Source organism: Microbacterium luticocti DSM 19459, from assembly GCF_000422405.1.
Lineage (GTDB): Bacteria > Actinomycetota > Actinomycetes > Actinomycetales > Microbacteriaceae > Microbacterium > Microbacterium luticocti.
This window is the reverse complement of record NZ_AULS01000001.1, coordinates 114,290-226,423: the sequence shown is the minus strand read 5'-3', so window position 1 is coordinate 226,423 and position 112,134 is coordinate 114,290. Positions and strand designations below refer to the sequence as shown.

Genomic DNA, 112,134 nt, shown 5'->3' with positions numbered 1-112,134 from the left:
CACACGACGATCCGTCGATCGGCGAACTCGGTGAGGCTCAGGTGCTCCAGGCGGTGCTCGCCCGGTTCGGCCCGTCGAGCGCCGAACTCGGGCCCGGCGACGACGCGGCCGTGATCGCCGCCCCCGGCGGGCGCATCGTCGCCTCGGTCGACACGCTCGTGCACGGGCCCGACTTCCGGCTGGCCTGGACCGACGGCCGCGACCTCGGTTGGAAGGCCGCGGCCGTGAACCTCGCCGACATCGCCGCCATGGGCGCCCGGCCCACCGCTCTGCTGGTGGCGCTGACCGTACCCGACGCGACCCGGCTCTCGATGCTGACCGGCATCGCCGACGGGCTGCGCAGCGCCTGCGAGGCGCTCGCGCCCGGCTGCGCGGTCGAGGGTGGCGACCTCACCGTCTCAGACACGCTCACCATCGCGGTGACCGCCCTGGGCGTGCTGGATGCCGGTCGCTTCGTCACCCGCGCCGGCGCCCGGCCCGGCGACGTCCTCGCCCTCGCCGGCGACCTCGGGCGTGCGGCCACCGGTCTGCGCCTGCTGTTCACCCGCTTCCGCGACCACACCGGCACGCCCGTGCCGGTCGACCGCGGCCTGCTCGACGCTGACGAGGCCGCCGCCGTCGACGCCCAACTGCGCCCGCACCCGCCGATCGCCGCCGGCGTCGCTGCAGCGCGCGCGGGCGCGGTCGCGATGATGGACGTGTCGGACGGACTCGGCCTGGACGCGTCCCGGTTGGCCGCGGCATCCGGCGTCACCCTCGACCTCGACCCGACCACGCTCGGGCCCGACGTGCCGACCGCGCTGGCCGGGGGAGAGGACCACGCCCTGCTGGCCGCGTTCGGGCCCTCCGCGGCGCTGCCGGACGGGTTCCGTCCGATCGGCCGGGTGCTGCCCGGCGGCCCGTACCCGCTCACCGTCGCCGGTACGCCGTACACCGAACGCGGCGGATGGGATCCGTATCAGGACTGGGACAGCGCCCGCGGGTGAGCGGTCACCGGCGGCGCAACCACCACACTCCGGTATCGCCGTACCGCTTCTCGCGGTCGAGCACGAGCCTTCCCGGCAGCGGCGGCAGCCCGTCGCGCGCGGCGCGTTCCAGCACGAACAGCCCGTCCTCGGCCATCAGCGTCACGCAGCCGGCCAGCACGACCCCGATCGCCTCGTCGGCGAGATCGTACGGCGGGTCGGCGAAGACCAGATCGTACGGTCCGGCACCGCCGCGCACGAACGAGGTCACGCTCGCGCGGTGCACGCGGGCGGGGGTGGATGCCGCAGCCTTCGCGACCCGTGCCGCGTTGGCCCGGGCCACCTGGGCGGCGCCCGCCGCGTGCTCGACCAGGTCGGCCGAACTCGCCCCGCGGCTGAGCGCCTCCAGACCCAGCGCGCCGGTGCCCGCGTACAGGTCGAGCACCCGCGCCCCGGCGATCGCATCGGCGGACTCGAGTGCGGCGAACAGCGACTCGCGCACCCGGTCGCTGGTCGGGCGGGTGCCCGCCGCGGGCACGTCGAGACGGATGCCGCGGGCGGCGCCGGCGATGATGCGCGTCACGGTTCCACCCTACAAACCACTGTCGCCGGCGGTGCCTAGACTCGAAGACATGTCGGCCTTCACGCTCGAGACGCGGCTGGACGGCGCGCTGGGCGGCAAGACCGCGAACGCGCTGAACCGCGCCTTCGGCATGCGCACGGTGGCCGACCTTCTCGGCCACTATCCGCGGCGGTACGCCCGCCACGGCGAGCTCACCCCCATCGACTCACTGGTGCCGGGCGAGCAGGCGACGATCGTCGCCGAGATCCTCAGCGTGAACGAACGGCCCATGCGCAATCGCCGGGGGTCGCTGCTGGAGGTCGTGCTCACCGACGGCCGCGGGCGGCTGCAGTTGACGTTCTTCAACCAACGCTGGCGCATGGGCGAGCTCGTTCCCGGGCGGCAGGGGATGTTCTCGGGCAAGGTCGGCGTCTACGGCAGGGACAAGCAGTTCACGCACCCCGAGTACGAGCTGCTCGACGATGCCGACACCGCACGCATGCACGCCGAGGCGCGGGCGCATGAGCCGATCCCGATCTACCCGGCCACCTCCACCGTCGCCACCTGGCAGCTGCGCCGCATCGTCGCGCTGGTGCTCGACGGGCTCGGTGAGGTCGACGATCCGTTGCCGGCCGCGTTGCGACAGCGGCATCGACTGCTGGATGCCCGCACCGCGCTCGAGCGCATCCATCGCCCCGATTTCGAAGACCAGATCCCCGACGCCAAGCGCACCCTGCGCATGCATGAGGCACTCGTCCTGCAGACCGCACTGCTGCAGCAGCGCCAGTTCGTACGCGCCATGTCGGCCACACCCCGACCGGCCGGTGATCTGCTGGCCGCCTTCGACGCGGCGCTGCCGTTCTCGCGCACCGACGACCAGGTCGCCGTCGGCGAGCGGATCACCGCCGATCTGGTGGCCGGATGGCCGATGAACCGGCTGGTGCAGGGCGAGGTCGGCTCGGGCAAGACCCTGGTCGCGCTGCGGGCCATGCTGCAGGTGGCCGAAAGCGGCGGGCAGTCGGCGCTGATCGCGCCCACCGAGGTGCTCGCCGGCCAGCACCTGCGCTCGATCACCCGGATGCTGGGGCCCCGGCTGGCCCCCCAGGTGATGCCGACCCTGCTGACCGGGCAGCTGAGCGCGGCCGAGCGACGCAAGGCGGCGCTGCGGGTGGCCAGCGGGCAGGCGCTGATCGTGGTCGGCACGCACGCCCTGCTCAGCGAGAGCACGACGTTCGCCGACCTGGGTCTGGTGGTGGTCGACGAGCAGCACAGGTTCGGGGTCGAACAGCGTGAGACGCTGCGGGCGAAAGGCAGCAGTCCGCACGCCCTGGTGCTCACCGCGACGCCCATCCCGCGCACCGTGGCGATGACCGTGTTCGGCGATCTGGACGTGTCCACGATCCGTGCCATGCCACCCGGCCGTGCCGGCGTCCAGACCTTCGTGGCGCCGGTCGGCGAGAAACCGTTGTGGTTCGGCCGCGTCTGGGATCGGATCGCCGAAGAGGTCGCCCAGGGTCGTCAGGCGTTCGTGGTGTGCCCTGCGATCGATGCGGAGGGCGCGGCATCCACCCGCACCGACGACGGCGACCCGCTGCCGGTCGACCAGTCCGCCCGCCCGGCGCGCTGGGGGGTGGTGCAGGCGGCGCAGCTGTTGGAACGGCATCCCGCGTTCGCCCGGGTGCGGGTGCAGATTCTGCACGGACGCATGCCCGGCGACGAGAAGGACGCCGTGATGCGCGCGTTCGCGGACGGCGACATCGATGTGCTGGTGGCGACCACTGTCATCGAGGTCGGCGTCGACGTGCCGAATGCGTCCACGATGGTGATCCTCGAGGCCGACCGTTTCGGCGTGTCGCAGCTGCACCAGTTGCGCGGCCGGGTCGGGCGGGGGAGCGTGCCCGGGCTGTGTCTGCTGGTCACCGAGGCGGGCCCCGACACGCCGGGGCGCGAGCGTGTCGAGGCGGTCGCTGCCACCGCAGACGGGTTCGAGCTGGCCGAGAAAGACCTCGAGCTGCGTGGCGAAGGAGACGTGCTCGGCGACGCGCAGTCCGGGGCGCGGTCGTCGCTGCGCATGCTGCGCGTGGTCAAGGACGCCGACCTCATCGCGCTTGCGCGGCAAGAGGCCGAGGCGATCCTCGACGACGACCCGGCCCTGCTGCGACACCCCGGGCTGGCCCGTGCCATCGAGCGACGACTGGATGCCACCGAGCGGGCGGCGCTCGCCAAGAACTGACCGTGCACGGGCCGGGCGGCGGCGGCGCGCCCGGTAGGCTGGTGGGGTGAGCAACCGGATCGCCGTCGTCCCGGGGTCGTTCGACCCGCCCACCCTCGGTCACCTCGATGTGATCCGCCGCGCCGCCGCCCTGTACGACACCGTGCACGTGGTCGTGGTGCACAACCCCGACAAGCAGGCGATGCTGCCCATCGCGCAGCGGCTGTCGCTGCTGGAGCAGTCGATCTCAGAGCAGCAGATCTCCGGCGACATCGTGGTGGCGTCATGGAGCATGGGCCTGCTCGTCGACTATGCCGCGGACGTGAACGCGGGGGTGCTCGTGAAGGGCATCCGTTCGCAGGCCGACGTGGCCTACGAGACGCCGATGGCGATCGTGAACCGCAACCTCGCCGGTATCGAGACCGTGTTCCTGCTTCCCGACCCCGCGCACACCCTCGTGTCCAGTTCCCTGGTGCGTCAGGTCGCGGGTCTGGGCGGCGATGTCACGCCGTACGTGCCCGGTCCGGTGGCGCGGTTCCTCGACACCGGCGCCCGCGGGATCTGACCCGGCTAGACTTCCGGGGTGAGAAACCCCCGTCCCGGCGCCTTCAGCGTGCTCGTGCGCGACCTCGTGCATCACCCTGGCGAGATGCGCGAGGCATCCTTCGACGTTCCCGCCGACACCCGATGGGGTGAAGGACTGGTCTCGGTGCCGGCCGGAGAAGACGTCGCCGTCGACGTGCGGCTCGAGTCCGTGCACGAGGGCATCCTCGCCTCCGGAACGGCGCGCACCCGCTATACGGGGGAGTGCGGACGGTGCCTGATCGCCATCGACGCGCCTGTCGAAGTCGAGTTCCAGGAGCTTTTCGCGTATCCTGGACGGGAAGCGAACGACTTCGAGGTTCAAGACGACCACGTGGATCTTGAAACTCTTGTTCGGGACGCCATCGTCCTGGCGCTTCCGTTTCAGCCGGTGTGCCGGCCGGACTGCCCGGGATTGGACCCGATCACGGGCGCGCGTCTGGCCGACGAGCCGGATGCCACACCCCGCCCGAGCGTCGATCCGCGCTGGTCGGCGCTTGCGGGATGGGCATCGGAACCGGTCGAGGGCGAGAACGACAGCGCCCCGCACGCAGACCCAGACAACGAAGGATGAACAGCCATGGCAGGTAACCCCCCCAAGCGGAAGGTCTCCCGCTCCAACACCCGTTCGCGTCGCGCACAGTGGAAGGCCACCGCGCCCGCCCTGGTGAAGACCGTCGAGAACGGCAAGGTCGTCTACAGCCGCCCGCACCAGGCGAAGGTCGTCACCGACTCGCAGGGCACCGAGCTGTTCCTCGAGTACAAGGGCCGCAAGGTCGCCGACGTCTGATCGGCGTTCCGTGGCGCAGCCGGGGGGCGAGCACGCTCCGTTGACCGACAAGCTCGGGGTCGAGATCGACCCCGAGCTTCTGTCGTTGGCTCTCACCCACCGGTCCTACGCGTACGAGCACGGCCACCTGCCGCACAACGAGCGTCTGGAGTTCCTGGGTGACTCCGTGCTCGGTCAGGCGGTCACCGTGCTGCTGTACACCCGGCATCCGGAACTCGACGAGGGCGCGCTCGCCAAGCGGCGCGCCAGCGTCGTGTCCACGGTCGCCCTCGCCGAGGTGGCCCGCGGCATCGACCTGGGTGCGCACCTGCGGCTCGGCCGCGGCGAGGACCAGACCGGCGGACGCGACAAGGACTCCATCCTGGCCGACACCATGGAAGCGGTGATCGGCGCCACCTACCTGTCGGCCGGCCCCGACGCGGCCACCGAGCTGGTGCACCGGTTGGTGGAGCCGCTGCTGGCCGATCCCGACCGGTACGGCGCGGCTGTCGACCCCAAGACGAGCCTGCAGGAACTGGCCGCGCGGCGGGGCTTTTCGCCACCGGTGTACAGCGTCGAGGCGACCGGCCCCGACCACGACCGTGTGTTCACTGCCACCGTCGTTGTGGGCGAGGTCAGCGGCACCGGCACCGGCACCAGCAAGAAGCACTCCGAGATGGCCGCCGCGCTGCAGCTGTGGCGGGAGCTGTCGGCGCAGGACTGAGCCGATGCCCGAACTCCCCGAGGTCGAGGTGGTGCGCCTCGGCCTGGCGCCTGCCGTCAGCGCTGCGCACGTGACCGCGGTGACGGTGCACGACGAGCGCGCACTGACCCGCCATGTCGGCGGCGCCGCCGACTTCGAGCGTCGGCTGACCGGCATGACGCTGCGTGCCGCAGTGCGTCGGGGCAAGTTCCTGTGGCTGCCGATCGTGGGCACGGGCGAGGCCGTGATCGGACACCTGGGTATGAGCGGTCAACTGTTGCTGCGCGAATCCGGAGCACCCGTTCAACGGTTCGAGCGCATCCGCCTAGACATCCAGCATCCCGATCATGGCGAGCTGGCGGTGGTGTTCGCCGACCAACGCACGTTCGGCTCGCTCGCGATCGATCCGCTGGTGCCGACGTCGGACAAAGCTGCGGGTGGGCGAGGGGATGCGGCACCGCTCGTGCCCGCGCAGGTCGCGCACATCGCGCGCGATGTGCTGGATCCCGCCTTCGACGACGCGCTCTTCCGGCATCGCCTGGCCCGCAAGGACTCGGCGATCAAGCGCGTGCTGCTGGACCAGACCGTGGTCAGCGGCATCGGCAACATCTACGCCGACGAGGCACTCTGGGCCGCCCGCATCCACCCAGAGACGCCCGCCCGGGCGCTGTCGACGCGGGCCGTGCACCGACTGCTCGCCGAGGTGCGCGCGGTGCTTCTCAAAGCGCTGGCCGAGGGTGGTACGAGCTTCGATGCCCAATACGTCAACGTCAACGGCCAGGCCGGACGAATGACATTGGATGTATACGGGCGGGAAGGTCGCCCGTGCAAGCGCTGCGGCACCCCGATCGTGCGCGAGCGATTCATGAACCGCTCCAGCCACTTTTGCCCAGTCTGCCAGCGGAAACGCTAGCCGAACGCTCGCGTTCAACCCAACCACGAGTGATAATCCGACCTCTGTCATGACGGATCGTCAGGCGGCTCAGTCGAGCTGTCGACGCCAGAACGGGTCGTCTGCCCAGTCGTCGGGGATGCCCATGCCACGCAGGTTCATCGCGGGGCGGGAGTCGACCAGTTCGTGAAGTCGCCGCGCCCAGCCGCTGCGCGGGGAGATCGTTTCCAGGACCGTCTGCAGGGAGACGAGGACGGGGTAGAGCCGCTTCCTCGATCTCTCGGGCAGCGCTTCGGTTCCTTCGAGCCAGGACACGATGGGCGAGTTCGGGATCGCCGGGTAGACGCCGAGGCCGACGTTCCACAGTCGGCCGTGGTGGGCGCAGACGTTGCGAACGCGGACGTAGGTCTGCATCCAAGACTCGAGCACGGGCGCTGTCAGGCCGATGCTCCGGGCGACGGCGGTCCGATCAGAGCGGCGCTTCAGATTCCGGTACCCGCTAGTGAGCTGTCCGACGGTGAGGGTCTCGACCATGAGCCAGGACGGCGGCAGCTCGGGTGAGCCGTAGGTGGTGAGGTAGTGCTCGAGCGCCGAGCGGTGGACCAGCGAGTCCTCCCCGGCGTCCGGGGTGCCGCGGAGCCGCTCGTCGCAGGTGTCCCTGACGATCTTCAGAAGTCCCGCATGCTTGCCGCGGTCGCGGAAGTGTGAGGCGTCCATGTACCAGTGCGGGTCGTCGTAGACCGTCGACATGTGATCGGTCAGCGCCGCGCGCACGGCGACCTCGACGCGCTCGAGGGCGTCGATGACCACCGAGCGCAGCGCCCGGTCGAAAACGTAGAGGTCGAGCACGTCGTCGAACGACGTCCCATCTCGCAGGCGATGCTCCGGTCCGGCCGTCTGAAACGGGATCGTGTAGGGGGAGAGGCGGTAGTATCCGATGTGGCGCAGGTGCCGCAGCGCCCGGTCCCGGTTGACGATGACCAGTCCGCGGTCGGCGAGGCGGTCGACGAGATCTTCCAGCTCCATTGGCGGCTTGTCGTAGCTCAGCGTTCCGCGCGGGCGGGGCGCGCGGCGCGGCTGCGGCATCGACGCTCCCTCCTCTATGCGGGCAGAGAAAATCCCCCAAGTGCGCATCGTGGAGAGGCGTGGGGGATGTAGTGCCCTCAGGCTACCACGGACGGGTCGAGGCGTCGACCGTGCGCGTCTGTCGGCCGACGAGCACCACCACCTTGCGGCCCGGTGCGTAGCCGGAGTCGTGAGGTTCAAGAAGTCGTCGCGGGTGCGCGCCGCTCGATGAGCACGGTGTCCCGCCACTGGCCGGCGAGCGGCCCGCACGGCATCAGCCCGATCCGCTCGCGGCGTCCGACGACCCTGAATCCGGCGCTCTGGTGGAGTTTCAGGCTGGCGGCGTTCTCGGGGAAGATCGAAGACTGGACCGTCCAGACGCCTGATCGGTCGGCGACGGCGAGGAGGTCTCCGAGCAGCTGCGATCCGACGCCGCGCCCGGCCGCGTGAGGGGCGACGTAGACCGAGTGCTCGACGACGCCCCGGTAGACGGGGCGGGCCGAGACGGGTCCGGCGGCGGCCCAGCCGAGCACGCGGTCATCACCGTCGACGGCGACGAGCATGAGGTCGGGACGCTTGCCGGACGCGAACGCGTGCCAGTCCGGCGGGGGCTCGGCTTCGAAGGTGGCGTGGCCGGTGGCGATGCCTGCGCGGTAGATGGCCTCGACGGCGGGCCAGTCGGCCGGCGTCATGGGCCTGGTCGCCAGCGGCTCCATCAGGCGTTGAGCGCCTTGGCTGCGGCGGCGAGGGTGTCGATGGTGGGGCGGTAGTAGGCCCAGCGGCCGCGCTGCTCGCGGGCGACGAGCCCGGCCTCGACGAGCAGCTTCATGTGGTGGGAGACGGTGGGCTGGGAGAGCCCGACGGGCTCGGTGAGGTCGCAGACGCACATCTCGCCGTCGCTGCTGCCGGCGATGAGGGACATGAGCTTGACCCGGGTGGGGTCGCCGAGGGCCTTGAACACCTTCGCGAGGTCGTGGGCGAGGCCGTCGTCGATCGTCTCGCCGAGGACGCAGCAGGGCGCGACGTCGGCCGTGGCCTCGGTGGCGGGAGGAGTGCTCATGCCTCCATTCTGCCTCACGTATTGACATCTGTCGATACGTGAGGCAGGCTCGACACATCGAAGAACGTCAATACGTGGAGGTTGCAGTGAATCCCGTCATCGTCATCGGAGCCGGCCCGCAGGGTCTGGCCGCCGCCGCCCACCTGCTCGAGCGCGGGCTGGAGCCGCTGGTCCTGGAATCGGGCGACACCCCGGCGTCGGCTGTCACGGAGTGGGGCCATGTGCGCCTGTTCTCGCCGTGGTCGGAGCTCACCGATCCCGCGGCCCGCCGCCTGCTCGAGCCCTCCGGCTGGAGCACGCCTGACAAGGACTACCCGACGGGCGCGCAGTGGGTCGAGGGCTACCTCGCTCCGCTCGCCGAGGCGCTGGGCGACCGCGTCCGGTACGGCTCGCGCGTGGTCGGGGTGGGCCGGAAGGGCCGCGACCTCTCGGTCGACGCCGGTCGGGCCGAGCAGCCGTTCGTCGTCCACGTCCGCCGCGCCGACGGGAGCCAGGAGCGGTTCGAGGCGCGTGCGGTGATCGATGCCTCGGGCACCTGGCGGGCCCCGAGCCCGGCGGGCGCGGACGGGCTGCCTGCCCTGGGCGAGGTCGACGCGGTCGAGGCCGGTCTGCTCGGCCATCGCACGCCGAGCCGGGATGAGGCTGCAGCCCTCGCCGGGAAGCACGTCGTGGTCGTCGGCAGCGGGCACTCGGCAGCGACCGCCATCGGTGACCTCGCGGCGGTGGTGCGCCGCGAGCCGGGCACCCGGGTGACGTGGGCGCTGCGCCGCGGCTCCGTCGGCAACGCGTTCGGCGGCGGGCCCGCCGACGAGCTGCCCGAGCGCGGTGCCCTGGGCCAGCGGGCGAGGAAGGCCGTCGAGGACGGCCTCGTCGACCTGGTCACCGGGTTCCGCACCGAGGAAGTGCGGATCGAGGACGGCCGGGCGGTCCTGGTCGCCGAGGACGGCCGCCGGCTCGCTCCCGCGGACCGGGTGGTCGTCGCGACCGGGTTCCGCCCGGACCTGTCGTTCCTGTCCGAGGTGCGCCTGGACCTGGACGTGCGGCTGCAGGCCCCGGCGAAGCTCGCCGCCGAGGTCGACCCGAACGTCCACTCCTGCGGCTCGGTGCGCGCCACGGGCGCGGCCGACCTCGCCCACCCGGAGCCCGGCTTCTACATCGTCGGAGCGAAGTCCTACGGCCGCGCTCCGACGTTCCTGGCGATGACCGGGTACGAGCAGGTCCGCAGCGTGGCCGCCGAGCTCGCCGGTGACCACGACGCCGCGTCGCGGGTGGAGCTGGAGCTGCCCGACACCGGGGTGTGCGGCGGGTCGGGCCTGTTCGACGCGCCCGAAGAGGCGTCGTCCGGCGGCTGCTGCGCGCCCGCGCCGCAGCTGATCCAGCTCGGCACGAGGACGGCGGGATGAGCCGCGGCCGCCTGATCGTCGTCGGCGGCGGCCAGTCCGGGCTGGCCGCCGCCCGTGCCGGGCTCGTGAACGGCTGGGAGCCGGTCCTCATGGAGGCCGGGCCGGAGCCGGTCGGGTCCTGGCCGCGCTACTACGACAGTCTGCGCCTGTTCTCCCCGCGCGGCTACAGCGCCTTCCCCGGCCACCCATTTCCCGGCGACCCGGACGGCTACCCGGGCCGCGACGAGGTCGTCGACTACCTCCGCGGCTATGCCCGCAGTCTTGATGTCGAGATCCGAACCGGGGCTCGGGTCGTCGGCGTGGCCGCGGACGGCCTCTCGTTCATGGTCGAGCTGGCCGACGGGAGCAGGTTCGAGGGGTCCGCGCTGATCGCCGCCTCGGGCTCGTTCGGCAACCCGCACGTGCCGACGATCCCCGGTCAGAGAGCCTTCGGCGGCCGGGTCCTGCACGTGGCCGACTACCGGTCCCCGGAGGAGTTCTCGGACCAGCGGGTCGTGGTCGTCGGCGCGGGCAACTCCGCCGTCCAGGTCGCCCACGAGCTCGCCGACCACGCCAGGACGTCGCTGGCGGTGCGGGACCGGGTCCGGTTCGCGCCGCAGGTCATCGCCGGAAAGGATCTGCACTGGTGGTTGAAGGTGACCCGCGCCGACCTGCTGCCGCCGTCGGTCCTCGCCCGGATCGTCACCGGCACCCCAGTGATCGGCACCGACAAGTACCGGAAGGCGCTGGAGGCGGGACGCCCCGACCAGCGGCCCATGTTCGCCGAGTTCGCCTCCGACGGTGTCGTGTGGCCGGACGGCTCGCGGGAGCAGGTCGACGCGGTGGTGTTCGCGACCGGTTACCGGCCGCATCTGCCGTACCTGCGTTCCCTCGGCGTCCTCGACGAAGCCGGCATGCCGAGACATGACCGTGGGGTCGCGACCGGCCTGCCGGGTGTGGGTTTCCTCGGTCTGGAGTTCCAGCGCTCGTTCTCCTCGAACACGCTGCGCGGGGTCCACCGCGACGCCGACTACGTGGTCACGGCTCTGGCCGGGCAGCCGCGGGGTGCCGCCGTTGCCTGAGCTGGCGACGCGCCCAGCGCTGGGGACGGTGCTGGCGGCGCTGTGCGTGACCGAGATCGCCTCCTGGGGCCTGCTCTACTACGCCTTCCCCGTCCTCGCCCCGCGGATCAGCGCCGACACTGGCTGGTCGCCGGTCGTCGTCGCCTCGGCATTCTCGGCCGCGCTGGTCGTCTCGGCGCTGGCCGGGGTGCCGGTCGGCCGGGTCATCGACCAGCACGGGCCGCGCCGCATCATGTCCGCCGGCTCGATCCTCGGCGTCCTCGCCCTCGTGGTGATCGCCGTCTCGCCGGAACTGCCGGTCTTCATCGGCGGCTGGGTGCTGGCCGGGGCCGCGATGGCCGGGGTGCTCTACCCGCCGGCTTTCGCCGCGATCACCGGCTGGTTCTCGGGTCGACGCCTGGGTGCGCTGGCGACGCTCACCCTGGTCGCTGGCCTGGCCAGCACGGTGTTCGCTCCGCTGACCGCGACCGTCGGCGCGCACGTGGGCTGGCGGGCGACCTACCTGTGGGCGTCGGTCGTCCTCGCCGTGCTCACGGTCCCGGCTCACTGGTTCCTCCTGCGTCGGCCCTGGCCCGCGAAGCAGCACCCCGAGGAACCCGCCGTCGACCGCGCCCACGCAACGGAGGTCCTGCGCAGCGCACGGTTCCGGCTGCTCGCAGCGGGACTCACCCTGGTGTCGCTGGCGATGTACTCCGGACTGCTCGCCCTGGTCCCGCTCATGCTCGAGCGCGGCCTGACCGCGCAGTCCGCGGCATGGGTGTTCGGCCTCGGCGGCATTGGCCAGGTCGCCGGCCGCCTCGTCTACACCGGTCTGGCGCGCCGCGTCCCGCTGACCGCGCGCACCGCGACGGTGTTCGTCCTGGTGTCGGCGAGCACGCTCGCCCTCGCCGTCGTACCGGGCCCGGTCGGCCTGCTGGTCGCGGCGGCGATGGCCGCCGGGATCGGGCGCGGGATCGCGACGCTGCTGCAGGCGACCGCGATCACCGACCGCTGGGGCCCGCGCGCCTACGGCCACCTCTCCGGCGTCCTGGGCCTGCCGGTGCTGCTGGCCACAGCCCTCGCCCCGTTCGCCGGCGCGGTGCTGGCCGAGGCGACCGGCGGCTACGCGCACGCGTTCCTCGTCCTCGCCGCCCTGGCAGCGGTCGGGACGGTGCTCATGATCGCCAGCTCACGCACCCAGGCTCCCCGCCGGGCGGAGGCCACGGCCGAGCAGACGGCGTGACCCGGGTTCAGGCCTTCGACGAGACGACCAGATCTGAGAGGAGGCCGCGGGCCTTCTCGGCGAGTTCGTCGCGGATCAGACGCATCCGCTCCTCGCCCTCGATCCCGCGGTCTGACGGCTCGTGGATGCTCCAGGTCTCGATGGTCCCGGCCATCCCCGGCGCGGGCTCGACGACGGCCTCGTCGCCGATGACGACGACGCGGTCCACGGTGCGCAGCAGGGCCGGGTCGATCGGCTTGGGGTGCTCGCCGGCCATGCTCGCCCCGACCTCCGCGACCGAAGCAGCGGACAGCGCATTGAGCGACGCCCCTGGGGCCGTGCCCGCGGAGTAGACCTCGACGGCGTCGCCGGCGATCTGGCGCATGAGGGCGGCGGCCATCTGCGACTTCCCGCCGTTCTTCTTGCAGACGAACAGCACCGCCGGCACCTGCCCGCGTTCCTCCTGCTCGGCGGGCGCGAGCAGTTCGTCGACCAGCTTCTCGATGCGGGCGCGGATCTCGTCTCGGATCGGGCGGACGGCGTCGATGCCCTGGCCGGCGGGGTCGTCGAGGGTCCAGTCCTCGTAGCGCTTGCCGGGGTAGAAGGGGCAGGTGTCGCCGCAGCCCATGGTGATCACGACGTCGGAGTCCTGCACCGCTTCGGTGGTGAGGATCTTGGGCTGCTCCGCGGCGATGTCGATGCCCACCTCGGCCATCGCTTCGACGGCGACCGGGTTGATCTGATCGGCGGGCATCGAGCCCGCCGATCGGACCTCGATGCGGTCGCCGGCGAGGCGGCGGAGCCAGCCGGCGGCCATCTGGGAGCGGCCGGCGTTGTGGACGCAGACGAAGAGGACGGAGGGCTTCGGATCGGTCATGTTCGGTCCTGTTCTTTCAGTCGGTGAGGGCGGCGATGAGCGTGCGGACGCGGCGCTCGATGTCGTCGCGGATCGCTTCGACTCCTTCGGGCGAGGCCAGGGCGGGGTCGCCGACGGCCCAGTCCTCGTAGCGGACGCCGGGGATGATCGGGCAGACGTCGCCGCAGCCCATGGTGACGACCACGTCGGCGGCGCGGACGGCGTCGTCGGTGAGGGGCTTCGGGAAGGCTCGGTCGGCTTCCTGCCCGCCCTCGATCTCGGCGAGCAGCGACCGGACGTGCGGGTGCACGTCCGCCGCCGGCGTCGACCCCGCCGAGCGCGCGATCACCCTGCCTCCGGCGAGCCGGTTGACGATCGCCGCGGCCAGTTGGGAGCGGCCGGCGTTGGCGACGCACACGAACAGCACCTGCGGCCGGCCTGCCTCCCGGTCTCGCGTCAGGTCGGCCAGGCGCTGGCGGGCGAAGCGCTCGGTGAGCGGGATCATGTGCTGGGTGAGCTTGGCCGAGCGGGCGAGGCCCGCGTAGGACTCGCGCACGATCGCGATCACGAGGTCGCGGTCCAGGCCGGCCGTCTCGTCGGCCAGCTCCTCGCCCAGGCGGGTGACCCGGCCGTCCATGTCCGGCAGCGTCTGAGCGCGGGCCTCCGCATTCTCGGGGGCGTCGGCGACCGCGGCGGGGGCGAACGCGTCGAGCAGCGCGGAGACGGCGCGCCGCCTCGCCGGGGCGATCCGGTACCAGACCCAGGTGCCACGGCGCTCCGACAGCAGCAGCCCGGTCTCCTTGAGCACCTTCAGGTGATGGGAGACCGTCGGCTGGGACACGTCGGCGAGCTCGGCGAGATCGCACACACAGGACTCGCCGCGGGGATCGGTCGCGATAGCGGACAGCATCCGCAGCCGCAGCGGCTCCGCCAGCGCCTTCAGCGCGCCGGCCACGGTCGTCGCGGCTTCCTGGCCGATCGCGTGCGTCGTGGACGGCGCGCAAGCCTCGGAACCGGTGACGGCTTCGGCGGTGGTCATGATGCACTCGATTCGGCGTAGGGGTCGGTGCGGAACCAGGCCTTTGCGCCCCAGAGGGACACGTAGACGAGGCCGACGAGCACCGGCACCTCGATCAGGGGCCCAACGACGCCGGCCAGCGCCTGCCCGGACGTGGCACCGAACGTGCCGATGGCGACGGCGATGGCGAGCTCGAAGTTGTTGCCCGCCGCGGTGAACGCGAGCGTGGTCGACCGGGCGTAGCCCAGGCCGAGGCCGCGGCCGAGCAGCATCCCGGCCAGCCACATGATCGCGAAGTAGGCCAGCAACGGCAGCGCGATCCGGGCGACGTCCAGCGGGTTGGAGGTGATCGCCTTCCCTTGCAGGGCGAACAGCAGCACGATCGTGAACAGCAGGCCGTAGAGCGCCCACGGCCCGATCACCGGCAGGAACTTCTCCTCGTACCAGTCCCGTCCGCGGCGCTTCTCGCCGATCCACCGCGACGCGAACCCGGCGACGAGCGGGACGCCGAGGAACACCAGCACGTTGAGCGCGATCTGCCCCACCGACACGTCCAGCCCCTGCGTGTCCAGGCCCAGCCAGCCGGGCAGGACAGTGAGGTAGAACCAGCCCAGGACGGAGAACATCACGACCTGGAAAACCGAGTTGATCGCCACCAGCACCGCGGTGGCCTCGCGATCCCCGCAGGCCAAGTCGTTCCAGATCACGACCATCGCGATGCACCGGGCCAGGCCGACGATGATCAGCCCGGTCCTGTACTCGGGCAGATCCGGCAGCAAGACCCAGGCGAGGGCGAACATGACCGCCGGGCCGACGAGCCAGTTCAGCACCAGCGAGGAGACCAGCAGCTTCCTGTCGCCGGTGACGGCGGCGACCCGGTCGTAGCGGACCTTCGCGAGCACCGGGTACATCATCACCAGCAGCCCCAGCGCGATCGGCACCGAGATCCCGCCGACCTCCATCCGGGACAGCAGCCCGGACAGCCCCGGGACAAGACGGCCCAGCAGCAGGCCGGCGACCATCGCCAGGCCAATCCAGGCGGGCAGCCACCGATCCAAGGTCGAGAGCCGTCGGGTCGCCGGGGACGCAGCGGTCACTGCTTGATTAGACATGCCTCTATATTGAAGCGCGTCGAATCAAATGGCAAATCGCTGCGCGTTCTGGTCGGCAATCTGCCTTGCGCGTGGAGCGGCAGGGCATCTGGTGACGGCATCCTCGTGGGCGTGTGGCCGGCTGCCGTGTCCGCGCCGGCTCGTCGTGTCCGCCAGCGCCGTTCCCGAGCGGCGTCTCGGCGAGACGCGGGCGGTCATCGATCCGCGCCGGCTGCTCGGCGTCGGTGTGCCGCTGGGTCCTGTGCGGCCCGCGTGGTCCGGGACGGACGGCAGTCGGCGTCCTGGGTTCGGCGGTGCGCCCCGGCTATTGCGGCCGCGGCGACGGCCAGGACGACTGCGATCCCCGCGGCGACGGTCCAGGGGCTGCGCAGGTGGCCGCCGATCCCGGCGAGCGCCCCTCCGGCGAGGACGAGCGGCAGTCCGCAGCAGAGCACCACGAAGAGAACCGCGCCGTCCGCCATCAGCAGCCCGCCGCCCGGTCGATCATCCGGTCGGCGCATTTGTCTTGCATTCTCGTGGCTGGGTCGTGATCAACAGCATGGGTGGACGTTGCGTCCGCCGGTGGCCCTTTCGGGGCCGTCCAGGAAAGCGGAGGCGAGTGCGGAGCCGAGCCAGTGGGCTTCTGCGACGGTGACGACCTGGCCGTCGGGGTGCTCGGCGAGCCATTCCTCGGCGTCCTCGGGCGAGGCGAAGTAGTGCACCTGGTTGCAGAAGGAGGAGCGGATCGAGGCGAAGCGCTCGGGGTCGATGAGGGACACCACGGCGGTGGCGGGCTCGACGCGGGTGACGCCTGCGGCGGGGTCGACAGTCACCCGGACGGTCTGGCCGCTGGTCGGCGAGGTCGACTCGCGCCGGGCGTGCGAGCAGGGCTGGGAAGGCCAGGGTGTCCAGGGCGCACCAGGTGTACAGGTCGTTCCCGTCGACGGCGAACCGGTGGACGGTGGGGCGCAGGGTGAGGCCCTGGCCGACGATCCGGTCCTGTTCGTCGTACTCGGTGTCGGGGACGAGCGCCAGGCCTGCGCGCACGTCGTCCTCGCTGCGGCCGGCCGCGTCGGCGAGGTCCTCCACCGCGAGTGGATGCCCTTCGACGAGCAGCCTCAGCAGCGGCACGAGCAGGCCGGCGTCGAGCCCGGACTCCTCGGTGCGGACGAGCCGGTCGGCCAGGCCTCCTGCCAGGTCGGTGGTGCGGTCGGTCATCGCGATCTCCTCGGATCTGTGATCGGTGGGCTGGGCCCCGTGCGCGCTCACGCGCAGCACGACAGGAGCGACGGATCGGTGGTGAAGGCCCTGGCGGCGATCCGGATGCCCTCGGCCATGGTCAGGTAGGGGGCCCAGGCGTCGGCGACCTCGGCGACGGTCTTGCCGAGCACGTGGACCCCTGCGGCGGCGAGCTCGCCGGCGTCCTTGGCGACGGCGGTGATGCCGAGGATCTTCCCGGTGTCGGCGTCCACAACGATCTTGACGAAGCCGCGGCTGTCGCGGTTGACCAGTGCGCGGGGAACATGATGCAGGGGCAGGACGCGGCAGTCGCAGCGGATCCCTGCGGCGACGACGTCCTTCTCGGTCATCCCGACCGCGCCGATCGCAGGGCCGGTGAACGTGACCCTCGGCAGCCGGGCGTAGTCCACGGCCCGGTCGGCGTCGGCGAACGCGTTCTCGGCGACGAGGGTGCCGTGCTGGGCGGCGACGTAGACGAACTCGGGGTGGCCGGTCACGTCGCCCGCGGCCCAGATCCGCGGGTGGGAGGACTGCATCCGGTCGGAGACGACCACCTCGCCGAGGTCCCCGGTCTCGACCCCGACCGCGTCGAGGCCGAGCCCGTCGGTGGCTGGTCGTCGCCCGAGGGCGAGGAGCACTTGGTCGGCGCGGAACTCCTCCCGGCCGCCGGCGACGTCGGCGGTGACGAAGGCCTGCCCGGTCGCGGCGTCCCGCGACACCCGCGTCGGCAGCGCACGGCGGACCACCCGGATGCCCTCGTCGGCGAACACCTCCTGCAGCGTCCTGGACACCTCCGGCTCCTCCTTCGACGCCAGCCGGGACCGCACCAGCACGGTGACCTCGGAGCCGAGCCGGGCAAACAGCTGCGCCTGCTCCAGGGCGACGTAGCCGCCGCCGATCACCAGCAGCGACTCAGGGACCTCCGTCAGCTCCATCGCCGTGGTCGAGGTCAGGTACCCGGTCTCGTCCAGACCGTCGATCGGCGGGGCCCACGGCCGAGCGCCGGTCGCGACCAGGTAGTGCCCGGCCTCGATCGTCTCGGTGCTCCCGTCGTCCCCGGCGACCTGGAGGACCGGTGCGTCGGGGGTGCCGGCGAACGCGGCGTCGCCGCGGCGGACGGCCCACCCGTAGGAGTCGGCGACGTCGGCGTACTTCTCGCCCCGCAGCGACTCGACCAGCGCCTGCTTCCCGGCGATCAGGGCGGGCATGTCCACCGGCCCCGCCGTCGTTTCGATCCCCGGGAACCGGTCGGCGGCGTCGGCCGCGGAGTGCCGTGCGTCGGCCGCGGCGATGAGGGCCTTCGACGGCACGCAGCCGGTGTTCACGCAGGTGCCGCCGAAGGTCCCGCGCTCGATCATCACCACCGACTTGCCGAGCGTGGTCGCGCGGATCGCGGCGGCGAACGCCCCGCCGCCCGATCCGATGATGGCGAGGTCGTACATGGTGGTCATCCCGGCTCCCTGTCGATGCTTGGACTTCTGGTCCCTGCTCAGCCATGCTGGACCTTCCAGTGCAGGGGAAGGTCAAGAGGACTTTCCGCCGATCGAAGAGGGGATGCGAGATGCGCATCGGGGAACTCGCAGAGCGGGCGGGCACGACGGCGAAGACGCTGCGCTTCTACGAGGAGCAGGGACTGCTTCCCCCGGCCGAGCGGACGCCGTCCGGATACCGCGACTACGCGCCCGAGACGGTCGCCCGGATCGACTTCGTCCACCGCGGCCAGGCCGCGGGCCTCACCCTCGCCCAGATCCGCCAGATCCTCGACATCCGGGACGGCGGCCACGCGCCCTGCGAGCACGTGCGCGACCTCCTCGATGCACGCCTGGCCGAGATCGAGCAGCAGATCGCCCAGCTCGCGGCGCTCCGAGACACCATCGCCGGGCTCAGGAACGACGCCGCGAAGCCCGACCTCGACTCGTGCAGCCCGGACCAGGTCTGCCGGTATCTGTGAGTGCTGCGCCGATCTCGCCGTCGTCGCCGGCCGGACCACCGTGCCGATCGGGCCGGCAGGCACTGGAGATGGACGATCTCGGTGAACCATCCGACTCGCCGCCAGCCGAGGCTTCATCGTCCTCGTGCGTCGCGGGCTGAGCCGTCCGCGGCGGAGAGCCGGTCAGTGGTGTCCGCGCTCTGCCGGCTCCGGGGAGCCGCCCATCATGCGGAGCATGCCGGTACTGCCGGTGCGGAGGAACACGGTCAGCAGGGCGGCGGCGAGTGCCAGGAAGGCGATGTTCAGCCAGGTGGTGTAGTTCCAGCTGATGCCGGTCTCGGCGACTGCCAGGTTCCGGTCGTGCGGGACCATGCCGAGCGGGCCGAAGATCAATTCGACGAGGTATCCGGCGACGACCATCGCGGCGTAGAAGACCAGGCAGATCCGGGACGTGGCCTTCCAGCCGTAGTACTTCTTGTAGATGAGGATGATCGGGATGATGATCAGGTCGGCGAACAGGAAGCTGACCACGCCGCCGAAGCTGATCCCGCCGTTCCACAGCACCGCCGCCAGCGGCACGTTCCCGACCGAGCAGACGAAGCTGACCACGGCCAGCAGTGGCCCGATCAGCGGGCCCAGCACGAACGAGGCGACCGGGTCTTCGGTGAAGAACACTGCCTGCAGCCAGGCCTTGGGCACCCATGCGGCGAACGCGCCGGCGATCAGCAGGCCCAGCACGATGTCGCGGAGCACGGCCGCCCAGTCCATCACGAAGTAGCGCGAGACCGCGGTCACGCCGTCCCGGGAGAGCAGCCGGGCCCAGAATCCGGCGTCGCCCTGGACGGACATGTCCATGGCGGCGTGGCCCTCCATCGACCCGGCGAGCCCCTGCTCGGCCTGCCGCCGCGCCGCCTCGACGATCCGGCCGCGCATCCAGAGCCTGAATCCGAGCGCGACCAGCACGATCATGATCGGGCCGCCGACGAACTCCGCGGCGGTGAACTGCCAGCCCATCACGAACCACAGGACCAGCCCGAGCTCGAGCACCAGGTTGGTCGAGGCGATCTCGAAGGCCATCGCCGCCGCGAAGTCCGCGCCCTTGCGAAACAGCGCCCGGGCCAGCGCGACCGCGGCGTAGGAGCAGGACGAGGACGCCGCGCCGAACAGCGCGGAGACCGCGATCGATCTCGGCGAGTCGTCGGCCATCAGCTGCGTGACGCGCTCCTTGCGCACCACCGCCTGGATGACGCCGGACAGCATGAAACCGAGCACGAGGGGCCAGAGGATCTGCCAGCCCATCGAGCCGGCCATCGCCAGCGCGTCGACGACTGCGCTCAGGACGTCCATCCGGATTCCTTCCTCCCGGCAACACGGTCAGCGACTGTTCGGCCATCCGGTCCCGTACCCGGACGCGGCCCGTCCACGCGCGGATTGCGCCGAGCTGCCTGAGAAACCGGGACGACGATGCTGGTGGCGCATCGGCGTCGCCGCGGCCAGCGGCTGGCCCCGAACACCTACCTAGCCGATACTGAGACCAGCGAGCTGCTCAGGGGTGCCGGTGACGACAAGGCGCAGGTCGGCGTGGTCGTCGTCGATCTGCCAGTCGACGAACGAGCAGCAGGCGCTCTCGGTCGCGACCAGGTCGCGCAGCCGCCGCGCTGAGTCGTCGGTCCGGGCGTAGTGCACGACCAGTCTGGCCTCTCCGCGCTCGACCTCGAGGAGGTAGTCGTCGTCGAAGGCTCGCCACCTCTCGAGCTGCTGCTTGCCCGCGGTCGGCGCGAGCGCGCAGGCGATCGGCAGCCCGCCCAGCGGTCCGACCGGCGACTCGAGCCCCGTCACCGCCGACGTCGGCGCGCGACCGATGGCTGCGCGCAGCTGATCGACGGTCGGCGACCCGGCCAGCCCGGCAGGAGTGCGGAACACCCGGCAGGCGAGCCCGACCGGTGTGTGCTCGTCGGCGAAGGGGTCGACGCCGTCGACGAGGACGGTCGGGGACCCGTGGAACTCGAGGCGGGCGGCGTCGTCGGCGGTCTCGACTCGCTGATGCGCGACGCGGACGTCCGATCGGCCGTCGAGGGCCTCGGCGAGCCGCCGGTCGATCACCTCCCAATTCGGGCACCCGTCGAAGTACTGCAGCGTGATCTCCAACATCTTCTCCTCTCAATCCTGTCTGCGGCTCGGCAGCCGTCGTCAGCTCCGCTCGCCAGCCTCTTCGGAACTGAGCCGTGCCGAAGAACTCGGGGAGTCTTCTGGCGATGAGCCGTCGTGGAGCATCAGGAACGCCCCGGTGACCGCGCCCACGACGATGACGATGTCGGCGACGTTCCCGATGAACCAGTCGCCGTAGGCCAGGAAGTCCACGACGTGGCCGCGGGCGAAGCCGGGGGCGCGGAAGAGCCGGTCCCCGGCGTGCGAGGCCGCCGCACCGCCGACGGCACCGATCACGACCGCCCACCGAAGACGCCGGACACGGAACGCGAAGACGACCGCGGCGACCGCGGCCGCGACAGCGACCAGCGCGAACACCCAGGTCGAGCCCTCGCCGAAGGAGAACGCCGCACCGGGGTTGTACGCCAGCTGGAGTCCCAGCAGCTCGCCGACGAGCGGGATGCGCTCCTGCGTCGAGAGGGTGGCCTCAGCCCATGCCTTGGTCCCTTGGTCGACCAGGACGACCAAACCGCCGAGCAGGAAGGTCCCCGCTACCAGGAGCGTCCGCCTCGGACCATGAGCGATCCGGGCAGTGGACCCGCGGACCGCGTCCTTCGCCCGCATCAGCCCGCTGCCTGAGGCTTGCGGGCACGCGCGGCGCGCAGCCCGTTAGCGATGACGACGACCTCGGCGACCTCGTGGACGAGGACGACCGCGGCCAGGCCCAGCACGCCGGTGATGGCCAGCGGCAGCAGCACGGTGATGATCGCCAGGGACAGCACGATGTTCTGGTTCATGATCGCCCGGCCGCGGCGGGCGTGGCGCAGCGCCTGCGGGATGAGGCCGAGGTCGTGGCCGGTGAAGGCGACGTCGGCAGACTCGATCGCGGCGTCGGAGCCGGTCGCGCCCATCGCGATGCCGACGGTCGCCCCGGCCAGGGCGGGGGCGTCGTTGATGCCGTCGCCGATCATCGCCGTGGGCGAGGCCTCGGAGAGCTGGGCGACGATGCGGGCCTTGTCCTCGGGCCGGAGCTCGGCGTGCACGTCGCCGATCCCGGCGAGCTGCGCTAGCGCGTGCGCGGTGCGGGCGTTGTCGCCGGTGAGCATGCTCACCTCGACGCCCTGGGCCCGCAGCGTGTGCACGACGTCGGGGACCTCGGGGCGCAGCTCGTCGCGGACGCCGATCGCCCCGGCCAGCCGGCCGTCGACGGCCACGAGCACGCAGGTCTGGGCCTCGGCCTCCAGCTCCTCGACCCGGGCCTTGAGCGGCCCCGCGTCGATCCAGCGGGGGCTGCCCACCGTCACCCGGCGGCCGTCCACCAGGCCGCCGATGCCGTGCCCGGCCTCCTCGGCGACGTCCTGCGCGGCGGGGGCTCCCTGGCCCGCGGTGGCGATGGCGGCGGCGAGAGGGTGCGTCGAGTGCTGCTCCACGGCCGCGGCCCAGGCCAGCACCTGGGCGTCGTCGAAGCCGTCGGCGGCGACGACGGCGGTGACCTCGGGCCGGTTGCGGGTCAGGGTGCCGGTCTTGTCCACGGCGAGGTGGCGGATGCCACCGAGGCGCTCGAAGGCTGCCCCGCTCTTGATGACGACGCCGAACTTCGTCGCCGCCCCGATCGCGGAGACCACGGTGACGGGCACCGCGATCGCCAGCGCGCACGGGCTGGCGGCGACGAGGACGACCAGGGCGCGGGTGATCCAGGTCTCGGGGTCGCCGAGCAGCGATCCGAGCACGCCAACCAGGACGGCGAGGACCATCACCCCGGGCACCAGCGGGCGGGCGATCCGGTCGGCGATCCGCGCACGCTCGCCCTTCTCGGCCTGGGCCTGCTCGACCAGCTCCACGATGGTGGTCAGCGAGTTGTCGGTGCCCGCCGCGGTCGCCTCGACCTCCAGCACACCGGCGGTGTTGATCGCGCCGGCGGAGACCGCGTCATCGGGGGCGACCTCGACCGGGATCGACTCGCCAGTGATCGCCGAGGTGTCCAGGCTGGAGCGGCCCGCGCGGACCAGCCCGTCGGTCGCGACCCGCTCGCCGGGGCGGACCAGCAGCACGTCGCCGACGGCGATCTCCTTCGCCGGGATCTCGACCGAGGCGCTGTCGCGCAGCACGGTCGCGGTCTCCGGCACGAGGTTCAGCAGCGCGCGCAGGCCGCCGCGGGCGCGGTCCATCGCCTTGTCCTCCAGGGCCTCGGCGATCGAGTAGAGGAACGCCAGCGCGGCGGCCTCCTCCACGTAGCCGAGGATCACCGCGCCGACGGCGCTGATCGTCATCAGCAGCGCGATCCCCAGCTTCCGCCTGACGAACAGGTTCTGCAGAGCGCCGGGCACGAACGTGTACGCGCCCAGCAGCAGACCCGCCCAGAACGCGGCCAGTGCCGCGATGTGCATCCCCGACCACTCCAGCACCAGGCCGGTGCCGAACGCGACGCCGGAGAGGATCGGCACCACCAGTCCCGGGTCGCGCCACCACGAGCGCTCGGTCTCCTCGGCCTCCTCGGATGGGCTGGTGGTCGGCTCGTCGCAGCCGCAGGCGGCGCTCACGAGGCGTCCCCCGAGCCGGTCACGGCGCAGCAGCCCGGCACCGAGCAGTGCGGGTCGATGCACGGCGCGCTCTCGTCCACCGCCAGCGTCACGTCCACCAGCGTCGTCAGCGCCGCGGCCAGGTGCGGGTCGGCGATCTCGTAGCGGGTCTGCCGGCCGTGCGGCTCGGCGACCACGATCCCGCAGTCGCGCAGGCAGGTCAGGTGGTTCGACACGTTCGAGCGCGTCAGGTCGAGCTCGCGCGACAGCACGGCCGGGTGGCTCGGGCCGCCGAGCAAGGACATCAGGATCCGGGAGCGCGTCGGGTCCGCCATCGCCCGGCCGAGCCGGTTCATGACGTCAAGGCGCGAAGCAATGGTCAGCATCCACTGAACTATACAGCAGTGGCTGACCTATCATGGCCTGGAGCGGTCGTTGACCGCCACCGAAGGCGTGAGCATTTCCTCAAGTCTGGCCAAGCCAGCATTCATCGATGTTATCGAACCGTTATTCTCTAGCGGTCCGGTCATTCCCATCCCACGAGGAGTTCTAGCCGAATGAGTCCCGACGGTCGCCAGCGGCGAAGCCTCGGTCAGCTGCGAACCCGCGTCGGCGAGTTGCGCGCGGGCACCGCAGCAAGAGCTGGCCGAGCCCTGGATCACATCGGACGGGACAGACGCAGCTGGATCCGCCACGGCATTGCCGCGGCCGCCATCGCAGGACTCGGCCTTGCCGGCGCTGGCGCGGTCGCCATGACCGGCGTTGCCCATGAGGCGAACCCTGCGGTCACCGGAATCTCCAGTACGGCTGGCGCGCCCGATGACGCGGGCTCCACCGGGCACCGGGCCGACACCTCTGGCCGGTCGCGCGCGGGCCTTCGGGAGGCAACACGCAGTGGTCAGCGCAGCGATACCCAAGGCAGCGGCAGTAGCGAGGAGCAGAGCACGGGCCAGCCTCTCGACGGCACCGTCGACATGGCGGCGCGCCGGGCAGCCCAGAAGAACAGCAAGGTTGTCGACACCGGCCAGGAGGACACGCGGGCGGAGGAGGCTGCCCGGCAACGATCAGAGGCGTTGAAATCCGACGCCGAGAAGAGCCGCAAACTATCGGGAACGCTCAGCAAGGAGCAGCGTCAACAGCAGATGCGAGCGGCCCAAGAAGCTGACGCGGGCAAGGGCAATGCATCCTCCGGTAGCACGGCGGTCGGCCGGACCGACTCGGCATCGAGCGACAACGGCTCCGACAGCGGTACTGCCGATCTCGGCAGTTCAGACACTGCAGGCGGCACGAGCAGCGGGGGCGGGGCATTGCCGATCGCCAAGGGAAGTTACAACATCGTCGCCACGTTCGGGCAGGTCGGATCCTGGTCGCGCTATCACACTGGCGTGGACTTCGCTGCCCCGATCGGGACACCGATCAGAGCGACAGCCGATGGGGTCGTCACCAACGGCGGTACCGGTCCGGCCAGCGGTTGGGCGGGCATCTACGTCAGCATCAAGTTCCCCGACGGGAAGCAGATGCTGATGGCGCACATGGCGTCGGCCGCGGTCCGCACCGGGCAGCGGGTTGCCGCCGGTCAGGTCATCGGCCGGGTGGGCATGACCGGCCGGACGTTCGGCCCGCACACACACCTGGAGCTGTACCCCGCTGGCGTCACTCCCGGCGATGTCTACCGGACGGTGAATCCACTGCCTTGGTTCACTGCGAAAGGCTTGAAGCCGTAGGGGCCCTGAAGCGGCCGGGTGTCGTTTTGAGACGGGTCGAGCTCGCTGGTGGTGCCGCGGTAACGGCTGAGTCGCTGTCGTACCCCAGGGGTATCGATGTCAACCGTTCGCTTCTTGGTTAGATGCCTGCGTAGGAGTGGAGCCCGGAGAGGAGCAGGTTCACTCCGATGAAGTTGAACCAGAAGACGGCAAGCCCGAGCAGGGCGATGACGGCGGCCCGTCCACCCTTCCAGCCGGCGGTCGATCGGGCGTGGAGGTAACAGGCGAAGATCACCCAGGTGACCAGCGCCCAGACCTCCTTGGGGTCCCATCCCCAGTAGCGGCCCCAGGCGTACTCGGCCCAAACTGCTCCGGCGGCGATGGTGAACGTCCACAGCGGGAAGGCGAAGGCGAAGAGCCGGTAGGCGATCACGTCTATGCGGCGCGAATCGGGGAGTCGGAGGAGGTAGCCCTTCTCGGTTCCCTTGTCCTCGGCCCGCTTCTTGATCAGGTACAGGATCGAGATGGCTCCGCCGATGTTGAACGCTGCTCCGCTGATCGTCGCGGCAGTGATGTGGATGATGAACCAGTAGGAGTTCAGCGACGGCACCAACCCGGCGACTGCGACGTAGAACACGGTCACTGCCAGGCCGTTGCCGACGGTGGCGACCATGGTGATGGGCAGGCCGAGCCAGCGCATCCCCATCTTGGCCAGGACCAGGTAGCCGGCGACGATGATCACCATCGCCATGGTGGTGAACTCGAACATGTTGCCCAGCGGCCAGCGGTGAGCGGCGATGCCCCGGGCGGTAATGCCTGCGATCGCGCAGGCCAGCCCGATCAGGGTGAAGGAGATGCCCATCCGACCGAACATCTCGGTCTTCTGCTGCGGAATCGGGTCTCCGTCAAAGGGTTCATCGTCGACGTCGACGTCGCCTTCGGGCTCGAGGGTCGGTGAGTCAGGCGTGGCTTGGGCGGCGGTCCGGGTGATCGTCAGGGTGGACGCTGAGGCCTCTGATGCGCGGCTGGTCGTTGCGCGTGCGTCGGGGCGGGTTCTGGTCTCGATGTCGTCCGCTGCCTCGCCCTTCCGCTTGCCGGTGGTGCTTCGGGCGGCGGTAATTTTTCGTGCGGCTGCCCATTCGATGCTGTGCATGGTGAGGGCCAGGGCGTAGATCACGGTCGCGGTGACCAGAGCGAGGTTGGAGAAGTAGTCGATCGTCATGCCGTCTCCTTCGGTGATTGGTTGTCGGTGGTCGGATCAGGCTCTGCCGGTTCGTTCCCGTGCCCGGGTGGGGTCTGGTTGCGTGAGCTCGTTTGCAGGTCGAGGCTGTTGACGAGGGCTTCGACGTCTTCGGTGAGTCCCGTTCGGGCGTCGGCCCGGTCGAGTCCGGCGATCTCGAGGAGGTTGTGGCCGTCGACCCGTCGGATCCGTGCCCAGATCCGCCGGGGCCGGATGAACAGCGAGAAGCTGAGCCCCAGCACGGCGGTTCCGATAGCGACGATCGTGATGGGTGCGCCGGGGGAGTCGCCGACCTGGATCTTGATCCAGCGCTGCACCCCGTCCAGCTGGATGGATCCTTGCCCGTTGGGCAGCTTTTGGATGTATCCGGGTCGGAGGATGAACCGCAGCGGCTGTTTGGGGTCCTTCGGGTTCATGATCTGGGTCATGCCGCGGGTGTCGAGCGAGTAGACGCTCTGGGGTTGGCCGGTCTCGGCGGTGGGCTTGCCCGACCAGGCGTTCAGGAACAGTTGGGGATTCAACGCGTCGGGGAACACCGAGCGGGGCCCGGAGCCGTCCACGTAGGCGCTGGGCAGGAAGAACCCTTCAAAGCCGAGTTTGCGAGGCCTGGCGTCGGGCGCACTGATCGCCCCAGCGGAGGTGAAGTTGCCGTCCTGCGGCAGGAAGATGACAGGACCGGAGGAGACGACGTTGCCGTCGCCGTCCTTCACCGTCACGATCGGTGCGTATCCCCAGGCGATCAGGTGGACCTTTTCGCCGCCGGCCAGGTTGAGCGGATGGTTGACCCGCAAGGTTTCCTGGCGGGGCTTGTCTCCTGGACGGTCGGTGACAGTGACTGCGGCGTTGAACTCCCGCGCGGCCCCTCGCTGGACGTTGCCGGTCTCGAACTTCACGTCGAAGCTGTCGACCTTGATGCTGAAGGGGGTCAGAGACGATTGCCGGAACAGCGGGCCGGCCTTGAAGTCGTCGTATTGCACCAGGTCATTGGTGAAGCTTTCGCCTCCCACGACCAGCGCCCGGTCGCCGCGGAAGCTGGTCAGCCAGACCACGGCCACGCCGAGCAGCAAGAAGACCAGGCTGATGTGGAAGGCGAGGTTGCCCGCCTCTCGCAGGTAGCCCCGCTCGGCCGCCAGTGACCCGTCGGGGTGCTGGGTGACCCGGTACCGCCTGCTTCGCAGGTTGTCGCGCAGCCGGCGCAGGATGGCAGCATCGGTCGGGGCCGCGCTGTCGCCGGCTTCGGCTGCGGTCAGGTCGGCGGAGGCGTAGGCGGGCAGACGATGCAGGTATCGCGGTGTGCGGGGCGGCTGTGCTCGCACGGCCCGGAGATAGACCCCGGCCCGGGGGATGATGCAGCCGATCAGGCTGATGAACAGCAGGATGTAGATCGCGGAGAACCAGGGCGAGGTGTAGACGTTGAAGAGTCCGACCTTGTCATAGATCGGTCCCAGCGTCTTGTGCTGGTCGAGGAAGGACTTGACTCGCACCGGCGATATGTTCTGCTGCGGCACCAACGATCCGGGCACCGCGGCCAGTGCCAGCAGGAACAGCAACGCCAGCGCCGTCCGCATGGTGATCAACTGCGTCCACAGGAACCGCAGCCCGCCGAGGAATCCGATCACCGGCGCATTGGAGGAAGTCCTGCGAGTGGCGGGTTCGGTGGTTGCGATGCCCGCCGCGTCGGGATCGGCTCGCGGGCCAGGTGCGGCATCGGATCTGCTGGTGGGGCGGAGATCATTCATTGGCGTCGAAGGCGAAGCTCGAGGGCGGATTGTCGGTCGCGTTCCGGGGGCCGTAGATCAGTGAGATCTGGCGTCGCTCGCCGAGTTCGATCGTGGCGGGGTCGCCGGTGAACGGTTTGCCGTCCACGTAGGCGCGCAGGCTGTCGGTCTTGTTGTTGGTCAGGCCGCCGATGCCTTGGCCGTCGAGTCGCACGTCCCACTCGGCGAACAGCTGTCCGAGGGTGTATTTGCCGTCGGTCTTGTGTGACTCGACGTGCAGGACGCCGCGTTCGTCGTGGGTGTGCAGCTCCGACATCGAGCCGGTCTTCGCGTCGACGCCGATTGCTCCCGGTAACGCGAGCGGCTGGCCGTTGACGGTGATGTCCAGATGGGAGTGGAAGTGCGCGGCGGTGCCTTCCATGTTCGATGCCTGCAGACCGGCGGCCTCGGCCAGGCGGCCCGGATCGGCCGGGAGCCCCCACGGCGGCAGATCGCTTCGCCCCTTGGTGCCGGCCACCGGCCCAGCGGCGTTGGGTGCTGATACTTGCCGGGCCACCAGCCAAATGCCGATGCCGAGGGCACCGGCGACGATGACCGCGGTGACCCCGACCAGGAAACGCCGCCGCGTTCGGGCGCGGGCCTCCTGCCGTTTCATCTCTGCCAACCGGGCGCGGGCGCGCGCGGATCCGGGTTCGCGATTGGTCGATGCACCGTGTCGATGCTTGTTCTTCGATCGCTTCTGATTCACGTTCCTGTTTCCTGTCGTGCTGGAGAGTCTGAGGAGCTTGTCTGACTGCTCAACCGGGCGCGCAGTGATCAAGCCGGGTGTGCAATTGATGGGCCGAGGAGCGGGACGAATTGCTGGGGCTCACCGCAGCCTGCTCATGGCCCGGGCGGGTGGGGTCAGATCCGAAGAATCGACAGCTCTATGAGACTGGGAGCCGGTCGGCGACGCCAATGTGCGACGGCTCCGATGGCCGATCCGATGCTGCGGGCTCGGCAATGCCACCATCGACCGGGGGTTCGCCCACGAACGATCACGGCCACCGCCAGCAAGACGATGGTCATGACGCAGCCAGCGGCGGCGATGCAGCCCATCGGACCGGTCGGTCGGTCATGCGATGAAGCCGCCAACGAAGGGGGCGCGCAGCTGGGACAGCCGCTCAACGGTTGTCGAGTTGCTGGATGTCGACCGGGTGGGTTGCTTGCCGTGACTGGAGCATGAATCGGCTGCGCGTCGGGTGGCACGCGGTGCACCGACGAATTGCTCGGCGGCACGGGTTCGGCTGACGTCAACACCATCGGGTGCATCAGCGCGAGGCTGACCAGCAGGGCGAGGCCGGTCGCGCGGGAGACGCTCATTCCTCCGACACCTCCGGGCTGGCGAGCTCGCTTTCCCAGAGCTGGAAGTCGTCAGAGGTGTCTTCGGTGCTGCCATCCGCCCTCCGCAACCAGATCATCGACACGGCGCAGACGGTCAACAGCGTCGCGATCGACGCCACAGTGACGGCACCGCGACGCCAAAGGTCCACAAGTAGCAGGCAGGCGCTCCAGGCTCCGGCCACCTGGAGCAACCCGGGAAACACTCGTGCAGAAGGGCGCGTCCGTACGCAGCCCAGGCCGGTCGCCACCATCAGAACCGCGGTGCAGATCAGGCTACTCACGATCATCATCACGCTCCTGCCGCTCTCGACCGGCGGGCGCGGCCACGCCCGACCGTCGCCGTGAGGCAGCCGCTCAGCGCGAGGAGTGCGAGGCCACGCTCCAGCCAGGGGGCGATCCGCACCGCCGGGGTGATGTTGGTGCGCAGCGGCATCGTCACCACGGTCGAGGCGGCGGTGCGCTCACGGGACTTCCACTGCGCACGGCCGTCCCGGCCGATGAAGCCGGAGACTCCGTTGGTGGTGGCGACGGCGATCTCGCGGCGGGTCTCCATCGCTCGTGCCCGGGTGATGGCGAACTGCTGGTCGACCTGGCCGGTCCCGACGTAGGTCGCATTGTTGCTCTGGACCAGGAAGAGCTGCGCACCGCCGGTGATCACGTCGTAGATCGTGTCGTCGTAGGCCAGCTCGAAACAGATCGCATCCCCCACGATGACCGGCTGCTCCGGGCCGCCGGCCAGGCGGAGGGGGACCGGGAGTGCGCCGGGCCGGGTGCCTGGCACCGACTGTGCTCCGACCAGCTTCAAGATCGGGAACAACGGCAGCAGTCGGTCACGGAAGGGGATCCACTCGCCGAACGGGACCAGGTTGCGCTTGTCGTAGCGGGCCACGATGCCCCGGCGGGGGTCCCACCACAGGCCGCTGGTCTGCCGCTGGTCGACGCCGGGGCCGGCCATCACCGCCCCGGCGAAGATGGGAACCCCGGCAAGCTCGGTCGCGGACTGCAGCTGGTCGCGCGTGATCGGGTCAACGGTCGGGTCGATGTCGGTGGAGTTCTCCGGCCACAGAACGAAGTCGGGCCGGGCGATCCGTCCCTGGTCTGCGGCGTTGATCAGTCGGCGGGTCTCCCGGACATGGTTCGCGGTCACGGTGCGCATCCGGCCCAGCGCTTCGATCCCTTTCCCCGGAACGTTGCCCTGGACTATGCCCACACGAGCCTTCTGTGCAGGGGCCGGCGGGCCGGGATTCCACCCGGACAGGGCCAAACCCGTGCCCATCACGATCGACCAGGTCGCCAATGCCGGTAGCGCTGTCCGGGCCACCATGCTGCGTGTCAGCGGTCCGTGCGACCGCCGTGCCCGGATGATCTCGATCGCCAGCCAGCCGACGCACTGGGCCAGCAGAGCCACCGCGAACGACACACCTACGGTGCCGATGAAGGGCAGCAGTCCGGCCAGCGGGGCATCCACTGCGGTGTAGGCCAGACGGGTCCAGCCGAAGCCGCCGAACGGATAGCGCGCGTAGACGTACTCGACGCCGACCCAGGCAGCAGCGGCGATCACCGGCCAGGACCGGAGCCGCCCGATGATCGCCAGCGCGAGGCCGAGCAGCCCGAAGAAGACGGCCTCGAATCCGATCAGGCCCACCACACCCAGGTAGGCGGCCGCGCCGCCGCCGACGATCACCCGGACCCAGCCGATCGCCACCAGGAGCAGCGCCACCCCGAACACGTATCCGACCGCGAACCCGCGCCGAGGCGGAACCGCGTGAACAGCCACCGACAGTCCCGCGACGCCGAGGAAGCCCAGCGGCCACAGTGCGTACGGCTGAAACGCGAACCCGACTGCCAACCCGGACAACGCGGCCAAGACCAGCCGACCCAGCGACTGAATTATCTGACCGCCGCGGCCCCGGGTGGATGAGGAATCCACGCAGGTCACAGAAATGTCGGTAGCAGCATCGTCAACGTGACAGGCGGCACCGCGGGTGGAAGTCGCGTCATCGCGTCGGTAGATCACCGCGGACCCCCGCCGGCACGCTCGGCTGTGCCGGAGTCGTGCTCCGGCGTGGTGGGGTGATCGAGCGCGGATGGCTCTGATTGGTCCAACGCAGCGAAGGAATCGGAAGCGGGGACGGGCGGCGTTTCACCAGCTCTGCTGCCCGGCCGCTCGCCGACGACCGACCGGTCACCCTCGACGACCAGCTCCCGGCCGGGCTTGTTGCGGAGCAGCCAGAGCAAGCAGAGCAGGGCGGCCAGGAAGACGATGCCCGAGACGTAGTCGTTGAGCCGGAACGGGCCGAGGTGATGCGCGGGGTCGATGCGCAGGCTCTCCACCCATGCTCTGCCGGCGGTGTAGAACATCACGTAGAGCATGAACGCCTTGCCGTGGCCCAGCCGGAACCGACGGTCGAGCGCAATCACCGCGATCGCCACCGCGACGTCCCAGATCAGCTCGTACAGGAACGTCGGGTGGAAGGTGGCGTACTGCTCGTAGCCGACGGGCCGGTACTGCGGGTCGATCTTCAGCGCCCATGGCAGGGTGCTCGGCCGACCGAAGAGTTCCTGGTTGAACCAGTTGCCCAGTCGGCCGACGGCCTGCGCGATGGCCACCCCCGGGGCGAGAGCGTCGGCGAGCGCCCAGAATCTGATCCGGCGTCGGCGCGCGACCAGGTAGCCGCCGAACGCTCCGAGCGCGACACCGCCCCAGATGCCCAGGCCGCCGTCCCAGATGAAGAACGCTCGATACCAGGTGCGGCCCGGTCCGAAGTAGAGCTGGTAGTCGGTGATCACGTGGTAGAGGCGGGCTCCGACGATGCCGAACGGAACCGAAACCAGGGCGACGGTCTCGACCGCGTCGCGGCTGCCGCCTCGGGCGATCCACCGTCGGGTGGCGACGATCGTGCCGATGATCACGCCCGCGATGATGCACAGCGCGTATGCCCGGATCGGGAGTCGCCCGAACAGCAACCATTCCCTCCACGGAGGGCTCGGAATGAAGAACAACGGGAGCGTGTGACCGATCATTGAGCCGATGCCTCCCCGATGTCGCTGCAGCCCTGCACGCATGCGAGCAGGACGTGGTGCCGGCTTGGACCGCTGTCGTGCATCGTCCGAAGACGGACGGACCCGGTGTCCCGGTGCCCGTGGATGCGTACCGATGTCAAGGGCATTGCCGTTGGCGTGTGGGGGTGCATACTTCTGCCTTGCTGTCAGTGCCGGTTTCGGGACATGTGGTGCGGCAATCTGTGAGCGGGATCAGTGATGGCCACGGTTCCCGGATCCAGGCCGGTGGGTGCGCGCGCCGATGACGACCCCGCCGGCAATGGCGAGAAGGCCTGCGGCTGGGTAGCCGAGCAGCAGATCCTGCCAGCCCATGGCCAGTGGGATCGGTCGCCATCCCAGGTGCGCGAGCCAGTGCGTGATGCCCATCACCACCGCTAGCACGACGAGGATCCACCCGACGACGCGGCGCGGAGTCCACACGCGCAGTTGGCGGTTCATCTCGCGTTGGCGTTGCTTTCGACGACGTTCTTCGGGAGTGCTGTTGCTGCCTGGTTGCTTCATCAGATCACCGTCACGAATCCGCTGATGGATTGTCGGAGCGCACCGATCACGTTGGTCCACAGGCCGGTGGCCATCAGCAGGCCGACTATGATCATGGAGATACCGCCGATGCGCATGATCAACTGCTGCCGGTTCCGCAGGGCGCGGGCGGCCGTGCTGATCTTGTTGAACGCGATCGCCGCGGCGATGAACGGGATGCCGAGTCCGAGCGTGTAGGCGATGGCCAGCCACGCCCCTTTGGCTGCGGTCGCCTGACTCATCGCCATGGTCAACACGACCCCGAGGGTCGGCCCGATGCACGGCGTCCAGCCCAGCCCGAACACGAAGCCGATCAGCGGGGCCGCGAGAAGCCCGAAGCGAGGCAGCCAACTGAGTCGCAGGTCGCGCTGGGCGAAGCGGAGGAGGCCAGTGAAGGCCAGTCCGAGCCCGATCATGATCACGCCCATGACGCGGGTGAGCGGGTCCTGCCAGGTGATGAACCTGCTGCCCAGCAGCCCGGCCAGTGACGCGCTCGCAACGAAGACCACGCCGAACCCGGCGACGAACAGGCTGCTGCCCATCAAGGTCCGTCCCAGACGCATCCGTGAGCCGCCGGCGACGAGGTCGGCGGCAGACATGCCAGTGGCGTAGGAGATGTAGCCAGGCAACAGCGGGATGACGCAGGGGGAGAAGAACGACACCAAACCGGCGAGGAAGGCGACCGGGAGGGCCACCGGCATCGACCCGCTCACCGACTGTGTCGCCCATGCGGCCAGTTGATCAAGCATTGCCGCTCACCTGCCGTCGGCGGTGTCGTTGACCAATTGGATCAGGGTGTCGCGATCGACAGGGCCCGTGATTCGGGCCGCGCTGCGCTGTTGCTCGTCGATCACCAACGTTGTCGGGATGGCGGTGGTCGACAGTTGCCCGGAGAACTTGACCAGCTGCTGCCCCTCGGGGTCGAAAATGCTCGGATACGGCATCTTGACGGCACGGCTGAACGCCCGCGCGGCATCGCGCTGGTCCCTGATGTTGAGACCGACGAAGCGGGCGACCTCGTCCGTGCTGCGGCTGGCAGCGGCCAGGTCGGGTGCCTCCTTGCGGCAGGGGCCGCACCAAGAGGCCCAGACATTGATCACCACGACCCTGCCCGGATGCCTCGTGGTCGCGGTCCCCGATCCCATGACCTTGGGCCCTTCAGCAACGGCGGTTCGTTGCCGGTCGGACGGCTTGAACAGAACCAGTCCCGGATCGGGGACTGCTCCGCGACTGGTGCCACCAGTCGGGGATGCACCGGCACCAGTGCTGCAGGCCGAAGTAACGAGAAGAAGAGCGGCCGAGGCGGCCGCGACAACGACACGCCGGGCCTTTACCGGGCCGGGCTTGACGAGATGAAGCATTTGGGATCTCCGAATACGGGCACACCGATGCCGAACACCGAACGCGAGCGGGTTCGCGCGAACAAGGGGCAGCCGACGGTGCGCCAGCTGAACGTGGCGATGCACGCAGGGAACAGCGCGGGCGTCTCGCCGCGACATGGGCGGTAGAGGGTCGCGCTATGGAAGTCAACCGCAGCGGGAGAGGCTGTGCCTCCCCTTCATCGATCAGGTCAGACTGATCCCGAACATGAGTGGAGATCGAGCCGCTGGCATGTAGCGCACGGAGGAGACCTGCGGGACCTGGGTCGCCATCCGCGGCAGGATGCGGATCACCGATGTGCCGGGTCGACGGAGCCTCCAGCTCACCAGGACTACCATCAGGGCGATCATGCATGCCGCGGCGAGAAGTGGGCAGCTGCCGTCGCCGGGTCCGTGGTCGGAGCCGGAGGACGGCGTCATCGAGAAACCGCCGCTCACCTGGGCTGCGGGAACAGGCGGCGACACGGACGCCACCCCCACGGTCTGCCAGCCGTGATCAACCGCTTGGCCTTCCTCGGTCAGGACTTGCCGATGCACCGCCGGGCTGACAGCTTCGACATGCGGCGTCGCCGACTTCTGGCCGGATTGAACGGTGACTGCCGCCCCGAACACGATTGCGACGGCAGCGACGAGGACGACGATCCAGCCCAGGAATCGGCTGGATGTCAGGCTCGGGCGCACGCGCACAGGCACACCGTACCTCAGATGGAGACTAATCAGTCGCGCTGCGGCGAGGCCGAGCTAAACGCAAGCTGAGTGTAGGAGCAGCGGCAGGGTGTCCATCGGGACGTGCCCGGGAGAAGAAGGCCACCGGCAGCGCCACGGGCATGTCCCCGCTCACCGCCGGGGCTCCAGCCTCCGTTCGATTCCAGCACCTCCCTTGCCCGTCCGGCACTCATCGGGGCGTCGGCTATTTGCCGTTGGCGGTGTCGGTGATGAGCGCGACGAGGGTGTCGCGGTCGACCGGGCCGGTGATCCGGGCTGCGCTGCGCCGGTCGCGGTCGATCACCAGGGTGGTCGGGATCGCTGTGGTCGACAGCTGGCCGGAGAACCTGACGAGCTGCTTGCCCTCGGGGTCGAAGATGCTCGGGTAGGGGGTCTTGAAGGCGCGGGTGAAGGCCTGCGCGGCTTCGCGGTCGTCGCGGATGTTGAGGCCGACGAACCGGGCCGTCTTGGCCGTGTCACGGCTCGCGGCGGCGAGGTCGGGAGCCTCCTTGCGGCAGGGCCCGCACCAGGACGCCCACACGTTGACCACGACCACCTTGCCGGGATGGTCGGTGGTCACGTTCTCGCCGGTCATGACGTCCGGCCCTCCGGCGGTCGAGGCGGGCTTGCGCTGGCCGGGTTGATAGAGCTGCACACCGGAGGCCGGCCCGGCGGAGCCGCCGTCCTTCGACGGCGAGGCGGAGTCGATGGACTTCGTGCAGCCCGCGGCCAGCGTCACGCTCAGCACGACGGCGGCCAGCGCAACGGTCCGGGCCGCGGTCTGTGGTCCTCTCGCTGGCATCGTCTACTCGCCCTGCTCGAAGGCGTAGCTGGCCGCCGGGTCGTCGGTGGCGTCTCGCGGCCCGTAGACCAGTGAGATCTGCCGGTGGGCGGTGAGCTGGATCGTGGCGGGGTCTCCCTGGAATCGCTTCCCGTCGACGTAGGCGCGCAGGCTGTCGGTGTTGCTGTTGTCCAGTCCGCCGATGCCTTCGGCGTCGAGGCGGACCTGCCACTCGGTGAAGACCTGGCCGAGGGTGTAGCGGCCGTCGGCGGTGGGGGCCTCGACGTGCAGCACGCCGCGTTCGTCGTGGGTGTGGAGCTCCGACATCTGGCCGCTAGCGGGGTCGACGCCGATGTTGGCCGGCACGGCGATGGGCTGCCCGTTGACGCTGATGTCGAGGTGGGAGTGGAAGTGGGCCGCCGTTCCCTCCATCGGGCCGACTCGGAGGCCGGCGGCCTTCGCCGCGTCAGAGGTGTTGGCGGGCAGCGACCATGGCGGCAGGTCCCGACGCCCCGCGGCGGCGGCCGACCCGCCGGAGGGGTCGCCGGATCCTCCGCCTTGGAGGCTGGCGATGACCACCGCTCCGGCGGCGACGGCCAGCACCACGACGGCGATCGCGGCACCCGTGATCAGCCGTCGAGTCCGGCGGGCCTTGGCCTCCTGGAGCTGCATCTGCCGCAGCCGGTCCCGCGCGGACCGGCTGCTGGCCGTACGCCCGCCGGTCGAGCGCTGCGATGGCAACGATTTCGAAGACTTAGTGGATGATTTCTGGTTCTTGGTCATGGGTCTCTCAGCTGGGATGGTCGACGGCCACCGGGGAAGACGTGCCCGACGTCGCCGAGGATGCATGGACCGCTCAACTCCAGCCGGTGGGGTCGTCGCGAGTTGTCAAAGGAGTCGTCAGAGAATGGACTCCGGGGCGTCGCGAGCGTCGCGGGTCGGCACACCCGCCCACAGGTTCCGTGGTTACTTGCCGGGTCCGTGGTTACTTGCCGGTTCTCCGGCTGGGAACGGCCACGGCTGCATGTCTGCTGCCCCGAAACGGGCGCGGATGGACCTGCGACCGGCTCAGGTGCGACTGATCGACAGCTCGGCGAGGCTCAGCGGAGGGCGAGCCCAGCAGCGGAGGACCAACGATTCAATGAGAGTGCGCCGTGCTGGGCGCGGAAGCGACCAGCCGCCTCCGCGGGCTGCCGGCCGCAGGCTTCCGATCCCGACCAGCAGCACCAGCAGGATCAGGCAGCCCGCTGCGACGCAGTCCATCGGCCCCGGGGACGGGCTCGCCGGCGAGCCGCAGTCCGCGCCGCAGCCCGACGCCATGCCCATCCCGGAGGACACGGTCCCCATGGACAGGGGGTCGGCGGCCGCGGCCGCCTGCTGGTCACCGACGTTCTTGGTCGAGAACTGGCCGTGGACCACAATGGGAGCGCTGTTCGCCGGGGAATGACCGGTCGCCATCTCGGCAGCGCCCGCACCGGCGGCGACGGTGCCCAGTGACGCAGACATCGAGAAATGGTCAGCGGCGCGAGCCGGCGGCTGCAGCATCAGCAGAGCTGCGACGGTGAGGACCGCGAGCACCGGCGAGAAGCGGCGCGCGATGCTCAGGAAACGCTGCACTGCCTTCCCGCCTTCCGCTCGATTCGGTGGCCCCAGAGTGCCGCGGAGCACGCCGCGGCCCCGGACAAGTATTCGGCAAACACCGGCGACATGCCAATCCGACCCGGGAGCTGACCGCCAGACCCCGCTCTGGCCGAGGCCAGTGCGACTGCTGCGAGCACGGCTCCCGCTGCCAGGCCAGCCGGTGCGAGGCCGACGACGCGGCCCGCACCCGCCGGTCGAAAGGCCCCGTGCACAGTCGGGTCGCCGAAGAGAATGCCCTCGGGCGTCAGTGCTGGTCCTCGGGTCCCAGCCCGGCGACGAGGTTGAACGCGCCGGTGAGGATGTTGAGCGCGACGACGCCGACGACGTCGGCGATCGCGCGGTCGCTGTAGCCGAACGCGCGGAGCTCGGCGATCTGCTCGTCGGTGACGGAGGTCGGTTCCCGATAGACCTGCAGCCCGAGCCGGATGATCGCCGAGATGGCGGGATCGCTCGACGTGCCCTGGTGGGCGAGGCTGATCTCCTCCTCGGCGACGCCCAGGGAGCGGGCGGCCGCGACGTGGGCGTCGAGGCACAGGCCGCAGCCCTGCTGCGCCTGCACGGCGATGGAGATCAGCTCGCTGATCCTCCGGTCGAGCTTGGCGCGGCGCATGGCCCGGCTCAGCTGCAGGTAGCCGCCGAGGACGGCCGGGGAGTGGGCCATCGTGGAGACCATGTCGCCCACGGTGCCGTGGCGCTCGACGAGCTCGCCGAGCAGGTCCCGGGACGAGCCGACGGCGGTCTCGGCGGTCAGCGGGTCGAAACGGGGCATGGGTCCCTCTCCTTGGTGTGCGCGGGTGCGCTGCTCGTCGAGCCTCAGGACCGGACGAGCCGGTTGATCGCGTCGGTGGCTTCCTGGATCTTGGCGATGGCCGCGCCGTCGTCGCCGAGCTTGGCGGCGTCGAGGACGCAGTGCTTGAGGTGGTCGTCGAGCAATCCGGTCGCGACGCCCTGCAGAGCTCGGGTGAGCGCCGAGACCTGGGTGAGGATGTCGATGCAGTACTTCTCCTCGTCGATCATCTTGGCGATGCCGCGGGCCTGGCCCTCGATGCGCTTCATGCGCGCCAGGTAGCGGTCCTTGTCGCTGATGTAGCCGTGCTGGTGTGCACCGGCGTCGGCCCCGGTGGCGGGGCTGACGGTGCCGATGCCGTCTGTGGTGGTGTCGAGTGTCATGGGCGTGTCCTTCACTTCTGGCGCTCCAGGACGGAGCGGGTGCTGGCTTCGGGGGTGAGGTCGATGCGCCGCAGCAGCTGGGCGTTGAGGGCGACGACGACGGTGGACAGCGACATCAGGATCGCCCCGACCGACATCGGCAGCACGAATCCGACAGGTGCGAGGACGCCGGCTGCCAGCGGCACGGAGACGAGGTTGTAGCCGGCGGCCCACCACAGGTTCTGCTTCATCTTCCGGTAGGCGGCCTTCGACAGCTGGATGACCGAGAGCACCGAGCGCGGGTCGGAGCTGGCCAGGATGACCCCGGCCGAGGCGATGGCGACGTCGGTGCCCGCGCCGATAGCGATGCCGACGTCGGCCTGGGCCAGCGCCGGGGCGTCGTTGACGCCGTCGCCGACCATGGCCACCTTCTTGCCCTCGTGCTGCAGCTGGGCGACCTTCGCCGACTTGTCCTCGGGACGGACGCCGGAGAAGACGCGGTCGATGCCGAGTTCCCGTCCGACCTCGTTCGCCACGGCCTCGGCGTCGCCGGTGATCATGACGACCTCGACGCCGAGCCGGTGCAGGGCGTCGACGGCGTCGCGGGACTCCGGACGGACCTCGTCGGCCAACTTCAGCCCGCCGACCACCTGCCCGTCGCGCAGGACGTGCAGGATGATCGCGCCCTCGCCGCGCCAGGCGTCGGCCGCGTCGATCTCGGACTGTCCGGTCTCCTCGAGCAGCCGGGGCCCGCCGACGCGGACCTCGTGGCCGGCCACGGTCGCGGTGACGCCTACGGCGGGCGAGGAAGTGAAGCCGCTGCCGGGCTCGAACGCGAGGCTGCGGTCCTTGGCGGCGGCGACGATGGCCCGGGCGAGCGGGTGCTCGCTGTCGGCCTCGGCCGAGGCTGCCAGGGCGAGCACCTGGTCGGCGTCCAGGTCTCCGGTCGGCTCGACGCCGGTGACGGTGGGCTCGCCCCTGGTCAGGGTGCCGGTCTTGTCGAACAGCACGGCGTCGACCTGACGCATGGACTCCAGCGCCAGCCGGTCCTTGACCAGGACGCCGCCGCGGGCGGCGCGCTCGGTGGCGATGGAGACGACCAGCGGGATCGCCAGGCCGAGGGCGTGGGGGCAGGCGATCACGAGGACGGTGATGGTGCGCACGACCGCGTCGTCGGGGGACCCGGCCAGCGTCCAGACGGTCGCGGTGATCAGAGCCGCTCCGAGGGCGAACCAGAACAGCCACGCGGCGGCGCGGTCGGCGATGCGCTGGGCACGGGAAGACGAGCTCTGCGCCTCGGCGACGAGCCGGTTGATGCCGGCCAGGGCCGTGTCGTCCCCGGTGGCCGTGATCTCCACCCGCAGGCCGGAGTCGGTGGCCACCGTGCCGGCGATGACCGGGTCGCCCTCGCCGCGGGCGACCGGCCGGGACTCGCCGGTGATCATCGACTCGTCCATGTCGGCGCGGCCGTCGACGACGGTGCCGTCGGCGGGGATGCTGCCGCCGGGGCGGACGATGACGACGTCCCCGACGCGCAGCTCGGCCGGCGCGACCTTCACGACGTCGTCGCCCTCGACGCGCTCGGCCTCGTCGGGCAGGAGCGCGGCCAGGGAGTCCAGCGCGGAGGTGGTCTGGGCCAGGGAGCGCATCTCGATCCAGTGCCCCAGCAGCATGATCACGATCAGCAGCGCCAGCTCCCACCAGAACTCCAGCTCGTGGTCGACCAGCCCGAGGGTGGCGGCCCAGGACGCGAAGAACGCCACGGTGATCGCCAGCGCGATCAGCAGCATCATCCCCGGCTTGCGGCTCCTCAGCTCGCTCCAGGCACCGGTGAGAAACGGCTTGCCGCCCCAGGCGTACATGACGGTGCCCAGCACCGCTGCGACCCAGCCCGACCAGCCGGGCACCGAGTAGCCCAGCAGCATCGCGAACATCGGCGAGAGCGCCACCACCGGAGCGGCGATGACGAGGTTGATCCAGAACAGCCGCCGGAACTGGCCCACGTGGTCGCCGTGGCCTCCATGACCGCCATGGCCGGCGCGGTCTCCCTTCTCGTCGTGCGCGGCGTGGTCGCCGTGCTGCCCCTGATGCGTGGCGTGGCCCTCGTGCCCGGCGTGCGGGTCATCCCCATGGCCGGGCACGGTGGTCGCGACAGCGTGTCCCCTGTCGGCGGCTGCGTCTGCGGCGTCGCCGTGGTGGTGCTGGTGCGCGTTCGGATCTGTCATTGCTGCTTCCCTTGTCCGGGCACTGCTCTGCGGTGGTGGCCGGCTCAGGCGGCCGGCTTGATCTCGCTCTCGACGACCCACTTGTGGTTGGTCATCTTCATGCCGCCCGCCTCGTAGTCGACCATGTAGACGGTCTCGTCAGTGGAGGAGGCGATGGTGGCCTTCGCGCCCTTCATCCCCTTCATGTGCTCGGCCTCCAGCGTGACCTCGGTGCCGTCGGCCAGCCGCTTGCTACCGGCGTCCTTGATCTCCTGCTGGACGACCCACTTGTGGTCCTTGACCGGCTCGCCGCCGGTGGTGGGGGCGAAGTCCACCGCGTAGGTGTAAGTGCTGTAGGCCCCGACGATGGTGGCCTTCGCGCCGTCCATGCCCATCATGTGGTCGGCGGTGAGGATCACCTTCGTGCCGACCGGGTACTTCGGGGCGGCGGCGGTCTTGATGCCCGCGGGCGCGGGCCCGCCGTCCATGGGGTGCTCCATCGACGAGTGGTCCATCCCGCCGTCGCTGCTGGCCGGGGTGCTGGCTGAGCTGCTGCCGTGGCCCTGATGGTCCTGGCCGGCGCTGGTGCATCCGGCGAGGGCCAGCGCTCCGCCGAGCACTCCCGCGGCCAGTGCTGCTGTCAGTCGCTTTCGCATGTGGACTCCGTATCCTCGTCTCGATCCTGGTCTTAGCAACCATATACCCCTATGGGGTATTCCATCAACGTGGTCATCGTGTTGTTGGCCGCGCCCCGGGCAGGAGAGCGCCGCTTGTGCTTGGATCGACGCATGGCGGGCGACACGAGCGGAAGTGAGCTGCCGGGCTGATGACAGCTGTCGATCATGAGGTTCTGGTCGTCGGTGGCGGCCAGGCCGGGCTGGCGGTGGGCTACCACCTGCTGCAGCGGGACGTGGACTTTCTCATCGTCGACGCCGGCCCGGCGATCGGCCACAGCTGGCGCTCGCGGTGGGACTCGCTGAAGCTCTTCACACCTGCTCAGTACGCGAACCTGCCGGGCCGGGCGTTCCCTGCACCGACCGACACCTACCCGGGGCGGGATCAGGTGGCCGACTACCTCGGCAGCTACGCCACCTGGCTGGAACCGCCCCTCCGCCTGAACACCCGCCTGACCCGGCTCGAAACCTCAGGCGACCACTTCCGAGCACGCACCGCTGCCGGTAGCACCATCACCGCGCGGCAGGTGGTCATCGCCACCGGGCCGTTCTCCCAGCCGTTCGTGCCACCCGTGGCGACCGGCCTGGCCGCGGTGGTCCAGGTCCACACGGCCGACTACCGCAACCCGACGCGGTTTCCTGATGGCGTCGTGCTCGTGGTCGGCGGCGGAAACTCCGGCTTTCAGATCGCTGCCGAACTGGCCTCTGCCGGTCGACGCGTCGTGCTGTCGGAGGGCCGGCAGAACGCCTGCGTGCCGCAGCGACCGTTGGGCCGGGACATCTTCTGGTGGCAGGATCGCCTCGGGCTGCTCCGGGTCGCGGCCAACAGCCCGCTGGGCAGGAAGATGCAGGCCAACGACGGCACCGTCATCGGCTCGTCCCGCCGCCAGTTGACACAGCGCGGCGTCTCCTTCCGGCCCCGGCTGGTCGGCGGTCAAGGTCGGCTCGTCGGGTTCAGCGACGGTTCGTCGTTGCAAGTTGACGCGGTCCTGTGGGCAACCGGTTTCGTGATCGACGACTCCTGGATCGGGATCGATGGCGTACTGGACGACTGGTCGCGGCTCCGACACGAGCGCGGTGTCGTGACCGGCGCTGCCGGCCTCTACACCGTCGGCCGACCGTGGCAGACCACAATCGGATCGGCCTTGCTGGGATTCGTCCAACACGACGCTCGAACCATCGCCCAGCAGATCACGACAACCTTGCCGGGCCACAGCTAGAAGGCCATCTCCAACGCCGTCACGCAGGACCGTGTATGACCGACCAGGTCCGGGCGCACACGCGGTGAACCGATGGCCCGGTGCTCGCGCGCCCGTCTGGGCCCCGTGACTTGCGCCGCTCAGCGCAAGGCTTGATGGACCGCGGCCCACGCCGGTCTCGCCGCCGCTGATCACGGCCGGATCATCGTGCGCGGACCGGGACGATGCTGCGGAACCCGCGCAGGCGGAGGCTGTTGCCGACGACGAAGACGCTGGAGAAGGCCATCGCCGCGCCTGCGAGCATCGGGTTGAGCATGCCCAGGGCCGCGACCGGGATGGCCGCGACGTTGTAGGCGAAGGCCCAGAACAGGTTGGCCTTGATCGTGCCCAGCGTCCTGCGGGAAAGCCGGATCGCGTCGACCGCGGCGCGCAGGTCGCCGCGCACGAGGGTGATGTCGGAGGCCTCGATGGCGACGTCGGTGCCGGTGCCCATGGCCAGGCCGAGGTCGGCCTGCGCCAGCGCCGGGGCGTCGTTGACGCCGTCGCCGACCATCGCCACCACCTTCCCTTGGCCCTGGAGGCGGGCGACGACGTCGACCTTGTCCTTGGGCAGGACTTCGGCGATGACCTGGTCGATGCCGACCTCGGCGGCGATCCGCTTGGCCACGGCCTCGTTGTCTCCTGTGAGCAGCACCGGGGTCAGGCCCAGGCCCTTAAGGCCCTGGATCGCCTCGGCGCTGGTCGGCTTGACCGTGTCGGCCACGACGAGGATCCCGCGGGCCTGCCCGTCCCAGCCGGCGGCGACGACGGTCTTGCCCTCGGCCTCGGCTGCGGCCTTGGCGGCGGCGACGTCGGGGGAGAGGTGCTGGGACCAGTCGGCTAGCAGGGACTCGCGGCCGACGAGCACGGCGTGGCCGTCGACGACGCCCTGCACGCCCTTGCCCGCGACGTTGGCGAAGTCCTCCGGCGTCGGGAGCTGCCCGACCTCCTGGACCGCGCCCTTGGCGATGGCCTGGGCGATTGGGTGCTCGGAGGCGTCCTCCAGCGCCCCGGCCAGGCGCAGCAGCTCGGCGCGGTCGGTGCCGGGCTCGGCGATCGCCTCGACGAGCGTCATCTTGCCGGTGGTGACGGTGCCGGTCTTGTCCAGCACCACGGTGTCGACCTTGCGGGTGGACTCCAGCACCTCGGGGCCCTTGATCAGGATTCCCAGCTGCGCGCCGCGGCCGGTGCCGACCAGCAGGGCGGTGGGGGTTGCCAGGCCGAGGGCGCAGGGGCAGGCGATGACCAGGACCGCGACCGCGGCGGTTAACGCGGCCGAGACGCCGGCCCCGGAGATCAGCCATGCCGCGAGGGCGACGAGCGCGATGGCGATGACGATCGGGACGAACACGCCCGAGATCCTGTCGGCCAGCCGCTGGACGGCGGCCTTGCCGGACTGGGCGTCCTCGACGAGCTTGGCCATCTGCGCCAGCTGGGTGTCCGAGCCGACGCGGGTCGCCCGGACGACCAGGCGGCCGCCGGCGTTCACGGTGGCCCCTGTGACCGGGTCGCCTTCGCCGACCTCGACGGGCACGGACTCGCCGGTGAGCATGGAGGCGTCCACCGCGGAGGTGCCGGAGACGACGGTGCCGTCGGTGGCGATCTTCTCGCCCGGGCGGACGACGAAGTCGTCGCCCGCGGCCAGCTCGGAGGTCGGGATCTTGACCTCGGCCCCGTCGCGCAGCACCGAGACCTCCTTCGCTCCGAGGTCGAGCAGCGCGCGCAGCGCCGCGCCGGCCTGGCGCTTGGAGCGCTTCTCGAAATAGCGGCCGGCGAGGATGAACATCGTCACCCCGGCGGCCGCCTCGAGGTAGATGTTGCCCGCGCCGTCGGAGCGGGCCAGGGCGAACTCGAACGGGTGCTTCATGCCGGGCATGCCGGCGTGGCCGAGGAACAGCGCGTAGAGCGACCACAGGAACGCCGCCGAGGTGCCCATCGAGACGAGCGTGTCCATCGTCGCGGTGCCGTGCTTGAGGTTGGTCCACGCCGCCTTGTGGAACGGCCAGCCCGCCCAGACGATCACCGGCGCGGCCAGGGTCAGCGAGGCCCACTGCCAGTAGGTGAACTGCAGGGCCGGGATCATCGACATCGCGATCACCGGGACGGTGAGCACGATCGACCCGATCAGCCGCTGCCTGAGCGAGGTCAGCTCCGGGTCGGCCTCCTCGCTCTCGCCGTCAGCCGACTCGGCGGTCGTCGAGCTCGGGGGCTTGGGCAGGGCCGCGGTGTAGCCGGTCTTCTCGACCTCGGCGACCAGCAGCGCGGGGTCGTAGTCCGCGGGCACGGTGACCTTGGCCTTCTCAGTGGCGTAGTTGACCGACGCGGTGACGCCGTCGAGCTTGTTGAGCTTGCGCTCGATCCGGTTCGCGCACGAGGCGCAGGTCATCCCGCCGATCTCCAGCTCGATGCCGGCGTCCGCGCTGAGCGGCGCTGGTGCAGTCATCCTCTGCCGTCCTTTCTCTCCTCCGGGCTCTGCGGCGTCCGGCTCGTGCGCAGGGCAGTCATACCCCGTGCGATCAGTGGTGCGCGCTCAGCCCCCGTCGCCATCGGAGTCGACGGGAAGCGTGAGCCGCGCTGGTGGTGGTGTCGTCAGGCGCGCACGGCCGTGTAGCCGGCCTCCTCGACAGCGGCTAGGACCTTCGCGTCGTCGATATCGCCGGAGCCGGACACGACGAGCTTGCCGGTCTGCGCGCTGACCTCGACGTCCTCGACGCCGGGGACCCCGCTGACCTCCTCGCGGACCGACATCTCGCAGTGCCCGCAGGTCATGCCCGTCACCTGGTACTCGTTCGCAGCCATCGATTGCCTCCTCAGTAGAGATACCCCCGGTGGGTACCGCGTACGAGTAACCGTATACCCCTGCTGGGTATTCTCGCAAGGCGGGGCGTGCGCCTCGTCGACGGATCCTCCGTTGGAGACGGGATACGCCACCGGGGTATGCTGTGCAGCGTGGAGACCGCGACCGCCGAACCCCGCTGCAGCCGGCACCGGCTGCAGCTCTTCGTCCTCGCGGCCCTGCTGATCGCCGGCCTCCTCGGCATGCACTCGCTGGTCAGCGGTGCCGGGGCCACGGCCATGAGCGCCCCCATGGCCTCGATGAAGCATTCCGCCCCGGCGACGCCAGCTCTGACCGCCGAGGCGGCCGTCCCCTCGTCGTCGACGTCCGGATCGCACGGCATGGTCCACGGCTCCGGCGGCTGCGCGGGTGCCATGAGCAGCGGCTCAGGCTCCACCTGCGTCCCTGGGCCCACCGGCAAGAGCATCCCCGTCCTTCCGGCCCCGCTCGCCGCGACCCTGCCCGAGCTCGGCCCCGCGCCCGAGCCGGTGCTGTTGCTCCAGACGCCCCGAAGGCTGGCCCTGTCGCACCTGGAACTGTCGATCTATCGAACGTGAGCAGCGGGGAGCGCCCTCATCGGCGCTCCTGCCCATCGGGGGCAGGCCAATGACCCTGCCCTGCATCTGCGACGGCATCGCGCCCAGATGGCGCTGACCCCTCTCCCGAGGGCCCTCGAGCCTGCGCATCCGATCAACCGTGGTCGTCGAGCGCGTCGAGGCCGATGCCCGTGGCACCGCTCACCATCGACACAGAAGGACATCGTTCAACCATGCACACCGACCTGAACCGCCGCCAGTTCCTCGCCGGCGCACTGGCCCTCACCGCCGCAGGCCTCGCCGGCTGCACCTCCACCAGCAAGCCCACCTCGTTCGTCGGGCCCGACAGCGCCGCCGTCGCGAAGGCCGAATCCAAGCGCCGCCGCACCGGCGCGACCGTGCAGCGCGCCCTGACCGCCGAACCGGCCACCGTGGACCTGGCCGGGAAAGAGGCGAAGACCTGGGCCTTCACCGGAGCGTCGGCGACCAAGCCGATCCGCGGCAACGTCGGCGACACCCTCAAGGTCGCCCTCACCAACAAGCTGCCCGACCCGACTACCGTGCACTGGCACGGGCTCGCGCTGCGCAACGACATGGACGGGGTGCCGAACCTCACCCAGAAGCCGGTCGAGCCAGGCGGGACGTTCTCCTACCAGTTCGCGCTCCCGCAGGCCGGGACCTACTGGTTCCACCCGCACGTGGGCACCCAGCTCGACCGCGGCCTGTACGCGCCGCTGATCATCGACGACCCCAACGAGAAGGCCGACTACGACCAGGAATGGATCATCGTCCTCGACGACTGGCTCGACGGCGTCACCGCGACACCCGACCAGGTGATGAAGGAACTCGGCAGGGGCATGATGGACCACGGCGGCATGGACATGGGGCCGATGCGGATGGGCAACACCCTGATGGGGGCGACCTCGCCGCTGCTCGGCGGCGACGCCGGCGACGTCTACTACCCGCTCTACCTGATCAACGGCAGGCCAGCGGCCGACCCCGAAACCTTCACCGCGAAGCCGGGCCAGAAGATCAGACTGCGGATCATCAACGCCGGCGGCGACACCGCCTTCCGGTTCGGCGTCGCCGAGCACCCGCTCACCATCACCCACACCGACGGCTACCCGGTCAAGCCGCACGAGGCCGAGAGCGTCGTGCTCGGCATGGGCGAGCGCTACGACGCCGTCATCACCGTCGGCGACGGCGCGTTCGCCGTCATGGCCGAAGCCCTCGGGAAGCAGGACCAGGCCGTCGCCGTCCTGCGCACCGGATCCGGCAGCGCCCCGGCCAAGGGCGCGAAGCTCCCGCAGACGAAAGCTCCCGCCACCGCGGCCGACCTCAAGGCGACCGGCGCGGTCGCCCTGCCCAAGCGCGCCGTGGACCGCACACTCGTCCTCGAGCTGACCGGGGCCATGGAGAAGTACGACTGGGCGATCAACGGCAAGCGCATGGACATGGAGCAGCCCATGCGCGACGCCCTCGGCATCGTCGACGGGGAGCGCGTCGCGCTGGAGTTCAAGAACAGCACCAAGATGTGGCATCCCATGCACCTGCACGGCCACACCTACCAGCACGCCGGCGGCGGGCCCCGCAAGGACACCTCCATCGTCCTGCCCGGCAAGACCCTCCGCGTCGAGTTCGACGCCGACAACCCCGGCCGCTGGCTCACGCACTGCCACAACGTCTACCACGGCGAGGCCGGGATGATGGCCGCTGTCGCCTACCAGCAGGGTTGACCTGTCGGACGAGCTCGGCGGCCAAGGGGCCCGGCGTTAAACGGGCCAAAGCGCAAACGGGTCGTTGTTGGCCGCTGCAGGTTCCCGCGCACACCCAATTGGTTGAGGTTCTTGGCCATCGAGCGATCAAGCGGCGTCCTCTGGTCATACAGGGGATTCACGGAGAGGATCCCGGCGGCGTGAGGCGCTTTCAGACCAGAAGGGGCAAAGCGTTGGATCAGCAGGGTCGTCGTGCGCCGGAGAACGGCATGCATCTAATCTTGGAGTGCTCGACCGATTTGCCCGGCCGCGGCGTGTGGATCATGACTCCGTTGCCGACGTCGCTGGGTGCGGTGGCGTTGCAGAAGAAGACGATGTCGCCAGCTTGGAAAGTCGGATATGGCGACGGGTGAGCCGTCGCGGGATTGGGGCTGCGATGTTCGGCTGATCTGGACGCCGGCGGCTTCCCAGGCTGTCTGGGTGATGCCGGAGCAGTCATATGAACCGGGGTCGGTCGCTCCGAATTCGTAGGGTTTTCCGAGCTGGGACTTGGCGAAGGCGACTGCCGTTCGCGCCCTTGCTGGAAGCCGGTGAACTCGGAAGCGCTGGTCGAGTTAGGGGTGGTGCTGGTCGAGTCGGTCCCCGCTGCGCTGGAGCCGGGGCCGGCGGCTTCACTGCGTTGCCGGTGATCGCCCGTGTCCCAGGGTGGCGGGCTGGGCTGCATCATCTGGCGGTGTGACCAGCAGCCGGCCGAGCACCACCGCCTCCACAACGGTGAGGGCTACCACGCCGGCCCAGAGTTCAACGGTCCATGCCACCCCGACACTCAGATGCAGTCCCAGTAGCTGTGCCGGCCATACGAACAGCGGTACTGCCGCAACCCATCCCTGGTGTTCGGGCCGCCGAGTCCGTGCGGCGGACACGGCGATGTCGGCGACGGCAGCACCCAGCACGGCTGCAATCGCCGCCACGATGTTCTGCCAGTTCTGCAACGCGGCCCCCGGGATGGCCGCAAGCGCAACGAGCATGGTGATCGCCCCGGTCGGGAGTCGCCGGCCGTTGCTGGCCATCAACAGCGGAACGGTGAGCAATGCCGTTGTCAACAAATAGGATGCCAGCCCCAGTGACGTCGGCATTTCGCCGGCCTCATGACCCGGAGCGCCTTCGGGGATCGTGGTCATCGGAATCCGGGCCAACGGTGTGACGAAAACCGAGGTGTAGCTGAGGAAGAAGCCGGCGATCCCGGCGACAACGGCGTAGGAGATCACCGCCGGCCAGGACACGAGCGAACCGCTGCGCCGCGTGAGGCGGTCAGCACGAACTGGGCCGGAGACGAGGAGACCCGCGCCCACCAGGAGCAGAAGATGCGTCGGGGAGACCAGCGCATCGATGCCGGTCTCGATGCCCAGCAACGTGTGCCACAGCATGTCTCCCACGCCACCCAGCAGAAACACTCCGACACCGATCGCGGAGAGACCGTAGCCAGGTGGGAAAGCCATCCGTGCACGAAGCGGCCATGACTGGGATGCGGATTCGTGGGGACGTGCTCGCCACTGCTTCCACCCCAGTCGCGCCGTCCACAGGGCAAGTGCGGCGAAGCCGGAGTAGAGAACGGCATGCCAGGGCGTAAAGAAGGTCTCCATGCCAGGCACGTTCAGATGAGCCCAGCCGTCGGTGTACAGAGCGCCCATCAGCCACAGTCCGAATGCGGCGGCGATCAGATCTTCCCGGGTAGTCGATGCTGCCCACCGTCGAGGGTCTCGGGTCAGCTTGGGAGTTGCCGCTGTCGTATCCATGGATCTCAGCTCCTTCGGCGGGACGATTTCATCGAACCATACCCCCCTAGGGTATAAGTTGCAAGGGTTCTGTGCGATCGTGCTGGGTCGAGTCGTGTGGGTCGCGGATCGCTCGCCGACGAGGGGGCAGGGGGCTCTGACGCCGAGCCGCGCACGACACGATGCGGGTGCCAGCCGGCGGCTCGACACTGCTCTCGTCCGGGATGGCGACGCACGAGGTCATGAGTGCCGATCCTCAGGTCTGCCACGCCATCCAGTCGCCACAGACTCGTCCAGAAACCTCAGATACCGCAGGCGGTGTCGACGGCGCAGCGTGGTCCTCGGCTGCCGGCTTCTCCCTTGGAAGGGAGCCGATGTACGTTGAGATACAGAAGTCATTGATTGGAACCGGCGTGGAGCCCGCTACGGGCACTCGCCAGCCGGCCGAAACCAGCCTTTGGCAAGGAGAAACGCTTCCATTTTCACTTCGCGTAGATCAATGTCACAAACGTGTGGAGTGGGGCTATTTTGCGCACTCGCTCAACGCCTATGGCCGCACGGGGCAGCCCTGCCCGCGATGCGGCCGGCCGATCGTGCGGGTCGCGTTCACGAACAGATCGTCGCACTTCTGCCCGGTCTGCCAGCGGAAACGCAGATTCCGCCGCCACGATTCTCTGGGCTGAGGGCGGGCGGGTTTCGCCCGGGCGGGATGCCCGCTTCCACTCGCTGTACGTGAACGTGTAGAAGCATCCAGGCAATGCTCCGATCTGCGCGTCTACTGCGGTGGCACGAGGGTGTATTCCGATGTCCCTGAATGTCGGTGGCAACTCGTAGCCTTGTTGACGACGGTTCACGAGAGGAATCCCAGACATGGCACGGAACATCAACACAGCGCAACTGCAGGCGAAGCTGAGGCAGGCGCAGCAGAAGATCCAGCGCGAGGTTGATCGCGTCAACCGCGAGAACAAGCGGCGGGTCGAGGCGTACAACCGTGAGGTGAACCGCGTCAATCAGCACAATGCTCGCGTGAACGCCGAGATCCGTCAGGCTAACGCGTACAACCAGCAAGTCGCAGCACAGGCTGGCCGGGCGGTTGATGAGATCAACCGCAAGCTCCGCACCTCCGCCAGCACCAGCCGTGTCGTTTACACCCCGGCGGAACAGGCGCTGACCGAGCGGGTGCAGCACGAGCTGGTTGGGCATGATGACCGTGAGTGGGATGTGTTCCTGAGCTACGCGCGAATCGACGGGGCGAAGGTCGCGACGGAACTGAAGGATGAGCTCGAAGACCTCCGAGTCCGCGTCTGGTTCGACGAGGTCGCGATCATCCCGGGTCAGAGCCAGGCGCTGCAGATGGACAAGGGGCTGCGCAAGGCTCGCTCGGGCGTCGTGCTTGTCACGCCTGCGTACCTGACGGGTCGATTCTGGACCGAACGCGAGCTCGGCGTCCTCCTCGGTAAGACTACGTTGATCCCCGTGCTCAACGGTGTGACTTTCGCCGATGTGGCCGAGTACAGTGGCTTCCTCCCCGACCTCGCTGGCTTCGAGACCGCTCGCGACTCGGTACCTGTCATCGCCGAAAAAATCGCGGGCGCGGTGCTGTCTCCGGGCGACGCCGGTGACTGACGGCCAATAGGCACGCCTGACATCGGCGTCGCCATCGACGACCCGTGCCTGGAAGCACTGTCCGCGGTGCCACGGGCCGACGCCCGGTTATCGGCCTTACCCGCCGATAGAATTGGTGAAGCGCAAAGGGCCGCGACTACGACCCATCCGAGTGGTTCGTAGTGCCGATAGATGTCATCAACCAGGCGGTCGCGATGATCCTGTCCGGCGAGATAACTGACTACGTGTATGACTCCTCCGCGCAAGGCCTGGTGGTGCGCGCCTGACCTGCCTAGCATCCAGACCAGGGCATTGCCCTCACACAGAACGAGACAGAGTGACCGCATACGAAGACGTACTCGAATGGATTGCCACCCGGCCCTGGTGGCAGCAACGCGCCTTGGCGCGCATCGCGAGCGGTGAATCGATCGGTGAGGCGGAGTACGAGGAGATCGCCAAGAGCCTGTTCGAGAAGCCACCCGTTGCTCCGGAAGGGGGCTGGCTCGCATCGGTCACCGCCCCTCAGAGCACGAACGACGAGCCGGTGCGGATCCTGTCCGTCCGAGGTGTATCAAACGTCAATCGGCTCGCCCCGAACCAGGAGCTCACGTTCGAGCCTGACGGCCTGACTGTCGTGTACGGAAACAACGGCAGCGGGAAATCCGGCTACGCCCGCATCCTGCAGTCCATGGTGCGCGCCCGCCACCGGGCAGACATCCTCCCTGACGTCTTCGCCGAGTCTCCGGGAGAACAGTCGGGCGAGGTGACGTTCCTGATCGCGCAAACCGAACACACTTCCTCGCTTGGGTCCATCGCGGATCCTGCTCTCGGGCGCGTCGCCCTCTACGATGAGCACTGCGGCGACACATACCTCAACTCGGAAGCCAAGATCTCCTACCGGCCTTCGGCGGTGCAGCTTCTTGACGACCTCTCCACAGTCACCGCCGGCGTGCGACGTGTCATCGATGGGTGGAGGACCGAAAAGGGTACGCCCGGTGCCCTTCCCGACGTCGTCGGTCCAGGATCGGCGCTCCGACGGTGTGGATGTGATTCGGATCCTGCACCAGCGGATGGATCCGACTCTGCACCTGTGAGCGGGCCGACGACTCACTACCGATCATCGGTCACGACGCGGTTGTATGCCTGCGCGACCCCGATCCACCATTCGAGTTGCCGGTCGTCGCCGATCGCGTCGGCGGCGACCTCGATCCATCCCGGACCCATGTCGCGCCCCGGCCCCATCCGCGCCTGTGACGCTCCCGGTTTGTGCAGCAGGTCGTCGTGCCGGTTCGCGTCGACCCGCACCAGCAGAGCGCCGTCGCCCCGGGCGCTCGCGATCATCTTGCCGTTGAGCATGATCGAGCGGCCCCCGAACATCGAGACCTCGCGCACGACCGACTCGTCGGTGAGAAGTCGACGGATGCGGCCCAGGAGCGCCACCTGTTCGGGACTCATCGCAGAGGTCCCGCTCAGCGCTGCGGCGGCGGGCCGTACGAGAGCCGATCGAAGATCAGCACGTTCTCGATGATCTTGCCGTCGGCGACGGTGAACAGCTCGGCGGCCGGCGTGGTGGAGGTGGCGGCGGTCTGCGGGTAGTAGAACAGCGCGACACGGTCCCCGTCGGCGAACTCGGCGATGTCGCCGATGCCGGTGAGCGCGGGGGCGAAGCCGGCGAGGAACCGGCGGTAGGCCTCCTTGCCCTGCAGGTCGCCGCCCGGCGCGCGGCAGGTGATGCCGTCCGCGACGTAGCCCATCGCGGTCTCGATGTCGCCGCTCGTCCAGGCGCGGTGGTAGCTCTTCACGATCTCGTGCACGGTGTGCTCTGCCATGTGGACCCCCCCTGTGTTCGTCCGCCGCGGACGAACGAAGCCACCGCTCGGACCGTGGACGACCCTGCCTGCCAGTGTCGTCCCTTCTCACCGGTCTGCGCCAGGGGGTGAGCGCGCGACCCGCGGCCGGTGTCACCCCCCGAACGTCTGCTTCCAGGCGCCGTTGTACGCCACCGGCTCGAAGCCGATGGCCTCGTTGATGTCGAGCATCGGACGATTCTCCTCGGCGTTGTAGGTGATCACCCGCGGCGAGTGCGGCGCGAACGCGCGCCAGTCCCGCAACGCGGCGCACTTCACCAGCATCCCGAGCCGATGCCCGCGATGCTCCGCCAACACCAAGGTGTCCTCCTGATGCGTGGCTTCGGTGCGGTCCGCACCGATCACCAGCTCGTTGAACGCCGCCAGTTCGCCGGTTGCCACATGCTGGGCGGCCGTGACATGCAGTGTGCGCCCCGCCTCGAGGTACGACTTCTCGTAATCGGCGACACGGGCGGCGTCCCACGCCTCCTCGTCGAACTCCAACGCGGCGGACGGGATGTCGGTGAGCATGCGCGATTTCATCCATGCGTACCCGTCGACGTACTCCGGCGGCGTCGGCGCACTCCAGCTGACGATGCGGTATCCGGTGGCGACACGTATCGCCTCATCCAGCAGCCTGTCGACACGGTCCGCGGTCGCATCGGTGAGCTCGAGGGCGCTCTTGCGTTCGATCTGCTCGAGCGTGAATCCCTGCGCCTGCAGGAACCGTGCCGTGTGGTCGCGCGGGATCGAACCGAATCCGGTCGGGGCCGTCAGCCGGTCGGCCTCGTCGGTGCCGGTGTGCGTGGCCCATGCCTGCAGCACGGTTCGGCCCGCCTGCGCGGCCGCCTCACGCAGGACGGCGGCGGCCTCACGGCCGATGCCGAGGCCCCATGCCGCACGCAGCAGCTCGATGTTGACGTAGGCGACCCGCGAACCCGGCTCCAGCGGCAGGGTGAGCATCGCCCGCCCGACAGGTTCGCCGTGGCGCACCGCCAGCCACATGAGGGTGCGTTCGTACGTCTCATCCCGGTAGTTGGGCAGGATCTCGGCGGGTGTGTTGCTCTCGTCGTCGTTGCCGTTCAGTTCGCGGTAGACCGCGTTGCGCACGCGGACCATGTCGACGAAGTCGGCCGCGTCCGCGGCATCCACGCTGTGCGGGATGACCAGCGGACGCAGCTGAACGTCGTCGTGGGCGGGAATCGGGTTCATCTCGGTCTCCTTCGATGCGCAGGTGTGCGTCAGCGGTAGTGCAGGGTGACGGCGGCGCGCACCAGGTCGGCCTCGCGCCGGGTGCGCGTGTACTCGTCGCGGGCGACGGCGCGCAGCACCGCCTGTTCGCGCAGCCACGGTGTGCGGGTGCGTCGTTCGGCGCGCAGCAGCAGCCACAGTCCGACGCGCAGGGCGAGCCGGTCGACAGGTGTCAGCCGCTCGTCGTGGGACAGTTCGGTCAACTCGTGCAGACGCTCCGGTCCGTCGGGGAGCGTCGAGGGCAGCAAGGTGGTCATGGTTCTCTTCCGATGGGTGCACCCGTCGCCGCGGCGGCAGACCGACGGGATGCGGGTGTGGTGGCGGGGCCCGGCTAGGCCGGACCGGTGCACTCAGCGCGAGTGCACTCGAGGCCGGTGAGGGAGCTGCCGGCGCGAACGGTGCCTGCACGAGCAGGGGCGTTCGCCGGCCAGGGCCGCGGAACGCGGCGGGCACGACGATGCGTGCGGGCCGTCACAGGACGGACGGCGGCGGGTGCGGCGCCTCAGCAGGCTGTGACCGGCGCGGCGCCTGCGCAGGCGGCCGCACGACGGGCACGGGCTGGGGCGGACATGCTGCCCGCGAGGAATGCGGTGATCATCATCGGCGGCCTCCTTTCTCGATTCAGACGCGAACCACGACACTAACCCCCTCGGCCTGGTCGCGTCAAGCGTTCATCCAGATTCGTGCGGATTCCGGGCGTGTCGCGCCGGCGGCATCCGCTGTTCGCGGCCGGTCGCGCAGGCGGGCGCGCCCGCATCCGATAACGTGTTGCGGTGATCGAACGGGGCGGAAGGGCCGGGACATGCACCTGAAGAGCGTGACGCTCAAGGGGTTCAAGTCGTTCGCCCAGCCCACCACGTTCGTGCTGGAACCGGGCGTGACCGCGATCGTCGGACCGAACGGCTCGGGCAAGTCCAACGTCGTCGACGCGCTGGCGTGGGTGATGGGGGAGCAGGGCGCCAAGACCCTGCGCGGCGGCAAGATGGAAGACGTCATCTTCGCCGGCACCTCCACCCGTGGCCCGCTCGGGCGTGCCGAGGTGCAGCTGACGATCGACAACTCCGACGGCGCCTTGCCGATCGAGTACGCCGAGGTCACCATCAGCCGCACGCTGTTCCGCAACGGTGCCAGCGAATACGCCATCAACGGGCAGACGTGCCGGCTTCTGGACGTGCAGGAGCTGCTCAGTGACTCGGGGCTCGGCCGCGAGATGCACGTCATCGTCGGGCAGGGGCGCCTCGACACGGTGCTGCAGGCCAGCCCCGAAGAACGGCGAGGGTTCATCGAGGAGGCCGCGGGCATCCTCAAGCATCGGCGTCGCAAAGAGAAGACCGTCCGCAAGCTGCAGGCCATGGAAGCGAACCTCACCCGGCTCAGCGACCTGGCCGGCGAACTGCGCCGTCAGCTCAAGCCCCTGGGACGGCAGGCCGAGATCGCCCGCGAGGCCGCGACCATCGCCGCCGTTGTGCGCGACGCGAAGGCCCGGCTGTTCGCCGACGAGCTGGTCGGGCTGCGCGGCGAACTGGCCGCGGCCGCGCAGAGCGAGCAGGAACGCCACTCCGAGCGGCTGGTGCTGCAGGACCGGGCCGAGAACCTGCGCGCCCGCATCGAACAGCTCGAAACCGATCAGCGCTCCGAGGCCGTGGACCGCGCCCGGGCGGTGGTGTTCGCGCTCGAACAGGTGCAGGAACGGCTGCGCAGCCTCTACTCCCTGGCCGGTCAGCGGCTGACCCTGCTGGCCGAGGACGACGAGGCCCTCGTCCCGCAGCAGACCGTGAGCCAGACCATGATCGACGAGGTGCGGGCGGGCATCGACGAGATCTCGTCGGGGCTGGATGCGGCGCAGGATGCCGCGACCGCGGCCGCACGCGACGTCATGCGCGCGCGAGCCGAACTCGACGCGCTCGACGCCGACATCGCCGCCCAGAGTGCGCTCGTCTCGGAGCACGACATGAAGATCACGGCGCTGCGCGGCACGGCCGAGGCGGCGGCATCCGCCCTCGCCGCGGTGCAGACGGCCGTGACCCGGCAGCAGTCGGCGCTCGATGCCGCCGTGGCGCGCCGCGCCGAGGCCGAGGCGGCGCTGGCCGAACTCGATCCCGACGGCATCGCCGACGCGGCGTCGGCCGACCACGCCGCGGCATACGAACGCTGCCAGCGTGAGGCGTCCGAGACCGAGGGCGAGCTCGCGCAGCTGCGCGAGAGGCTGCATGCCGCCGAGCGTGAGAAGGACGCCTTGACCGCGCAGGCCCGGGCGCTCTCGCGCGCGCTCGATGTGCGCAATGGCGCCGCCCAGCTGATCGAGGCGGGCGGATCGGGCATCCGCGGGCTGGTATCGGACGCGGTGCAGGTGCGTTCCGGGTTCGAGGCGGCGATCGCCGCCGCACTCGGCCCGGTCGCCGAGGGGATGCTGGTGGACGGCCCCCGCGACGCGCTCGCGGTCGCGGCGGCCGCACGTGAGGGCGACGTCGGCGTCGTCGACATCGCCATCGCCCAGCCCGCAGCGGCCGGCGAGCGTGACACTCCGGCGCCGGCGGGCGTGACGCCGGCCACCGATGTGGTCACGGCCCCGGCGGGCATCACCCGACTGCTCGCGTCGGTGTTCGTCGCCGACGACCTCGACACCGCGCTGCACGCGGTCGCGGCAGCCCCACACACCGTCACCGTCGTCACCCGTGCCGGCGAGGTGGTGACGCCGTACACGGTGCGCGCCGGCTCGGGACAGGGACGGTCGCGTCTGGAACTGACCGCTGAGCGCGATGCGGCGGCCGAGCGGTTGGCCGAGGTCACCGTGGTGGCCGACTCGCTGCGCGAAGCCCTCACCGACAAGACGCATGCGCTCGACGAGGCACGCCGGCGCGCGAAGGCCGCGCTGCAGGCGCTGCGTGAGCACGACGCCGCCCTGGCCGCACAGGCCGAAAAGGTGAACCGCGCCACCGTGCGTCACGAAGCCGCGGTCGCCGAGTGCGAGCGTCTGACGGCGTCGCTGCACCAGGCGCAGGCCGCAGTCGACCAGGCCGAGGCATCCGCACGATCGGCCCAGGAGCAGCTCGACACCGCACTCGAAGCGCCGCGGCCGATCCTGGACGCCTCGGCGCGGGACGGGATGCTGGCAGAGCTCGACGCCGCACGCGACGCCGAGATGCGTGCCCGGCTCGAGGTCGAGACGCTCAAGGAACGGGTGCGGGCCGAAGAGGCCCGTGCGGTGGGGCTGGAGCGTCAGCGGGATCGGGAGAAGGCCGCCGCGGCGGAGGCGGCACGACGGGCCGTGATCCGGCGTGCACAGCGAGAGGTCGCCGCCGGTGTCGCCGATCGCCTGCCCGCGGTGCTCGACTCGGTGGACCGCTCGGTGAGTCAGGCGCGCGTCGAGCTCGCGACCGCCGAGTCGGCCCGCACCGCACTCACCGCCGAACTGGCCGAGTTGCGGACCGAAGAGACCGCCGTGCGTGAGCGGCTCGCGGGGCTGACCGAGAGCGTGCACGGACTGGAGTTGCAGATCCACGAGAAGCGTCTGCACGTGACGAGCCTGCTGGAGCGCGTGCAGTCCGAGCTCGGTCTCGACGAAGATATTCTCGTTTCGGAATATGGTCCGGACCAGCCCATCCCCGCCGAGGACGAGGGCGACGAGCCCGAACCGTTCGATCGGGCCGCGCAGCGTCGACGCTTGCAGGACGCCGAGCGCAAGCTCGCCCAACTCGGGCGGGTCAACCCGCTCGCCCTCGAGGAGTTCGAAGCGCTCGAGCAGCGGCACAAGTTCCTGACCGAGCAGCTCGCCGACCTCACGCAGACCCGCCAGGACCTGCTGACGATCATCGCCGAACTCGACGAGAGGATGCAGTCGATCTTCCTCGCCGCGTTCGAAGACACCAAGGTCGCCTTCGGTGAGGTGTTCCCGATCCTGTTCCCCGGTGGCACCGGCAGCATCTCGCTGACCGACCCCGACGACCCGCTGACCACCGGCATCGAGGTCGCGGTGCGCCCGGTCGGCAAGAAGATCGAGCGGTTGTCGCTGCTGTCGGGCGGCGAGCGGTCACTGGCGGCGGTCGCGCTGCTGACGGCGATCTTCAAGGCGCGGCCGAGCCCCTTCTACATCCTCGACGAGGTGGAGGCGGCCCTGGACGACGCGAACCTCGGCCGGCTGCTGGGCGTGTTCGAGCAGCTGCGCGCGTCGAGCCAGCTCATCGTCATCACCCACCAGAAGCGCACCATGGAGATCGCCGACGCGCTGTACGGCGTCTCGATGCGCCAGGACGGCGTGTCAGCCGTGGTGGGGCAGCGGGTCGGCGATCGCACGGCGCGCGAGCAGGAGCCGGCGGCCGTCTGAGGGCGACCACATAGGCTGGAGGCATGGCGGAGAAGTGGTCACTCGGGCGCGCGCTGCGCGGCATGTTCGTCAAGCCGACGATCGACGAGACGACGTGGGAAGACCTCGAGACCGCGCTGCTGACCGCGGACTTCGGTCCTGACATCACCGAGCGCATCGTCGACGAGCTGCGCGAGAAGGTCGAGCGCTTCCACACCACCGACCCGCGCGACCTGCAGCGCATGCTCAAAGAGACGCTCGAAGAGCACTTCGCGAGGTTCGACACGACGCTCAAGCTCACCGAGCGCCCGGCCGTGGTGCTCGTCGTCGGTGTCAACGGTGTCGGCAAGACGACGACGATCGGCAAGTTCGCGAAGTTCCTGCAGCGATACAACCGCTCCGTGGTGGTCGGAGCCGCCGACACCTTCCGCGCCGCGGCCGTCGACCAGCTCGCGACCTGGGCAGAGCGCTCCGGGGCGGCGATCGTCCGACCCCAGCAGGAAGGTCAGGACCCGGCATCCGTCGCCTTTCAGACCATCGAGTACGCCAAGAGCACCGGCACCGAGATCGTGATCGTCGACACCGCCGGCCGCCTGCACACCAAGGGCGGTCTGATGGACGAGCTGACCAAGATCCGACGCGTGATCGAAAAGCAGGCGCCGATCAGCGAGGTGCTGCTGGTGCTGGATGCCACGACCGGACAGAACGGCGTGATGCAGGCCGAGGCGTTCCTCGAGCACGCCGGAGTGACCGGCCTCGTGCTGACCAAGCTCGACGGTTCCGCCAAGGGCGGGTTCGTGCTCGCGGTGCAGGAGCGCACCGGGATCCCGGTGAAACTGCTCGGGCAGGGGGAGGGGATCGGCGACCTCACCGGCTTCACCCCGCACGTTTTCGCGTCATCTCTCGTGGAGTGACGCGTCGGGCTACCGCATCCGGCCGCGGCCTGGTTTCATAGCCACATGGCGATCGAACACGACTACTTCGGCCTCCTCGAATCGGGCCCCGACGGTTCGATCTTCTGGTCTGAGACCGTCGAGCTGGGCGACCAGGCGGTCACCGTCGACCTCACCGCCCCCGACGAAGACGACGTCGCCCCCGCGGCGCTTGACGTCGCGGCCGCGATGATCACCTCGCTCGAGTCCATCGATCGCGCCGCACGCGCCGCGATGGTTGCCGAACTCGACGACCGCACCAGCGAGGTCATCGAGTTCATCCTGCAGCAGCAGGAGGCACTCGGCGACGACCTCGAGGATCTGCTCGTCGACATCTCGGGCGACACCCACATCGACATCATCCGGTCGTTGCGGCTGGTGAGCATGACGATCCTCGCCGACGAACACGGCGGCGACGACCCGTTCGCGGTGCTCGAATACGCCCTCGACCCCGAAGGCACCGACGAGGTGCTGCTGGTCAACTTCGACACCGACGGCGACGTGCTGTCGGTCACCAGCGCCGACTGAACGCGTCACCCGGCACGCGGACCGGCTACACCGCCTGCGCGAAGCCGCGCTCGGCGTGCACGTCCGCCGCGATGTGCGCGAGGTGCGCGGGGATCTCACGCCCCTTCGAGATCATTGACTGCGCCCACAGCCGGCCCGCCCGGTACGACGACCGCACCAGCGGGCCGGCCAGCACGCCGAGGAACCCGATGCGCTCGGCCTCCTGCTTGAACCCGACGAACTCGTCGGGTTTGACCCAGCGTGCCACCGGCAGATGCCGCGGCGACGGTCGCAGGTATTGGGTGATCGTGACGATGTCGCAGCCGGCGTCGTGCAGATCCTGCAGGGCCTGCACGACCTCCTCGGGCTCTTCGCCCATCCCCAGAATGAGGTTCGACTTCGTGATCAGGCCGGCGTCACGGGCCTGGGTGAGCACGTCGAGCGAGCGTTCGTAGCGGAACGCGGGACGGATGCGCTTGAAGATGCGCGGCACCGTCTCGACGTTGTGCGCGAAGACCTCCGGCCGGGCGTCGAACACCTCGGCGAGCAGGTCCGGCCGGCCGTTGAAGTCGGTGGCGAGCAGTTCGACACCCGTGCCCGGATTGACGGCATGGATCTGCCGCACCGTCTCGGCGTTCAGCCACGAGCCGCCATCGGGCAGGTCGTCGCGCGCGACGCAGGTGACCGTCGCGTAGCGCAGCCCCATGCGCTGCACGCTCTCGGCGACGCGGCGCGGCTCGTCGACGTCGTAGTCGGCGGGCTTGCCGGTGTCGATCTGACAGAAGTCACACCGTCTGGTGCACTGTGAGCCGCCGATGAGGAACGTCGCCTCGCGGTCTTCCCAGCACTCGTAGATGTTCGGGCAGCCCGCCTCCTGGCACACGGTGTGCAGTCCTTCGTCGCGCACCAGATGCTGCAGTTCGGTGTACTGTGGGCCCATCTTCGCCTTGGTCCGGATCCACTCCGGCTTGCGCTCGATCGGGGTCTGCGCGTTGCGCACCTCCAGGCGCAGCAGCCGGCGTCCCTCCGGCGCGGCGGTCATGCCGGCACCGCCGCGTACTCGGCCGAGAACGCCGCCGCGATGTCGGCGACGATGTCGGCCGGACGCACGTCGCGGCCGACCACCTCGCTGATCGTGGTGACCCCGGCATCCGCGATGCCGCACGGCACGATCGCGCCGAACGCCGCGAGCGAGTTGTCGCAGTTCACGGCGAAACCGTGCATCGTCACCCCCTTCTCGACGCGCACCCCGATGGCCGCGACCTTGTCTTCGGACAGAGGGCGGCGCACCCAGACCCCGCTGCGGCCGGGCACCTGGTAGCCGTTCACCCCGTGCGCGGCGAGCACGCCGATCAGCAGCCGCTCGATGCGCCGCACATGCTCGACCACGTCGACCGGCTCGACCAGGCGCACGATGGGGTACCCCACCAGCTGCCCCGGCCCGTGCCAGGTGATCTTGCCGCCGCGGTCGACGTCGATGACCTCGGTGCCGTCGGTCGGACGCTCGTGCGGCTCGGTGCGCTTGCCCGCCGTGTACACCGGGTCGTGTTCGAGCAGCACGAGGGTGTCGGGGCGGATGCCGCGGACCACCTCGTCATGGATGCGACGCTGCAGCGCCCACCCCTCGCGATAGGGGACGAACGCCGGGTCGAGTCCGGCGGTGATGACCTCGAGCACGGAGCCTCCTCGTGGGATGTTCTTGGATGCAGTCCAACAATACGCGCCCCGCTGCGACATCCCCGACGTCGGCGCGCCCCGTACGCTGGGGTCATGTCCTCCGCCCCCGACGCGCGCGCCGGACGACCGCGGGTGTCGTCGCGCGAAACGCTCGCCGAGGCGGCGTGCGAACTGTTCCTCGAGCAGGGCTACGACGCGACATCCGTCGCCGACATCACCCGCCGGGCGGGGGTGAGCCGCTCGAGCTTCTTCAACTACTTCGCCTCGAAGTCCGATCTGTTGTGGGGCGCGTTCGACGAACGACTCGACGCGGCCGTGGCCGCGCTCGGGGCCGGATCGCAGCCGGTGCGTCGGATCCTCGCCGCGATCGGCGACGGGTTCGCACCCGACAGCCTCGCCCTGGCGATCGCGAACGCCGACACGATGCGGCTCGCGGACGAACTGGAGCGGGAGCGGGCCGTCCGTCTGGCCCGCCTCGCCCGGGCGATCGCCGAACGCGGCCGCCGCGACGGGGCGGCGCCGCTGATCGCCGAGGTGCACGGTGCCGCCGCGGCAGGCGCCGTGCTGGCCGCGGTCTGGGCGTGGGCGCACGCAGGTGCCGGGCGCGCCACCCTGGCGCCCGTGCTCGGCGAGGCGCTCGACGCCGTCCCCGGCCTGGCCCGCGGATCCGCCCGTTAGTCGCGCGAGCCCGCGTGCACAAGTGCGGGGATTTTCGGCGACACGCCGTCGTGCGGCCTCGGTGACCGGCGTGTCGGACACGATCCCCGCAGTTGTGCACGGCACGCGCGGCCGCGCGGGCGCCGGTGCCCGGCGTGTCGGACACGATCCCCGCCGTTGTGCACGGCGCGCCTGCCCGGGTGGGCCGGCCGGCCGGGCAGTGGCACGCCCGCCCGGGTGGGCCGGGGGGCCGGGCACTGGCATCCCGCCCCGGTAGAATCGGGAGATCATGGCTACTTTCGGCACGCTCTCCGACCGTCTCACCGAGACCTTCCGCAATCTGCGCACGAAGGGCAAGCTCTCACCCGCCGACGTCGACGGCACGGTGCGCGAGATCCGCCGCGCGCTGCTGGACGCCGACGTCGCGCTGGCCGTGGTGAAGGACTTCACCGCGAAGGTGCGCGAGCGCGCCCTCGGCGACGAGGTCAACCGAGCCCTCAACCCCGCGCAGCAGGTCGTGCAGATCGTCAACGAAGAGCTCGTCGCGATTCTCGGCGGACAACAGCGTCGGCTCCAGTTCGCGAAGACCCCGCCGACGGTGATCATGCTCGCGGGCCTCCAGGGCTCGGGTAAGACGACGTTCGCCGGAAAGCTCGCGAAGCTGCTCGAGAAGGAAGGGCACACGCCGCTGCTGGTGGCCGCCGACCTGCAGCGCCCCAACGCGGTCAACCAGCTGCAGGTGGTCGCCGAGCGCGCGGGCGCCGCGATCTACGCGCCCGAGCCGGGCAACGGCGTGGGCGACCCGGTGCGGGTCGCACGCGACGGCGTCGAGCACGCCCGCCGCGCCCAACACGACACGGTGATCATCGACACCGCGGGCCGGTTGGGCGTGGACGCCGAGCTCATGCGGCAGGCCGCCGACATCCGTGCGGCGACGAACCCCGATGAGGTGCTGTTCGTCATCGACGCGATGATCGGTCAGGATGCCGTGAACACGGCGAAGGCGTTCCAAGAGGGCGTCGATTTCACCGGGGTGGTGCTCAGCAAGCTCGACGGCGACGCCCGCGGCGGCGCCGCGCTGTCGGTGGCATCGGTCACCGGGCGTCCGATCATCTACGCGTCCACGGGTGAGGGACTGGACGACCTCGAACCGTTCCACCCCGACCGCATGGCCGGTCGCATCCTCGACCTCGGCGACATCCTGACCCTCATCGAGCAGGCCCAGCAGGCCTTCGACGAGGAAGAGGCGCGCAAGGTCGCCGAGAAGCTCGCGACCGAGCAGTTCACGCTCGAAGACTTCCTGGCCCAGATGCAGCAGATGCGCAAGATGGGCTCGATGAAGAAGATGCTCGGGATGCTGCCGGGCATGGGTCAGATGAAGCAGCAGCTCGACGACTTCGACGAGCGCGAGATCGACCGCACCGAGGCCATCATCCGGTCGATGACGCCCGCCGAACGGCGCAACACCAAACTGTTGAACGGATCGCGGCGGCTGCGCATCGCCCGCGGGTCGGGCGTGACCGTCACCGACGTCAACCAGCTGGTGCAGCGGTTCGAGCAGGCCGCCAAGATGATGAAGACCGTCGCGCGCGGGGGAGTGCCGAACATCCCCGGCATGGGAGCGATGGGAAAGCCCGGCGCCTCGAGCAAGCGTGGCAAGCCGCAGAAGAAGAAGGGCTCGCGGTCGGGCAACCCCGCCAAGCGCGCCGCCGAGAACGCCGGTATCGCCCAGAGCCCCGAGCCGACCGGATCCGGGTTCGGCCTCGGCGGGACCGCCACGCCCAGCGCCGCCGACCTGTCCGAACTGCAGAAACTGCTCCGCAAGGGCTGACACGCCGCACGACACGCCCCATAGGATGTCACGTATCACATAGCGGGAGGTGGGCGTCGTGGGCTCTGGGGCGGTCTTCGAGGTGGTCAGCCTGCGCGAGCAGGTCGAGCGCACGCTGTCGGCACGGATCGTCTCGGGCGAGTTCGCGCCGGGCAGTGTGCTGACCGTGCCCACCCTCGCCGGCGAGTTCGGCGTCAGCGCGACGCCGGTGCGCGAGGCGATGCTCAACCTGGCCCGTCGGGGCTTTCTCACCCCGATCCGCAACCGCGGATTCCAGGTCACCGAGGTCTCACCCGACGAGCTGGCCGCCCTCGGCGAGGTGCGGGTGCTGCTGGAGGCTCCGCCCATGCGCTGGCTGGCCGGTGCCCTCTCGGACGCGGTGGTGACGCGGCTGCGCGCCCTCGCCGACCGCATCGTCGCCGCGGCCGAGAAGGGTCGCTTCGAGGACTACCTCGAGGCCGACACCGCGTTCCACCTCACCCTGCTCGACGAGACCGGCAACGAGCACCTGGTGCGCCTGGTGCGCGAACTGCGCCAGCAGACCCGTCTGGTGGGCCTGGTGAGCCTCGCCGAGTCGGATGCACTGGTGGCCACGGCGCTCGAACACGGTGAGCTGATCACGCTGCTGAAGGCCGGCAAGGGCGAGCAGGCCGAGCAGCTCATGCGACGGCACATCAGCCACGTCACCGGGCTGTGGAGCGGGCGCAGCGAGCACTGAGTCGACTCGGACGGCACCGCCCGCAGATCGTGTCGTGTTCGTGATCATCGGCACTTGTGCACGGGCGGTCGGTGAGTAATATTGCACTCGTTGCACGGACGCGTGATATGTCACGTACTACCGTGCGGAAGCAACGGCGCTGACAAGGAGTGTTACTGATGACACACGGTTCTCGACGCGGCACGCGTCTTCTGCAGATCGCCGCCGCCGCGGCGCTCGTGCTCGCGACCGCGGGATGTTCGGGCGGTCTGGCCGGCGGGGGCGACAAGAGCGGCGGCGGTGACGCCGGTCCGATCGTGCTCGGCATGATCGCCCCGTTCTCGGGCAGCGAGTCGGCCTTCGGCGACTACATGAAGAACGGCGCACAGCTGGCCGTCAACGAGATCAACGCCGACGGCGGCGTGAACGGGCGCAAGCTCGAGCTCAAGGTCGAAGACGGCGCGTGCGACGCGACCACGGCCGTCGCCGCCGCCAACAAGCTGGTCACCGACGGCATCGCGGTCTCGGTCGGCGGCTACTGCTCCGGCTCGACCCTGCCGACCCTGCCGATCTTCGACTCCGCCAAGATCCCGATGATCATCCCGGCGGCGAACTCGAACAAGCTGGTCGAGGCCGGCCTGCCGGGCGTGTTCCTGCTCAACGGCACCGGCACCCAGCAGGCGCAGGCCGCCGTCGCGTACGCGAAGAAGAGCGGCATCCACACCGTCGCCACCGTCGACGACTCGACCGCCTACTCGGTGGACCTGGCCACCTCGTTCGCGTCACAGGCCAAGGATGCCGGCCTTACGGTGACCTTCACCTCGACGGTCACGCCGGGCGAAAGCGACTACTCGGCGGTGGCGACCCAGCTGGCCAAGCAGAAGCCCGACATGGTCTATTGGACCGGCTACTACCAGGAGGGCGGCCTCATCGTGCGGCAGGCCACCGACGCCGGCTTCGATGGGCTGTTCCTGGTCGGTGACGGTTCGGTGGACGCCAAGTTCGCGCAGATCGCCGGCAAGGGCTACACCGACAAGGTGCTCGGCACGTTCACGCAGACCCCCGACATGCTCACCGGCGCCGACACCTGGATCGCCGACTACAAGAAGCTGGCGGGGGCTGAGCCCGGGCCGTACTCGACGCAGTCGTACGATGCGGTGCGGGTCGCGGCCCAGGCGATCAAGGATGCCGGCAGCACCGACTTCGACAAGGTGGTCGCCGCGCTGAAGGGCCTGAAGGACTTCAAGACCTTCGCCGGGCCGCTGACCTTCACCGACCAGGGCACCCGCACCAGCGGCGGCTTCGTGATCGTGAAGATCGACCCGGCCACCGGCAATTTCGTGCTCAAGGACGACCTGCAGGGCTGATCCGGCAGGTGGGGCGGCTGCGGCACGTGCCGCGGCCGCCCCGCCGACCGGGATGCACTGGAACGGAGACCCCGCCCCATGATGCAACTGATCTGGAACGGCCTGATCGTCGGGTCCTTCTACGCCCTCGTCGCGCTGGGCTACAGCATGGTGTACGGCATCATCAAGCTGCTGAACTTCGCGCACGGCGATGTGTACATGCTCGGCGCGTTCGTGGCCTTCTTCACGCTGAACTCCTTCGGCGTGAACGGGTCGAGCTCGATCCCACTGCTGCTGGTGATGCTGCTGCTGGCGATGGTGACCACGGGTCTCATCGGCGTGGGCATCGAGCGCGTGGCGTATCGCCCGCTGCGGCGCAGTCCCCGGCTGGCCGTTCTCATCACCGCGATCGGCGTGTCGTTCACGCTCGAGTACGGGGTGCGCGCGATCTTCGGTCCGAACCCCGAGGCGTTCCCGGTGCGCTTCGAGTCGAAGGGGTTCGAGTTCGCCGGCATGCGCATCACCGGCGCGCAGATCACGCTGGTGGTCATCGCCGCCGTGCTCATGCTGGTGCTCTCGCACGTGGTGGAACGCACCCGGTCCGGACGCGCCATGCGCGCGATCGCACTCGACACCCAGGGCTCGCAGCTGATGGGCATCAACGTCAACCGCACCATCGCGGTGGTGTTCTTCATCGGCTCGGCCCTCGCCGGCGCCGCCGGCGTGATGGCTGGCGCGTACTACGGTTCCATCGACTTTCTGATGGGCTTCATCATCGGCCTCAAGGCGTTCACCGCAGCGGTGATCGGCGGCATCGGCAACCTGTACGGCGCCATGCTCGGCGGGCTTGTGCTCGGGATGCTGGAGTCCTTCGGCTCGGCATGGTTCGGGGGAGAGTGGCGCGACGTGTTCTCGTTCGCGTTCCTCATCCTGTTCCTCACCTTCAAACCCACCGGCCTGCTCGGCGCCCGCGTCGTGGAGAGGATGTGACCATGGCGACGACGCTCGACGCCGCGCTCAAGCACGTCACACTGCGTGCGCCCGCCCCCCAGTACGAGCGTCCGCGCGCGCCGCGCGGCATCCTGAGTTCGCAGACCGGCTTTCTGCGGGCTGTGGGCACGGTGACGGTCGTGCTGGTGGCGGTGCTGCCGTTCATCGACTCGTCCCGGTATCTGATCTCGATCGCCACCAGTGCCCTCATCTACGTGATGCTGGCCATGGGGCTGAACGTCGTGGTCGGGTTCGCCGGCCTGCTCGACCTCGGATACATCGCCTTCTTCGCGGTCGGCGCCTACATTTCGGGGATCTTCACCACCACGCTCGGCTGGCCGATGTGGGCGGCACTGCCGGCCACGGTGGCCGCCTGCGTCGTGGCGGGTGTGATCATCGGAGCCCCCACGCTGCGGCTGCGCAGCGACTACCTCGCCATCGTCACGCTCGGCTTCGGTGAGATCATCCGCATCACGGCCAACAACCTCGAGGTCACCGGCGGACCCAGCGGCATCCACGGCATCCCGACGTGGAGCTTCGGCGACTGGAGCTTCGCCGACGGCTTCACCCTGGGTGGTGTGTTCTTCCCGCCGTACGTGGTCTTCTACTACTTCGTGGCCGCGATCGTCATCCTGGTCGGCGTCGTCGGCGCAGGGCGGCTGGGCAAAGGCAAGCTCGGGCGCGCCTGGAAGGCGGTGCGCGACGACGAGGACGCCGCCGAGGCGATGGGCATCAACACCTACATCGCCAAGATCTCGGCGTACATCATCGGAGCGGTGTGGGCCGGCATCGCCGGCCAGCTCATGGCCACGCAGCTGTCGGCCATCAGTCCGAACAGCTTCCAGTTCCTGTACTCGGTGCTGATCCTCATGGCCGTCGTGCTCGGCGGGATGGGTTCGACTCCCGGTGTCATCATCGGCGCTCTGTTCGTGTCGCTGGCCCCCGAGGTGCTGCGCGATTTCTCGGAGTGGCGATTCCTCATCTTCGGTGTGCTGCTGGTGATCACCATGCTCTTCCGACCTGCCGGGCTGTGGCCGGCCACGGCCGTGCTGCCGTGGCTCAAGCGCCGCCGGCCGGAGGCGCCGCCGCCCACCGAGGCGATCGGGGTGGTGGCGGCCGAAGTGGAGGCCGAGGTCGACGCCGAGGCCGCAGACCGTTTCACCGTCGAGGAGGACCGGCCATGAGCGCTCTGCTGGACGTGACGGACCTGCGGCTGCAGTTCGGCGGGGTCAAGGCGGTGGACGGGCTGAGCTTTCAGGTGCATGAGGGCGAGATCCTGGCGGTGATCGGCCCGAACGGTGCCGGCAAGACCAGCGCGTTCAACTGCATCTCGGGGTTCTATCTGCCCACCGGCGGATCGGTCGTCTTCGACGGCAAGCGCATCGTGCGACCGGTGCCGCGGTGGCTGCGCACGCTGAAGCTCGCGGCGCTGCTGCAGAGCTTCGGGTTCTACCGGGTGCTGCCCTCACGGGTGACCAAGTGGGGGATGGCGCGCACGTTCCAGAACCTGCGCCTGTTCCGCGAGCTGACCGTGCTCGAGAACGTCAAGACCGCGATGCACGCGAATCTGCGTGAGGGTTTCTGGTCGACGCTGCTGCACCTGCCGCGGTATCGCCGGGCCGAGGCCGCGTGCACCCGCGAGGCCCGGGGATGGCTGGATTTCGTCGGGTACCGACACGACGAGGACCTCTACGTCACCCAGCTGCCGTACGGCGAACAGCGGCGCGTCGAGATCGCCCGGGCCCTTGCCACCAGTCCCCGGCTGCTGCTGCTGGACGAACCGGCGGCAGGGCTGAACTACGGCGAGAAGGTCGCGCTGATGGAGCTGATCCGGCGCGTGAAGGCCATGGGTGTGGCCGTCGTGCTGATCGAGCACGACATGGGGCTGATCATGGAGCTCGCCGAGCGCATCGTGGTGCTCAACTACGGCAAAGAGATCGCCGACGGCACGCCCGAGCAGATCAAGAGCGACCCTGTCGTGATCGAGGCCTATCTGGGCGTGGACGACGTGGACGAGGCATCCGGCGGCACCGACCGCGTGGCAGAGGGCGAGGACCGGCGATGAGCAGGCTGGAAGTGACCGGCGTCGACGTCTACTACGGACGGGTGCACGCGCTGCGCGAACTGAGCTTCACCGTCGAAGAGGGTGAGATCGTGTGTCTGCTCGGCAACAACGGGGCCGGCAAGTCCACGACGATGAACATGCTCTCGGGCCTGGTGCGGCCCAAGGTCGGGACGGTGACGTGGGGCGAGCTCGACCTCGCGGTCGCCAAACCATGGTCGATCGTGTCGTCGGGTCTGGTGCAGGTGCCCGAGGGGCGACGGATCTTCTCGACCATGACCGTGCACGAGAACCTGCTGCTGGGCGGACACACCGTACGCGATCAGAAGGCGATCGCCGCGCGCGTCGACGACGTGTACCAGCTCATGCCACGCCTGGCCGAGCGCCGTCGCCAGCAGGGCGGGACGCTCTCGGGCGGGGAACAGCAGATGCTCGCGATCGGTCGTGCCCTGGTCACCGGCCCGAAACTGCTGCTGCTCGATGAGCCGTCGATGGGGCTGGCCCCTCTGGTGGTCAAACAGGTGATGGAGATCATCTCGACGGTCAACAGCCGCGGCACCACGGTGCTGCTGGTGGAGCAGAACGCCCGCGCGGCGCTGAAGATCGCCGACCGGGCCTACGTCGTCGACACCGGCGAGGTCACGGTCTCGGGTGCGGCGGCCGACCTCGCCCGCGACCCGCGCATCATCGAGGCGTATCTGGGCGGCTGAGCGCTCGTGTCGGCGGTGGTTGCCCGTTCCGGCGAACGTGGGTAATATGTCACATACTACTGAGGAGCGAGAATGCGGATCGTGGTGATCGGCGCCGGCGCCGTCGGCGCGGCCTGCGCCCTCGCGCTCACCGATGCCGGTGCCGACGTCGTCGTCGTCGACCGCGCCGGTGTCGCGGGCGAGACCTCGAGCCGCTGCGAGGGCAACATCCTCGTCTCGGACAAGGGCCCTGGACCCGAGGCCGACCTCGCCATCGCCGGCAACCGCATCTGGCGCCAGTGGGCGGCACGCCTGGACGGCGAGCGCCGGCGCGGTCAGCCTGCGACCGAGTTCGACGCCAAGGGCGGGGTCGTGGTCGCACTCCCCGGTGCCGAGGCGGGTCTGTCGGCCTTCGCCGCGGCGCAGCGGGGGATCGGTGTGCGGGCCGAAGAGCTCGACGCCGCGAGACTGCGCGAGCTCGAGCCCGAGCTGAGCGCCGACGCCGGGTTCGGTGTCTGGTACCCCGACGATGCCCAGGTGCAGCCGAGCCTTGCCACCCAGGCGATGATGGCGTGCGCCGCCGGGCACGGCGCCCGGCTGCTGCGCGCCGAGGTCACCGGCGCCCGGGTGCACGTCGGCCGCATCCGCGCCGTCGTCACCGACCGTGACGAGCTCGCCACCGACGCGGTCGTCAACTGCGCCGGGCCGTGGGCGGGAGAGGTCGCGCAGCGACTCGGGGTCCGGCTGCCGATCCTGCCGCGACGGGGCACCATCATCGTCACCGCACCCATGCCGCAGCGCATCTTCCACAAGGTCTACGACGCCGACTACGTCGGGGCCGTGGCATCCGGGGACGCCGACCTGCAGACATCCACCGTCGTGGAGTCGACCCCCGCCGGCACGGTGCTCATCGGGTCGAGCCGCGAGCGGGTCGGGTTCTCGACCGCACACACCCTGCCGGCGCTGTCCGAGATCGCGGCGAAGGCCGTGCGGCTGTTCCCGTTCCTGGCCGACACGATGGTGCTGCGCACCTACACCGGGTTCCGCCCGTACGCACCCGACCACCTGCCGATGATCGGCGCCGACGGCACCGTCGACGGACTGTTCCACGCGGCCGGCCACGAGGGCGCCGGCATCGGGCTCGCGCCGGCGACCGGACTGCTCATCGCCCACGCGGTGCTGGGCACACCGGCGCCGGCCGACCCCGCGCCCTTCCTGCCCACTCGCGCCCAGCCGGCGGTGGCGGCATGAGCGTGACCGTGCGCATCGACGGCGAGCGCGTCACCGGTGCCGACGGGCAGACCATCGCCGGAGTGCTCATCGCGGCCGGCCGGCGGTCGTGGCGCAGCGCCGACGGCGCCGAGCGCGGCGTGTTCTGCGGTATCGGGGTGTGCCAGGACTGCGTGGTCACCGTCAACGGCGTACCCGGGGTGCGCGCCTGCCAGCGCACCGCGTGCGACGGCGACGAGATCACCCGGGAGGTGCGATGAGAACGGTCGCCGTCCTCGGCGCGGGGCCCGCCGGGCTCGCCGCCGCGCACGCCGCACTCGCGGCCGGCGCGCACGTCGTCGTGCTCGACGAGGGCGAGCGCATCGGCGGCCAGTTCTGGCGTCACCACGACCGACTCACCCGGCCCGGGCTACAGCATCAGTGGGCACGGTTCACCCGGCTGCGCGACACGCTGGATACTGCGGCCGCCGCGGGTGCGGCATCCGTGCTCACCTCCACCTCGGTCTGGCATGTCGAGGTCTCCGACGGCGTCCGTCTGCACACGCTCACCGGGCCCGCCGATGCCGCCGGCCGCCCCGGGCGCACGATCGTCGCCGATGCCCTGGTGCTGGCCACCGGAGCCCACGACCGCGCCCTTCCGGTGCCCGGATGGACGCTGCCGGGGGTGACCACGGCCGGTGCCGCCCAGGCGCTCGCCAAGCGCGACGGCGTCACCCTCGGCCGGCGCACCGTGGTCGCCGGCACCGGCCCGTTCCTCCTGCCGGTCGCGGCGAGCCTGTTGCGGTGCGGCAGCGCCGTGCCCGCGGTGATCGAAGCCGCCGCCCCGACCGCGATCGCGACCGCCTGGGGCCGGGCGCCGTGGCGGTTCGCGGCGCTGCCGGGCAAGGCCGCCGAGCTCGCCGAATACGCCGGGCTCATGGCCCGCCACCGCACCGGCTACCGCACCTCCCGCGCGGTCACCCGCATCCACGGCACCGCCGCCGTCGAGGCCGTCACCGTGCAGCGGGTCGACCGCGACTGGCACCCGATCGCCGGCACCGACGAGATCATCGAGTGCGACGCGGTCGCCCTCGGCCACGGGTTCACACCGCGGCTCGAGGCCGCCGTGCAGTCGGGCTGCGCCCTCACCGCGGCCGGCTTCGTCGGCGTCGACGACGCGCAGGCCACGAGCGTTCCCGGCGTCTACGCGGCCGGTGAGATCATCGGGATCGCCGGTGCCGACGCGGCCCTGGCCGAAGGTGTGATCGCCGGGTTCGCGGCCGCCGGCGGCGACGCCGCATCCGACCGCGTGCGCGGCGCGCGGCGCCTGCGCCGCCGGATGCGCGACTTCGCCCGGCGCCTGGACGCGCATGCGATCGGCGCCGGGTGGACGGACTGGGTGGAGCCGGACACCATCGTGTGCCGCTGCGAGAGTGTGCGGCGCGCGGTGCTCGACGAGTACGCGGATGCCTCCACCCGCGGCCTGCGGCTGGCGACCCGCGCCGGGCTCGGCGCCTGCCAGGGACGCACCTGCGGCCGCAGCGTCGAAGACCTGCTGGGCCGGCCGATCGGATTCCAGCAACGGCCGGTGCTGGCCTCGCTGCGCATCGGCGAACTCGCAGACCTGCACGCACCCGTGCACCCGACCCACCCGACGGAACAGACAGAACAGGAGCAGAGATGACGGACAAGACGATGGACCTCGGTGGTGTGGTGGTCGCCACCACCCTGGCGTTCAAGGAAGACCCGGCGGCCCCTGCCGGGCTCGCGGTTGACTACGACCGGTTCGCCGAGCACGTCGACTTCCTGATGTCGAACGGATGCCGCGGGGTCGGCCCCAACGGGTCGCTCGGGGAGTACTCGTCGTTGACCGACGAGGAGCGGCGCAAGGTCATCCAGGTCGCCGTCGAGGCCGTGGACGGACGCGGGATCGTCATCGCCGGCGCGCACGGTGTGGGAAGTCACCAGGCCCGGCGGTGGGCGGAGTACGCGGCCGAGGACGGCGCCGACGGGGTGCTGCTGCTGCCGCCGATCGTCTACCGTGCCAACGAGGCCGAAGTGATCGCCCACTACGAAGAGGTCGCGAAGGTCGGCTTGCCGATCATGGCCTACAACAACCCGTTCGACACCAAGGTCGACCTGGTGCCCTCACTGGTGGCGAAGATCGCGCAGATCCCCGAGGTCGTGGCGATCAAAGAGTTCTCAGGCGACGTGCGCCGCGTCTACGAGATCACCGAACAGTGCGACATCGACGTGATCGCCGGCGCCGACGACGTGCTGTTCGAGCTCATGGTCGACGGCGCGGTGGGATGGTTCGCCGGTTACCCCAACGCGTTCCCGAAGGAGGCCGTGGAATTGTACGACCTGTGCGCCCAGGGCGAGTGGCTCAAGGCGCGCGAGCTCTACCGGCAGCTGGTGGCGGTGTTCCGTTGGGATTCGCGTACCGAGTTCGTGCAGGCGATCAAACTGTCGATGGACATCTGCGGCAACAGCTACGGCGGGCCCACCCGGCCGCCGCGGGGGCCGCTGACCGACCAGCAGCGCGCGCAGGTGACCGCCGACACCGAGCGGGCCCTCGCGGCGCTGCGGGAGCGCTGATGCGCGCCCGGCGCGTGTTCTCGGCGGTCGACTCGCACACCGAGGGCATGCCGACCCGGGTGGTCACCGGAGGCGTGGCGCCGATCGCGGGCGCCACGATGAACGAGCGGCGGCTGTACGCCATGGAGCACCTCGACGATCTGCGTGGACTACTCATGAACGAGCCGCGCGGTCACGCGTCGATGTCGGGCGCCCTGCTGCAGCCGCCGACACGCCCGGATGCCGACTGGGGGGTCGTCTTCATCGAGGCGAGCGGCTTCCTGCCGATGTGCGGGCACGGCACCATCGGGGTGGCGACGGTGCTCGTCGAGACCGGGATGGTCGAGGTGACCGAGCCGGTCACCGAGATCCGACTCGACGTACCCGCGGGCCTCGTCGTCGCGCGCGTCCACGTGCAGGACGGCCGGGCGCAGCAGGTCACCATCGAGAACGTGCCGAGTTTCGTCGAGCGGCTCGACGCGACCGTGGAGGTCCCCGGCTGCGGCACGGTGCCGTACTCGATCGCGTTCGGCGGCAACTTCTATGCGCTCGTCGACCTGGACGATGTGAACCTGCCGTTCGACCGCGCCCGCAAGGACGACATCCTGCGCTGCGGCCTGGCGATCATGGACGCGATCAACACGCAGGCCCCGCCGCACCATCCGATACTGGCCGGCACCGACCATGTGCACCACGTCGAGTTCATCGCGCCAGGGTCGGATGCGGTACGGTCGCGGCACGCGATGGCCATCCACCCCGGGTGGTTCGACCGGTCGCCGTGCGGCACCGGCACGAGCGCCCGGATGGCCGAGCTGCATGCGCGCGGTGAACTGGCACTGCACACCGACTTCGTGAACGAGTCGTTCATCGGCACCGCGTTCACCGGGCGACTCGTGGCCGAGACCACGGTCGCCGGCATCCACGCGGTCGTCCCCACCATCACCGGCCGGGCCTGGGTGACCGGGCTCGGCCAGTACCTCCTCGACGACGCCGACCCGTTCCCGGCCGGCTTCGTCTTCTGAGTCCGGCACATCCAAAGTCCGGCACATCCAAGGAGCACCATGACCGATATCGAGACCGTGGCCCGTCGGGCCGCCGCCGCGGCCGCCCCGTTCGCCGAGACCGTACCGCGCGAGCGCGCGGCCGCGCTCGTGGCCGCGGCCGACGCACTCGACGCCGCCGCCGAAGAACTCATCGCCGTCGCGATACGCGAGACGGGCCTGACCGAGCCGCGCCTGACCGGCGAGGTGCGACGCACCACCGGGCAGCTGCGCCTGTTCGCCGAGGTCGTCGTCGACGGCGGCTACCTCGACGTGCGCATCGACGAGCCGGATCCCGACTACGCGATCGGGCCGCGCCCCGACCTGCGGCGCATGCTCGAGCCGGTCGGGCCGGTGCTCAACTTCGCGGCGTCGAACTTTCCGTTCGCGTTCTCGGTGGCCGGGGGAGATTCGGCGTCGGCCCTGGCCGCCGGGTGTCCGCTGATCGTCAAGGCGCACTCCGGGCACCCGGAGCTGTCGCGGCGGACGGGCGAGGTCGTGGCATCCGCCCTCGCCGCAGCCGGTATGCCCGACGGCGTGTTCCAGCTCGTCGAGGGTCAGCAGGCCGGGGTCGACCTGCTGCGCGACGACCGCATCCGCGCCGGCGCGTTCACCGGCTCGACCCGGGTGGGCCGGATGCTCGCCGACATCGCCGCCTCGCGGCCGCGGCCGATCCCGTTCTACGGCGAGCTCGGCAGCGTCAACCCCGTCTATGCGACGGCGGCGGCCGTGGCATCCGAACCCGACCTGGTCGCCGGGTTCGTCGCCTCGGTCGCCGGGTCGGCCGGGCAGCTGTGCACCAAGCCCGGATTCCTGTTCGTACCGGCCGGCGCAGACCTCGGCGACGTGGCCGCGGCCGTCGCGGAAACGGGCGAGCACCGGCTGCTGAACCCCGGCATCGGGCGCGGGTACGCGCAGCGGCGGGGAACCGTGCTGGCGGCGCCCGGGGTGCGCGTGCTCGCCGAGGGCGTCGTGCGCGTGGACGACGCCGACCAGTGCTGGGTCACGCCCACCCTGGTCGAGGTCGACCTCGACACGCTGCTCGCGCACCGCGACGAGCTGCTGGAGGAGAGCTTCGGTCCGCTCTCGGTGATCGTCCGCTACCCGGATGCCGCGGCGCTGCCCGCGGTGCACCGCGACCTGTTCGGCGGGAACCTCACGTCCACGCTGCACGCGACCGACGCCGACACCGACACCGTGCGCGAACTCGTGCAGGCCCTCGCCGCCACCAGCGGCCGGGTGCTGTTCGGCGGCTGGCCGACGGGGGTCTCGGTCACCTCGGCGATGCAGCACGGTGGTCCGTTCCCGGCGACGACGACGGATGCCACCAGCGTGGGCACCGCGGCCATCACCCGCTTCCTGCGGGGTGTCGCGTACCAGAACGCCCCGCAGGCGCTGCTGCCCGCGCCGCTGCGCGACGACAACCCGTGGCGCGTGCCGCAGCAGCGCCGTGCGGCGGGCGCGTCGCAGCGGTGGGGGAGCCTGACCGGGGCGATCTGATCGGGCGGTGCCGGCCGGGACCTGGAGGCGGTGCGGCCGGGACCGGCGCGTCGCTGTCAGCGCAGGCTGAACCCGGCCGGCAGCGGATCGTCGTCGTCGAGCTCGAACGTGCAGGTGCCCACCCGGTACGCGGCGCCGGCGACCTCGGGGATCACCCCGTCCGGGGTGCGTGCGGCCACCCGCGCGGTGAAACGGGTGCCGATGATCGAGTCGTGGGTGAGCTGTTCGTCGTCCCCGAGCAGGCCGGTGTCGGCCAGCAGTGCCACCCGGGCGGCGGTGCCCGACCCGCACGGGCTGCGGTCGACCTCGCCGTCGGCGAACACGGTGACGTTGCGGTGCCAGGGGCCGGTCGGGGTTCTGCCGAGGTCGTCGACGAGGATCGTGCCGTACACGCCCGAGAGCCGGTCGTCGTCCAGCCGTGCCGCCGGGTGGTCGTTCAGCGCCCACTTGATCTCGCGGCCGATCCGGATCAGTTCGGCGGTGTGCTGCGGCTGGACGCTCAGCCCCACCTGTGCGGCGTCGAGGGTCGCGTAGACCGCGCCGCCGTAGACGAGGTCGACCCGCACCGCACCGCGCGACGTGTGCAGCTCGATGCCGCGGGCGAGCACGCGCGAGGCCACGTTGCGGAACACCACACCGGTGGTGCGGCCCGCCTCGCGGTGCACCACGGCCTGCACCCGGCCGCTGGGCACGTCCACCGTGACGGTGACCTCGCCGTCGTCGGGCGCGGGCACCCGTCCGGTGCGCACCGCCCACGCGCCCAGGGCGATCGTGCCGTGCCCGCAGGCGGTCGAGAACCCGTCCTTGTGCCAGAACAGCACCCCGAAGTCGGCGCCCGCATCGTCGGGCGGCGTGATGAACCCGCCGTACATGTCGTCGTGCCCGCGCGGCTCCCGGCACAGGAACCGTCGCACGTCGTCCGCGACGCCGGTCATGGCGCTCACCCGTCGGGTCGCTACATCCGCCCCCGGCGCGGGAACGCCCTCCACGATACGGAACGGCTCGCCGGCGGTGTGCCAGTCCTCGGTGACCCAGCGCATCATTCCTCCCGGCGCATCCGCTTCTCGGCCAGCCGTGCGACCACGAGGTCCTGCCAGCCCATGCCACAGGTCTTCAGCACGCGCGGCCGGTCCGGGGCGACGGCGACCCGGCCGGTCACGACGTCGGCCATCGGCACGACGTCCGAGGCGTCGAGCGCACCGTCGGCCACCGCCAGCACCACGTCGCCCGCCTCCTCGCGGGCGACCCGCCGCGTTTCGACGACGACCTGGGCCCGGCCGAGCAGGGCGCCGTCGAGCTCGCGGGCGTCGGGGGAGTGGGAGCCGACCGCGACCACCGCCGCCCGCTCGCGCACATCGGCCGCGGCGAACAGCGGCGAGGTCGAGGTCGTCGCGCACACGACGAGATCGGCGTCGGGCACATCGGCCGCCGAGCCGATCGCGACGTCGGCCTCCGGCACGATCCGGTGCACCGCGGCGCACGCCGCCGCCGCGCGCGCCGCGTCGCGGCCGACCAGGCGCACCCGGTTCAGTCGGCGGATGGCGGCCAGCGCGGCGACGTGGGCTACGCCCTGCGGGCCGGTGCCGAACACCACGAGCGATGCCGCATCCGGCGCGGCGAGATCGTCCAACACGGCGGCGCTGACGGCCGGGGTGCGCAGCGTCGTCAGCGCGGTGCCGTCGATGAGCGCGATCGGGCTGAGCGCGGCGGCGTCGATGAGCACGTAGAGCGCCTGGATGCGCGGCACGGTGCGCCCCGGCGCATCCGGCGCCACCGTGGCGAGCTTGTGACCGACGACGTCGTCGAAAGCCGACGGCATGAGCAGCAGCTGCCCGGTCGGCACGTCCACGATCGTGCGGTCGAGGTCGAGTGCGGGGTCGAACCCGTCCACGAGCACGGCGCGCACCGCCGCGATCGCGTCGGCCATGGGCACCAGCCGGGTCAGTGCGTCGGCAGAGATCATGCGCAGGCGGGAGATCGGATCGGCCACGCCGCCATCCTACGCTGTGATGTGTCACATGGCACCGGGTCGGGTCAGGCACCCGGGCGCACGAAACCCGACTCGTAGGCGGCGACGACGGCCTGCACGCGGTCCCGCACGCCGAGCTTGGCGAGCACCCGGGCCACATGCGTCTTCACCGTCGTCTCGCCCACGTACAACCGTGACGCGATCTCGGCGTTCGACAGACCCCGGGCGAGCAGGCGCCACACCTCCCGCTCACGGTCGGTGAGTGCGTCCACGACGGATGAGGCGACCGTGTCCGCGCGGCCTGCGTAGCGCTCGATGAGGCGCCGGGTGATGCTCGGCGCCAGCAGGGCGTCTCCTGCCGCCACCTGACGGATGGCCGCGACGAGCTGCTCGCTCGGGGCGTCCTTGAGCAGAAACCCGGTGGCCCCCGCCCGCAGCGCGTCGTAGACGTACTCGTCCGCGTCGAAGGTGGTGAGGATGAGCACACGGACGGCGCTGCCCGGGGCCGTGAGCTCCCGTGTGGCGGCGATGCCGTCGAGTACCGGCATCCGGATGTCCATGAGCACCACATCCGGCTGTTGCCGTGCCGCCAGGCGGAGGCACTCGGCCCCGTCGGCGGCCTCGCCGACGATCTGCATGTCGTCCTCCAGCTCGAGGATCAGCCGGAACCCGGTGCGCACCAGGCGCTGATCGTCGGCGATGAGCACCCGCGTCATGACGTCCCCCGCGCGTCAGGGCGCGGCAGCGGCAGCACCGCCCGCAGCCGGAAGCCCCCCTCGGCGGTGCCGTCCGCAGACAGCACCCCGCCGAGTCGGCGCACCCGCTCATCGGCGCCGAGAAGACCAAGGCCGCCGACAGGTGTGGCGTGATCCGGCCGCCCGCCCGGACCGTTGCACACCGTGACGGTCACACGGCCGGGCTCGGTCGCCACGGTCACGTCCACGTGGGCGCCGGGCGCGTGGCGCAGCACGTTGGTCAGTCCCTCCTGCACGATCCGATACACCGTCAGATCCACGGATGCCGGCAACGACGCCGCCTCGTCGTCGACGGCGATCTCGACGTCAAGGCCCGCCACCCGCGCGTTCTCGGCGAGCCGGTCGATGCCGGCCAGCCGGGACGGCGGCATCGCCGCTTCGTCGTCGGTGCGCAGTATGTCGAGGACCGAACGCATCTCGCTCAACGCCTGGCGTGCCGTCGAGCCGATGGCCTCCAGCGGGGCACGCGCCCGCTCCGGCTGGCGCCCCAGCAACGCACGGGCGGCATCCGACTGCACCGCGATGACGCTCAGGCTGTGTGCGACGACATCGTGTAGTTCGCGCGCGATGTGCACCCGTTCCTGGGCGGCGGCCAGGCGTGCCGCGTCGCGCTGACGCCGCTCGGCCGAGCTCACCCGCAACCGCCAGTGGCGGCTTGCGCGACCGAGCAGCCAGATGCCGCCGAACAGCAGCACGATGAACAGGTAGTCCACGCCGCTGCCCAGACGCTCCTGCACCAGCAGGGCGGCTGTGAACACCGCCCCCGCGATCGCGGCCCGCCCTTCGCTGCAGTGCGCGGCCAGCGAGTACATCCCGATCGCGTACACCACCAGCGACCACAGCGACCCCGTCGGCTGCGCCAGCAGCGCCTGCACCATGCCGGTGCCGATCAGCACCCCCACGCACACGAGCGGCGCGCGCACCCGCCATGCCAGGGCCGCCGTCGACAGCACCGCGACCGGAGCGGTCACGGCGATCGGGCCCTCGTCCGGGTTGCCGGTCAGCACGCTCAGCACGGCGATGACGCACAGCGCCGCGGCCAGTGCCACATCGGGCACGGGCAGCCCCGCCACCGTCCTGCGCCACAGCCGCTCGAGCCGACCGCGCGCCGCGCGCACCCGCCGCATGCGCACACTCTATGACCGGCGGCGAACCGCCGGCATCCTCCCTGCGGATGACGGTGTCCTCCCGCCGGGCGAGACGAATCCGCCCTCGTGCGGACGAGGGCCCCGCCCGCCGCGCGCGACGCTGGTGATCGAGCGGGGCCACCGGGGTCCCGCACCAAGGAGAACGGACATGGACGATGTGAGAGCCGCGCGGGTCGCGGCGATCCTGCTGGGGGTCGGTGTGCTGAGCCTTGTCGTGACGACGGTGATGCAGTGGATGCTGCAGCCGTCCGCGCCCGACCCCACCCCGGCCGACGTGGCCGCACAGTTCCCGGCCGCCTGGACGGTCCTGGGCCTTCTCGCCGTGTTCGGCCCGCTCGCCTGGCTCGGCGCGATCCCTGCCGTGATGCGCCTGCCGCGCCGGCGTGGTCGTGTCGTCACCGTCGCCGGGGGAGTGCTCACCGCGCTCGCGCTGGGCACCGGCATCGGCCACCTCGCCCTGTTCTTCGGGCTGTTCGGCAGCCTCGCCGCCGCGGGGGCGTCGCATGAGACCGCGCAACAGGTGGCGGCAGGCTCGGACGGGGACCTGCTCACCGGTGTTCTGCTGGTGGTCTTCCTGGTCGCCTTCGCGCTCGGGCCGATCGTGCTCACGATCGGCCTGCGGATCGCCGGGCTGGTGCCGGTGTGGGTGCCCGTCGCCGCGGTGGTCACGGCGGCGGCGAGCTTTCTCGGCGGGCCGATCGCCGGCGTCGTGCAACTGCTGGCGCTGCTGGCGACCTGGGTGCCGACCGGCGTCGCGCTGGCACGGCGACCGGCCGCTGCGGCGGACCGGGCGCTCGGTGCCACGGGCCGGGATCGGACGGACGCCGCGCCGGCCTGAGCGATGTGTTCGCGGCATCCGTCGTCATCTGGCAGAATTGGACGTCGGAACGCCCGCCCGACCCTCTATCCGGCGCGCGATCCCCCTCTCAGAGCTTCCGCCGGGTGTGCACCCCACGCTCCAGGCGACGGGTTCGTCGTTTTCACACACATTCAGGAGAATCGTGGCTGTCAAGATCCGTCTCAAGCGGCTCGGCAAGATCCGTGCCCCGTACTACCGCATCGTCGTCGCCGACTCGCGCACCAAGCGCGACGGCCGCGTCATCGAAGAGATCGGCAAGTACCACCCGACCGAGGAGCCCTCGTTCATCGAGGTCGACTCCGAGCGGGCCCAGTACTGGCTGTCGGTGGGCGCCCAGCCCACCGACCAGGTGCGCGCCATCCTCAAGCTGACCGGCGACTGGGGCCGCTTCAAGGGCGAGAAGGACGCGGTCTCGACCGTCAAGGTCAAGGAGACCAAGGCCGAGTTCACGCCCGACGCCGCGAAGAAGTCGGTGATCAAGCCCAAGGTCGAGAAGAAGGCCGACAAGGCCCCGGCCGACACCGCCCCCGCCGACGAGGCCCCCGCGGCCGACGCCGAGTAATCGCCGTGCTCGCCGCCGCGCTCGAGCACGTCGTCAAGGGGATCGTGGATCACCCCGACGACGTGCGCATCGACGAGTCCACGTCATCCCGCGGTGACGTGCTCGAAGTGCACGTGCACCCCGACGACCGGGGGCGCGTGATCGGGCGCGGCGGCCGTACCGCCAAGGCCCTGCGTACCCTCATCTCGGCGCTGGCCGACGGGCGGCGCGTGCGCGTCGACGTCGCGGACGACTGAGATGGCGCCGCAGGACCCCGCCGACGCCGGGCGAGCGCCCCGTGCGCGCACGCCCAAGCCCGCCGGCACCCAGCTGCGGGTCGCGCGTCTGCTCAAAGCCCACGGGCTGAAGGGCGCCATCAAGCTCGAGTTGTACACCGACGACCCCGATGGGCGCTTCGTTTCCGGCGCCACCTTCACCCTGCAGGTGCCCGAATCGTCGCCGTGGCACGGCAAGAGCCTGACCGTCCGTGAGTTCAAGTGGATGAACTCGCATCCGGTCGCCTTCTTCGAGGGCGTCGACGACCGTACCACCGCCGAGGGGCTCATCAAGGCGATCCTCTGGGTCGAGGCCGATCCGGCCGCCGACACCGAAGAGGACGCCTGGTACGACCACCAGCTGGTCGGCCTTCAGGTGCTGCGCGACGGCATCGACGTGGGCCGCGTCGTGCGCGTCGACCATCTGCCCGCACAGGATCTGTTGATCGTCCGGCACGACGACCGCGAGGTGCTGGTGCCGTTCGTGAAGGCGATCGTGCCGAAGGTCGACGTGGCCGCCGGTCACGTCGTCGTCACCCCGCCGGCGGGTCTGTTCGAAGAACTGCCCGGTGAACTGCCCGATGAACTGCCCAGTGAACTGCCCGGTGACGAGGCCGCCGCGCCGGCGGGGCCCGTCACGCCTGCAACAGGTCAGGAGCCGTCCGCGGACGACTGATGCGCATCGACATCGTCACCATCTTTCCCGCGTTCTTCGACGTGCTCGAGGTGTCGCTGCTCGGCAAGGCACGCAATGCGGGTCTGCTCGATGTGCGCGTGCACGACCTGCGCGACTGGACGGGCGACCGGCACCGTACCGTCGACGACACCCCGTACGGCGGGGGCGCGGGCATGGTGATGACGCCTGAGCCCTGGGGTCGGGCGCTGGATGCCGTCGTCCCGGGCGCTGTGACGGCCACCGGCGAGCGGCCGGTGATCGTGTTCCCGTCGCCGGCCGGCACCCCGTTCACACAGGCCATCGCCCGCGAGCTGTCGGGCCGGGAACGGCTGGTGTTCGGGTGCGGACGCTACGAAGGCATCGACGAGCGCGTGTTCGACTACGCGGCCACTCTCGGCGAGGTGCGGCTGATCAGCCTCGGCGACTATGTGCTGAACGGGGGAGAGGTCGCGGCGATGGCGATGGTCGAGGCGATCGGCCGACTCGTGCCCGGCGTCGTCGGAAACCCCGACAGCCTCGTCGAAGAGTCGCACGAGGACGGCCTTCTGGAGTACCCGAGCTACACCAAGCCGGCCACCTGGCGCGGCCGTGACGTGCCCCCGGTGCTGCTCAGCGGCAACCATGGTGCCATCGCCGCCTGGCGACGGGAGCAGCAGCTCGAACGCACCCGTGCACGCCGGCCCGACCTGCTGTCCTGACGCTCACCCGGCCCCGGCGGGGCCGTGCGCGGGGCCCCGGCGGGGCCGCCCGGTGGGGCCGCCCGCGCCCGCCGCCCGCGCCCGCCGCCCGCGCCGAGAATCGGTATCCCGGCCGAGAATCGCCGCATTGCGTGGATTCTCGGCCGGAATCGCGATTCTCGGTGCCGCAGGCAGGCAGCCGGCTCTCTCCGGCGCCCGCCGCTCGCGCGCCTCAGTCGACGCCGAGGAACGACCGGTCGGTCAGCACGATGGGACCGTCCGCGGTGACCGCCACGGTGTGCTCGGAGTGGGCGCCGCGCGATCCGTCGACGCTGCGCAGCGTCCAGCCGTCCGGGTCGGTGAACACCTCGTTGGTGGTCGCCATGAACCACGGCTCGATCGCGATCACCAGCCCCTCGCGCAGCGGGTAGCCGCGTCCGGCCCGGCCGTCATTGGCCACGTGCGGATCACCGTGCATGATCCGGCCCACGCCGTGGCCGCCGAAGTCGAGGTTGACCGGGTATCCGGCCTCGTGCGCCACCTGGCCGATGGCGGCCGAGACGTCGCCGATCCGGTGGTCGGTCGTCGTGGCCCGGATGGCGGCATCCAACGCCCGCTGCGTGGTGTCGATGAGCGCGAGGTCCTCGTCGCGGGCGGTGCCGACCACGAACGACACGGCGGAGTCGGCCACCCAGCCGTCGATGGCCACCGCGAAATCCAGCGACACCAGGTCGCCGTCACGCAGGGTGTAGTCGTGTGGCAGACCGTGCAGCACCGCGTCGTTCACCGACGTGCAGATGACCTTGCCGAACGGGCTCGCGCCGAACGACGGATGGTAGTCGATGTAGCACGACTGCGCGCCGGCCTTGTGGATCAGCTCGTGGGCGCGGCGATCGATCTCGAGCAGGTTCGTGCCGACCTTGGTGTCGGCGCGCAACGTCGCCAGCGTCTCGGCCACGAACCGGCCGGCGGGCCGCATCGCTTCGATCTCGGCAGGGGTGCGCAACTCGATCATCGTGATCCTCTCGTCACTCCCATTCTTCCCGATGCCGACACCAGGCACCGCGTCCAGGGAATCGGCGTAGCATCGACGACATGTGGGTGCGACGCGGCTTCTTCGCCTGGCTGCTTCCGGCGGCGATCATCCTGCCGGTCTGGCTGGTGGTCGGCTGGGCGATCTTCCAGGCCGGCGGCTGGGCTTTTCTCGGAGTGATCCTGCTCGCAGCCCCGGGCGTGCTGGTCGCCGAGCTGATCATCGCGCTGCTGATCCGCGCGCGCCCGACCGTGCGCCGTCAGCGTGCGGTCTCATGGTGGGACGTGCTGGGCATCACCGTCTGGCACGGCCTGGTGGTCGCGTTCGGCTGCTTCATCCAGGCGGCGTTCGTACCGATCCTGGTGTGCGCGCTGCTGGCCTTCCTCGCGCTGTTCTGGGGTGCGCTCGCACAGCTGTGGAACGAGGCCCGGGGATCGTTCGCGCGGATGGCGCCCGGCACCGGACCCGCCGATCTGCCCGACGACGAGGCGACCCGTGATCGCGCCCGTCAGCATGCCGAGGTGATCGTGGTGCACGAGGTGGGGCGCCCCGGCGACGGTCGCTCGGTGCACTGACCCGGCGTTTTGGCGGGTTCTGCCATCCATGGCAGAATAGATGCTTGTGCTCGCGCACCGGCTCTGCCTCAGGGGAGCCCGCGCCTGTCCCTGACGGCGCAGCGGGCACCGAATCTCGTATACCATCCATCTCGCGGTCGACCTGTGGCGGCCGCAGGAAGACATGATCATGCAGATCCTCGACGCCGTCGATGCGGCCTCGCTCCGCTCCGACATCCCCGAGTTCCACCCCGGCGACACCGTCAAGGTGCACGTGAACATCACCGAAGGCAGCCGCAGCCGTATCCAGGTCTTCCAGGGCGTGGTCATCGGCCGCTCCGGCGACGGTGTGCGCGAGACCTTCACCGTCCGCAAGATCAGCTTCCAGGTCGGTGTGGAGCGCACCTTCCCGGTGCACAGCCCGGTCATCGACCACATCGAGGTCGTGACTCGCGGTGACGTGCGCCGCGCCAAGCTCTACTACCTGCGCAACCTCCGCGGCAAGAAGGCCAAGATCAAGGAGAAGCGCGAGGGCTGAGCCCCCGCTCACACGACGCCCCGAGGCAGCTGCCCGGGGCGTCGTCGTCTCATCCGGCGTCGGTGTGTCACGCTGTAGTGTGCGAGAGTCGAAGGGCCCCATGACAGAAGAACCAACCGCCGCCGCCGCCGTATCGGAGCGTCCTTCGCGCAAGCGCAGCGCCCTCGTCTTCGCGCGCGACGTGGTCGTCATCGTCCTGATCGCGCTGCTGGTCTCGTTCCTGGTCAAGACGTTCCTGGTCCGCTCGTTCTACATCCCGTCCGGGTCGATGGAGAACACGCTGCAGATCAACGACCGCATCCTCGTCGACGAGATCACGCCCCGGTTCACCGGCTACCAGCGCGGGGATGTGGTGGTCTTCCGCGACCCGGGCGGATGGCTGCCGCCGGCCGCCGCCGACACCCGGCCGTGGATCGTCGAGGCGGTGGACTGGGTGCTGTCGCTGGTGGGCCTGTCAGCCCCCGACAGCGACGACCATCTCATCAAGCGTGTCATCGGATTGCCCGGCGACCATGTCGCCTGTTGCAACGCGATCGGCCAGATCACCGTCAACGGCGTGCCGATCGACGAGAGCTCGTACGTCAAGCTGCAGCCGGGCGAGAGCGCACCGCAACCGGTGCCGTTCGATGTGGTCGTGCCCGCCGACTCGCTGTGGGTGCTCGGCGACAACCGCGACCGCTCCCGTGACTCCCGCTACAACCAGAACCAGCCGGGCAAGGGTTTCGTGCCGATGCAGAACGTGGTCGGTCGGGCGTTCGTGATCACCTGGCCGTTCCCCCGGTTCGGGCTGATCGACTTCCACCATCCGGTGTTCGCGCAGATCCCGGCGCCGTCGTCGAGCGGGTCGTCCCCATGACCGTGGTCGAACCGCGTCTCACGCTCGAGCGGCAGCTGCTGCGCGAGCACACCCTGCTGATCGCGTGTGACGAGGTGGGCCGGGGCGCACTGGCCGGACCGGTGGCGGTGGGCGCGGTCGTGATCGACGCGCAGGCGGCCCGGCGCCGGGTGCCCGCGGGGCTGCGCGATTCGAAGCTCGTGCCCGAGCACAAGCGGGCGGATGTCGCGGCGCGCGCGACCGCGTGGGTGCAGGCCGGGGCGGTGGGCTGGGCCAGTGCCGACGAGATCGACCGGATCGGCATCATCCGGGCACTCGGCGAAGCGGCCCTGCGCGCCCTCGCGCAATTGCGGGCCGACGGCGTGGCCCCGGAGCAGGCGATCGTGCTGCTGGACGGAAACCACGACTACATCACGCCTGCCGGCGGCGTCGGGCTGCGCGTACGACCCCGCATCAAGGCCGACCGCGACTGCGCGAGCGCCGCCGCGGCATCCGTCATCGCTAAGGTCGCGCGCGACGCGCACATGACGGCGTTGCACGACGAGCATCCCGTCTACGAATGGCGGCAGAACAAGGGGTATGCCAGCCCTGCGCACCGCGAGGCGATCCGACACAACGGGCTGAGCCCGTACCATCGTGCGTCCTGGGCGATCGCCGACGCCCCGACGCTGTTCTGAGCCGCCCCGACCGCGCGGCCGTGCGCCGGTGCCGCCCGGCCCTAGGATGGGTGCATCATGGACGACGATTTCGACGACTACGATCGCGAGCTCGAACTGGCGTTGTACAAGGAGTACCGCGACGTCGTCTCCCAGTTCCAATACGTGATCGAGACCGAGCGACGCTTCTACCTCGCCAACGAGGTCAACGTGGTGCGCCGTGACACCGAGCACGACTTCTACTTCGAAGTCTCGATGAACGACGTGTGGGTGTGGGACATCTACCGGGCCGACCGGTTCGTGAAGTCGGTGCGGGTGCTCACCTTCAAGGACGTCAACGTCGAAGAGCTGCAGCGCCGTGACCTGCACCTGCCGGAGGAGCTCTCGCTGGACAGCTGATCCGGCATCGCCGCCTCCCCAGATCGGCGTTTTCGGGCGATCGCGCCGATCGTTCCACAGATGCGCCCTGCGCGCCCCACGGCCCCGTGCCGACCGGCGAGCATGCTGTACATGGCAGCGAAAGACGAGCTCGGGCGCGCGGGCGAACAGCGCGCGGCGGCCTACCTGAGCGCGCGCGGGTTCGCCGTGCTCGACCGCAATTGGCGCGCACCCGGCGGCGAACTCGACGTGGTCGCCCGCCGGGACGGCACGGTCGTGTTCGTCGAAGTCAAGACGCGCCGCAGCGACGGCTTCGGCGACCCGCTCGAGGCGGTCGACGCGCGCAAGCGGGCGCGGCTGTGGCGCCTGGCCCAGGCGTGGTGCGCCGCGCATCCCGAGCAGGCCCGCGCGATGCGCCGGCTCGACGTGATCGGGATCACCGGCCCCGACCCCGACACGGCCCGACTCGAACACCTCGAGGACGTGCCATGGGGGTGACACGCACGTGGGCGGTGGCCCTCGCCGGACTGGACGGCACGCTGATCGAGGTCGAGGCCGACCTCAGTCGCCAGATCCCCGACTTCCGCATCATCGGCCTGCCCGACAAGGCGCTGGGCGAGGCCGTGCAGCGGGTGCGCAACGCCAGCGACAACAGCGGTCTCGCACTGCCGCGGCGCCGCATCACCGTCAACCTGTCGCCGGCGAGCCTGCCCAAGCACGGGTCCGGATTCGACGTCGCCATCGCCGTGGCGGCCCTGGCCACCGACGGACTGATGGACCCGGCATCCATCGCCTCGACCGCGCACATCGGCGAGCTCGGACTCGACGGCCGGCTGCGCCCGGTGCCGGGGGTGCTGCCCGCGGTGCGCGCCGCCGCGCGGGCGGGCATCGAACACGTGGTGGTGCCGTGGGCCAATCGGGCCGAAGCCGAGCTCGTCGGCGGGATGCGGGTGACCGGCGCGGTCTCGCTCGCCGACGTCGCGCGGCTGCACGGAGCCGACGTGACCGACGACCGCGACCTTCAGCCGGTGCCCGCCGAACAAGACGACGCGCCGACGGCCGAACGCCTCGATCTGGCCGATGTGATCGGTCAGGATGCCGCGGTCCGGGCCCTGATCGTCGCCGCGGCCGGCGGGCACCACATGCTGATGAGCGGGCCGCCGGGTGCCGGCAAGACGATGCTGGCCCGGCGGCTGCCGGGTATCCTGCCCGATCTCGACGACGAATCGGCGCTGGTGGCGGCATCCATTCGTTCGCTCTCGGGGGCCACGGTCACCCGACTGGACCGGACGCCCCCGTTCGAGGCACCGCATCACACCGCGAGCGTCGCGGCGCTCGTGGGCGGCGGGTCGCGGCTGGTGCGGCCGGGGGCGATCGCGCGGGCGAGCGAGGGCGTGCTGTTCCTCGACGAGGCGGGGGAGCACCACACCGGCACGCTCGACGCGTTGCGCCAGCCTCTGGAGACCGGGACCATGGTCATCCATCGGGCCGGCTTCACCGCCACCTTCCCGGCGCGGTTCCAGCTGGTGCTGGCCACCAACCCGTGTCCGTGCGGCAATTTCGGGGTGCGCGGTGCCGTCTGCACGTGCCCGCCGATGGCGATCCGACGCTACATCGGGCGCCTGTCGGGGCCGCTGCTGGACCGCATCGACATCGAGGTGGCGATGGAGCGGGTGACCTCGACCGCGGGGGTGCAGGGGCGGGCGACGACGACCACCGCGCAGGCCCGCGACGAGGTCGCCGCGGCGCGAGACCGCGCGGCGCACCGGCTGCGCGAGACGCCGTGGCGGCGCAATGCGCAGGTGGCCGGTCCTTGGCTGCGGCTGGGGCCGCTGGCACCGCCGCCCGCGGTGCGCCGACCCCTGGATGTCGCGCTGGACCGCGGCACCCTGAGCCTGCGCACCTATGACCGTGCGCTGCGCGTGGCCTGGTCGCTGGCCGACCTGGCCGGGCGCGACCGCCTCGAACTCGACGACATCGGGCGGGCGCTGTTCCTCAAGAAGGGGATACGAGGATGACCGTCTTCCGTTGGGCCGACACCGATGCCGCCGCCATCGTGCCGCTGCTGACTCCCGAGGCCGCCGCGGACCCGGAGCGCACCGTCCGCGCCTATGCCGCGGCGGTGTGGAGTTGCCTGATCGAACCCGGTGACGCGGTCGCCGGCGCACTGATCGCCGCGTTGGGACCGGACGTGGCCCTGCGTGAGATTCTGGGCGGCGCCCGAGATCCGAGCGCGGTGGATGCCGCCGCTCTGGACCCACCCGACCTGCGTGCGGCGCTCGGCCGCTGGCGGCCGCGCCTGCAGTCCGAGGCGATAGCGTTCGCGCTCGATGTGGCCCGTACCTGCGGGGCGCGGCTGATCACCCCGGACGACCCGGTGTGGCCGCTCGCACTGGCCGACCTCGGTCCGTACGCGCCGGTGTGCCTGTGGGTGCGCGGCGACTGCGACGTGCTCGGCCGGCTCGACCCTGCGGTCGCGATCGTCGGAGCCCGGGCGGCCACAGGCTACGGGGAGCACATCGCCGCGGAGTTGGCCGCCGACCTCGCCGGGCGCGGTGTCGCGGTGGTGTCGGGCGCGGCCTACGGCATCGACGGCGCCGCGCACCGGGCCGCGCTGGCCGCCGGCGGCACCACCGTGGCGATGCTCGCCGGGGGAGTGGACCGGCCCTACCCCGCAGGACATGCCGACCTGTTGCGGCGCATCGCCGAGACAGGGGTGGTGGCCGCCGAGGTGCCGTGCGGCTGGGCGCCCACCAAGTGGCGGTTCCTGCAGCGCAACCGCACGATCGCCGCGCTCGGCGGGGCCACCGTCGTGGTGGAGGCCGGAACGCGCAGCGGCTCGTTGAACACGGCCGGTCATGCCGCCACCCTGGGCCGGCCGATCGGTGCGGTGCCCGGGCCGGTGACCAGCGGCTCGTCGGCGGGATGTCACCGGCTGCTGCGTGAGTTCGATGCGCGCTGCGTGACGTGCGCCGACGAAGTGGCCGAGCTGCTGGGACTGGCCGGTGACGATCCCGCGGTCTTCTCGGGTGCGCATACCGACGACGACACCCGGGTCCTCGATGCGCTCAGCACCCGCAGTGCACGCACCGTCGAGCAGATCGCCGCGCGCTGTGGCATGGCCGTCGACGAGGTGACCGCGCGACTGGGGATGATGGCGTTGGACGGGCGCGCCCAGGCGCAGGGCGCCGGGTGGCGGCGTGCCGCCGCGGCGGCGGTGGGCTGAGCGACATCCTGGAGGGATGAGGATCAGCGCCGCCGCCGACGAGTACGCGCGACACCTGGCACAGGTGCGCCGGTTGTCGCCGGCGACGGTGCGCGCGTACCGCTCGGACCTGGCCGACCTGAGCGCGGCCTGCCAGGATCGCGCGCTGGACGAGATGGGCATCGACGACCTGCGGGACTGGCTGTGGCGGGCGACGCAGCGCGGCGACGCCCGCGCGACGATCGCGCGCCGCACCGCGGCGGTGCGCGGGTTCTTCGCCTGGGCGGCTGAGACGGGCATCATCGCGAGCGACCCCGCGCTGCGGCTGGTCACGCCCAAGCGTGGGCGTACGCTGCCGAAGGTCGCCACCGCCGAGGGCATGACGCAGGTGCTGGATGCCGCGGCCGTCGCGGCCGCCGACGGTGACCCCCTCGCCCTGCGCGACCAGGCGATCCTCGAACTGCTCTACGGCGCGGCGATCCGGGTGTCGGAGTTGTGTGGGCTCGATGTCACGTCCTTCGACCGCGATGCGCGTACCGTGCGCGTGCTGGGCAAGGGCTCCAAAGAACGTGTCGTTCCGTACGGGCTGCCCGCCGCGCGTGCCCTCGACGCCTACGTCGTGCGCGCCCGGCCGGTGCTGCACGCCCGCAGTGACCGGGCCGGCGCCGCGCTGTTCCTGGGTGCGCGGGGCGGGCGGATCGGGCCACGCACCGTGTACGAGATCGTCTCGCGTACGCTCGGGCCGGTCGTGGGCGCTCAGACCATCGGCCCGCACGCCCTGCGACACTCCGCGGCCACGCACCTGGTCGACGGCGGTGCCGACCTGCGCACCGTGCAGGAACTGCTCGGCCACGCGAGTTTGGGCACGACCCAGATCTACACGCACGTCTCGGGGGAGCGACTGCTGGCCGGATACCGTCTCGCCCACCCACGCGCGCAGCGCTGACGCACCAAGGTTGTGGACCTGAGGTAGACGACACCTCGCCCAGCCACGCGCGCAACGCTGACTGCGGCGGGAGGCCGTTCCGACGCGTGGACGTGCTCGCCCACCCACGCGCGCAGCGCTGACGCGCGTCGTACCCGGAGGAGCCGGGGCGATCGCAGCGCCCGCTCACGCGCGCAGCGTCCACGCACGTCACCGGCAGCAGGGAAGCAGCACCGCCCGCGGCACGCCGCCGAGCAGCAGCAACGGATTGATGTACGCACCGTGCAGCCGCACCCCGAAATGCAGCGCGCCCGGTGGGGTGTGGCCGCCGACGGCCAGGGCACCCACCACTTGGCCGCGCGTCACCGTCGTACCCACCGCCACGGTGGGATCGACCGGCTCGAGGGTCGTGACCAGCCCGTCGCCGTGATCGATCGTCACCAGCGGACGGTCGACCACCGTGCCGGCGAACGCCACGACACCCGACGCCGGAGCGCGCACGTCGCCCGGCCGCGCGGGCGCCGCATCGATCCCGCGATGCCCCGGACCGTAATCGTGCGCGGGCGCCACGTACCCGGCGACGATCCGGGGCCCGTCCACCGGCCACACCCACGGCACGTGGTCGGGCAGGTCAGCGACATCCCCAACCGCAGGCCGGGCCCCGGTGCCCGAACGGCTCACGCGCGAGCGGCCGGCAGCCTGCGCTACGGCACCCGGGCCCGCCGGATCAGCCATTGCCGCAGCGGTCGCACCGACGGCAGCGCGGCCGTTCACGGCAGCGCGGTCGTTCACGACGGGCGGCGGAGCGGCCGCCGCCGGCACGATGCCGCCCACACCGGTGCACAGGCACACCAGCACGGCCGCCGCCGCACCGAGCCGGAACGTGTTCATGCCCCCATGGTGGCGCCCCGACACCGGCTCGCGCTGGCGCCTGCGCTGATCTGTGGATAGGCGCCCTCGAACACACTCCTGCCCGCATCGGGGGAGGCGGCGCCGACTGATACACTGGACGGGCACCTCGCACGTCGAGGTGACTACGCGTGCCCACAGCGAGCGGTCATCCGCTCGTGGCATCCCTCCCCACGGTCCCCGGCACAGCCGGGGCGGGACGTGTGCCGGGCACCAGGGATCAGCGGGCACCCGCCCGTCTGTGAGAACCGGAAAGCGGCGCACCCGCGCCGAGAACAGGAGAACGGCCGTGGCCGTCGTCACCATCCGCCAGCTGCTCGATGCCGGCGTTCACTTCGGACACCAGACCCGTCGGTGGAACCCGAAGGTGAAGCGCTTCATCCTCACCGAGCGCAGTGGCATCCACATCATCGACCTGCAGCAGTCGCTGGCCTACATCGACCGCGCCTACGAGTTCGTGAAGGAGACGGTCGCCCACGGCGGCACCATCCTCTTCGTGGGCACCAAGAAGCAGGCGCAGGAGGTGCTCGCCGAGCAGGCGACCCGTGTCGGCCAGCCCTACGTGAACCAGCGCTGGCTGGGCGGTCTGCTCACCAACTTCAGCACGGTCAGCAAGCGGCTGCAGCGCATGAAGGAGCTTGAGGAGCTCGACTACGAGAACCCCTCCGAGAGCGGCTTCACCAAGAAGGAGCTGCTGCTGAAGAAGCGTGAGCTCGACAAGCTGCACAAGTCGCTGGGCGGCATCCGCAACCTGCAGAAGACGCCGTCGGCGCTGTGGGTCGTCGACGCCAAGCGCGAGCACCTCGCCATCGACGAGGCCCGCAAGCTCGGCATCCCGGTGATCGGCATCCTCGACACCAACGCCGACCCCGACGAGATCCAGTACCCGATCCCGGGCAACGACGACGCCATCCGTTCGGTCAGCCTGCTGACCCGCATCATCGCGGACGCCGCCGCCGAGGGTCTCATCCAGCGCCACCAGCCGGCCGACGAGACCGCCCAGGCCGAGCCCCTGGCCGAGTGGGAGCGCGAGCTGCTCGAGCAGGGCGCGCCCGAGCAGTCCTCCGCGAGCACCGCGAAGGTCGCCGACGTCGCCGAGGCGCAGGCCGAGGCTGCCGAGGTGCAGGCCGAGGCCGCTGAGGTGCAGGCCGAGGTTGCCGAGGCCGAGGCTGAAGCCGCCGAGGGCGAGACTCCGGTCGCCGCGGCCGAGTAACGCACGACTTTCCGCCTCGGCCGGTCCGTCCTCGACGGGCCGGCCGAGGCATCCACGAGAACTCAGACACACAAGGAGCCGCCACCCATGGCAAACTTCACCATCGCCGACATCAAGGCGCTGCGCGAGCAGCTCGGCACGGGCATGGTCGACACGAAGAAGGCGCTCGAAGAGGCCGACGGCGACATCGAGAAGGCCGTCGAGATCCTGCGCCTGAAGGGCGCGAAGGGCAACGCCAAGCGCGCCGACCGCTCCACCACCGAGGGCCTGGTCGTCGCCCGTGAGGCAGACGGCCAGGTGACCCTGGTCGAGCTGGCGTGCGAGACCGACTTCGTCGCGAAGAACGACAGGTTCATCGCCCTCGCCGACAAGGTGGCCGATGCCGCCGCCGCCGCATCCGCGGACTCGGCCGAGGCCGCCCTGGCCGCCCCCGCCGGCGACCAGACGGTCGCACAGCTGATCTCGGATGAGGCCGCCATCATCGGCGAGAAGATCGAGCTGCGTCGCGTGCGCACCCTGCACGGCGACAAGTTCGAGGTGTACCTGCACAAGACCAGCAAGGACCTGCCCCCGCAGATCGGCGTGGTCGTGGCGTACACCGGCGACGATGCGGCCACCGCGCGCAGCATCGCCCAGCACATCTCGTTCGCCAACCCGTCGTACCTCTCCCGTGACGACGTGCCCGCCGCCGACGTCGAGAAGGAGCGCGAGATCGTCACCGAGATCTCCCGCAACGAGGGCAAGCCCGAGGCGGCGCTGCCGAAGATCGTCGAAGGCCGTGTGAACGCGTTCTTCAAGCAGGTCGCCCTGCTCGAGCAGGACTACGCGAAGGACAACAAGCTGTCGGTCGCCCAGGTCGCCAAGGACGCGGGCATCACCGTCACCGACTTCGCCCGGTTCAAGGTCGGCGCCTGACAACGCCCGAGGGCCCGCATCGCACGACGGTGCGGGCCCTTGCCATGCCCGTTCGCTAGTGTGTGATCGCGACGAGAGGAATGCACGTGATCAAAGAAGCCACCGGGCGCCGCCGCGTCCTGCTCAAGCTCTCGGGCGAGGCCTTCGGGGCCGGGTCGTTGGGCGTGAACCCCGACGTGGTCAGTCAGATCGCGCGTGAGATCGCCGCAGCGGTCGACCGTGTCGAGATCGCGATCGTCGTCGGCGGCGGCAACTTCTTCCGCGGTGCCGAGCTCAGCCAGCGCGGCATGGACCGCGGCCGTGCCGACTACATGGGCATGCTCGGCACGGTGATGAACGCGCTGGCCCTGCAGGACTTCCTCGAGCAGGCCGGCGCCGCCACCCGCGTGCAGTCCGCGATCCAGATGACCCAGGTCGCCGAGCCGTACATCCCGCTGCGCGCCGAACGGCACATGCAGAAGGGGCGCGTGGTCATCTTCGGCGCCGGCGCGGGTCTGCCCTACTTCTCCACCGACACCGTCGCCGCACAGCGGGCCCTCGAGATCCGCGCCGATGAGGTGCTGGTCGCCAAGAACGGCGTCGACGGGGTGTACACGGCAGACCCGAAGAAGGATGCCTCGGCCACCCGCATCGACCGGATCACCTATCTGGAGGCGCTGCAGCGCGGGCTGAAGGTCGTCGACTCGACCGCGTTCAGCCTGTGCATGGACAACCGCATGGACATGCGGGTGTTCGGCATGGAACCGGCCGGCAATGTGACCAAGGCCCTGCTGGGAGATCAGATCGGCACGCTGGTCACCGCGTGATCCCCCCGCGCGCACCGGTCCGGTGGCGCGCCCCGACTAGACTGGGCGGGTACGCCTGAGCGAATGGAGAGACCGTGATCGCGGACGTGTTGGCCGATGCGGAAGGCCGGATGGACAAGGCGGTGGATGCCGCGAAGGACGACTTCGCGACGGTGCGCAGCGGCCGCGCCAACCCGCAGCTGTTCCAGAAGGTGCTCGTCGACTACTACGGCACCCCGACCCCGCTCGCGCAGCTCGCGTCGGTGAACGCGCCCGAGGCACGCTCGCTGATCATCACCCCCTACGACAAGTCCGCGCTCAAGGCGATCGAGCAGGCGATCCGCGACATGCCGAACCTCGGGGTCAACCCCACCAACGACGGCAACCTCGTGCGCGTCACGATGCCTGAGCTCACCGAAGACCGCCGCAAGGAGTACGTCAAGCTCGTCCGTTCCAAGGGCGAGGACGCGAAGGTGCATGTCCGCGGCATCCGCCGCAAGATCAAGGACGACCTGGACGCGCTCAAGAGCGACGTGGGTGAGGACGAACTCGCCCGCGCCGAGAAGGAGCTCGACGCGATCACCCGTGCGCACGTGGATGCCATCGACGAGGCCCTCAAGCGCAAAGAGGCCGAGCTGCTCGAGGTCTGAGGTAGGGCACATGACGGACCCGTCCGAACAGCCGCCGGGCGGCGGCCGTCGCCACCGGCTCCGCCGGCCGCGCCCGGACGCGGCGCCGGCCCCCGACGACACCGCGCTGCACGCGCACCTGCGCGCCGCGCGCACCGAGTTCGAGAGCCAGGTCGAGCGCGCGCGTGCGGACTTCGAAGAAGCCAACGAGCGCATCAAGGCCCGCACCGGCCGCGACCTGATCCTCGCGATCCTCATCGGCCTGGCGATCGGCGTCGTTCTGCTGCTGTCGTTGATCATCTGGAAGCCGGTGTTCCTCGTGTTCGCGCTGGCCGCCGTGGGGCTCGGCCTGTTCGAGCTCACGCGGGCGATGCAGGGCAGCGGGCGCCGGGTCGACCTGGCCCCGCAGCTGGCCGGTGGTGCCGCACTCGTGCTGTCGGGCTGGTTCCTGTCGGCATGGCTGCACTGGGTCGTGCTGATCGCCGTCGTGATCCTCGTGATCGTGTGGCGGCTGCTCGGCCAGATGGTCGTCCACGACGGTCGCCGGCACCGTGACGTGGCGGACGACGTGCTCGCGGGCGGGCTGATGCAGCTGTACGTGTCGTTCCTGGCGAGCCTGTGCGTCATCCTGCTGCGTCAGGACCACGGCGAATACTGGGTGCTCGCATTCATCATCATCGCGGTGGCCGCCGACACCGGCGCGTACATCACCGGTCTCACCCTCGGGCGGCACCCGATGGCGCCGCGGATCAGCCCCAAGAAGACCTGGGAGGGTTTCGCCGGGGCGGTCGCCGCAGCGCTGATCGCCGGCGTGCTGCTCGCGCTGTTCATGCTGAACCTTCCGTGGTGGGCCGGGCTGGTGATCGGCGCGGTGATCTTGGCCACCGCGACCATCGGCGACCTGGGGGAGTCGATGATCAAGCGCGACCTCGGCATCAAAGACATGAGCTCGTGGCTGCCCGGACACGGCGGTGTGCTCGACCGTCTGGATTCCATCCTTCCCTCCGCAGGCGGCGCCCTTGCGCTCTATCTGCTCCTGACCCCGCTGGTGGTTTCATGACCCGTTCCTCCGATCCGACCGCGAGCCCGTTCCCGCGCGCCACCGGCCGTGACCAGGGATACGACCCGAAGGCCGTCGACGCCTTCCTCGCCCGGGCGCGGGAATCGTTCGAGCAGGATGCCGCCGTCCCGGAGGTCACCGCCGCCGGTGTGCGGGCGATCGCCTTCCCGCTCGTGCGCCGCGGCTACCGCACCGAGGCGGTCGACGCCGCCCTGGCACGCGTCGAGGATGCGTTCGCCGCGCGTGAGCGCGAACGTGCGCTGTCGGCCGTGGGCACGGGGGAGTGGATCGACCGCACCCGTGCGCGGGCGCAAGAGATCCTCGACCGGCTCACCCGCGAACCCCGACACCGGTTCGATCGGGTGCGCGGACTGGGCTACGGGTACCGCATCGACGAGGTCGACCTGGTGGCCGACAAGATCGCCGCCTATCTCGCCTCGGGCACACCGGTGACGGTGGAACAGGTGCGCACCGTCGCCTTCCGCATGCAGCGCCGCGGCTATCGCGAGGCCCAGGTCGACGCGGTGCTCGACGCGGTCGTGGACGTGATGCTGGCGGTCGGGTGAACACGCGCGGACCCGGTGATGGCGCGGCCGCCGGCACTTCGGTAGACTCGGGCCCACTGTGACTTCCGGCAACGAGATGACACCCGAGGCATCCCGCGCGATCCTCCGCCGCGACCTGAAAGCGGCGGCACCCGCCCGACGCACCCGCGTTCGGGCACGCTGGTCGCGCCGGCGCGGGGTGATGGCGGGGTTCGCCGGATTCGCGGTGGCCGGACTGGCCGTGGCCACGCTCAGCCCGTTGGGCGCGGCGTTGAGCACCCCCGCGAACGCGCAACCGGTGGCACCGGTGACCCTGTATGCGAGCGCCCTCGGCGACGCGCAGACCGTCGAGGTCGCCTCCGTGGTCACCGAAGACGGCGCCGGGCTCGACCGCGACAGCTACGCCGCAGCCCTCAAGCCCAAGCCGACACCGAAGCCGACCGCTTCGACGGTGCAGGGCCGGGCGGCATCCTTCAGCGTGCCGTTCGTCGCCCCCAACCCCGGCACCGCGCAGGCGATCGCCTACGACATGGTGAAGGCCCGCGGCTGGGGCGACAGCGAGTTCTCGTGCCTGGTCGCGCTGTGGAAGCGGGAATCGGGCTGGCGCGTCAACGCGTACAACGCCGGCAGCGGTGCCTACGGCATCCCGCAGGCGCTGCCGGGCAGCAAGATGGCCTCCGCCGGGGCGGACTGGGCGACCAACCCCGCCACACAGATCAAATGGGGGCTGGGCTACATCACCGGGCGCTACAGCACCCCCTGTGGTGCCTGGGGTCACTCCCAGTCCACCGGCTGGTATTGACCCGATGCCCCGGTCACACCGGAGGCGCCCCGACCCACCCCGCGGTGACTCCTTCGAGCGCTTTCTCGCCGGCTTCAAGCGCACCGAGATCCGCCGCGGCGTGGAGTGGACGGTGCAACCGGTCTCGGCGGCACAGGCGCAGAAGGCGTACACCTGCCCCGGCTGCGGCGGGCAGATCGCTCCCTCGGTGGCGCACCTGGTGGTCTGGCGCGCCGACGGCGTGCTCGGCGACGCCGCCGACCTCGCGGCCCGACGGCATTGGCACTCGCACTGTTGGAAGGTGGCCTGAATGGAGATCCGTGGACCGGTCCTGCTGCCCGCGCGGCGCGAGGAGATCGAGCTGCACACCGCCGATGGGCTGACCCTCGTCGGCGAGCTCGCGCTGCCGGCTCAGGGCGCGCCGGCAGCGACCCTGGTCACGCTGCATCCCCTGCCCACCGCGGGCGGGTTCATGGATTCGCACATCCTGCGCAAAGCCGCCGCCCGCCTGCCCGCACTGGCACAGCTGGCCGTGCTGCGGTTCAACACCCGCGGCACCACCTCGCCGCGGGGCACCAGCGAGGGCACCTTCGACGGGGGCGACGCCGAGGGCCTGGATCTGGCCGCAGCCATGGACCTGGTCGCCGCCCGGCAGCTGCCCCATCCGTGGCTGGTGGGCTGGTCGTTCGGCACCGAGGTCGCCCTCAAGCACGGGCGGGCGCATCCGGTCGACGGCCTCATCCTGCTCTCACCGCCGCTGCACCGCACCACCGACGCCGAACTGGCGGCCTGGGCCGATGATCCCCGGCGGATCGTGGCGCTGATCCCCGAGCACGACGACTACCTGCGCCCGGACGAGGCGCGTCGTCGGTTCGCCGCGGTGCCGCACGCCGAGGTCATTGCGGTGGACGGCGGGCGCCACCTCTGGGTGGGCGAGAACCAGACCCGCCGCGTGCTGACCGAGATCACCCAGGCGGTGAACCCCACTGCGCTGCCGTTGCCCACCGAGTGGCACGAGCCGGATCAGCGGTCGTTCTGACGGGGGATCACCACCTGCCGGTAGATGATGAGGATGCTCGCCGCCACCGGAATCGCGATCAGCGCGCCCAGCAGGCCCAGAAGCGCCCCGCCCGCCAGTGCCGCCACCACGACCACCGCACCGGGAACCGACACCGCGCGGTTCATGATCCGCGGGGAGATGATGTACGCCTCCAGCTGCATGTACACGAGGTAGTAGATCGCCGCGATCAGCGCCGTGGTCGGCGAGCCGAGCCCCGGGATCAGACAGGCCAGCACGATGATCACCGAGCCGGTCAACGTGCCCACCAGCGGGATCAGCGAGAAGAAGAACGCGATGACCGCGAGCACCGCCGGGAACGGGGCATGGATGATCGACAGGAAGATCGAGCTCAGAATGCCGTTGATGACCCCCAGGCTGACCTGGCCCATGACGTAGTAGCCGACCGAGTCGGTGATCTGCTCGGACAGGTCGATGAAGCGGGGGCGCTTCGAGGCCGGCACCAGCTGATAGACCGCGGTCTTCAGCGACGGCACGGATGCCGTGAAGTAGATCGTGAGGATCAGCACGATGAACGCGCCGGCCAGGCCCGAGAAGAACGCGATGCCGACCTTGAGCACACCCTGACCGATCGAACCGCTGATGTCGGCGAGGTTCTTCACCAGCCAGTCCTGAACGTAGTCGAACACGTCGTCGACCTTGAGCTGCGGGAACGTGCGGGTCGCCCAGTCCTTGAAGTCCTCGAGCGCGTTCGGGTTCTGTGCGAGTTGGGTGATCGAGTCGACCAACTGCGAGATCTGGTTCACGATGACGGGCACCACGATCAGGATCACCCCGGCGAACACCGCCAGCACGGCGAGGATCGTGATGAGCACGGCCGCCCACCGCGGCAGCCGCCGTCGCTCGAGGAACGCCACCACCGGCTCCAGGCCGAGGGAGAGGAACAGCGCCGTCCCGATGTAGAGCAGGATCGTCGACAGGTGCTGGATGCTGCCGATCAGCAGCAGGCCGAGTCCGACGCCGAGGGTCGCCACCAGGGCGACACGGAACGGGTTCTGTACCTTCATGGGGCTCCTCTCCACCGATGCCGACAGGATACGGTCCCGGGCGGCGCGCAGACGGCAGCGAACCACGCGGCCGGCCCTCCCGGTCCGCACACAGGTCTCGTTCGATAGTCTGGAACGTCGAGTCGGCCCGGACGCCCGTCGGGCCGGGGAGGATGAATTCGTGCGTTTCGTGTGGGCTGTTGCCGCCTTCGTGCTGGCCGCCGTGATGATCGCGACCGGCATCGCGCAGCGGACGGTCTTCCAGGGCCCCAAGACGACGACCGCCACGATCTCGGACACCTCCGCCACCGCCTACACCCTCATCGACGGGGCCGTGCTGAACCGTTCGCCGGGCCTGCAGACACTGCGCGCCGCCGCCGACGGCCCCATCTTCGCCGCGTACGGCCGCACCGATGACATGAAGGCGTGGCTGGCCGACACCGACTACACCGCCGTCACCCTGGGCGCAGGCGGCCACGTGACCAGCACCGTGGTCGCACCGGCCGACGGCGCCTCGCCCACCCACCGTGATCCGGCCGGCTCCGACCTGTGGCTCGACCAGTTCACCCAGGACGACATCCTCATCCAGCATCTGCAACTGCCCGACACGATGAGCGTTCTGGTGGCGACCGACGGCACCGCACCCGCCCCGGCCGACATCTCGCTGACCTGGCCGCTGTCGACCACGACTCCGTGGGCCGGCCCGCTGATCCTCGGCGGTGGCATCCTCATGGCCGTCGGGGTCTTCCTGTACATCCTCGGCATCCGTCGACTGCGCCGCTCCCGCGGGCCGCGACGCAAGTCGCTGCCGCCGCTGCCCGAGACCGAGCCGATCGATCTGGCCGTGGAGCAGGCCGACAAGGGCGTGATCACCGCGGGCGCGGCACCGCAGCGTCGCGCCGTCAGCCGGCGTCGGTCGCTGGTGGCGGTGCCGGCGATCGGCCTGTCCGCGTTGCTGTTCGCCGGGTGCTCCGCCGACGCCTGGCCGCAACTGGGCGGCTCACCCACGCCCACCCCGACCGCGACGGTCGTCGACGCCGGTGACACACAGCCGCCGGCGGTGACGGCGACCCAGGCCGACCGCATCCTGTCGCGCATCGCCGACACCGTCACGCAGGCCGACCAGAAGCGCGACGCGACGCTTGCCGCCACCCGGCTTGCGGGAGCCGCCCTCGCCGAACGGCAGACCAACTACACGCTGCGCGGCAAGCTGCCCAAAGAGCCGGAGCCGACCGCGATCCCCGGCAGCGGCCTGAAGCTCGTGCTGCCGCAGGCGTACGAGGGGTGGCCGCGCACCGTGCTGGCCATCGCCGAGCAGAAGGCGGATGCCGCGGTGACCTCGACGATCATGATGATGACGCAGGTCGACCCGTGGTCGCCCTACAAGGTCTCGTACACCGGCCAGCTCGAGGCGACGAAACTCCCCGACGTGGCACCCGCGTACGTCGGGGCGGCGGCCGTGCAGCCGGACTCGTCGTTTCTGGTCATGCCGCCCGCAGAGCTGGCGGCGGCCTACGCCGACGTCATCGACAAGGGCGACAAGAGCGCCTCGGCGGGCGCGTTCGACACCGCGGACGATCTGTTCCTGAAGGGCGTGACCGACAAGCGCAAGGAACAGCTCGCCGACCTGAGCAAGACGGCCGGCAAGAGTTCGAAGAAGACCGCACAGATGACGTTCGCCGCCGCCGCGGGCGGTCAGGCGCCGCTGGCCCTGGCGACCCTCGAGAGCGGCGCCATCGTGGCCGTGAACGTCTCCGAGACCGAGACGGTCACCCCGACCGACAAGAACGCCGTGATCAAGACCGACACGAACCCGCGGGTCAAGGCGTTGACCGGGGTGAAGGAGTCGGCGACGGGCTTTGTCACGACCTACAGCGATCAGCTGTTCTTCTATGTGCCGGGAGTCGGATCCGGCGATGCCAAGATCCGACTGCTCGGGTACTCGTCCAGCATCCTCGGTGCGAAGGTGGTCAGCAAGAAATGAGTGAGCCGAACGCGGGTGCCGTGCTGCGCGGCGCCGTCGACCTGTCCGGACTGCGCAATCGTCCCGCCGCGGGCGACGCCACGGCTGCTGCGGCATCCGGTGGCGTGATCCGTGACGTCACCGACGCGACGTTCCCGCAGATCCTCGAGCTCTCGCGAACGGTGCCTGTGGTCATCGACCTGTGGGCGGAATGGTGCGGGCCGTGCAAACAGCTGAGCCCCGTGCTCGAGAAGGTCGTGACCGAGCTGGGCGGGCGTGTGGTGCTCGGCAAGGTCGACGTCGACGCCAACCCGCAGCTGGCTCAGGGCTTCCGCGCCCAGTCGATCCCGATGGTGGTCGCGTTGATCGCCGGCCAGCCGGTACCGCTGTTCACCGGCGCGGTGCCCGAGCAGCAGGTGCGCGAGGTCTTCGACCAGCTGCTGCAGGTGGCGGCCCAGAACGGCGTGACCGGCACCGTCGCGACCGATGCGGATGCCGAACCCGCCGAACCCGCCGAACCGGCGCTGCCGCCGCTGCACGCCGAGGCGTACGACGCGATCGCGGCGGGGGACTACCCGCGCGCGATCGCCGCGTACGAGAAGGCGCTGGCCGAGAACCCGCGTGACGACGAGGCCCGTGCCGGGCTCGGTCAGGTGCGGTTGTTGCAGCGGGTGCAGGACGCCGACGCCGAGGCCGTGCGCGCCGCAGCCGCCGCCGACCCCCGTGATGTCGACGCGCAGCTGGCCGTGGCCGACCTCGACATCGCCGGCGGGCATGTCGACGACGCGTTCGACCGGCTGCTGGACCTGTTCGCGGCGTCGGACGAGGACGCGCGTACGCCGGTGCGCGAGCGCCTGGTCGAACTGTTCGGCCTGATCGGTGACGCCGACCCCCGCGTCGGGACCGCCCGGCGCCGCCTCGCCTCGCTGCTGTTCTGAGCCGTCCCGGTCACCGAGGCGCCGCAGTCACTGAGGCGCCCGGGTCATTGAGCCGTCCCGGTCACCGAGGCGTCTCGATCTCTGAGGCATCCGTCACCGAGGCGTCCCGGGCACTGAGCCGCCCGGGTCTGAGCGGCTTTGAGGGGCGAGCGAAGCGCCCGGGTGCGCCCGAGCCGGATCGACTACTCGCGCACGAGCCAGAGCGCGCCCAGCGCGGGGATGACCAGGCGGGCGCGGCCGGCGGCATCCGTGCGCACCGCGCCCATGTTTCCGGCGCCCGAGCCCCCGTACTCGACCCCGTCGGTGTTGAGCACTTCGTGCCAGGTGCCGGGTGAAGGAAGGTCGAGTTCGTGGCCGTCGAGCACGCCGCCCGAGAAGTTGCACACCGCCACGAGCGTCTGACCGGCGCCGTCGGTGCGGCTGAACGCGAGCACGTCGGGATGCCACGTGGGCGCGCCCAGGTGGGCGAACGCCCCCGCGTCGCCGTCGCGGCGCCACAGTGCGGGATGCCTGCGGTAGACGTCGTTGAGCGTCGCGACGAAGTGCTCCAACTGCCGGTGACTGGGCTGGTCGCGCAGCCACCAGTCGAGACTGCGGGACTCGGACCACTCCGAGAGCTGTCCGAACTCCTGTCCCATGAACAGCAACTGCTTGCCGGGGTGCGCCCACATGTACGCGAGGAACAGCCGCGCGTTCGCGAGCTTGCGGTCGTGGTCACCGGGCATCTTCGCGAGCAGGCTGCCCTTGCCGTGCACCACCTCGTCGTGGCTGATCGGCAGCACGAAGTTCTCGCTGAACGCGTACACGAACGAGAACGACAGCTCGCCGGCGTGATGCGAGCGGTACAGCGGGTTACGCTCGATGTAGCGGAGCGAATCGTTCATCCAGCCCATGTTCCACTTGAACCCGAACCCGAGCCCGCCCCGGTCGGTGGGAGCGGTGACACCCGGAAAGCTCGTGGACTCCTCGGCGATCATCGCGATCCCGGGGTGGAGCCGGTAGGCGGTGGCGTTGACCTCCTGCAGAAAGCGGATGGCCTCGAGGTTCTCGCGGCCGCCGTGGATGTTGGGAACCCACTCCCCGTCGGCGCGGGAGTAGTCGAGGTACAGCATCGACGCGACCGCATCCACCCGTAGACCGTCGACATGGAACTGGTCGAACCAGTACAGCGCGTTCGCAACGAGAAAACCGCGCACCTCGTTGCGGCCGTAGTCGAAGATGTACGTGCCCCAGTCACGGTGCTCGCCGCGTCGCGGGTCGGGATGCTCGTACAGCGCCTCGCCGTCGAACCTCCCCAGCGCGAAGTCGTCCTTGGGGAAGTGGCCGGGCACCCAGTCCACGATCACGCCGATGCCGGCCTGGTGCAGCCGGTCGATCAGGTACCGCAGGTCGTCGGGCGAGCCGAACCGGCTGGTCGGAGCGTAGTAGCCGCTGACCTGGTAACCCCACGAGCCGCCGAAGGGGTGCTCGGCCAGCGGCATGAACTCCACGTGCGTGAAGCCGAGGGACTGCACGTGCGCGATGAGCGGATCGGCCAGCTCCCGGTAGCCGAGGCCGGGACGCCACGACCCGACGTGCAGCTCGTACACCGACATCGGGCCCGCCACCGGCTGTGCGTCGGCGCGGGCGGCCAACCAGCCGTCATCCGCCCACGAGTACTGCGAGCGGGTCACCACCGATCCGGTGGCCGGCGGTGTCTCGGCCTGGCGGGCCATCGGGTCGGCCTTCTGGATCCACGCGCCGCTGCGGGTGAGGATCTCGAACTTGTAGACGGCGCCCGCACCGACACCGGGCACGAACAGCTCCCACACTCCGCTGGCGCCCAGCGACCGCATCGCATGACCGGTGCCGTCCCACCGGTTGAAGTCGCCGATGACGCGCACCGCGCGGGCGTTCGGCGCCCACACCGAGAACGCCGTGCCCGCCACACCGTCATCTGTGCGCACGTGCGCGCCCAACACCTCCCACAGCCGCTCGTGGCGGCCCTCGCCGATCAGGTGCAGGTCCAGCTCGCCGAGGGTCGGCAGGTGCCGGTAGGCGTCGTCGGCGATGTGCGACGGACCCTGTGGGTAGGTCGCCTCCAGCACGTATGCGCAGGGGCGGGCGGTGCGCACGCCGGCCCAGATGCCCTCGCGCACATGCTCGAGCTCGGTGCGGCCGCCGTCCGCGAACACTGCGGTGACAGACCGGGCGAGGGGCCGGCGAGCCCGGATCGTCCATACCGTGCGGCCGGAGGCATCCGTCTCGGCATGCAGCCCCAGCACGTCGTGCGGCGCGTGGTGGGCGCCGTGGGCGACCAGGTCGAGCACCTCGTCCGGCACGGTCATGACGCCCCCGTCACGTGCACGATGTGCACCGGCTCGTCGAACGCGTCCAGGCGCACGAAGTTGTGGTCGGTCCAGGTCCACTCCGCGCCGGTGACGAGGTCCTGCACCGCATAGGGCGCACCGGGCGGGATGCCGAATCGCTCGGTGTCGAGGTGGATCATGGTCTGCCGCACCGAGTGCGGGTCGAGGTTCGCGACCACGATGACGGTGTCGCTGTGCCCGGTCGGCGAGAGCGCGGCGTCGAGGTGTTTGACGTACACGAGGATCGCGTCGTCGTCGCTGTGCGCGAGGGTCAGGTTGCGCAGCTGACGCAGCGCCGGGTGGGCTCGGCGGATCTCGTTGAGCCTGCGCAGGTAGGGGGCGAGCGAGTCGCCGGATGCCTCGGCGCCAGCCCAGTCGCGGACCTTGTACTCGTATTTCTCGTTGTCGATGTTCTCTTCGGAGCCCGGACGGGCGACGTTCTCGTACAGCTCGTAACCGGCGTACACGCCGTAGCTGGGCGCGGCGGTGGCGGCGACGGCGGCGCGGATGCGGTACGCGGGGCGACCGCCGAACTGCAGGTATTCGGTGAGGATGTCGGGGGTGTTCACGAACAGGTTCGGCCGCAGGAAGTCGGCGGTGTCCTGTGTGATCGAGGTGAGGAACTCCTCGAGCTCGGCCTTGGTGTTGCGCCAGGTGAAATAGGTGTAGCTCTGCTGGAATCCCGCGCGCGCGAGGGCCTGCAGGGGAGCGGGGCGGGTGAACGCCTCGGCGAGGAACACCACGTCGGGGTGCGCGGCCGTGACGGTGCGGATCAGCCACTCCCAGAACCACAGCGGCTTGGTGTGCGGGTTGTCGACACGGAAGATCCGCACCCCCTGCGCGATCCAGTGCTCGACGACCCGCAGCACCTCGGTGCGGATGCCGTCCGGGTCGTGGTCGAAGTTGATCGGGTAGATGTCCTGATACTTCTTCGGCGGGTTCTCGGCGTAGGCGATGGTGCCGTCGGGCAAGATGGTGAACCATTCCGGATGCTCGCGCACCCACGGGTGGTCGGGGGAGGCCTGCAGTGCCAGGTCGAGCGCGACCTCGAGGCCGTGCGTGCGGGCGGCCGTCACGAACGCGCGGAAGTCGGCGAGCGTGCCCAGGTCGGGGTGCACGGAGTCGTGTCCGCCGGCGTCGCCGCCGATGGCCCACGGCGATCCGGGATCGTGGGGGCCGGCGTCGAGGGCGTTGTTCGGGCCCTTGCGGTGGGTGTGCCCGATCGGGTGGATCGGCGGCAGGTAGACGACGTCGAAGCCCATGCCGGCGACCCCGGCGAGCCGCTCGGCCGCGGTGCGGAACGTGCCGCTGTGCACGATGCCGTCGGCGTCCTTCCACGCGCCCTCGGAGCGGGGGAACAGCTCGTACCAGGCACCGACCCCGGCCCGCTCCCGTTCCACGCGTAGCGGCAGCGTCGCGCCGACCGTGACCAGCGACTGCACGGGACGGTCACGGAAGATCCGGGCGATGTCGACATCGTCGATCAGGCGCAAGGCGGTGGCACGGCCCGCGTCGTCGTCCGTGCAGGCGCGCAGCGCGGCTGCGGCCCGACGCAGGGTCGTGCGCTGCGCCGCGGGGCGGTTCTTGTCGGCCGCGGCCCGCAGATACAACTGGGCCCCCAGCTCGCGCATGAGGGCGGCATCCACCCCCGCAGCGATCTTGAGCATGGCCGCATGGTGCCATGTCGCGTGGTCGTCGGCGAACGCTTCGAAACGGAACGACCAGTCGCCCTGCTCGAGCAGGGCGATCTCGGCACGCCAACGGTCGAAACCGTCCTCGAGGGGAGCCAGGCGGTGCAGCGACTCGTCGCCCGAGGGGGAGTACAGGCGCAGGTGCACGCCGATGCGGTCGTGACCCTCGCGGAACGCCGTGACCCGGAACGGGACCACTTCGCCGGCGAACGCCTTGGGTGCGAGCCCGTCGAAGCCGGGCAGGGCAGGGGCGGCGTGCTGAAGCGGGATGCGCCCGGTGACGGTGTCCGACGGCTGCGGCCAGGGCTCGACCGGCCGCACCGGGATCGCGCTGGGACTGCGCCAGGCTGCGGGGCGACGCGGGGTACGGGATGCCACGACTCGAACCTATCGTGCGGCACCCCGCCGCGGCACCCTTCCCTGCCGCCGTCACGCACGAGGGCCGCATGTGTTCCCATCCCCGGTCACGTTCACCGCTTCCCTGCCGCTGTCGCGCGGGGGCCGCACCGGCCGACGGTCAGGACGTCGGCCGGCGTCGCCGTCCCGGTCTGGGCGCCGTGTCACAGGGCCTTCGACGCGGTCACCGGATGCCGTGATCGGTGCGGTACTCGTGGGCGGCCGCCCGCAGCCGGCGATGCGCGCCGCCGTAGGCTTCGGCATCCCGCAGCGCCCACTTCGGCAGTTTCGCGATCATGGTGTAGTTCGGGTCGCACACGTTCGCCGCCGGCGCCAGGCCGAGTTGGCTCACCAGTTGGTAGGAGTCGAGCAGATCCATCCCGGTCAACGAGGCCGTCCACTCGACGAGGTCCTTCTGGCTCAATCGGAACGCGTCCTCCAGGGGCCGCACCGAGCCGGTGCTCATGATGAACTCGTCGTCTTCGTACCGCGGCCAGGCCGGGGCAGCCGCAGTGATCAGCTCGACGGCGATCACCGAGTCCATCGCGCACTCCAGGCCGGTGCCGATGACCTCGCCCTCGCCCTGTCGAGCGTGTCCGTCGCCGAGGGCGAGCATCGCCCCGGGCACATTGACCGGGAGGTACAGCGTCGTGCCGCGGCGCACCTCGGGGGAGTCCATGTTGCCCCCGTGTGACGACGGGGTGACGACCAGGCGCACCTCTCCGCCGGCGGGGGCGACACCCACGACGCCGTGCATCGGGTCGAGCGGCAGCTCCAGTTCGTAGTCGGAGCCGTGTGCGCGAAAGTGCGCGGTCCAGCGCTCGAGGTCGAGGTCATAGAACCAGACGCGTTCCTCCAGCGGATCCTGCAGCGTCGCGGTCTCGTGGCTGGAGGTCAACGCCCCGAAGTACGGGAACGTGACCGACACGGCGCTCGGACGCGACGGTCGGATGTCGATGAAATGGACGGCCAGCATGTCACCGGGCTGGGCGCCTTCGACGGCGATCGGCCCGCTGACGGGGTTCAGCTTCTCGAAGTCGCACACTTCGCTCGGCCGATCCTGCGCCGATCGGACGCGTCCGCCGAAGCAGTCCTCGGTGCTGACCTCGACGATGTCGCCGGATCGGATCTGCACGACCGGTTCGGTGCCCCCGAACACGTACGCATAGTCGGATGCCGCGGGCCGCAGTTCATGGATGCTCATCGCACCTTCTCCTCGATCACTCGTTCTCTTCGCTCACCGCTCACTCAGTCGCCGACGGTGTCGCCGTCGGCGGTGTCGGCCGCCTGCATCGAGAGCGGGTCGCGCAGCCGCCCCCTCGCTCCCAGGACGATGGCGAGGATGATGCCCAGCCCCAACCAGATGAAGCCGAGCGTCTGCGCGGCGACCTGCGCGTTCCACACCACGGCGACAAGGACCAGAAAGCCCAGGACGGGGAAGATCAGATGCAGGAACCAGTGCCGCGAGCGGTGCTTGACGGCGAACCACCAGACGACGGCGACGTTCAGCATCAAGAACGCGGTCAGGGCTCCGAAGTTCACCAGCGACGAGATCACGGTCAGTCCGTCGGGGATCGACGCCAGGGGGATGCCGATGGCCAGCGAGATCGCCGCCACCAGGAACGTCGCGTTCGTGGGCACCTTGTGCTTGCGGTTCACGTGCCGCAGGAACTTCGGCAGTTGCCGGTCGCGCGCCATCGCGAACAGCAGCCGGCTGGTCGCGGCCTGGGCCACCATGGCGTCGGCGAAGCCCCACGCGATCGCGGTCGCCACGGCGGTGAGCACGCCCAGCCACGGCCCGCCCGCGAACGCGGCGGCGTCGTAGAACGCCGTGCCCGCGACATCCCCCTTCGCGATCAGGGTCGCCGGGTCTTCGACGAGCATGGCGGCCACCCAGGTCTGCACGACGAACAGCGCCCCGACGATCAGCAGCGAGAACACCATCGATCGGCCCAGCTGCTTGCTGGTGCCGGTGTTCTCTTCGGCGAGGGTCGAGATGGCGTCGAATCCGAGGAACGAGAGGACGGCGATGGATGCCGCGCCGAAGACGATCGCGAACGTGAAGGTGTGCGGGTTGAAGAACGCGTCGAAGCTGAAGTGGCCGCGGCCGGAGGCCACCGCCCACAGGCCGATGACCAGGAAGATCGCCAGGACGATGAGCTCGGCGATCAGCATGTACTTGTTCACGCGGGCGGTGAGGGTGATGCCGAAGTAGTTGATGACGGTGTTCAGCACGACGAAGACGATCACCCACGCCCACACCGGCACGCCCGGCACGAAGCTCGCCATCGCCAGCGCGGCGGCGAGGTACAGCAGCGCGGGCACCAGGATGTAGTCGAGCAGGATCATCCAGCCGGCGACGAATCCGGCGCCGCGGTGCGTGCCGCGGCCGACGTACGTGAACACGGATCCGGTCATCGGAAAGGCCTGGGCCATCTGCGCGTACGAGTTCGCGGAGAACATCATGCCGACCATGGCGATGATGTACGCGAGCGCGACCATGCCCCCGGACTGCTGGAACACGCTGCCGAAGATCGCGAACGGGGCGATCGGCACCATGAAGATGAGCCCGTAGATGAGCAGGTCCGAGAACGTGAGTGTGCGGTTGAGCTCTTGCGTGTAGCCGAACTTTTCGATCGCATCCGCATGCTCGGCGGTGCCGCTCGGGTTCGGATCTGCGTCGGGAGGCAGAGTCATGACCAGTCCTCTCCGCTTCGCCTTCGAAGCGATGTTTTCACGTGGAAATGGTTTGCCCACGCTACTACGGTCGGCCGCCCGCCGCCACCGGTTCCAACCAGGTTCCCGCCGCTCGTGCCAGACCCACCGGGCTGCGGGTGCGCAGTCGGGCGTATGCGGACGCGCCGGTGTGGGCGATGTCGGCGCGTCGCCCCACGACGTCGGCGAGAAGCCGGACGCCGTCATAGCAGCCGACCGCGTACGCACCCGGCGTCGGGGCGGGTGCGCCGTAGCGGTGCGTGTAGGCGGCGTGGATGCTGCCGAACCCGTTGCCGTCGACGTCGAAGAACGGCATCGCCGAGAACAACGTGCCGGTGTCGTCGCCACCGGCGGCGAGCAGACAATTCTCGTCGAGCGCCGTGCACAGACGCAGGCACGATCGTGCCGCAGCGGACGCACCGAACGCGCGATGGAACACGATCCCGTCGCGGCCGATCAGCGAGACCAGCACGGCGTGGGGGGCGGATCGCATCACCTGATCGACGAGTTCGTCGGCATCCGCGACCCCGACCGGGACGAGCCGGTCATAGACCACCTGCCCGCCGAGATCTGCGATGACGGCGCGCGCGGCCGCGTGCATGGAACGCGGCCAGACGTAGTCGTTGCCGATGAGCGCCCACCGGCGGACGCGTCCGTCGTGCATGAGGGCGCGCACGGGCTCGCGCAGCTGTGCCACCGGGCCGTCTCCGATGAACACGGTCGAACCGGTCGGCTGCACCGATTCGTGCGGTGGCGTGAACACGTACGGGACCCGCCCGGCGACGGTGCGCTCGATCGCGACACGTACGTCGGAGGTGTGTGCCCCCACGATCCCGTCCAGTCCGGTGCTGCCGATCACGGCGGCCACATCCCGCGCGGTCTGCCACGGACCCTGCCCTGCGTCGATGACGACCAGGCGCAGCGGCCGATCCATCGTCGTGGCGCCTTCTTCGGCGGCAAGCCGTGCGGCGTTGAGGATCCCCGGTCCGGCGACCCCCATGACACCGCTCAGCGACACGACGACACCCAGCGTGACGGTGTCGGGGCGCGGACCGTCCAGCATCGCTTCGAGCGCAGACGTTATGCTGACCGCTGAGGTCATAGTCCCAGTATGGGCACGAGAGGGCCCGCACGCGATCCGCACCGTGCGCGATCGGCACCGTGCGACACACCACAGCGGAGGTCGGTGACGATGCAGGCGGCCGAATCCTCGATCATCGGGTCACACGTGCTGACCGTGCTGGCATCCATCCGGGCGCAGCAGTCGCTGATCGACGCGCTGGACGCAGCCCTTGCCGACGAGAGCGCCACCGTCGATCAGTGGCGCGTGCTGTCGGCGCTGCGCGCCGCGGGACCTGCGGCCATGACGATGGGCGAGCTCGCGGCGGCGACCGGGATCCCGCGTCCCACCCTGTCACGCATCGTCGACACCCTCGAGGATGCGGCCAGCGTCTTCCGCCACACCGGTCTCGCCGATCGGCGGCGCATCACGGTGCACGTCTCGGACCCCGGCGCCGAACGCCTCGCGCGCATGGATGCGATCGTCCAGGCGTGGGAGGCGGCGGTCGCCGCGCGCCCCGACGCCGACGCATAGGCGCCGCCAAGCCGACCACGTTCGGGTTTGGGGCGCATTCGTGCGCATCAACCGGCACGTATGCGCCCCAAACGCATATATCCGCCCCAAACCGGGGCCGACCGAGCCGCCCCGACCGACACGCCGACCCCGGCCGGGAAAACGAAATGGGCCCCGTCCGGGGCCCATTCCACAATCTGTGCGCGAGGGGGGACTTGAACCCCCACGCCCTATACGGGCACTAGCACCTCAAGCTAGCGCGTCTACCTATTCCGCCACCCGCGCAGGTGATGCGTCGGTTTCGCAACCGAGGAACGACATTATCACGTT

General features: G+C 70.4%; 109 protein-coding genes, 1 tRNA gene and 5 pseudogenes (1 of these 115 running past the window's edge). 60 read left to right on the top strand and 55 right to left on the bottom strand.

The features are described 5' to 3' along the window. Positions 1 to 986 carry the 3' portion of a thiamine-phosphate kinase gene (thiL, locus tag H577_RS0101145; RefSeq protein ID WP_029144388.1) on the top strand. It extends 16 nt beyond the left edge of the window, so the window shows 986 of its 1,002 coding nt (coding positions 17-1,002); its start codon lies off the left edge, out of view; the stop codon is at positions 984 to 986. Positions 987 to 990: 4 nt separating this feature from the next. On the opposite strand, the gene rsmD is transcribed toward thiL, so the two are convergent. Beyond that, positions 991 to 1,548: a 16S rRNA (guanine(966)-N(2))-methyltransferase RsmD gene (gene rsmD / locus H577_RS0101140; RefSeq protein WP_029144387.1), complete on the bottom strand. Its 558-nt coding sequence runs from the start codon at positions 1,546 to 1,548 to the stop codon at positions 991 to 993. Between the two features lie 49 nt (positions 1,549 to 1,597). On the opposite strand from rsmD, the gene H577_RS0101135 reads away from it, so the two are divergent. The 6 genes from H577_RS0101135 to mutM all read left to right on the top strand — a co-directional run bounded on the left by H577_RS0101135 (position 1,598) and on the right by mutM (position 6,706). Next, a complete protein-coding gene (locus H577_RS0101135) occupies positions 1,598 to 3,760 on the top strand; it encodes an ATP-dependent DNA helicase RecG (protein WP_029144386.1) in 2,163 nt (720 codons plus the stop codon). Between the two features lie 46 nt (positions 3,761 to 3,806). Continuing rightward, entirely contained in the window at positions 3,807 to 4,304 is a 498-nt protein-coding gene (gene coaD, locus H577_RS0101130; protein WP_029144385.1) for a pantetheine-phosphate adenylyltransferase, read from the top strand. 84 nt (positions 4,305 to 4,388) lie between these two features. Then, positions 4,389 to 4,895 (top strand): YceD family protein, encoded by a 507-nt coding sequence (locus H577_RS0101125; protein ID WP_051191653.1) that lies wholly within the window; start codon positions 4,389 to 4,391, stop codon positions 4,893 to 4,895. A gap of 6 nt (positions 4,896 to 4,901) precedes the next feature. Further along, complete coding sequence (rpmF, locus tag H577_RS0101120) at positions 4,902 to 5,111, top strand: 50S ribosomal protein L32 (protein ID WP_029144383.1); 210 nt, start codon at positions 4,902 to 4,904, stop codon at positions 5,109 to 5,111. 10 nt (positions 5,112 to 5,121) lie between these two features. After that, positions 5,122 to 5,814 carry a ribonuclease III gene (gene rnc / locus H577_RS0101115; protein WP_029144382.1) on the top strand — a complete coding sequence of 231 codons (693 nt, stop codon included), beginning with the start codon at positions 5,122 to 5,124 and terminating at the stop codon, positions 5,812 to 5,814. Positions 5,815 to 5,818: 4 nt separating this feature from the next. Beyond that, positions 5,819 to 6,706 carry a bifunctional DNA-formamidopyrimidine glycosylase/DNA-(apurinic or apyrimidinic site) lyase gene (gene mutM / locus H577_RS0101110; RefSeq protein ID WP_029144381.1) on the top strand — a complete coding sequence of 296 codons (888 nt, stop codon included), beginning with the start codon at positions 5,819 to 5,821 and terminating at the stop codon, positions 6,704 to 6,706. Positions 6,707 to 6,775: 69 nt separating this feature from the next. Here mutM and H577_RS0101105 read toward each other — a convergent pair whose 3' ends face one another. The 3 genes from H577_RS0101105 to H577_RS0101095 form a co-directional block, all read right to left on the bottom strand. Further along, complete coding sequence (locus H577_RS0101105; protein WP_029144380.1) at positions 6,776 to 7,771, bottom strand: Abi family protein; 996 nt, start codon at positions 7,769 to 7,771, stop codon at positions 6,776 to 6,778. Between the two features lie 176 nt (positions 7,772 to 7,947). Next, a complete protein-coding gene (locus H577_RS0101100) occupies positions 7,948 to 8,442 on the bottom strand; it encodes a GNAT family N-acetyltransferase (protein ID WP_094458786.1) in 495 nt (164 codons plus the stop codon). A 23-nt stretch (positions 8,443 to 8,465) separates the two neighbouring features. Then, the gene (locus H577_RS0101095) at positions 8,466 to 8,810 is read right to left on the bottom strand and encodes an ArsR/SmtB family transcription factor (protein ID WP_029144378.1); all 345 of its coding nucleotides are present in this window, start codon (positions 8,808 to 8,810) and stop codon (positions 8,466 to 8,468) included. 74 nt (positions 8,811 to 8,884) lie between these two features. On the opposite strand from H577_RS0101095, the gene H577_RS0101090 reads away from it, so the two are divergent. Genes H577_RS0101090 through H577_RS14660 form a run of 3 tightly spaced genes read left to right on the top strand, consistent with a single transcriptional unit; the run spans position 8,885 to position 12,496 of the window. After that, positions 8,885 to 10,213: an FAD-dependent oxidoreductase gene (locus tag H577_RS0101090; protein ID WP_029144377.1), complete on the top strand. Its 1,329-nt coding sequence runs from the start codon at positions 8,885 to 8,887 to the stop codon at positions 10,211 to 10,213. Further along, positions 10,210 to 11,274: a flavin-containing monooxygenase gene (locus H577_RS0101085; protein WP_029144376.1), complete on the top strand. Its 1,065-nt coding sequence runs from the start codon at positions 10,210 to 10,212 to the stop codon at positions 11,272 to 11,274. Before H577_RS0101090 ends, H577_RS0101085 begins: the two co-directional genes overlap by 4 nt. Further along, on the top strand, positions 11,267 to 12,496 hold the full coding sequence (locus H577_RS14660) for an MFS transporter (RefSeq protein WP_207947907.1): 1,230 nt from the start codon (positions 11,267 to 11,269) through the stop codon (positions 12,494 to 12,496). Before H577_RS0101085 ends, H577_RS14660 begins: the two co-directional genes overlap by 8 nt. A 7-nt stretch (positions 12,497 to 12,503) precedes the next feature. On the opposite strand, the pseudogene H577_RS18000 reads toward H577_RS14660, so the two are convergent. The 6 genes and pseudogenes from H577_RS18000 to merA form a co-directional block, all read right to left on the bottom strand. Further along, positions 12,504 to 12,902, bottom strand: a pseudogene (locus H577_RS18000) (arsenate-mycothiol transferase ArsC); the annotation flags it as partial. Between the two features lie 51 nt (positions 12,903 to 12,953). Next, a pseudogene (locus tag H577_RS17995) lies at positions 12,954 to 13,352 on the bottom strand (arsenate reductase ArsC); the annotation flags it as partial. Positions 13,353 to 13,368: 16 nt separating this feature from the next. Next, entirely contained in the window at positions 13,369 to 14,370 is a 1,002-nt protein-coding gene (locus tag H577_RS0101070; protein WP_029144374.1) for a metalloregulator ArsR/SmtB family transcription factor, read from the bottom strand. After that, the gene (arsB, locus tag H577_RS0101065) at positions 14,367 to 15,446 is read right to left on the bottom strand and encodes an ACR3 family arsenite efflux transporter (RefSeq protein WP_029144373.1); all 1,080 of its coding nucleotides are present in this window, start codon (positions 15,444 to 15,446) and stop codon (positions 14,367 to 14,369) included. Before arsB ends, H577_RS0101070 begins: the two co-directional genes overlap by 4 nt. Positions 15,447 to 15,991: 545 nt before the next feature. Further along, positions 15,992 to 16,658, bottom strand: a pseudogene (merB, locus tag H577_RS14655) (organomercurial lyase MerB). Between the two features lie 47 nt (positions 16,659 to 16,705). Further along, positions 16,706 to 18,130, bottom strand: coding sequence for a mercury(II) reductase (merA, locus tag H577_RS0101050; protein ID WP_029144372.1), 1,425 nt, complete (start codon positions 18,128 to 18,130; stop codon positions 16,706 to 16,708). Positions 18,131 to 18,240: 110 nt separating this feature from the next. Here merA and H577_RS0101045 point away from each other — a divergent pair, with 110 nt between their 5' ends. Continuing rightward, complete coding sequence (locus H577_RS0101045; RefSeq protein ID WP_029144371.1) at positions 18,241 to 18,630, top strand: heavy metal-responsive transcriptional regulator; 390 nt, start codon at positions 18,241 to 18,243, stop codon at positions 18,628 to 18,630. 162 nt (positions 18,631 to 18,792) lie between these two features. Here the strand turns inward: H577_RS0101045 and H577_RS0101040 are convergent, their stop codons facing one another. The 5 genes from H577_RS0101040 to cmtR form a co-directional block, all read right to left on the bottom strand. Then, positions 18,793 to 19,956 (bottom strand): permease, encoded by a 1,164-nt coding sequence (locus tag H577_RS0101040; RefSeq protein ID WP_029144370.1) that lies wholly within the window; start codon positions 19,954 to 19,956, stop codon positions 18,793 to 18,795. 171 nt (positions 19,957 to 20,127) lie between these two features. Beyond that, entirely contained in the window at positions 20,128 to 20,760 is a 633-nt protein-coding gene (locus H577_RS18195) for a hypothetical protein (protein WP_229118921.1), read from the bottom strand. A gap of 39 nt (positions 20,761 to 20,799) precedes the next feature. Continuing rightward, positions 20,800 to 21,285: a signal peptidase II gene (locus tag H577_RS0101030; RefSeq protein WP_242650672.1), complete on the bottom strand. Its 486-nt coding sequence runs from the start codon at positions 21,283 to 21,285 to the stop codon at positions 20,800 to 20,802. 95 nt (positions 21,286 to 21,380) lie between these two features. Continuing rightward, positions 21,381 to 23,297 (bottom strand): heavy metal translocating P-type ATPase, encoded by a 1,917-nt coding sequence (locus H577_RS0101025; RefSeq protein WP_029144368.1) that lies wholly within the window; start codon positions 23,295 to 23,297, stop codon positions 21,381 to 21,383. Next, a complete protein-coding gene (gene cmtR, locus H577_RS0101020; protein ID WP_029144367.1) occupies positions 23,294 to 23,662 on the bottom strand; it encodes a Cd(II)/Pb(II)-sensing metalloregulatory transcriptional regulator CmtR in 369 nt (122 codons plus the stop codon). Before cmtR ends, H577_RS0101025 begins: the two co-directional genes overlap by 4 nt. Before the next feature lie 171 nt (positions 23,663 to 23,833). Between cmtR and H577_RS17205 the strand changes: the two genes are divergently transcribed. Next, on the top strand, positions 23,834 to 25,000 hold the full coding sequence (locus tag H577_RS17205) for a M23 family metallopeptidase (protein WP_084515719.1): 1,167 nt from the start codon (positions 23,834 to 23,836) through the stop codon (positions 24,998 to 25,000). A 118-nt stretch (positions 25,001 to 25,118) separates the two neighbouring features. Here H577_RS17205 and ccsB read toward each other — a convergent pair whose 3' ends face one another. From ccsB to H577_RS0100930, 17 genes are all read right to left on the bottom strand, one after another. Next, positions 25,119 to 26,201, bottom strand: coding sequence for a c-type cytochrome biogenesis protein CcsB (gene ccsB / locus H577_RS0101010; RefSeq protein WP_029144365.1), 1,083 nt, complete (start codon positions 26,199 to 26,201; stop codon positions 25,119 to 25,121). Beyond that, on the bottom strand, positions 26,198 to 27,838 hold the full coding sequence (resB, locus tag H577_RS14645) for a cytochrome c biogenesis protein ResB (protein WP_207947906.1): 1,641 nt from the start codon (positions 27,836 to 27,838) through the stop codon (positions 26,198 to 26,200). The genes ccsB and resB overlap by 4 nt, the downstream gene beginning before the upstream one ends. 112 nt (positions 27,839 to 27,950) lie before the next feature. Further along, positions 27,951 to 28,685, bottom strand: a complete 735-nt coding sequence (locus H577_RS16835; protein WP_051191556.1) for a twin-arginine translocation signal domain-containing protein — start codon at positions 28,683 to 28,685, stop codon at positions 27,951 to 27,953. Between the two features lie 610 nt (positions 28,686 to 29,295). Beyond that, positions 29,296 to 29,601, bottom strand: a complete 306-nt coding sequence (locus H577_RS0100995; protein ID WP_156876521.1) for a hypothetical protein — start codon at positions 29,599 to 29,601, stop codon at positions 29,296 to 29,298. A gap of 8 nt (positions 29,602 to 29,609) precedes the next feature. Next, positions 29,610 to 31,337: an apolipoprotein N-acyltransferase gene (gene lnt / locus H577_RS0100990; RefSeq protein ID WP_169566226.1), complete on the bottom strand. Its 1,728-nt coding sequence runs from the start codon at positions 31,335 to 31,337 to the stop codon at positions 29,610 to 29,612. Beyond that, positions 31,334 to 32,344 (bottom strand): prolipoprotein diacylglyceryl transferase, encoded by a 1,011-nt coding sequence (lgt, locus tag H577_RS14635; protein ID WP_051191552.1) that lies wholly within the window; start codon positions 32,342 to 32,344, stop codon positions 31,334 to 31,336. The genes lnt and lgt overlap by 4 nt, the downstream gene beginning before the upstream one ends. A 231-nt stretch (positions 32,345 to 32,575) precedes the next feature. Next, complete coding sequence (locus tag H577_RS16830) at positions 32,576 to 32,884, bottom strand: hypothetical protein (RefSeq protein ID WP_051191550.1); 309 nt, start codon at positions 32,882 to 32,884, stop codon at positions 32,576 to 32,578. Beyond that, entirely contained in the window at positions 32,884 to 33,651 is a 768-nt protein-coding gene (locus H577_RS0100975) for a cytochrome c biogenesis CcdA family protein (RefSeq protein WP_029144362.1), read from the bottom strand. The genes H577_RS16830 and H577_RS0100975 overlap by 1 nt, the downstream gene beginning before the upstream one ends. A gap of 6 nt (positions 33,652 to 33,657) precedes the next feature. Beyond that, positions 33,658 to 34,047 (bottom strand): TlpA family protein disulfide reductase, encoded by a 390-nt coding sequence (locus H577_RS17785; protein WP_051191548.1) that lies wholly within the window; start codon positions 34,045 to 34,047, stop codon positions 33,658 to 33,660. Positions 34,048 to 34,467: 420 nt separating this feature from the next. Next, entirely contained in the window at positions 34,468 to 34,968 is a 501-nt protein-coding gene (locus H577_RS0100965) for a hypothetical protein (RefSeq protein ID WP_029144360.1), read from the bottom strand. Positions 34,969 to 35,191: 223 nt separating this feature from the next. Continuing rightward, complete coding sequence (locus H577_RS0100960) at positions 35,192 to 35,788, bottom strand: TlpA family protein disulfide reductase (RefSeq protein WP_084515715.1); 597 nt, start codon at positions 35,786 to 35,788, stop codon at positions 35,192 to 35,194. Positions 35,789 to 35,791: 3 nt separating this feature from the next. After that, on the bottom strand, positions 35,792 to 36,550 hold the full coding sequence (locus tag H577_RS14625) for a hypothetical protein (RefSeq protein ID WP_211217871.1): 759 nt from the start codon (positions 36,548 to 36,550) through the stop codon (positions 35,792 to 35,794). 285 nt (positions 36,551 to 36,835) lie between these two features. Further along, positions 36,836 to 37,384: a hypothetical protein gene (locus tag H577_RS0100950; protein ID WP_029144358.1), complete on the bottom strand. Its 549-nt coding sequence runs from the start codon at positions 37,382 to 37,384 to the stop codon at positions 36,836 to 36,838. 268 nt (positions 37,385 to 37,652) lie between these two features. Next, positions 37,653 to 38,177 (bottom strand): carboxymuconolactone decarboxylase family protein, encoded by a 525-nt coding sequence (locus tag H577_RS0100945; RefSeq protein ID WP_029144357.1) that lies wholly within the window; start codon positions 38,175 to 38,177, stop codon positions 37,653 to 37,655. Between the two features lie 44 nt (positions 38,178 to 38,221). Further along, positions 38,222 to 38,578, bottom strand: a complete 357-nt coding sequence (locus H577_RS0100940; protein WP_094458783.1) for a metal-sensitive transcriptional regulator — start codon at positions 38,576 to 38,578, stop codon at positions 38,222 to 38,224. Positions 38,579 to 38,589: 11 nt separating this feature from the next. Continuing rightward, entirely contained in the window at positions 38,590 to 40,782 is a 2,193-nt protein-coding gene (locus tag H577_RS0100935) for a heavy metal translocating P-type ATPase (protein ID WP_084515714.1), read from the bottom strand. Between the two features lie 44 nt (positions 40,783 to 40,826). Continuing rightward, positions 40,827 to 41,417 carry a YdhK family protein gene (locus tag H577_RS0100930; protein WP_029144354.1) on the bottom strand — a complete coding sequence of 197 codons (591 nt, stop codon included), beginning with the start codon at positions 41,415 to 41,417 and terminating at the stop codon, positions 40,827 to 40,829. Positions 41,418 to 41,587: 170 nt separating this feature from the next. Between H577_RS0100930 and H577_RS0100925 the strand changes: the two genes are divergently transcribed. Next, the gene (locus H577_RS0100925; protein WP_029144353.1) at positions 41,588 to 42,655 is read left to right on the top strand and encodes a flavin-containing monooxygenase; all 1,068 of its coding nucleotides are present in this window, start codon (positions 41,588 to 41,590) and stop codon (positions 42,653 to 42,655) included. A 181-nt stretch (positions 42,656 to 42,836) separates the two neighbouring features. On the opposite strand, the gene H577_RS0100920 is transcribed toward H577_RS0100925, so the two are convergent. Then, the gene (locus H577_RS0100920) at positions 42,837 to 45,116 is read right to left on the bottom strand and encodes a heavy metal translocating P-type ATPase (protein WP_029144352.1); all 2,280 of its coding nucleotides are present in this window, start codon (positions 45,114 to 45,116) and stop codon (positions 42,837 to 42,839) included. Between the two features lie 146 nt (positions 45,117 to 45,262). Then, a complete protein-coding gene (locus H577_RS0100915; RefSeq protein ID WP_029144351.1) occupies positions 45,263 to 45,472 on the bottom strand; it encodes a heavy-metal-associated domain-containing protein in 210 nt (69 codons plus the stop codon). A gap of 150 nt (positions 45,473 to 45,622) precedes the next feature. Between H577_RS0100915 and H577_RS0100910 the strand changes: the two genes are divergently transcribed. Both H577_RS0100910 and H577_RS0100905 read left to right on the top strand, forming a co-directional pair. Further along, entirely contained in the window at positions 45,623 to 46,066 is a 444-nt protein-coding gene (locus tag H577_RS0100910) for a hypothetical protein (RefSeq protein ID WP_029144350.1), read from the top strand. Between the two features lie 212 nt (positions 46,067 to 46,278). Further along, positions 46,279 to 47,781, top strand: a complete 1,503-nt coding sequence (locus tag H577_RS0100905) for a multicopper oxidase family protein (RefSeq protein ID WP_029144349.1) — start codon at positions 46,279 to 46,281, stop codon at positions 47,779 to 47,781. A gap of 254 nt (positions 47,782 to 48,035) precedes the next feature. Here the strand turns inward: H577_RS0100905 and H577_RS18245 are convergent. Both H577_RS18245 and H577_RS14620 read right to left on the bottom strand, forming a co-directional pair. Beyond that, positions 48,036 to 48,287: pseudogene (locus tag H577_RS18245) on the bottom strand (NlpC/P60 family protein); the annotation flags it as partial. 144 nt (positions 48,288 to 48,431) lie between these two features. Then, entirely contained in the window at positions 48,432 to 49,556 is a 1,125-nt protein-coding gene (locus H577_RS14620; RefSeq protein ID WP_144009639.1) for a hypothetical protein, read from the bottom strand. A 500-nt stretch (positions 49,557 to 50,056) separates the two neighbouring features. On the opposite strand from H577_RS14620, the pseudogene H577_RS17490 reads away from it, so the two are divergent. Then, positions 50,057 to 50,218 (top strand): annotated as a pseudogene (locus tag H577_RS17490) (zinc finger domain-containing protein); the annotation flags it as partial. A gap of 187 nt (positions 50,219 to 50,405) precedes the next feature. Beyond that, positions 50,406 to 51,161: a toll/interleukin-1 receptor domain-containing protein gene (locus H577_RS16820; RefSeq protein WP_051191540.1), complete on the top strand. Its 756-nt coding sequence runs from the start codon at positions 50,406 to 50,408 to the stop codon at positions 51,159 to 51,161. Positions 51,162 to 52,250: 1,089 nt separating this feature from the next. Here H577_RS16820 and H577_RS0100880 read toward each other — a convergent pair. The 4 genes from H577_RS0100880 to H577_RS0100865 form a co-directional block, all read right to left on the bottom strand. After that, positions 52,251 to 52,595, bottom strand: a complete 345-nt coding sequence (locus tag H577_RS0100880; RefSeq protein ID WP_029144347.1) for a TfoX/Sxy family protein — start codon at positions 52,593 to 52,595, stop codon at positions 52,251 to 52,253. A gap of 14 nt (positions 52,596 to 52,609) precedes the next feature. After that, entirely contained in the window at positions 52,610 to 52,969 is a 360-nt protein-coding gene (locus H577_RS0100875) for a nuclear transport factor 2 family protein (RefSeq protein WP_029144346.1), read from the bottom strand. A 132-nt stretch (positions 52,970 to 53,101) separates the two neighbouring features. Continuing rightward, positions 53,102 to 54,199, bottom strand: a complete 1,098-nt coding sequence (locus tag H577_RS0100870) for a GNAT family N-acetyltransferase (RefSeq protein ID WP_029144345.1) — start codon at positions 54,197 to 54,199, stop codon at positions 53,102 to 53,104. A 29-nt stretch (positions 54,200 to 54,228) separates the two neighbouring features. Beyond that, on the bottom strand, positions 54,229 to 54,495 hold the full coding sequence (locus H577_RS0100865; protein WP_029144344.1) for a hypothetical protein: 267 nt from the start codon (positions 54,493 to 54,495) through the stop codon (positions 54,229 to 54,231). Between the two features lie 545 nt (positions 54,496 to 55,040). Between H577_RS0100865 and smc the strand changes: the two genes are divergently transcribed. Genes smc through H577_RS0100850 form a run of 3 tightly spaced genes read left to right on the top strand, consistent with a single transcriptional unit; the run spans position 55,041 to position 60,001 of the window. Then, entirely contained in the window at positions 55,041 to 58,562 is a 3,522-nt protein-coding gene (gene smc / locus H577_RS0100860) for a chromosome segregation protein SMC (RefSeq protein WP_029144343.1), read from the top strand. A 23-nt stretch (positions 58,563 to 58,585) separates the two neighbouring features. Next, positions 58,586 to 59,455: a signal recognition particle-docking protein FtsY gene (ftsY, locus tag H577_RS0100855; protein ID WP_029144342.1), complete on the top strand. Its 870-nt coding sequence runs from the start codon at positions 58,586 to 58,588 to the stop codon at positions 59,453 to 59,455. A gap of 45 nt (positions 59,456 to 59,500) precedes the next feature. Continuing rightward, entirely contained in the window at positions 59,501 to 60,001 is a 501-nt protein-coding gene (locus tag H577_RS0100850; protein WP_029144341.1) for a DUF2004 domain-containing protein, read from the top strand. 25 nt (positions 60,002 to 60,026) lie between these two features. Here H577_RS0100850 and lipA read toward each other — a convergent pair whose 3' ends face one another. Then, on the bottom strand, positions 60,027 to 61,022 hold the full coding sequence (gene lipA, locus H577_RS0100845) for a lipoyl synthase (protein ID WP_029144340.1): 996 nt from the start codon (positions 61,020 to 61,022) through the stop codon (positions 60,027 to 60,029). Further along, on the bottom strand, positions 61,019 to 61,657 hold the full coding sequence (gene lipB, locus H577_RS0100840; RefSeq protein ID WP_029144339.1) for a lipoyl(octanoyl) transferase LipB: 639 nt from the start codon (positions 61,655 to 61,657) through the stop codon (positions 61,019 to 61,021). The genes lipA and lipB overlap by 4 nt, the downstream gene beginning before the upstream one ends. A gap of 93 nt (positions 61,658 to 61,750) precedes the next feature. On the opposite strand from lipB, the gene H577_RS14615 reads away from it, so the two are divergent. The 14 genes from H577_RS14615 (at position 61,751) to H577_RS14600 (ending at position 76,255) form a co-directional block, all read left to right on the top strand. Beyond that, positions 61,751 to 62,335 (top strand): TetR/AcrR family transcriptional regulator, encoded by a 585-nt coding sequence (locus H577_RS14615; RefSeq protein ID WP_036283232.1) that lies wholly within the window; start codon positions 61,751 to 61,753, stop codon positions 62,333 to 62,335. A 268-nt stretch (positions 62,336 to 62,603) separates the two neighbouring features. Continuing rightward, positions 62,604 to 64,145, top strand: coding sequence for a signal recognition particle protein (ffh, locus tag H577_RS0100830; RefSeq protein ID WP_029144338.1), 1,542 nt, complete (start codon positions 62,604 to 62,606; stop codon positions 64,143 to 64,145). Between the two features lie 58 nt (positions 64,146 to 64,203). Continuing rightward, a complete protein-coding gene (locus tag H577_RS0100825; RefSeq protein ID WP_029144337.1) occupies positions 64,204 to 64,863 on the top strand; it encodes a GntR family transcriptional regulator in 660 nt (219 codons plus the stop codon). A gap of 158 nt (positions 64,864 to 65,021) precedes the next feature. After that, positions 65,022 to 66,209: a branched-chain amino acid ABC transporter substrate-binding protein gene (locus H577_RS14610; RefSeq protein WP_051191537.1), complete on the top strand. Its 1,188-nt coding sequence runs from the start codon at positions 65,022 to 65,024 to the stop codon at positions 66,207 to 66,209. Positions 66,210 to 66,287: 78 nt separating this feature from the next. Beyond that, complete coding sequence (locus tag H577_RS0100815; protein WP_029144336.1) at positions 66,288 to 67,178, top strand: branched-chain amino acid ABC transporter permease; 891 nt, start codon at positions 66,288 to 66,290, stop codon at positions 67,176 to 67,178. A 2-nt stretch (positions 67,179 to 67,180) separates the two neighbouring features. After that, a complete protein-coding gene (locus H577_RS14605; protein WP_084515712.1) occupies positions 67,181 to 68,362 on the top strand; it encodes a branched-chain amino acid ABC transporter permease in 1,182 nt (393 codons plus the stop codon). After that, positions 68,359 to 69,243 (top strand): ABC transporter ATP-binding protein, encoded by an 885-nt coding sequence (locus H577_RS0100805; RefSeq protein ID WP_029144335.1) that lies wholly within the window; start codon positions 68,359 to 68,361, stop codon positions 69,241 to 69,243. Before H577_RS14605 ends, H577_RS0100805 begins: the two co-directional genes overlap by 4 nt. Then, on the top strand, positions 69,240 to 69,950 hold the full coding sequence (locus H577_RS0100800) for an ABC transporter ATP-binding protein (protein WP_029144334.1): 711 nt from the start codon (positions 69,240 to 69,242) through the stop codon (positions 69,948 to 69,950). Before H577_RS0100805 ends, H577_RS0100800 begins: the two co-directional genes overlap by 4 nt. A gap of 72 nt (positions 69,951 to 70,022) precedes the next feature. Further along, the gene (locus tag H577_RS0100795) at positions 70,023 to 71,180 is read left to right on the top strand and encodes an NAD(P)/FAD-dependent oxidoreductase (RefSeq protein ID WP_029144333.1); all 1,158 of its coding nucleotides are present in this window, start codon (positions 70,023 to 70,025) and stop codon (positions 71,178 to 71,180) included. Next, entirely contained in the window at positions 71,177 to 71,419 is a 243-nt protein-coding gene (locus tag H577_RS0100790) for a (2Fe-2S)-binding protein (RefSeq protein WP_029144332.1), read from the top strand. Before H577_RS0100795 ends, H577_RS0100790 begins: the two co-directional genes overlap by 4 nt. Then, a complete protein-coding gene (locus H577_RS0100785; RefSeq protein WP_029144331.1) occupies positions 71,416 to 72,822 on the top strand; it encodes an FAD-dependent oxidoreductase in 1,407 nt (468 codons plus the stop codon). The genes H577_RS0100790 and H577_RS0100785 overlap by 4 nt, the downstream gene beginning before the upstream one ends. After that, entirely contained in the window at positions 72,819 to 73,736 is a 918-nt protein-coding gene (locus H577_RS0100780; RefSeq protein ID WP_029144330.1) for a dihydrodipicolinate synthase family protein, read from the top strand. Before H577_RS0100785 ends, H577_RS0100780 begins: the two co-directional genes overlap by 4 nt. Next, complete coding sequence (locus H577_RS0100775; protein ID WP_029144329.1) at positions 73,736 to 74,737, top strand: proline racemase family protein; 1,002 nt, start codon at positions 73,736 to 73,738, stop codon at positions 74,735 to 74,737. Before H577_RS0100780 ends, H577_RS0100775 begins: the two co-directional genes overlap by 1 nt. A gap of 39 nt (positions 74,738 to 74,776) precedes the next feature. Beyond that, a complete protein-coding gene (locus tag H577_RS14600; protein WP_036283229.1) occupies positions 74,777 to 76,255 on the top strand; it encodes an aldehyde dehydrogenase (NADP(+)) in 1,479 nt (492 codons plus the stop codon). A gap of 56 nt (positions 76,256 to 76,311) precedes the next feature. Here the strand turns inward: H577_RS14600 and H577_RS0100765 are convergent, their stop codons facing one another. Genes H577_RS0100765 through H577_RS16815 form a run of 4 tightly spaced genes read right to left on the bottom strand, consistent with a single transcriptional unit; the run spans position 76,312 to position 80,106 of the window. Then, positions 76,312 to 77,295, bottom strand: a complete 984-nt coding sequence (locus H577_RS0100765) for a proline racemase family protein (RefSeq protein WP_245570301.1) — start codon at positions 77,293 to 77,295, stop codon at positions 76,312 to 76,314. Beyond that, positions 77,295 to 78,245 carry an ornithine cyclodeaminase family protein gene (locus H577_RS14595; protein WP_036283227.1) on the bottom strand — a complete coding sequence of 317 codons (951 nt, stop codon included), beginning with the start codon at positions 78,243 to 78,245 and terminating at the stop codon, positions 77,295 to 77,297. The genes H577_RS0100765 and H577_RS14595 overlap by 1 nt, the downstream gene beginning before the upstream one ends. A gap of 44 nt (positions 78,246 to 78,289) precedes the next feature. Further along, positions 78,290 to 78,940 (bottom strand): response regulator, encoded by a 651-nt coding sequence (locus H577_RS0100755; RefSeq protein ID WP_029144327.1) that lies wholly within the window; start codon positions 78,938 to 78,940, stop codon positions 78,290 to 78,292. Continuing rightward, positions 78,937 to 80,106 carry a sensor histidine kinase gene (locus H577_RS16815; RefSeq protein ID WP_051191535.1) on the bottom strand — a complete coding sequence of 390 codons (1,170 nt, stop codon included), beginning with the start codon at positions 80,104 to 80,106 and terminating at the stop codon, positions 78,937 to 78,939. The genes H577_RS0100755 and H577_RS16815 overlap by 4 nt, the downstream gene beginning before the upstream one ends. 169 nt (positions 80,107 to 80,275) lie before the next feature. On the opposite strand from H577_RS16815, the gene H577_RS0100745 reads away from it, so the two are divergent. The 5 genes from H577_RS0100745 (at position 80,276) to trmD (ending at position 83,176) form a co-directional block, all read left to right on the top strand. Continuing rightward, positions 80,276 to 80,965, top strand: a complete 690-nt coding sequence (locus tag H577_RS0100745) for a hypothetical protein (protein WP_029144326.1) — start codon at positions 80,276 to 80,278, stop codon at positions 80,963 to 80,965. Between the two features lie 163 nt (positions 80,966 to 81,128). Then, positions 81,129 to 81,548 (top strand): 30S ribosomal protein S16, encoded by a 420-nt coding sequence (rpsP, locus tag H577_RS0100740; protein WP_029144325.1) that lies wholly within the window; start codon positions 81,129 to 81,131, stop codon positions 81,546 to 81,548. A gap of 5 nt (positions 81,549 to 81,553) precedes the next feature. Further along, the gene (locus H577_RS0100735) at positions 81,554 to 81,784 is read left to right on the top strand and encodes an RNA-binding protein (RefSeq protein WP_029144324.1); all 231 of its coding nucleotides are present in this window, start codon (positions 81,554 to 81,556) and stop codon (positions 81,782 to 81,784) included. Between the two features lies 1 nt (position 81,785). Continuing rightward, positions 81,786 to 82,478, top strand: coding sequence for a ribosome maturation factor RimM (gene rimM, locus H577_RS14585; RefSeq protein ID WP_051191534.1), 693 nt, complete (start codon positions 81,786 to 81,788; stop codon positions 82,476 to 82,478). After that, the gene (trmD, locus tag H577_RS0100725) at positions 82,478 to 83,176 is read left to right on the top strand and encodes a tRNA (guanosine(37)-N1)-methyltransferase TrmD (protein ID WP_029144323.1); all 699 of its coding nucleotides are present in this window, start codon (positions 82,478 to 82,480) and stop codon (positions 83,174 to 83,176) included. Before rimM ends, trmD begins: the two co-directional genes overlap by 1 nt. A gap of 211 nt (positions 83,177 to 83,387) precedes the next feature. Here the strand turns inward: trmD and map are convergent, their stop codons facing one another. Next, on the bottom strand, positions 83,388 to 84,170 hold the full coding sequence (gene map, locus H577_RS0100720; protein ID WP_029144322.1) for a type I methionyl aminopeptidase: 783 nt from the start codon (positions 84,168 to 84,170) through the stop codon (positions 83,388 to 83,390). Positions 84,171 to 84,250: 80 nt separating this feature from the next. Between map and H577_RS0100715 the strand changes: the two genes are divergently transcribed. From H577_RS0100715 to H577_RS0100675, 9 genes are all read left to right on the top strand, one after another. Next, the gene (locus tag H577_RS0100715) at positions 84,251 to 84,763 is read left to right on the top strand and encodes a hypothetical protein (RefSeq protein WP_029144321.1); all 513 of its coding nucleotides are present in this window, start codon (positions 84,251 to 84,253) and stop codon (positions 84,761 to 84,763) included. A 169-nt stretch (positions 84,764 to 84,932) separates the two neighbouring features. Further along, positions 84,933 to 85,280: a 50S ribosomal protein L19 gene (rplS, locus tag H577_RS0100710; protein ID WP_029144320.1), complete on the top strand. Its 348-nt coding sequence runs from the start codon at positions 84,933 to 84,935 to the stop codon at positions 85,278 to 85,280. 100 nt (positions 85,281 to 85,380) lie between these two features. Next, a complete protein-coding gene (gene lepB / locus H577_RS0100705; protein WP_029144319.1) occupies positions 85,381 to 86,136 on the top strand; it encodes a signal peptidase I in 756 nt (251 codons plus the stop codon). Continuing rightward, entirely contained in the window at positions 86,133 to 86,792 is a 660-nt protein-coding gene (locus H577_RS0100700) for a ribonuclease HII (protein WP_029144318.1), read from the top strand. The genes lepB and H577_RS0100700 overlap by 4 nt, the downstream gene beginning before the upstream one ends. Positions 86,793 to 86,849: 57 nt before the next feature. Continuing rightward, on the top strand, positions 86,850 to 87,170 hold the full coding sequence (locus H577_RS0100695; protein ID WP_036283224.1) for a DUF2469 family protein: 321 nt from the start codon (positions 86,850 to 86,852) through the stop codon (positions 87,168 to 87,170). A gap of 111 nt (positions 87,171 to 87,281) precedes the next feature. Continuing rightward, positions 87,282 to 87,647: a YraN family protein gene (locus tag H577_RS0100690; protein WP_029144316.1), complete on the top strand. Its 366-nt coding sequence runs from the start codon at positions 87,282 to 87,284 to the stop codon at positions 87,645 to 87,647. Beyond that, positions 87,638 to 89,167, top strand: coding sequence for a YifB family Mg chelatase-like AAA ATPase (locus H577_RS0100685; RefSeq protein ID WP_029144315.1), 1,530 nt, complete (start codon positions 87,638 to 87,640; stop codon positions 89,165 to 89,167). The genes H577_RS0100690 and H577_RS0100685 overlap by 10 nt, the downstream gene beginning before the upstream one ends. Beyond that, a complete protein-coding gene (dprA, locus tag H577_RS0100680; protein WP_029144314.1) occupies positions 89,164 to 90,375 on the top strand; it encodes a DNA-processing protein DprA in 1,212 nt (403 codons plus the stop codon). The genes H577_RS0100685 and dprA overlap by 4 nt, the downstream gene beginning before the upstream one ends. 16 nt (positions 90,376 to 90,391) lie before the next feature. Next, positions 90,392 to 91,300 (top strand): tyrosine recombinase XerC, encoded by a 909-nt coding sequence (locus H577_RS0100675; RefSeq protein ID WP_029144313.1) that lies wholly within the window; start codon positions 90,392 to 90,394, stop codon positions 91,298 to 91,300. A 189-nt stretch (positions 91,301 to 91,489) separates the two neighbouring features. Here the strand turns inward: H577_RS0100675 and H577_RS14580 are convergent, their stop codons facing one another. After that, positions 91,490 to 92,170 (bottom strand): murein hydrolase activator EnvC family protein, encoded by a 681-nt coding sequence (locus H577_RS14580; RefSeq protein ID WP_245570300.1) that lies wholly within the window; start codon positions 92,168 to 92,170, stop codon positions 91,490 to 91,492. 307 nt (positions 92,171 to 92,477) lie between these two features. Here H577_RS14580 and rpsB point away from each other — a divergent pair, with 307 nt between their 5' ends. The 9 genes from rpsB to H577_RS0100625 all read left to right on the top strand — a co-directional run bounded on the left by rpsB (position 92,478) and on the right by H577_RS0100625 (position 99,155). After that, entirely contained in the window at positions 92,478 to 93,401 is a 924-nt protein-coding gene (rpsB, locus tag H577_RS0100665; RefSeq protein WP_029144312.1) for a 30S ribosomal protein S2, read from the top strand. Positions 93,402 to 93,488: 87 nt separating this feature from the next. Continuing rightward, positions 93,489 to 94,316: a translation elongation factor Ts gene (tsf, locus tag H577_RS0100660; RefSeq protein WP_029144311.1), complete on the top strand. Its 828-nt coding sequence runs from the start codon at positions 93,489 to 93,491 to the stop codon at positions 94,314 to 94,316. Positions 94,317 to 94,402: 86 nt separating this feature from the next. Then, positions 94,403 to 95,122: a UMP kinase gene (pyrH, locus tag H577_RS0100655; RefSeq protein ID WP_029144310.1), complete on the top strand. Its 720-nt coding sequence runs from the start codon at positions 94,403 to 94,405 to the stop codon at positions 95,120 to 95,122. Positions 95,123 to 95,196: 74 nt separating this feature from the next. Further along, complete coding sequence (gene frr, locus H577_RS0100650; protein ID WP_029144309.1) at positions 95,197 to 95,751, top strand: ribosome recycling factor; 555 nt, start codon at positions 95,197 to 95,199, stop codon at positions 95,749 to 95,751. 10 nt (positions 95,752 to 95,761) lie between these two features. Continuing rightward, positions 95,762 to 96,790 (top strand): phosphatidate cytidylyltransferase, encoded by a 1,029-nt coding sequence (locus tag H577_RS0100645; RefSeq protein WP_029144308.1) that lies wholly within the window; start codon positions 95,762 to 95,764, stop codon positions 96,788 to 96,790. Continuing rightward, positions 96,787 to 97,356, top strand: coding sequence for a DivIVA domain-containing protein (locus H577_RS0100640; RefSeq protein WP_029144307.1), 570 nt, complete (start codon positions 96,787 to 96,789; stop codon positions 97,354 to 97,356). The genes H577_RS0100645 and H577_RS0100640 overlap by 4 nt, the downstream gene beginning before the upstream one ends. 58 nt (positions 97,357 to 97,414) lie before the next feature. After that, positions 97,415 to 98,137 carry an aggregation-promoting factor C-terminal-like domain-containing protein gene (locus tag H577_RS0100635; protein ID WP_036283221.1) on the top strand — a complete coding sequence of 241 codons (723 nt, stop codon included), beginning with the start codon at positions 97,415 to 97,417 and terminating at the stop codon, positions 98,135 to 98,137. Positions 98,138 to 98,141: 4 nt separating this feature from the next. After that, positions 98,142 to 98,426 carry a hypothetical protein gene (locus H577_RS0100630; RefSeq protein WP_029144305.1) on the top strand — a complete coding sequence of 95 codons (285 nt, stop codon included), beginning with the start codon at positions 98,142 to 98,144 and terminating at the stop codon, positions 98,424 to 98,426. After that, positions 98,427 to 99,155 (top strand): alpha/beta hydrolase, encoded by a 729-nt coding sequence (locus tag H577_RS0100625; protein WP_029144304.1) that lies wholly within the window; start codon positions 98,427 to 98,429, stop codon positions 99,153 to 99,155. It abuts the gene before it with no gap. Here H577_RS0100625 and H577_RS0100620 read toward each other — a convergent pair. After that, positions 99,140 to 100,201 (bottom strand): AI-2E family transporter, encoded by a 1,062-nt coding sequence (locus H577_RS0100620; protein ID WP_029144303.1) that lies wholly within the window; start codon positions 100,199 to 100,201, stop codon positions 99,140 to 99,142. The genes H577_RS0100625 and H577_RS0100620 overlap by 16 nt on opposite strands. Positions 100,202 to 100,361: 160 nt before the next feature. Here H577_RS0100620 and H577_RS0100615 point away from each other — a divergent pair, with 160 nt between their 5' ends. Next, positions 100,362 to 102,164: a DUF8094 domain-containing protein gene (locus tag H577_RS0100615; RefSeq protein ID WP_029144302.1), complete on the top strand. Its 1,803-nt coding sequence runs from the start codon at positions 100,362 to 100,364 to the stop codon at positions 102,162 to 102,164. After that, positions 102,161 to 103,081 (top strand): tetratricopeptide repeat protein, encoded by a 921-nt coding sequence (locus tag H577_RS0100610; protein WP_029144301.1) that lies wholly within the window; start codon positions 102,161 to 102,163, stop codon positions 103,079 to 103,081. Before H577_RS0100615 ends, H577_RS0100610 begins: the two co-directional genes overlap by 4 nt. Before the next feature lie 182 nt (positions 103,082 to 103,263). Here the strand turns inward: H577_RS0100610 and glgB are convergent, their stop codons facing one another. The 5 genes from glgB to H577_RS14570 form a co-directional block, all read right to left on the bottom strand. Beyond that, entirely contained in the window at positions 103,264 to 105,408 is a 2,145-nt protein-coding gene (gene glgB / locus H577_RS0100605) for a 1,4-alpha-glucan branching protein GlgB (RefSeq protein ID WP_029144300.1), read from the bottom strand. Then, complete coding sequence (locus H577_RS0100600) at positions 105,405 to 107,498, bottom strand: alpha-1,4-glucan--maltose-1-phosphate maltosyltransferase (RefSeq protein ID WP_029144299.1); 2,094 nt, start codon at positions 107,496 to 107,498, stop codon at positions 105,405 to 105,407. The genes glgB and H577_RS0100600 overlap by 4 nt, the downstream gene beginning before the upstream one ends. A 202-nt stretch (positions 107,499 to 107,700) precedes the next feature. Continuing rightward, entirely contained in the window at positions 107,701 to 108,720 is a 1,020-nt protein-coding gene (locus tag H577_RS0100595) for an acetamidase/formamidase family protein (protein WP_029144298.1), read from the bottom strand. Between the two features lie 44 nt (positions 108,721 to 108,764). After that, positions 108,765 to 110,213 (bottom strand): APC family permease, encoded by a 1,449-nt coding sequence (locus tag H577_RS14575; RefSeq protein WP_051191532.1) that lies wholly within the window; start codon positions 110,211 to 110,213, stop codon positions 108,765 to 108,767. Positions 110,214 to 110,277: 64 nt separating this feature from the next. Next, positions 110,278 to 111,333: an ABC transporter substrate-binding protein gene (locus tag H577_RS14570; RefSeq protein WP_084515711.1), complete on the bottom strand. Its 1,056-nt coding sequence runs from the start codon at positions 111,331 to 111,333 to the stop codon at positions 110,278 to 110,280. Positions 111,334 to 111,423: 90 nt separating this feature from the next. Between H577_RS14570 and H577_RS14565 the strand changes: the two genes are divergently transcribed. Beyond that, the gene (locus H577_RS14565) at positions 111,424 to 111,825 is read left to right on the top strand and encodes a MarR family winged helix-turn-helix transcriptional regulator (RefSeq protein ID WP_051191529.1); all 402 of its coding nucleotides are present in this window, start codon (positions 111,424 to 111,426) and stop codon (positions 111,823 to 111,825) included. A gap of 179 nt (positions 111,826 to 112,004) precedes the next feature. On the opposite strand, the gene H577_RS0100575 is transcribed toward H577_RS14565, so the two are convergent. Beyond that, positions 112,005 to 112,089 (bottom strand) — tRNA-Leu (locus H577_RS0100575). Positions 112,090 to 112,134: the final 45 nt, after the last annotated feature.

Excerpts from the sequence above, each read along its gene's own strand:
- H577_RS0101135 (WP_029144386.1), top strand. The coding sequence starts at position 1,598 with ATGTCGGCCTTCACGCTCGAGACGCGGCTGGACGGCGCGCTGGGCGGC.
- H577_RS0101125 (WP_051191653.1), top strand. The coding sequence starts at position 4,389 with ATGCGCGAGGCATCCTTCGACGTTCCCGCCGACACCCGATGGGGTGAA.
- rpmF (WP_029144383.1), top strand. The coding sequence starts at position 4,902 with ATGGCAGGTAACCCCCCCAAGCGGAAGGTCTCCCGCTCCAACACCCGT.
- mutM (WP_029144381.1), top strand. The coding sequence starts at position 5,819 with ATGCCCGAACTCCCCGAGGTCGAGGTGGTGCGCCTCGGCCTGGCGCCT.
- H577_RS0101105 (WP_029144380.1), bottom strand. The coding sequence starts at position 7,771 with ATGCCGCAGCCGCGCCGCGCGCCCCGCCCGCGCGGAACGCTGAGCTAC.
- H577_RS0101100 (WP_094458786.1), bottom strand. The coding sequence starts at position 8,442 with ATGACGCCGGCCGACTGGCCCGCCGTCGAGGCCATCTACCGCGCAGGC.
- H577_RS0101095 (WP_029144378.1), bottom strand. The coding sequence starts at position 8,810 with ATGAGCACTCCTCCCGCCACCGAGGCCACGGCCGACGTCGCGCCCTGC.
- H577_RS0101085 (WP_029144376.1), top strand. The coding sequence starts at position 10,210 with ATGAGCCGCGGCCGCCTGATCGTCGTCGGCGGCGGCCAGTCCGGGCTG.
- H577_RS0101070 (WP_029144374.1), bottom strand. The coding sequence starts at position 14,370 with ATGACCACCGCCGAAGCCGTCACCGGTTCCGAGGCTTGCGCGCCGTCC.
- merA (WP_029144372.1), bottom strand. The coding sequence starts at position 18,130 with ATGACCACCATGTACGACCTCGCCATCATCGGATCGGGCGGCGGGGCG.
- H577_RS0101045 (WP_029144371.1), top strand. The coding sequence starts at position 18,241 with ATGCGCATCGGGGAACTCGCAGAGCGGGCGGGCACGACGGCGAAGACG.
- H577_RS0101040 (WP_029144370.1), bottom strand. The coding sequence starts at position 19,956 with ATGGACGTCCTGAGCGCAGTCGTCGACGCGCTGGCGATGGCCGGCTCG.
- H577_RS18195 (WP_229118921.1), bottom strand. The coding sequence starts at position 20,760 with ATGTTGGAGATCACGCTGCAGTACTTCGACGGGTGCCCGAATTGGGAG.
- cmtR (WP_029144367.1), bottom strand. The coding sequence starts at position 23,662 with ATGCTGACCATTGCTTCGCGCCTTGACGTCATGAACCGGCTCGGCCGG.
- H577_RS17205 (WP_084515719.1), top strand. The coding sequence starts at position 23,834 with ATGAGTCCCGACGGTCGCCAGCGGCGAAGCCTCGGTCAGCTGCGAACC.
- ccsB (WP_029144365.1), bottom strand. The coding sequence starts at position 26,201 with ATGACGATCGACTACTTCTCCAACCTCGCTCTGGTCACCGCGACCGTG.
- lgt (WP_051191552.1), bottom strand. The coding sequence starts at position 32,344 with ATGATCGGTCACACGCTCCCGTTGTTCTTCATTCCGAGCCCTCCGTGG.
- H577_RS16830 (WP_051191550.1), bottom strand. The coding sequence starts at position 32,884 with ATGAAGCAACCAGGCAGCAACAGCACTCCCGAAGAACGTCGTCGAAAG.
- H577_RS0100975 (WP_029144362.1), bottom strand. The coding sequence starts at position 33,651 with ATGCTTGATCAACTGGCCGCATGGGCGACACAGTCGGTGAGCGGGTCG.
- H577_RS17785 (WP_051191548.1), bottom strand. The coding sequence starts at position 34,047 with ATGGGATCGGGGACCGCGACCACGAGGCATCCGGGCAGGGTCGTGGTG.
- H577_RS0100960 (WP_084515715.1), bottom strand. The coding sequence starts at position 35,788 with ATGCCAGCGAGAGGACCACAGACCGCGGCCCGGACCGTTGCGCTGGCC.
- H577_RS14625 (WP_211217871.1), bottom strand. The coding sequence starts at position 36,550 with ATGACCAAGAACCAGAAATCATCCACTAAGTCTTCGAAATCGTTGCCA.
- H577_RS0100945 (WP_029144357.1), bottom strand. The coding sequence starts at position 38,177 with ATGCCCCGTTTCGACCCGCTGACCGCCGAGACCGCCGTCGGCTCGTCC.
- H577_RS0100940 (WP_094458783.1), bottom strand. The coding sequence starts at position 38,578 with ATGACACTCGACACCACCACAGACGGCATCGGCACCGTCAGCCCCGCC.
- H577_RS0100935 (WP_084515714.1), bottom strand. The coding sequence starts at position 40,782 with ATGACAGATCCGAACGCGCACCAGCACCACCACGGCGACGCCGCAGAC.
- H577_RS0100930 (WP_029144354.1), bottom strand. The coding sequence starts at position 41,417 with ATGCGAAAGCGACTGACAGCAGCACTGGCCGCGGGAGTGCTCGGCGGA.
- H577_RS0100925 (WP_029144353.1), top strand. The coding sequence starts at position 41,588 with ATGACAGCTGTCGATCATGAGGTTCTGGTCGTCGGTGGCGGCCAGGCC.
- H577_RS0100920 (WP_029144352.1), bottom strand. The coding sequence starts at position 45,116 with ATGACTGCACCAGCGCCGCTCAGCGCGGACGCCGGCATCGAGCTGGAG.
- H577_RS0100915 (WP_029144351.1), bottom strand. The coding sequence starts at position 45,472 with ATGGCTGCGAACGAGTACCAGGTGACGGGCATGACCTGCGGGCACTGC.
- H577_RS0100905 (WP_029144349.1), top strand. The coding sequence starts at position 46,279 with ATGCACACCGACCTGAACCGCCGCCAGTTCCTCGCCGGCGCACTGGCC.
- H577_RS14620 (WP_144009639.1), bottom strand. The coding sequence starts at position 49,556 with ATGGATACGACAGCGGCAACTCCCAAGCTGACCCGAGACCCTCGACGG.
- H577_RS16820 (WP_051191540.1), top strand. The coding sequence starts at position 50,406 with ATGGCACGGAACATCAACACAGCGCAACTGCAGGCGAAGCTGAGGCAG.
- H577_RS0100880 (WP_029144347.1), bottom strand. The coding sequence starts at position 52,595 with ATGAGTCCCGAACAGGTGGCGCTCCTGGGCCGCATCCGTCGACTTCTC.
- H577_RS0100875 (WP_029144346.1), bottom strand. The coding sequence starts at position 52,969 with ATGGCAGAGCACACCGTGCACGAGATCGTGAAGAGCTACCACCGCGCC.
- H577_RS0100870 (WP_029144345.1), bottom strand. The coding sequence starts at position 54,199 with ATGAACCCGATTCCCGCCCACGACGACGTTCAGCTGCGTCCGCTGGTC.
- H577_RS0100865 (WP_029144344.1), bottom strand. The coding sequence starts at position 54,495 with ATGACCACCTTGCTGCCCTCGACGCTCCCCGACGGACCGGAGCGTCTG.
- smc (WP_029144343.1), top strand. The coding sequence starts at position 55,041 with ATGCACCTGAAGAGCGTGACGCTCAAGGGGTTCAAGTCGTTCGCCCAG.
- ftsY (WP_029144342.1), top strand. The coding sequence starts at position 58,586 with ATGGCGGAGAAGTGGTCACTCGGGCGCGCGCTGCGCGGCATGTTCGTC.
- H577_RS0100850 (WP_029144341.1), top strand. The coding sequence starts at position 59,501 with ATGGCGATCGAACACGACTACTTCGGCCTCCTCGAATCGGGCCCCGAC.
- lipA (WP_029144340.1), bottom strand. The coding sequence starts at position 61,022 with ATGACCGCCGCGCCGGAGGGACGCCGGCTGCTGCGCCTGGAGGTGCGC.
- H577_RS14615 (WP_036283232.1), top strand. The coding sequence starts at position 61,751 with ATGTCCTCCGCCCCCGACGCGCGCGCCGGACGACCGCGGGTGTCGTCG.
- ffh (WP_029144338.1), top strand. The coding sequence starts at position 62,604 with ATGGCTACTTTCGGCACGCTCTCCGACCGTCTCACCGAGACCTTCCGC.
- H577_RS14610 (WP_051191537.1), top strand. The coding sequence starts at position 65,022 with ATGACACACGGTTCTCGACGCGGCACGCGTCTTCTGCAGATCGCCGCC.
- H577_RS0100815 (WP_029144336.1), top strand. The coding sequence starts at position 66,288 with ATGATGCAACTGATCTGGAACGGCCTGATCGTCGGGTCCTTCTACGCC.
- H577_RS14605 (WP_084515712.1), top strand. The coding sequence starts at position 67,181 with ATGGCGACGACGCTCGACGCCGCGCTCAAGCACGTCACACTGCGTGCG.
- H577_RS0100805 (WP_029144335.1), top strand. The coding sequence starts at position 68,359 with ATGAGCGCTCTGCTGGACGTGACGGACCTGCGGCTGCAGTTCGGCGGG.
- H577_RS0100800 (WP_029144334.1), top strand. The coding sequence starts at position 69,240 with ATGAGCAGGCTGGAAGTGACCGGCGTCGACGTCTACTACGGACGGGTG.
- H577_RS0100795 (WP_029144333.1), top strand. The coding sequence starts at position 70,023 with ATGCGGATCGTGGTGATCGGCGCCGGCGCCGTCGGCGCGGCCTGCGCC.
- H577_RS0100790 (WP_029144332.1), top strand. The coding sequence starts at position 71,177 with ATGAGCGTGACCGTGCGCATCGACGGCGAGCGCGTCACCGGTGCCGAC.
- H577_RS0100785 (WP_029144331.1), top strand. The coding sequence starts at position 71,416 with ATGAGAACGGTCGCCGTCCTCGGCGCGGGGCCCGCCGGGCTCGCCGCC.
- H577_RS0100780 (WP_029144330.1), top strand. The coding sequence starts at position 72,819 with ATGACGGACAAGACGATGGACCTCGGTGGTGTGGTGGTCGCCACCACC.
- H577_RS0100775 (WP_029144329.1), top strand. The coding sequence starts at position 73,736 with ATGCGCGCCCGGCGCGTGTTCTCGGCGGTCGACTCGCACACCGAGGGC.
- H577_RS14600 (WP_036283229.1), top strand. The coding sequence starts at position 74,777 with ATGACCGATATCGAGACCGTGGCCCGTCGGGCCGCCGCCGCGGCCGCC.
- H577_RS0100765 (WP_245570301.1), bottom strand. The coding sequence starts at position 77,295 with ATGCGCTGGGTCACCGAGGACTGGCACACCGCCGGCGAGCCGTTCCGT.
- H577_RS0100755 (WP_029144327.1), bottom strand. The coding sequence starts at position 78,940 with ATGACGCGGGTGCTCATCGCCGACGATCAGCGCCTGGTGCGCACCGGG.
- H577_RS16815 (WP_051191535.1), bottom strand. The coding sequence starts at position 80,106 with ATGCGGCGGGTGCGCGCGGCGCGCGGTCGGCTCGAGCGGCTGTGGCGC.
- H577_RS0100745 (WP_029144326.1), top strand. The coding sequence starts at position 80,276 with ATGGACGATGTGAGAGCCGCGCGGGTCGCGGCGATCCTGCTGGGGGTC.
- rimM (WP_051191534.1), top strand. The coding sequence starts at position 81,786 with ATGGCGCCGCAGGACCCCGCCGACGCCGGGCGAGCGCCCCGTGCGCGC.
- trmD (WP_029144323.1), top strand. The coding sequence starts at position 82,478 with ATGCGCATCGACATCGTCACCATCTTTCCCGCGTTCTTCGACGTGCTC.
- map (WP_029144322.1), bottom strand. The coding sequence starts at position 84,170 with ATGATCGAGTTGCGCACCCCTGCCGAGATCGAAGCGATGCGGCCCGCC.
- H577_RS0100715 (WP_029144321.1), top strand. The coding sequence starts at position 84,251 with ATGTGGGTGCGACGCGGCTTCTTCGCCTGGCTGCTTCCGGCGGCGATC.
- rplS (WP_029144320.1), top strand. The coding sequence starts at position 84,933 with ATGCAGATCCTCGACGCCGTCGATGCGGCCTCGCTCCGCTCCGACATC.
- lepB (WP_029144319.1), top strand. The coding sequence starts at position 85,381 with ATGACAGAAGAACCAACCGCCGCCGCCGCCGTATCGGAGCGTCCTTCG.
- H577_RS0100700 (WP_029144318.1), top strand. The coding sequence starts at position 86,133 with ATGACCGTGGTCGAACCGCGTCTCACGCTCGAGCGGCAGCTGCTGCGC.
- H577_RS0100695 (WP_036283224.1), top strand. The coding sequence starts at position 86,850 with ATGGACGACGATTTCGACGACTACGATCGCGAGCTCGAACTGGCGTTG.
- H577_RS0100690 (WP_029144316.1), top strand. The coding sequence starts at position 87,282 with ATGGCAGCGAAAGACGAGCTCGGGCGCGCGGGCGAACAGCGCGCGGCG.
- H577_RS0100685 (WP_029144315.1), top strand. The coding sequence starts at position 87,638 with ATGGGGGTGACACGCACGTGGGCGGTGGCCCTCGCCGGACTGGACGGC.
- dprA (WP_029144314.1), top strand. The coding sequence starts at position 89,164 with ATGACCGTCTTCCGTTGGGCCGACACCGATGCCGCCGCCATCGTGCCG.
- H577_RS0100675 (WP_029144313.1), top strand. The coding sequence starts at position 90,392 with ATGAGGATCAGCGCCGCCGCCGACGAGTACGCGCGACACCTGGCACAG.
- H577_RS14580 (WP_245570300.1), bottom strand. The coding sequence starts at position 92,170 with ATGAACACGTTCCGGCTCGGTGCGGCGGCGGCCGTGCTGGTGTGCCTG.
- tsf (WP_029144311.1), top strand. The coding sequence starts at position 93,489 with ATGGCAAACTTCACCATCGCCGACATCAAGGCGCTGCGCGAGCAGCTC.
- H577_RS0100645 (WP_029144308.1), top strand. The coding sequence starts at position 95,762 with ATGACGGACCCGTCCGAACAGCCGCCGGGCGGCGGCCGTCGCCACCGG.
- H577_RS0100640 (WP_029144307.1), top strand. The coding sequence starts at position 96,787 with ATGACCCGTTCCTCCGATCCGACCGCGAGCCCGTTCCCGCGCGCCACC.
- H577_RS0100630 (WP_029144305.1), top strand. The coding sequence starts at position 98,142 with ATGCCCCGGTCACACCGGAGGCGCCCCGACCCACCCCGCGGTGACTCC.
- H577_RS0100625 (WP_029144304.1), top strand. The coding sequence starts at position 98,427 with ATGGAGATCCGTGGACCGGTCCTGCTGCCCGCGCGGCGCGAGGAGATC.
- H577_RS0100620 (WP_029144303.1), bottom strand. The coding sequence starts at position 100,201 with ATGAAGGTACAGAACCCGTTCCGTGTCGCCCTGGTGGCGACCCTCGGC.
- H577_RS0100610 (WP_029144301.1), top strand. The coding sequence starts at position 102,161 with ATGAGTGAGCCGAACGCGGGTGCCGTGCTGCGCGGCGCCGTCGACCTG.
- glgB (WP_029144300.1), bottom strand. The coding sequence starts at position 105,408 with ATGACCGTGCCGGACGAGGTGCTCGACCTGGTCGCCCACGGCGCCCAC.
- H577_RS0100595 (WP_029144298.1), bottom strand. The coding sequence starts at position 108,720 with ATGAGCATCCATGAACTGCGGCCCGCGGCATCCGACTATGCGTACGTG.
- H577_RS14575 (WP_051191532.1), bottom strand. The coding sequence starts at position 110,213 with ATGACTCTGCCTCCCGACGCAGATCCGAACCCGAGCGGCACCGCCGAG.
- H577_RS14570 (WP_084515711.1), bottom strand. The coding sequence starts at position 111,333 with ATGACCTCAGCGGTCAGCATAACGTCTGCGCTCGAAGCGATGCTGGAC.
- H577_RS14565 (WP_051191529.1), top strand. The coding sequence starts at position 111,424 with ATGCAGGCGGCCGAATCCTCGATCATCGGGTCACACGTGCTGACCGTG.